This is a genomic window from Streptomyces sp. NPDC001536 (assembly GCF_042894505.1).
Taxonomy (GTDB): domain Bacteria; phylum Actinomycetota; class Actinomycetes; order Streptomycetales; family Streptomycetaceae; genus Streptomyces.
In genome coordinates, this window is record NZ_JBIAVQ010000008.1 from 204624 (window position 1) to 314131 (window position 109508).

Consider the following 109508-nt stretch of genomic DNA (forward strand, 5'->3'; position numbering starts at 1 on the left):
GCCAGTCGTACCACTTGAGGTAACCGCCGGCGTCGACGCGCAGTTGGGTGCCGGTGATGTAGCGGGCCTCGTCGGAGGCGAGGAACAGGACGGCGTTGCTGATGTCGACCGGTTCGACGTACGGGATCGGCATGGCCTGCTGTACGGCGAACACGGGCTCGGCGTCCTCGCGCGTGGGGTGTTCGAGGTCGGGGCGGAACGATTTGTACATCGGCTCGCTCTGGAGCATCCGGGTGTCCACGTTGGTGGGGTGCACGACGTTGGCGCGCTGCTTCAACGGGGCTAGGTTGCGGGCGAGTTCGTGGACGTACTCCGACAGGGCGCGCTTGGCGTAGGCGTAGCCGGAGCCGCCGGGGTTGGAGCCGGGGGTGTCGACGATGCCGTGTTCCATGAGGGCGGCGGTGGAGCCGGTGGCGATGACGGAGGCACCCTCCCGCAGATGCGGGAGGGAGACCTGGATGGCGTTGATGCTGCCGATCAGGTCGACGTCGATCGCGTCGCACCATGCCTGGAGCTTGGGTTCGCCGCGCAGCGGGGCGATTCCTGCCTGTGCCACCACGATGTCCAGGCCGCCGAGTTCACCGAGCCCGGTCTCCAGTGCCTCCCGCAGCCCGGCCACGTCCCGTACGTCGGCCTGGAGGGCGATGATGCGGCGGCCCTGCTCCTCGACCAGGCGGACCGTCTCCTTGAGGTCCTCCGGGGTGGCCATCGGATAGCCGACGGTCTCGTAGTCACGGCACAGGTCCACCGCGATGATGTCGGCGCCCTCCTCGGCCAGCCGTACCGCGTGGCTGCGGCCCTGGCCGCGGGCGGCTCCGGTGATGAACGCGACCTTGCCCTCGACTCGTCCCATGGGTGGTGTCCTTACGTTGCAGGTCGGTTGGCTCAGGGACGCCCGTGGGGCGCCGCGCAGGTCGATGGGGTCAGGGGGTGCCGGCGGGCGTGGCCGCGTCGAGCACCTGGGTCAGTGCGCCGAGATCGGCGCCGAGTCCGGCGGCGACCGCGCGGACGACGTCGAGGTCCTTGCCGAGGAACTCGGCCGTGGACCGGGCGAACTCGGCGACCGAGCCACGGCGTACGACTGCGGCGAGCGCGCGGCTCGACGCGCTGCCGTGGGTGAGTGCCTCCAGCAGGAGCCGTTCGTCCAGGCCGAGTTGTGCGCCGAGCCGGGCCGCGTGCGAGAGCAGTCCGAGCTGGGCGGCGAAGACGGTGTTGTTGACGAGCTTCACGCGCTGTCCGGTGCCCGGCGGGCCGACGTGCAGCACCGGGTCCCCGTAGCTGCGCAGGACGGGGCGGACGCGGGCAACGGTGTCGTCGGCGCCGCCCACGAAGAGGGTGAGGTGACCGGCGGCTACGTCGGGCGGGCCGCCGCTGACGGGGGCGTCGACCACGTCGGTGCCGCGCTGTGCGATCTCCTCGACGGTGTACGGGTCGCCGGTGGTGTGCACGACGAGAACGGCACCGTTCGGCAGGGTCTCCAACAGGCCGCTGTCGAGGCAGACTTCACGCACCTGTGCGTCGGTGTGGACGCAGACCAGGACGACATCGGCGCCTTCGCCGACCTCGGGGACCCGGTCGACCACTCGGGCCGGCTCCTGGGCGAGCGCGGCACGGGAATCGACCGACCGGCCCAGGACACACACCGCGTGTCCCGCTTCGGCGAGCCTGCGGATCATGGGCCGCCCCATGCGACCGGCTCCTATGAGCCCGACGCGCGTCACGTTCCAACCCGGATCACAAGAATCTCCCTTCCGGATGCGAGAACCCTACTTTCAAATGCGTGGTGGCCGGAAGTCCCGTGTGGCGACTTTGTGTCATCGCGTGACAGGCATGACTGATCCAGACCGAGGTCGTGACGCGGAAGTTTGACAGCTGTAATGTTCTCTCAATCCGAGAACGCCATTTCCAGCGGGAAGGGGACGGGATGCCACCCCCGGACAGGCGGCTGCTCATCGACGGACGGCTCGTCGAGGGCGACCGGACGTTCGCCACGCTCAACCCCACCACCGGCGACGTGCTCGGCCACGCCCCCGACGCCACGACCGAGCAGGCCGAGGCAGCCGTCGCGGCCGCCCGCCGCGCGTTCGACACCACGAACTGGTCCACCGACACCGAGTTCCGCATCCACTGCCTCGACCAGCTCCACACCGCGCTCACCGAACACCTCGAAGAGCTGCGGGAGTTGACCATCGCCGAGGTCGGCGCACCCCGGATGCTCACGCACAGCCAGCAGCTCGACGAGCCGGTGGGCCTGGTCCGTTACTACGCGGACCTCCTCAAGGCCCACCCCCTGACCGAGGATCTTGGCGTGGTCGAGTACCAGGGGCAGCGGCACCGCCGCTGGGTGGAGAAGGAGGCCGGCGGGGTCCTCGCCGCGATCGTCCCGTACAACTACCCCACCCAACTCGCCCTGGCGAAGCTGGCCCCGGCGCTCGCCGCGGGCTGCACGGTCGTCCTCAAGGGCGCCCCGGACACCCCGCTGGTCACCCTCGCCCTGGGCGAGCTGATCGCGGAGCACACGGACATCCCGGCGGGCGTGGTCAACGTACTGACATCGTCCGACGCGGCGATCGGCGAACTGCTCACCACCCACGCGGACGTCGACATGGTCAGCTTCACCGGCTCCACCGCGACCGGCCGCCGCATCATGGCCGCCGCGAGCGGCACGGTGAAACGGGTCTTCCTCGAACTCGGCGGCAAGTCGGCCCTGGTCGTCCTCGACGACGCCGACTTCGCGGCCGCGTCGATGTACGCGGCGTACATGATCTGCCTGCACGCGGGCCAGAGTTGTGCGATCACCTCGCGGATGCTGGTGCCGCGAGAGCGCCACGACGCGATCGCCGGGCAGGTCGCGGCGGCGCTGGAACGGGTGCGGTACGGCGACCCCGCGCACCCCAGGACCTACATGGGCCCGCTCATCAGCGAGCGGCAGCGCGACAAGGTCGACGGCATGGTCCGCCGGGCCGTCGAGGCGGGCGCGACGCTGGTGACCGGCGGCAAGCGGGTGGACCCGGGCTTCTTCTACACGCCCACGCTCCTCACCGGCGTGGACCCGACGAGCGAGCTGGCACAGGAGGAGGTCTTCGGACCCGTGCTCGCCCTCGTCCCGTACGACGACGAGGACCACGCGGTCCGGATCGCCAACGACTCGGTGTACGGCCTGTCCGGCGCGGTCCACAGCGCCGACCAGGAGCGGGCGATCACCCTGGCCCGGCGGATCCGCACGGGCACGTTCAGCATCAACGGCGGCAACTACTTCTTCGCCGACACGCCCTTCGGCGGCTACAAGCAGTCGGGCATCGGGCGGGAGAAGGGCGTGGCCGGGCTGGAGGAGTTCATGGAGCGCAAGACCTTCGGGGCGGTGGTCGTATGAGCACGGGCCCGCTCGCCGGCATACGGGTTCTCGAAGTCGCGATGTACGGCTTCGTGCCGTCCGCCGGTGCCGTCCTCGCCGACTGGGGCGCGGACGTCGTCAAGGTGGAGCACGCCGTCAACGGCGATCCGCAGCGCGGTCTGCGGCAGACCGGCACGTTCAAGGTCGAGGGCGATCCGAACCCCAATGTCGAGCACGCCAACCGGGGCAAGCGCAGCATCGGCCTCGACATGGCACGGCCCGAGGGCAGGGAGGTGCTGTACGACCTGGCCCGCCGCTCGGACGTGTTCCTGACGAGCTTCCTGCCCTCGGCCCGGCGGAAGTTCGGGATCGACGTGGACGACATCCGTGAGGTGAACCCGCGCATCGTCTACGCCCGGGGCAGTGCGCTCGGTCCACGCGGCCGAGAGGCGGAGAAGGGCGGCTACGACATGACCGCCTTCTGGGCCCGGGCCGGCACGGCCGCCAGCCTCACCCCGCCCGGCGTCGAGGGGATGATCCCGCCGCCCGGGCCCGCCTACGGCGACACCATCTCCGGCACCAACCTCGCCGGCGGCATCGCGGCGGCCCTTCTCCAGCGCGAGCGGACCGGTGAGGCACCGGTCGTGGACGTCTCCCTGCTGGGCAGCGGTGTCTGGGCGATGGGCCACGGGATCGCCCTCTCCCTCCACCTGGAGCGGCCGATGATCGCGCCGCCCGCGGGCGGGCACGGCTCCCCGACCAATCCGCTGTCCGGGCTGTACCGCACGGCCGACGACCGCTATCTCGCCTTCGTGATGATGCAGCCCGGCAAGTTCTGGGCCGATGTGTGCCGCCATGTCGACCGGCCCGAACTGGCCGAGGATCCGCGCTTCGCCACCGCCGCGGACCTCGCCGCGCACACCGAGGAGGCGGTCAAGATCCTGCGCGAGGTGATCGCGGGCCGCACCCTCGCCGAGTGGACCGAGCGTTTCGCGACGCTGGCCGGGCCCTGGGCTCCGGTGCAGGACTCCCTTCAGGTGGGCGGCGACGCGCAGGTGCGGGCCAACGAGTACGTCGTGCGGGCCGGGGAGCTGGAACTGGCGGCGAGCCCGGTGCAGTTCGACGTCGAGGCCCCGCAACCGAGCGGTCCGGCACCGGAGTTCGCGGCGCAGACCGAGGAGATCCTCCTGGAGCTCGGCCTGGACTGGGACCGCATCCTCGCGCTCAAGGCCGCGGGAGCGGTGACCTGAGCCTCGTCACAGAAAGGGAACGCGCATGACAGTCACCGTCACCGACATCACCCCGACCACCGGCGTCGAGATCACGGGCCTGTCCGGGAGCAGGCTGGTCGACAAGGGAGTCGCCGAGGAGTGCCGGGCGGCCCTGGACCAGCGGGGGGTCGTGATCTACCGCGAGGCGCACCTCGGCGACGACGACCTGGTGGCCTTCAGCCGGCTGCTCGGACAGGTCGTACCGCTTCCGCTGGGCGGCCACCCGACCCACTCCGAGATCCAGCGCATCACCCGCGACCCGTCGAAAAGTCCGCTGGCCGCCTATCGCGAGGGCACCTTTCACTGGCACATCGACGGAACGACGGACGAAGTGCCCAACAAGGCAACGCTGCTGACGGCACACCAGATCTCCGACGACGGAGGCGGCGACACGGAGTTCGCCAACACCTTCGCCGCGTACGAGGCGATGTCGGACACCGAGAAGGCGGAGCTCGACGGCCTGCGGGTGGTGCACAGCTTCGCGGCCTCGCAACTGCTCGTCACGCCCGATCCGACGCCGAGGGAACGGGCCGCCTGGGACCGCAACCCTTCGCGCGAGCAGCCTCTCGTCTGGACCCGGGCCGGTGGCCGCAAGTCCCTTCTCATCGGGGCGACGGCGGGCGAGGTAGTCGGCCGCCCGGCCGCCGAGGGCCGCGCACTCCTGGACGACCTCCTGGACCGCGCGACACAGCCGGAGTTCACCCTTCGCCACCGCTGGTGCCGGGGCGACCTCGTCATCTGGGACAACACCGGGATGCTGCACCGCGCCCTGCCCTACGGCGAGGCCTCCTCCCGGCTCATGCACCGCACGTCCCTGGCGGGCGAGGAGCTCGTCGCGTGACCGGGGAGCGGCGTACCGCCCTGGTGACGGGCGGCGGTTCGGGCATCGGGCGGGCCATCGCCCACCGGCTGGCGGAGGACGGTTTCGCGACGGCCGTCGTCGACCTCAACACGGAGGCGGCCGAGCGGGTGGCCGAGGAGTCGCGGCAGAAGGGGCACCAAGCGGTCGCCTTCGGCGGGGTCGACGTATCGGACCGCGCACAGGTGGACGACGCGGTGCGGCGGGTGCGGGAGACCCTGGGCGGGCCGGCGCTCGTGCTGGTCAACAACGCCGGGGTGTCAGCGACCCAGGGCTTTCTGAAGATCACCGACGAGTCCTGGAACCGGATCATGGCCGTGAACCTCAACGGCCCGTTCTACTTCTGCCAGGCCGTCGTGCCCGGCATGAAGGACGCGGGCTGGGGCCGTATCGTCAACATCTCCTCCTCCAGCGCCCAGTCGGGCCAGCAGTACATGGCCCACTACGTCGCCTCGAAGGCCGGCCTCATCGGTCTCACCAAGTCGCTGGCCCTGGAGCTGGGCCCGGCGGGCATCACGGTGAACACGATCCCTCCGGGGTTCGTGGACACCCCCATGCTGCGGGACTCGGAGGAGCGCGGCCTGTTGGGCGGCTCGGTGGACCATCACGCCGAGCTGACTCCGGTACGGCGGGCCGGACGCCCGGAGGACATCGCCGCCGCGTGCTCCTTCCTGGTGTCCGAGGAGGCCGGGTATGTCACCGGGCAGGTGATCGGGGTGAACGGGGGGCGCAACACCTGAGGCGGGAACTGTGCGGCGAGGTGTGTGCGTCATACATGCATGACAGTCTTGCTGCGCCCCGCGGACCTCGACGACCTGGACGCCGTCACCGATCTGCACACGCGGGCGCGTACCGCGTACTACGAGGCGGGCGGTTGGTCGGAGCCGGAGCTCGCCTCGCCTGAAGCCTTCGCCGGCCGGCGGGAGATGTGGCTGCGTGCCGTCCGGAACGACACCAAGACGGTTCTGTGCGCCGTACGAGGAGACGAGTTGGTCGGTGTCCTGGCGATGGGGCCACCGCACGACGCCGATGTGGACGCGGCGGCAGCCGGTCAGCTGTACCAGGTCCACGTCCGCCCGGGCTGCTGGGGACAGGGCGTCGGCGGCCGGCTGCACACGGCGTTCGTTCGGTGGCTGCGGAATGCGTCCCTGACGTCCGGGGTACTGGAGGCCTGGGAGCGCAACAGCCGCGCCCAGGGCTTCTATGCCCGGCACGGCTGGCGGCCCGACGGACACCGGCGGCCTGGCCCGGGCGACGGGGACTACGTCCGGATGCGCCTCGCTGTGGGGCCTGCCGCTCCTCGATCAGACGCGTCGGCGCATGGTTCGCCCACGCCAACCCCGGCCAGGTGAACCGCCCCGGGCGAGCACGTCCCGTGCGCTGAAGTGCCGGCCCTGACAGCTGAACGGCTCCCCGCTCCAGGGCGACGAACGCGTCGACGGCCGGCGTCGAGGGGGTCGCCTCAGGGTCGTCACTTTCCGCGCGTCAGCACCCGCTCCGCCGCCGCCCAGTGCGCGTCGGCCACCCACAGACGAGCGAAGGCGCGCACCGCGTCGTCGGCCGAAGTGCCGTCGGAGACAACACGTTTGACCTCACCGGCGGGGACCGTCGCGAGGGACCTGGCCAGGGCTCGCCAGCCTTCCTCGAAGGCGGCCCGGGGAAGCACCTGGTCGACGAGTCCGAGGCGCTGTGCCTCCGCGGCGTCGAGCACGGCTCCGCTCCCCGCGAGCATCAGCGCCCTCCCCCGCCCCACCAGCGCGGCCAGCCGCTCCGCACCGCCCCACGCGGGCATGATCTCCAGGGTCACCTGGTTGAAGCCGATCCTGATGTCGTCCGCGGCCACCCGGATGTCGGCGGCCACGGCGACCTCGGCCCCGCCGCCCAGGGCATGTCCGTTCAGCGCGGCGACGACGGGCCCGGGGAAGGCGGCGATCCGGTCGCAGATGCCCCGCATCCGCCGGGCCATCGCCGCCGCCGCGTCCTCGGTGCGGATCGCGGCGAGTTCCTTGAGGTCTCCCCCGGAGACGAACGCCCGCTCCCCGGCTCCCCTGACCACCAGCGCCCGCGCACCCACCGTCGCGTCGAGCGCCTTCTCCAACTCGCCCATGGTGTCGAGGGAGATGGCGTTGCGGGCGTGCGGGCGGTCGATCGTGAGGACGGCCAGACCGTCGTCCAGTTCGAGGTCGATCACGCGATTCCCCCGAGGGATATTGGCATTCTCCAAATCCGAGAATAGCGTATGCGCCGCCGATCGGAGCCGCACCGCAGTACGGGAGGTAGCAGGCACATGCGAAGGATCCCCGCAGAGTTGGCCAAGCGCTACGAGGCAGAGGGCTGGTGGACCCAGGACACGATCGGGGACCTGCTCGCACGAGGACTCGCGGCGGCGCCCGACGCCGAGTTCCGGGTGCACTCGGCCGTCCGCCCCTGGTCCGGGACGTTCCATGACGTCGAGCAGGTCGCACGCCGTCTGGCGGGCGGACTGCGGGAGCGGGGCGTGGGCCCCGGCGACACCGTCGCCTTCCAGTTGCCCAACTGGATGGAGGCCGCAGCGGTGTTCTGGGCCTCGGCGTTCCTCGGCGCGGCCGTCGTGCCGATCGTCCACTTCTACGGACGCAAGGAGGTCGGCTACATCCTCGACGCGGTCCGTCCGAAGGCCTTCGTGGCCGCCGAGCGGTTCGGCCGGCTGGAGTTCCGGGCCGACCTGTGCGCGGACGTGCCCGTGGTCGGTGTGGTGGGCCGTACCACGCAACAGGAGCCGCGCATCGAGGACTTCGAGGACCTGCTGAGCGGCACCCCGCTCCCCGCCACCCTGCCCGCCGATCCGACGGGCCCCGCCCTCATCGCCTTCACCTCAGGCACCACCCGCGACCCGAAGGGCGTCGTCCACAGCCACCAGACGCTCGGCCACGAGACCCGCCAGCTCACCGCGAGCTACCCGCCCGACCGCGGCCACCAGCTCACCGCGGCCCCGGTCGGCCACTTCATCGGCATGGTGAACGCCTTCCTCATCCCGGTCCTGGAGGGCTCCCCGGTCAACCTCACCGACGTGTGGGACCCGGGGCAGGCACTGGAGTTGATGACCCGTCACGACCTCCACATCGGCGGCGGCGCCCCCTACTACGTGACGAGCCTGCTCGACCACCCCGACTTCACCGAGGCCCATCTGCGGCACATGAGGTATGCGGGGCTGGGCGGTTCGTCGGTTCCGGTGGCGGTCACGACCCGTCTGGCCGGCCTCGGGGTGCAGGTCTTCCGGGCCTACGGAAGCACCGAGCACCCCTCGATCACCTCGTCGCGGTACGACGCCCCCGAGGCCAAGCGGCTCTTCACGGACGGGGACGCACGGCCGGGCGTCGAGGTGCGGCTGGCCGAGGACGGCGAAATCCTCAGCCGCGGCCCGGACCTGTGCCTCGGCTACACCGACCCGGCCCTCACCGAGCGGTTCTTCGACGACGAGGGCTGGTACCACACCGGCGACATCGGTGTCCTCGACGAGGACGGCTATCTCACCATCACCGACCGCAAGTCCGACATCATCATCCGCGGCGGCGAGAACATCAGCGCCCTGGAGGTCGAGGAAGTCCTCCTCGCCCTGTCCGGCGTCGCGGAGGCCGCGGTGGTCGCCGCCCCCGACGCCCGGCTCGGCGAGCACGCCGCCGCGTTCCTGCGCATGCTGCCCGACCACCCTCTCCCCGGTCTCGACGAGATGCGCGCCCACCTCGACAACTCCGGTCTGGCCAGACAGAAGTGGCCCGAGGAGCTGCACGGCGTGACCGACTTCCCGAGGACCGCGAGCGGCAAGGTCCAGAAGTTCCGGCTCCGGCAGGACATTGCCGTACGCACGTGATGAGAATATGATTCTCGCAATTCGCCAAGGAGGGTCTCATGACGTCGCGTGCGCTGCCGTATCCGCTCTTCGACGCGGACAACCACCTGTACGAGACCGAGGAGGCGCTGACCAGGCACCTCCCCAAGGAGTACGAGGGCGCGATCCAGTACGTACAGGTCAACGGCCGTACGAAGATCGCGATCCTGGGCCAGATCAGTGAGTACATCCCGAACCCGACCTTCGAGGTCGTCGCCCGGCCGGGCGCGATGGAGGAGTACTTCCGGGTCGGCAACCCCGAGGGCAAGTCCCGTCGGGAGATCTTCGGCGACCCGATGCGATCGATCCCGGCGTTCCGTGAACCGGGGCCGCGCCTTGAGCTGCTGGACGAACTCGGCGTACAGCGGACGCTGATGTTCCCGACGCTCGCCAGCCTCATCGAGGAGCGGATGCGGCACCACCCGGAGCTGATCCACGCGGTGATCCACTCGCTCAACGAATGGCTGTACGAGACCTGGTCGTTCAACTACAAGGACCGGATCTTCACCACCCCCGTGATCACGCTGCCGATCGTCGAGAAGGCGATCGCGGAGCTCGACTGGGCGGTGGAGCGCGGCGCGAAGGCCGTACTCATCCGCCCGGCGCCGGTGCCGGGATACGGCGGCTCGCGGTCCTTCGCACTGGAGGAGTTCGACCCGTTCTGGAAGCGGGTCGTGGAGACCGGGGTGCTGGTCGCGATGCACTCCTCCGACAGCGGCTACGCGAAGTACACGAGCGACTGGGAGGGCGGCCTCAATGAAATGCTGCCGTTCAAGCCCAACGCCTTCCGCACGGTCTCCGAGTGGCGGCCGATCCAGGACGCGGTGGCCGCGTGGGTGTGCCACGGCGCGCTGTTCCGCTTCCCCGAGCTGAAGATCGCCCTGATCGAGAACGGCTCCTCGTGGGTGGCACCGCTGCTCGACCAACTCGCCGACGTCTACAAGAAGATGCCGAACGAGTTCCTCGGCGACCCGGTGCAGGCGGTGAAGAACAGCATCCACGTCAGCCCGTTCTACGAGGAGGACCTGGGCGGCCTGGTCGACCTCATCGGCGTGGACCGCATCCTGTTCGGCTCCGACTACCCGCACCCGGAAGGCCTGTCCCAGCCGACCTCCTACGTCAACGCCATCCAGGGACTGGCCGTGCCGGACCAGGCGAAGATCATGGGCGGCAATCTGGCGCGGCTGATACCGGCATGACCTGGGAGTCCTGGGAGTCCATCCCCCGGATGGTGCTGAGCGCCGCCGACCGCTTCGGGGCGGCCGAGGCGGTCGTCGACGGCTCGCTGCGGCTCACCTTCGCCGAACTCGCCGAGCGGGTACGGAAGGCGGCGGGCGCGTTCAGGGCGCTGGGGGTCGGGAAGGGCGACCGGGTGGCGATCTGGGCGCCCAACTCCGCCGAGTGGCTCGTCGCGGGCTTCGGTCTGCTCGCCGCCGGCGGGGTGCTGGTGCCGGTCAACACCCGGTTCAAGGCGGACGAGGCGCACGACATCGTCGTACGGGGTGGCGCGAAGGCCCTTCTCGTCCAACAGGGCTTCCTGGGCATGGAGTTCACCGGGCCGCCCGGCGTTCCGGTGATCGACCTCAAGTCGGACTTCCTCGCGAGCGGATCGCCGTACGAGTGCCAGGTGAGCGGGTCGGACCTCTCCGACATCATCTTCACCTCGGGGACGACGGGCCGCCCCAAGGGTGTCCTGATGAGCCACGCGCAGAACCTGCGCCTGTTCGCGGAGTGGTGCGATCTGGCGGACCTGCGCGAGGGCGACCGCTATCTGATCGTCAATCCGTTCTTCCACATGTTCGGCTGGAAGGCGGGCTGTATCGCCTCCCTGATCCGGGGCGCGACCATCCTCCCGGTGCCGGTCTTCGACGTGGACCACGTGCTCGACCTGGTCGAACGCGAACGGGTGACGATGCTGCCGGGCCCGCCCACCCTGTACCACTCCCTGCTGGAGGCGGAGGCGAAGGGCGGCCGGGACCTGTCCTCGCTGCGGGCCGCGGTGACCGGGTCGGCGGACATCCCGGTGGAGCTCGTCCGCCGGATCAGAAGCGAACTGCCCTTCCGGACGATCATGACCGGCTACGGCCTGACCGAGGCCGGCACGGTCACGGCCTCCCGGGCCGGCGACTCCTTCGAGGAGATCGCCACGACCGTCGGCCTCCCCTGCGACGGGCTGGAGGTCCGTATCGCCGACGACGGCGAGGTGCTGGTGCGCGGCTACAGCGTCATGCTCGGCTACCTCGACGACCCCGCCGCGACGGCCGAGGCGATCGGCCCGGACGGCTGGCTGCGCACCGGTGACCTGGGCGAGCTCGACGAACAGGGACGGTTGAGGATCGTCGGCCGGAAGAAGGACATGTTCGTGGTGGGCGGCTTCAACGCCTACCCCGCCGAGATCGAGGGCTTCCTGCTCCAGCACCCGGCGGTCGCCCAGGCCGCGGTGGTGGGCGTCCCCGACACGCGGCTGGGCCAGGTGGGCAAGGCCTTCGTCGTACGGCACGGCCCGGTGTCGGCGGACGAGCTGATCGCCTGGAGCCGGGAACGCATGGCCGGTTACAAGGTGCCCCGATCCGTGGAGTTCCGGGAGGAGTTGCCGATCGGTGCCACGGGCAAGGTGTTGAAGGACCAATTGCGATGAGGCCCGTCGCGTCACCCGCGGGAGAACGGAGATTCATTGTGACGACGAACAGCACCGCCGACCTGACGGCGGACCCGTCACCGGACCGGATAGAGCGCCTCGACGAGGAGATCATCACCCTTCTCGCCCGACGCCGCGCCATGGCGCAGGAACTGCCTCCCCCCGCGCGCGCCCGCGCCGTCGATCCCGAGTTCGCGGAGACCGTACGGGAGATGACGGACCGCTACCGGCAGGAGCTCGGCGGCGCCGGTGAACTCGTCGCCCGCGCCGTGATGGTGCTGTGCCATCCGAGCCGTCAGTCCTGATCACGCGGGGTGAGGAGGGAGGACCGGGGGTCCTTCCTCCCTGCCCGCGCAGGACCGCGCGCGCATGACTTGGATCACTTTGACAGGGTCCTCGATTTGGCCGTACAAATAGGCCATATGAGCGTCCCGAAGCTTCCTCTGTCCGGGATCACGGTCGTCAGCCTGGAGCAGGCGGTGGCCGCCCCCTATGCCACCCGGCAGCTGGCCGACCTCGGCGCCCGGGTGATCAAGGTGGAGCGGCCGGGCGGCGGTGACTTCGCGCGACGCTACGACACGACCGTCCACGGTCACTCCAGCTATTTCGTCTGGCTGAACCGCTCCAAGGACTCCCTGACCCTGGACCTCAAGGACCCGCGCGGTCTGGAGATCCTGCACCGGCTCCTCGACGACGCCGACGTCTTCGTGCAGAACCTCGCCCCGGGAGCCGTGGACCGCCTCGGCCTCGACACCGACACGCTCACCGGGCGTTGGCCGCGCCTGATCCCGTGCACGATCTCCGGATACGGCACCGACGGACCCTGGTCCGATCGCAAGGCGTACGACCTGCTGGTGCAGTGCCAGACCGGCCTGGTGTCCCTGACCGGAACCCCGGACGAGACCGCGCGGGTCGGGATCTCCGTCGCCGACATCGCCGCCGGGATGTACGCCTACAGCGGCGTCCTGACCGCCCTGTACACCCGCGCCACCACGGGCACGGCCCACCCGGTCGAGGTGTCCCTCTTCGAGGCACTGGCCGAGTGGATGGGCCAGCCGGCCAACTACACGCGGTACGGCGGCACCCAGCCCCCGCGCCTGGGCACCCAGCACGCCACCATCGCCCCCTACGGCACCTTCACGACCGCCGACGGCAAGGACGTGCTGTTCTCCATCCAGAACGAGCGCGAATGGGCCGTACTGTGCGCGCAGTTCCTCGGTGATCCCGCGCTGACCACCGACCCGCGCTTCGCCACCGGTCCCGACCGTGTCGCCCACCGCGAGGAGCTCAACGCCGTGGTCGCCGAACGCTGTGCGCGCTCCGGGGCCGAGGAGATCCTCAAGGACCTGGAGGACATGGGCATCGCCTGCGCCGGGGTCAACGACATCGCCGCGTTCCTCGACCATCCCGTGCTGGCCGCCCGTGGCCGCTGGCGCGAGGTGGGTGTCCCGGGCGCCACCGTGCAGGCGCTGCTGCCGCCGGCCGACCTGGCGGGGCTGCCCGCCCGCATGGACCCCGTACCGGCCGTGGGCGAGCACACCGACATGATCCTGACCGGGCTCGGCCACAGCCGCGCCGACATCGAGGCGCTGCGCGCCGACGGTGTCGTCTGAACACGTCGTCTGAACACGAGGTGACGCCGATGCTTGAGCAGCCACAGCGGGAGAGCACCTATCTGAAGCTCGCCCGCGAACTGCGCACCGCGATCCTGCGGCACGACTACCCCGAGGGGGTGCGGCTGCCGACGGAGGCCCAGCTCGCCGAGCACTACGGGATCAGCCGGCAGACCGTGCGCCGGGCCTTCCAGGACCTGGTGGCGGAAGGGCTGGTCCACCGGGTGCCGGGGCGCGGCACCTTCGCCACGCCCCGCGACGAGCAGTATCTGCGCCAGTTCGGGTCGGTGGACGACCTGATGGGCCTGTCCATCGACACCCGGATGCGGGTCGTGACGCCCCTGCACCGACGGGTGGACGTCGACGCGGCAGGGCGGCTGGGCCTGCACACCGACCGGGTGCACAAGCTGGCCTTCGTCCGGCTGCACGAGAACACCGCGTTCTGCCACACCGCGGTCTTCCTGCCGCCCGACGTCGGCCACTTGCTGGAATCGGTCCCCGAACTCACCGAGCCCGGCACCCCCAGCGCCTCCACCGTCATCGGCTTCCTCGACGGCCGGCTCCCCGAGCCGATCGCCGAGGCCGAGCAGAGCATCACGGTCGCGCGGGCCACCCCCGAACTCGCCGAACACCTCGGCTGCGAACCGGGACATGCGCTGCTGCGCATCGACCGGGTCTACCAGTCGGTCGCCGGACAGCTCGTCGAGCTGGCGATCAGTCACTTCCTGCCCGAGCACTACTCGTACCGCGTACGGCTGCGGCGCAGCGGCCGGTGACGCCGGATGGATTGTCGAAAGAGGAGCAATTGCCGTGAGTCTCAAGATAGTTGTGACCGTGAAGTACGTGCCCGACGCCACGGGCGACCGGCACTTCGCCGATGACCTGACCGTCGACCGTGACGACGTGGACGGCCTGCTCTCCGAGCTGGACGAGTACGCGGTCGAGCAGGCCCTCCAGATCGCCGACGAGGCCGACGACGCCGAGATCACCGTGCTGACCGTGGGTCCCGAGGACGCCAAGGACGCGCTGCGCAAGGCGCTGTCCATGGGCGCGGAAAAGGCGATCCACGTCGAGGACGACGACCTGCACGGCACGGACGCCATCGGTACCTCGCTGGTGCTGGCGAAGGCGATCGAGAAGGCCGGCTACGACCTGGTGATCTCGGGTATGGCGTCCACGGACGGCACTGCCGGTATCGTGCCGGCGCTGGTAGCCGAGCGTCTGGGCGTCCCGCAGGTCACCCTGCTGTCCGAGGTGTCGGTCGAGGACGGTGTCGTGAAGGGCCGTCGTGACGGCGACGCCGCGTCCGAGCAGCTGGAGGCTTCCCTCCCGGCGGTCGTGTCGGTCACCGACCAGTCGGGCGAGGCGCGTTACCCGTCCTTCAAGGGCATCATGGCCGCCAAGAAGAAGCCGGTTCAGTCCTGGGACCTGTCCGACCTCGACATCGACGCCGAGGAAGTGGGCCTGGACGGTGCCTGGACGGCCGTCGACTCAGCGACCGCACGCCCGGCGCGTACCGCCGGAACAGTCGTCAAGGACGAGGGCGAGGGCGGCAAGCAGCTCGCCGAGTTCCTCGCGAGCCAGAAGTTCATCTGAGAGAGGGTGCGTTGATCCATGGCTGAAGTTCTCGTCTACGTCGATCATGTGGACGGTGCCGTCCGCAAGCCCACGCTGGAGCTGCTGACGCTCGCGCGCCGGATAGGTGAGCCGGTGGCGGTGTCGCTGGGTGCCGGTGCCGCGGACACGGCGGCCGTGCTGGCCGAGCACGGCGCCGTCAAGGTCCTCACCCACGAGGCCGCCGAGTACGCCGACTACCTGGTCGTCCCGAAGGTCGACGCCCTTCAGGCCGCCTACGACGCCGTCTCCCCGGCCGCCGTGCTGGTGCCGTCCTCCGCGGAGGGCAAGGAGATCGCCGCCCGCCTCGCGCTGCGCATCGGGTCCGGCATCATCACCGACGCCGTCGACCTCGAAGCCGGCGACGAGGGCCCGGTGGCCACCCAGTCGGTGTTCGCCGCCTCCTTCTCCACCAAGACCCGTGTCGTCAAGGGCACCCCGGTCATCACCGTCAAGCCCAACTCCGCCGCCGTGGAGGCCGCCCCGGCCGCCGGCACCGTCGAGGCCCTGACCGTGTCCTTCGGCGCCCTGGCCACCGGCACCAAGGTCACCGCCCGCACCCCGCGCGAGTCCACCGGCCGCCCCGAGCTGACCGAGGCCGCAATCGTGGTCTCCGGCGGCCGCGGCGTCAACGGCGCGGAGAACTTCGCGCTCATCGAGGCCCTCGCCGACTCCCTCGGCGCGGCCGTGGGCGCCTCGCGCGCCGCGGTGGACGCCGGCTGGTACCCGCACACCAACCAGGTCGGCCAGACCGGCAAGAGTGTGTCGCCGCAGCTGTACATCGCCTCCGGCATCTCCGGCGCGATCCAGCACCGCGCGGGCATGCAGACGTCCAAGACGATCGTCGCGATCAACAAGGACGCCGAGGCCCCGATCTTCGACCTCGTCGACTACGGCGTCGTCGGCGACCTCTTCGACGTCGTCCCCGCCCTCACCGAGGAGATCAACACCCGCAAGGGCTGAGGCACTCGTACCAACGGCTGTTGCACCAAAGGCTGTTGCACCAAAGACTGTGGGCTGTCCGGGTCAGTACGACCTGGGCAGCCCCAGTACGTGCTGGGAGACGTAGTTGAGGACCATCTCCTGGCTGACCGGGGCAAGTCGCAGCAGCCGGGACTCGCGGAAGTACCGTTCGACGTGGTACTCGTGGGCGTATCCCATGCCTCCCAGGGTCTGCACGGCACGGTCGGCGGCCTGGAAGCCCGCGTCGGCGCACAGGAACTTGGCCATGTTGGCCTCGCGTCCGCACTTCAGGCCCCGGTCGTAGCGCCAGGCCGCGTTGCGGGCCATCAGGCGCGCCGCGTCGAGTCGGGTGAGGGCCTCGGCGAGTGGGAAGGCGATGCCCTGGTTCTGGCCGATGGGGCGGCCGAAGACGACGCGGTCGCGGGCGTAGCGGGTCGCCGCGTCCAGCGCCGCCCGGCCGAGGCCCAGCGCCTCGTGGGCGAGCAGGATGCGCTCCGGGTTGAGCCCGTCGAGCAGATAGCGGAAGCCCTCGCCCTCCTCGCCGATCCGCGCGCCCACCGGCACTCGCAGTCCGTCGATGAAGATCTCGTTGGAGGCCACGGCGTTGCGGCCCATCTTGGGGATCGGCCGGATGTCCATGGCCGTGCGGTCGACGTCGACGAGGAAGACGGAGATGCCCTTGGTCGGCTTGTCGACTTCCTCTCGAGGGGTGGTGCGGGCGAGGAGGACCATCTTCTGGGAGTCGCCGGCCTTGGTGATCCAGATCTTGCGGCCGTCGATCACATAGTGGTCGCCGTCGCGGCGGGCGAACGTGGAGATGCTGGTGGTGTCGGTGCCGGCGTCGGGTTCGGTGACACCGAAGCAGACGTGCAGGTCGCCGGCGGCGGCGTGCGGCAGGACCTCGCGACGGAGTTCCTCGCTGCCGTGCTTGGCCAGGACGTTGAGGCCGAAGATGGTCAGGTGCATGGTGCTGCACCCGTTCATGCCGGCGCCTGAGGCCGCCACCTCTTCGAGCAGCAGCGATGCCTCCAGGACGCCGAGTCCGCCCCCGCCGTACGCCTCGGGGACGGCGATGCCCAGCCAGCCGGCCTTGGCGAAGGCGTCGTAGAAGCTCCAGGGGAACTCCGCGCGCTCGTCCCGTTCGGCCCAGTACTCGGGTCCGAAGGAGGCGGCCAGTTCGCGGACGCCCGCCTGGATGTCCTCCTGCTGCTCGGTGAGCTCGAAATCCACGGACGCTCCCTGGAGAATGGGGTTTCCCTGTACGTAGAATATCGTTCGCGTCCGTCGAGAAAGGAAGACCTCGTCTTGAACATCGCGATGTTGCTCGACATGGCGGCGGCCGGCGATCCCGACCGGGTGGTGGTCGGCCCGCGCGAGTCCGGGATGACTTGTGCGCGGCTGCGGCGGGCCGCCGCCGGTGTCGCGACCGTCGTCCACCGCACCGGGGCCCTGGAGTTGGTGTTCGCGGGCGTCAACGGCCCTGCCTTCACCGTGGCGTTGTTCGGCGCCGCGCTCGCGGGTGTGCCGCTGGTGCCGGTCAACTACCGGCTGTCGGCGGAGGCGTTGGCCGGTCTGCTCAAGCACACCGGGAAGCCTCTGGTGATCGCCGACGCAGAGCTCGCCGAGGCATTCCCGGGTCTCGATGTCCGCACCCCCGAAGCCCTCGTGGCGGAGGGACTCGCAGCGGAGCCGGCCGAGGGTCTGGAGGCGGACGCGGACGACCCGGCCGTGCTGCTGTTCACGAGCGGCACGACTGCCGCACCGAAGGCGGCGGTGCTGCGTCATCGGCATCTGAGCAGCTACATCCTCCAGACCGTGGAATTCGGCTCCGCGTCCCTGGACGACGCCGTGCTGGCCAGTGTCCCGCCGTACCACGTGGCGGGCGTCGGTTCCGTGCTCAGCAACCTCTACGCGGGGCGGCGCATGGTGCATCTGGGCGTCTTCGAACCCGGGGCCTGGCTGCGGCTGGTGCGCTCGGAAGGGGTCACGTCCGCCATGGTCGTACCGACCATGCTGGCCCGTGTCGTCGAGCATCTGGACGGGCGGCCGGCCCAGGTGCCGACACTGCGGTCCCTGGCGTACGGCGGGGCCCGGATGCCACACACCGTGCTGGAGGCCGCTCTGCGCGCCTTCCCGGACACCGGGTTCACCAATGCCTACGGTCTGACCGAGACCAGTTCGACCATCGCGCTGCTAGGTCCCGAGGACCACCGGGCCGCCCTGTCCTCCGCCGACCCGGCGGTGCGGGCCCGGCTGCGGTCGGCCGGGCGCATGGTGCCGGGGGTGGAGGCGGAGATCCGGGACGCGTCGGGTGCCGCCCAACCCGCCGGTGTGGCAGGTGAGTTGTGGGTGCGCGGGCCGCAGGTGTCCGGGGAGTACCAGGGCGATGCCACGCTCCCGGCGCCGGACGGCTGGTTCCACACCCGCGATCTCGCCCACTTCGACGACGACGGCTATCTGTTCATCGAGGGCCGCGCCGACGACACCATCATCCGGGGCGGGGAGAACGTCGCGCCGGCCGAGATCGAGGACGTGCTGCTGCGGCACGCCGCCGTGCGCGAGGCCGCCGTCGTGGGCGTGCCCGACGAGGAGTGGGGCGAGCGGATCGCCGCGTTCGTGGTCATCCACGCGGGGGCGACGGTCGACGCGGATGCGCTGCGTGCCTGGGTGCGCGGTCATCTCCGAGGTTCCAAGACACCGGACGTGGTCGTCTTCCGTGACGAACTGCCGTACACCCCCACCGGAAAGCTCCTGCGGCGCCGGCTGCTCACGACGATACGGAAAGGCTGATCGCCCATGGCCTCCTTCACGGAACTCCATGACCTGACCGGCAAGGTGGCCGTGGTCACCGGCGGATCGCGCGGCATCGGCCGGGCCATCGTGCAGACCCTCGCGGAGGCCGGCGCCGATGTCGTCGTAGCCTCCCGCAAGATCGAGGCGTGCCGGGCGGTGGCCGAGGAGGTGCAGGCGTCCACCGGGCGGCGGGCGGTGGGCATCGCCTGCCATGTGGGCCGGTGGGAGGAGTGCGAGCGGCTGGTCGCCGAGACGATCGAGGAGTTCGGCGGGCTCGACGTGCTGGTCAACAACGCGGGCATGTCACCGCTGTACGCCAGCCTCGACGCGGTCAGCGAGGAGCTCTACGACAAGACCCTCGCCGTGAATCTGAAGGGACCGTTCCGGCTCGCGGTACTGGCCGCCACGTACATGGCCGACCACAGGGGTGGGTCCGTCATCAACATCGGCACGGCGGGGTCGCTGCTGGCGAGCGTCCACGAACTGCCGTACGCCTGCGCCAAGGCGGGGCTCAACGCGCTCACCGTCGGGCTGGCGGAGGCGTACGCGCCGAAGGTCCGGGTCAACGCGATTCTGCCGGGGCCGGTGCGGACCGGTGCGCACAAGGAGTGGGAGGCGGAGGGGTTCGATGCGTCGTTCGTGCCGCTGGGGAGGTTGGGGCGGCCGGATGACGTGGCCCCGCTGGCGTTGCATTTCGCCAGCGGGGCGTCGAGTTTTACGACCGGAGCGATTGTGCGGGTGGATGGGGGGATCACTCGCAAGGTGTGAGTGGGGGCTTCTGCGCGACGGCGGCTGCGGGTTCGTTGTGGCTGGTCGCGCCCGCGCGGCGGAGCCGCACATTGATACAGCCCCGCGCCCCTAAGGGCGATATACGTGACCGCCCTTCATTACGAACCGGACGTCTTCGGTCACCCCGATGTCCGTCAAAGGGTTGCCCTGGACTGCAATCACGTCGGCCAGTAGGCCTGGCTCCAAGCGGCCACGGTCATCTGCGTCTATGAGGTCTGCGGCTGTCGTCGTGGCCGCGCGGATGGCTGCCAGCGGGGTCATCCCGCGGTCCACCAACGCCAGCAGTTCCTTCGCCCCCCTGCCGTGCGGTACCGCCGGGGCGTCCGTGCCGCAGGCGATGCGGACGCCGCGTTCGATGGCGCGGCTGATCGTCGCCTTGGCTCGGGGGAAGACGTCGGCGGCCTTGGCCTGGAGTTCGGGGGCTGCTTTCGAGACGTCCATGCCGTCGGCTATGTAGGTGGTGGCCACGAGGAAGGTGCCGCGCTCGACCATGAGGTCCAGGACCTCGTCGCTCGCCAGGAAGCCGTGCTCGATGCAGTCGATGCCCGCGTCCAGCGCGGCCCGGATCGCCTTGTCGCCCATGCAGTGGGCCGCCACCTTCAGGCCCGCCCGATGGGCCTCGTCGGTGATCGCGCGCAGTTCCTCGTCGGAGTACTGCTGGGCGCCGGCCGGGCCGGTGTGGGACATGACGCCGTTGGACGCGCAGACCTTGATGACCCGGGCGCCGTGCTTGATCTGGTAGCGGACCGCCTTGCGCACCTCGTCGACGCCGTTGGCGATGCCCTCCTCGACGGTGAGGGGCATGATGTGCGGGGCGAACGCCTGGAACATCGTCGGGTCGAGGTGGCCGCCGGTCGGGGTGATGGCGTGGCCCGCCGGGACGACCCGTGGTCCCTCGATCCAGCCGAGGTCGATCGCCTTCTTGAGCGCCACGTCCAGCAACAGGCCGCCGGTCTGCACGAACAGGCCGAGGTTTCGTACGGTCGTGAAGCCCGAGCGGAGCGTGCGGCGGGCGTTGGCCACGGCTCGGAGGGTGCGTACGGCCGGGTCGTCCTGGACCGGGTTCAGGGGGCTGCGGTGGTCGGGGCCGCCCAGCAGGAGGTTGACCTCCATGTCCATCAGGCCCGGCAGGAGGGTCAGGTCGCCGAGGTCGATCTCCACGGCGCCCTCGGGGACCGTCGTCGGGGCGATCGCGGTGATGCGGTCACCCTCGATCAACAGGTCGCCCGGCTCGACGAGTTCACCCTTGTCGACGTCGAGCATGCGGGCGGCGCGGAGGTGGACGGGTGGCTGCGGGGTGCGGGGGCGGGGCATCAGACGGCCGGTTCGACGACCGCGTCGATGCTCGCGGGGCCGGTGTCGGGGACCCTGGGCTGACGCCAGGCCTCCACCGAGAAGGCGACGGTCACCAGCGCGCAGAACAGCCACAGCAGATGCTTGTCCGGCTCGGAGATGTCCTCCATCGACACGTTCTGGAGATACTCCGTGCCATCCTTCAGCAGCGGGAACGCCGTGGCGTAGAAGGCGTCGAGCTCATCCATCGTCGAGGCGATCCGCTTGGCGTAGCGGGCCTTCTCGGTCGGCACCGCCCAGTCGGCGAACGGCTCCAGCGCGGCGAACTCGGGCGGGAAGACAGCAGTGGGCATGGTCGGCTCCTCAGGACGCGGTGCGCTGCTCGTGGTCGCTGACGTACTGGCGGGCGGTCTGGTGCAGATGCCGGAGCAGGACTTCCTGGTCGTTGAGCGGGAACTCCCCCACCGCGCGCGACTCGAGCATCGTCTGTGTCGCCTCCAGGGTGTTGCCGTCCTGGAGGCCGTACTCCTTGAACGAGACGACGGCCAGCTCCTGCTGGAGACGCTGGAAGGCGTTCTCCGGGGGCACGAAGTAGCAGGTCGCCTCGAAGATGTGACTGTTGTAGGCGGTCGGCCAGTAGTGGTACGTGAGCACCCAGTTGGGCCGCCAGACCAGCAGCATGAAGTTGGGGAAGAAGACGAAGGAGTCCATGCCCCAGCGCTTGTCGCGGGTCGGGTTGATGGCCGGCGGCAGGTCCGCCGTCTCCACACCGATGTCCGGCGCCTCCCAGGGGCCGAACAGACCGCTGCGCAGGGCGCCTTCGATGGGCTTGACCATCGCGCGGTCGTGCGGCGGGGCGATGCCGCCCCAGGAGGAGACCATGCTGTGCGGGCCGTCGATGTCGTAGTGCAGCGCCTCGTAGCCGTACTTCTGGATCTTGCGGGCCTCGTCGGAGGTGTACTGGCCCGCGTGCAGGATCGGCGCGTGGTAGAACTCGGCGAACGCGTCGATGAAGAGCTTCCAGTTGGCGCCGATCTCGGCCCGGTACGTGTGGGCCTGTGTCATCTTGTGGAACGGATAGCCCTCGATGCCGTGGGCGAACTCGCCCAGGTACTCCCGTAGCGGGGTGGCGTTGTCGGGGTCGAGGTTCACGAAGACGAACCCCTCCCACACCTCCGCCTGCACCTGCTTCAGTCCGTACCGCGACTTGTCGAGGTCGAAGAACTCCTGCTCCTGCTGGACGAAGGCGAGCTTGCCCTCCAGGTCGTAGCGCCAGGCGTGGTACTTGCAGGTGAACTGGCGGCAGACCCCGCTGGTCTCCTCGCGCGGGAAGTCGTTCCACACGAGCTTGTTGCCGCGGTGCCGGCACACGTTGTGGAAGGCGCGCACCTCGTCGTCCGTGCCGCGGGCGACGATGACCGAGGTGCGGGCCGCGTCCAGCTCCTTGGTGAAGAAGCTGCCCCGCTTGGGAAGTTGCTCGACGCGGCCGACGTTCAGCCAGGTCTTCCGGAAGATCGCGTCCCGCTCGCGTTCGTAGTGCTCCGGCGAGATCGAGTCCTCGTAACTGACCGGCTCCGTACCGATCTTGAGGTGCTCGGTCCAGCTGCCCGCTTCGGGCTTCTTGAAGTGCGCCATGGGGTCTGGTCCTCCAGTCGCTTGTACGGAGGAACGAAAATCTCAGTCTCTCCGTATGAGAATGCTATTCTCGCCCGCGTCGGAGCGTCAAGAACCCTCCACGTACGGATAGATCCGGGTGAAGTCGACACCCGGCTCGACCTGCGCGAACCGCTCCCACAGCGCCCCGACGGCGTCCCCGACCGGGCCCGCGCCCTCCCCCGCCTCGCGCAGATAGAGCTGCACGTCCTTGCTCATCAGGGAGTTGGTGAAGCCGGCGGCGTAGCGGCCGGTGAGGACATGGCGGGGGAACTTGTCCTCGGTGGCGGCGCTGCGGCCGCTCGATCCGTTCAGCACGTCGAGCATGGTGGCCATGTCGAGGCCCGCCGCCAGTCCGAAGGCGACGGCCTCGCTGGTGGCGGCGAGGGTCGTCGCGGACAGGAAGTTGTTGGCGAGCTTGAGCGCCTGGGCCATGCCCGGGCGCGCTCCGACCCGGTGGCGGCGGTCGCTCAGGCCCGCCAGCACCCCCTCGACCTGGGCGCAGTCGTCGTCGGAGCCCGCGTACATCACGGTCAGGGTGCGGGCCCGCGCTCCGGCGACGCCGCCCGACACCGGGGCGTCGACATAGCCGACCTTCTCTTGCGCGAGCAGTGCGGCCACGGCACGGGCCGCGCTCACTCCGACGGTCGAGGTGTCCACGACGTGCCGGACGCGTCGGTCGGCGGCGGCGAGGAGTGCGCGGGCGACCTGTTCGGAGGCGGTGCCGTCAGGGAGGCTGAGCACCAACACGTCAGCGGTTCGGGCGACTTCGGCCACGTCAGGGGCGTAGACGGACCCTTCGGGCGCGCGCTGGGCGCCGAGGGCGTCGTGGGCCACCACGTCATGGCCGGTGGCGACGAGGTTCGCGGCCAGGACACCGCCCATGTTGCCGAGGCCCACGAAACCGACGGTCACCTCTCCCTCCGTACGGCGGCGACGACCCGGCGGGCTGAACTCCCCGCCGGTACACCCGCGTAGGCGGCGATCTGGAACAGCGGCTCGTCCACCTCGACGTCGGTCACGCCGGCCCGGGATGCGCTCTCCGCGTGGATGCGGAACTCCTCCATGCGGCCGAGTGCGGCGGTCATCGCCAGGACAAGGAGGCTGCGGTCGCGCGAGCTCAGGCCACCACGGGTCCAGACTCCCCACGCCGTCGCGGTGAGGTGGTCCTGGAACTCGACGGCCACGGGGTCGGGGGCGGCGGTGGCGCCGTTGACGTAGGCGTCGCCGAGCACGGTCCGGCGCATGCCCCGGGCGGCGCTCAGCGCCTCGGACTCTTCCATGGGTCTCCCTGGTCAGCGGATGAGAATGCCAGGCGTGAGAATGACACTCTCGCAAATGCACACCCACGATTCCAGCAAATGGAGAATTGTGCTACCGTCCCTCGACGTCAGGGCCCTGACCGACAGAGAGCCGAGCAGACGTGGACGACTTCGAGGCGATCGACTTCTTCCGGGACGAGGCGCTCGTCGCGGACCCCTATCCCTACTTCGAGGCGCTGCGCGGGCGGTGTCCGGTGCGGCGCGAGAGCCATCACGACGTGGTGATGGTGACCGGGTACGAAGAGGCGTTGCAGATCTACAACGACACCGACGCCTTCTCCGCCTGTGTCTCCGTCAGCGGCCCCTTCCCGGGCTTCCCGGTGCCGCTGGAGGGCGACGACATCAGCGGGCTCATCGAGCGGCACCGCGACGAACTCCCGATGAGCGACCAGCTGCCCACCCTCGATCCGCCCACGCACACGGACCACCGTGCCCTGCTGATGCGGCTGATCACGCCGAAGCGCCTCAAGGAGAACGAGGCGTCCATGTGGCACCTCGCCGACGGCCTCCTGGACACGTATCTCGCCCCGGGTGAAGGGGAGTTCATCGGCGGTTTCGCCGGGCCCTTCACCCTGCTGGTCATCGCCGACCTGCTCGGCGTGCCCGAGGAGGACCGCCAGGAGTTCATGGCGAAGCTCCAGAGGCGGCCGCAGGACGAGGCCGGGATCGGCAGCACGGGCGACGACACACTGCACCACTCCCCGCTGGAGTATCTGTACGGCCGCTTCACGACGTACGTCGAGGAGCGCCGCCGCGAACCGCGCGCGGACGTGCTGACGGGGCTGGCCACCGCGACCTTCCCGGACGGTTCGACACCCGAGGTCGCCGACGTGGTCCGGGTCGCCGCCAACCTCTTCGCGGCGGGCCAGGAGACCACCGTCCGCCTGCTCAGTGCCGCGCTGCGACTGATCGCCGAACAGCCCGAGCTGCAAAGGCTGTTGCGCGCCGAACGCGACCGCATCCCGAACTTCATCGAGGAGACCCTGCGCATCGAGAGCCCGGTCAAGGGCGACTTCCGGCTGTCGAAGGTGCCGACGACGGTCGGTGGGGTCGCCATCCCGGCGGGCACCACGGTGATGGTGCTGAACGGCGCCGCGAACCGCGACCCGCGCCAGTTCGAGAACCCGGCCGCCTTCGACGTGGCCCGGGCGAACGTGCGACGGCACATGGCCTTCGGCCGCGGCGTCCACGCCTGTCCCGGCGCCCCGCTGGCCCGCGCCGAGGCCCGGGTGACCATCGAACGGCTCCTGGACCGTACCTCCGACATCCGAGTCTCGGAGCGTGCGCACGGCCCGGCCGACGCCCGCCGTTACCAGTACGTCCCGACCTTCATCCTGCGCGGGCTCACCCACCTCGGCCTGGAGTGGAGCGAGGCCTGATGAAGGTCACCGTGGACGACGACCGCTGCCGGGGGCACGGTGTGTGCTGCTCGCTGTGCCCCGAGGTGTTCGACATCGGCGACGACGGCTACGCCGTGGTCGAGACCCCGGACGTCCCCGCCGAGTTCGAGGACGTCGTGCGCTCCGCCGCCGGGATGTGTCCCGAACGCGCCATCACCGTCAGCTGACTTCGAGCTTCGAGGAGAGCCATGCCGAAGGCGTACGTCATCGTGACCGAGGCCATCAAGGACCCGGCCGGCATGGCCGCGTACGGCCGCGCCGCCGGGCCCTCGCTGGCTGAGAGCGGGGCCGCCGTGCTGGCCGCCGACCCCTCGCCCCAGGTCCTTGAGGGCGAGTGGCACGGTGACCAGACCGTCGTACTCGAATTCGCGTCGGTGGAAGCGGCCCGCGCCTGGTACGAGTCGCCCGCGTACGAGAGGGCGAAGCCCCTGCGGCAGGCGGCGGCCGAGTCCCACGCCGTGATCGTGACCGGCTTCGTCATGCCCGGCGCGTAGCCAGGGCCGCGCACACCCCGCCGTCCACGAGCACGTCCACGCCGGTCAGGAAGGACGCCTCGGCGGAGAGCAGGAAGGCGACGACGGAGGCGAGTTCCTCGGGCCGTCCCTCGCGGCCGAGCGCCGACCCGTCCACGAGCGCCTTCATCGAGGGGTGGTGCTCCGCCTCCCGCAACCCCTGCGGGGTGGCGACGATGCCGGGCGACACCGAGCAGACACGTGCGCCGAGGGGGCCGACGCGCATCGCCTCCCGCCGGACGAAGAGGTGCACTCCGCGCTTGGCCCAGGAATAGGCGACGCCCGGGTCCTCGACGGCGGGGCCGAGGGCGGCGTGCAGACGGTCCGGGAGATCCGGGGCGAGCGGGTCCACGAGGACCGCGTCCGCCGCCGGGTCCGGCTCGGGGATGCCGATGTGGGCCGCCATCGAGGCGAAGCACACGGTCGCCGTCCCTGTGGTGGCGAGCGGCCGCAGCGCCTCGGCCAGCAGGGCCGTGCCGACGAGGTCCACGGTGAGGACGCGGCGCCAGTCGGCCATGGTCGGCGAGATGCCGGCGGCGTGGGCGACGGCGCGGAGCGTGCCGAGTGCGCGGGCGCGGTCCGCGAGACGCGCGAGCCCCTCGCGGTCGGTGATGTCGAGGGCGTACGGCTCGACGGCGGCGCCCTGTCCCGAGAGCGCGTCGGCCGCCTCGGTGACCGTCCTCTCGTCCAGGTCGACGAGCAGCAGCCGGTCCACCGTGCCGGTGAGCCGGCGCGCACACTCCAGGCCCATGCCACGGCCCGCCCCGGTCACGATCCCCACCGTCGTCACGACGCCACCCCTTGGCTCGCCCAGAACCGCTCCAGTACCGGCTGGAGTTCACGGCTCACGAGTTCGACGAGCGGTCCGTCGCCGCTGCGGTGGAAAGCCCAGTACGCCGTGCCGTCGGGCCGTTCGCCCACGGCCTCGGCCTCGTAGCCGTAGCGGGCGAGCTCCGCGGAGTCGGCGGCCATGTCGTCGGACCAGTAGCCCAGGTGGTGGACGCCCGAGCCCGGCTCCCACAGCGTGCCCGGGATGCTCCGCACGAGCTCCAGACGGGGTGTGGTCGTCGAGTACACGTTCCTGAGGTCGAGCACGGTGTCCCCGGCAGGCAGGGACACCTTCACTTCGGCGCCCGTCTCGGCGCACCACTCGTAGCCGAACACGGCCGACAACTCGGCCGCGGCGGCGGCGAGGTCGTCGACGACGAGCCCGATGTGGAACTGATCGGCGGCCTTCATGGGCCCACCTCCTGATCGACGGTACGGAGCAGAAACCGCGTGATGTGGTCGACGTCGGCCGCCGTGGGCCGCTCCCGTCGCCACAGGTGGTCCGCGAGCCGGCCCACGGTCGCGTGGGCGGCCAGGGACGCGTCCAAGTCCGGGGCGACGCTGCCGAGTTCGGCGTACGGCTCGCGCAGCAGCGTCGCCAGGAGGCCGGCCGCGGTCGGGGGTCCCGCGAGGAAGCCCTCGGCCACCGTGCCCGCGTTCCACATCACGGCGAGCGTCGTCGCCGCGGTGTCCTCGTCGATGGCCTGGGAGAGGACTCCCTCGACCCAGCGGCGGACCCTGCCCTGAGGCGTGGACTCCTTGGCCATCTGGTGGGCGATGTAGCCGCACAGCCGCTCGGCGCCGTCCTCCATGAGCGCGGCGACCAGGGCGTCCTTCGAGCGGAAGTGCCGGTAGAACGCCTCGTTGGACAGTCCGGCCGCCGCCACGATGTCGGCGACCCGCGGCCGGGAGGCCGTGCCGCGGTTGCGCATCACCTCCAGTGCCGCGTCGAGGAGCGAGCGCACCTCGGTCGCGTAGTGGGCTCCCCGACTCGCCAGCGCACGCTGCGCGATGCGGTCGGCAACGCTGTTCCGTGACAGGGGAATTGTGTTCTCGTTCATGAGAACGCTATTCTGACAGCCGCCGGAAGGAGACACAATGTCGTGGGACTTCGAAACCGAACCCGAATTTCAGGCACAGCTCGACTGGGCGGACCGCTTCGTGCGGGAGGAGGTCGAGCCCCTTGACCTCGTGTGGGACGGCCTCCAGTTCACCCCGCCCGCCGAAAACCTCCGCCGGGTCCTGGACCCGCTCAAGAAGGAGGTACGGGCCCACGGACTGTGGGCGACCCACCTCGGCCCCGAGCTGGGCGGCGAGGGACACGGACAGGTCAAGCTCTGCCTGCTCAACGAGGTCCTGGGCCGCGCCTCCTGGGCCCCGATCGTCTTCGGCTGCCAGGCCCCGGACACCGGGAACGCCGAGATCCTCGCCCACTACGGCACCCAGGCGCAGAAGGAGCGGTATCTGCGGCCGCTGCTGGAGGGCGAGATCTTCTCCTGCTATTCGATGACCGAGCCGCAGGCGGGTGCCGACCCGAAGGAGTTCACGACACGGGCGGTGCGGGACGGCGACGACTGGGTCATCGACGGGTGGAAGTACTTCTCGTCCAACGCCAAGACGGCCGCGTTCCTCATCGTGATGGCGGTGACGGACCCCGAGGGCGACCCGTACAAGAGCATGTCGATGTTCCTCGTCCCGGCCGACACCCCGGGGATCGTCATCGAGCGGAACGTCGCTCTCGCCGGTGAGCCGCAGGAGCGGGGCTCGCACGCGCTCGTGCACTACGAGGGCGTACGCGTGCCTGCGGACGCTCTGCTCGGGGGCGAGGGGCAGGCCTTCGTGATCGCCCAGACCCGGCTCGGCGGCGGCCGCATCCACCACGCTATGCGGACCATCGGGCTGGCGGGCAAGGCCTTCGACATGATGTGCGAGCGGGCCCTGAGCCGGCACACCCAGGGCAGTGTGCTGGCGGACAAGCAGTTCGTGCAGGGGCACATAGCCGACTCCTGGGCCCAGCTCCAGCAGTTCCGCCTTGCCGTGCTGCACACCGCGTGGAAGATCGACAAGCACAACGACTACCGCAAGGTCCGCAAGGACATCGCGATGGTCAAGGTGCTGCTGCCGGGCGTCCTGCACGACATCGCGCACCGCGCCGTCCAGGTCCACGGCGCCCTCGGCGTGAGCGGCGACATGCCCCTGTTCCGGATGCTGCTGGGCGCGAGCGTCCTCGGTATCGCCGACGGACCCACCGAGGTGCACAAGGTGACGGTGGCCCGGCAGGTGCTGCGCGACCACAAGCCGAGCGACGACCTGTGGCCCAGCGCCTACCTGCCCAAGCGCGTCGAGGCGGCACGCGCGAAATACGCCGACTTCCTGGAGGCCTGATGATCGACGTCGAGCGCCTGGCGGGCTGGCTGGACGAGTCCGGGCTGCCCGGGAAGGGCGAGCCGATCGAGCACCGTTACGTCTCCGGCGGCGCCCAGAACGAGATCTACGAGATCCGCCGCGGCGAGCTCCACTGCGCCCTGCGCATCCCGCCGGCCACCGCACCGGCCGCCCGTGACGAGGGCATCTTCCGGGAGTGGCGGATCATCGAGGCGCTGAACGGCACGGACGTCCCGCACACCGAGGCGGTAGCGGTCTGTACCGATCCGTCCGTCCTGGGCCGCACCTTCTACCTCATGGAGTTCGTCGACGGCTGGTCACCGATGAACGAACGACGGGGCTGGCCGGCCCCCTTCGACACCGACCTGGCGGCGCGGGCGGGGCTGGCGTACGCCATGACGGAGGGGGTGGCCCTGCTGTCCCGGGTGGACTGGAAGACGAAGGGCCTGGCCGACCTGGGCCGCCCCGACGGCTTCCACGAACGCCAAGTCGACCGCTGGACCCGCTACTTGGAGAAGGTGAAGGGACGCGAGCTGCCCGGTTTCGAGCCGGCGGCGGCCTGGCTGCGCGCCCACAAGCCGCTGGACTACATTCCGGGCCTGATGCACGGCGACTACCAGTTCGCCAACGTCATGTACCGCCACGGCGCCCCCGCCCGCCTCGCCGCCATCGTCGACTGGGAGATGGGCACGGTGGGCGACCCCAAGCTGGACCTCGCCTGGATGCTCCGGGGCTGGCCCGAGGACACGGGTGCCCCCGAGGCGGCCACGGCGTCGTACGTCGACCTGACCGGCATGCCCTCCCGAGAGGCCCTCATCGAGCGCTACTCCGAGGTGTCCGGACGCCAGGTCGACGACATGGACTACTACGACGTCCTGGCCCAGTGGAAGCTCGGTGTGGTGCTTGAGCAGGGGTTCCAACGGGCGGGGGACAACGAGAAGTTGCGGGCGTTCGGGCCGATGGTGCTGGACCTGATGAGGAGCGCGGCGGAGCTGGCGGAGACGACGCGGTACGGGGCGTGACGTATCGGCCTATAGGGTGCCGCCATGATCGTTGACGAAGACGGGGTGAGGATGCCGCGCCTGCGGCTGAAGGATGTGGTGCGACGCGGCGCCCTGTTCGGAGTGGGCGCCGCCGCCGTGCTGACGGTCGGGATGCTGTTCATCGCAGACCACCATGACCGCGAGGAGTTCCTATCGGTCGTGGGAGGAATCTCCCTGTTCTTCGCCCTGGGCCTGCTTGTCTTCGGGGCGCTTCTCTGGGCGATTTCCGGGGGTGATGTGCGGCGCTGGCGGGACGTGAAGACGATCACCGGGCAGAACGGCGCCCAGTTCATCATGGCGCCGACCTGTGTGCGCCTGGGGATGGCTGGGCTCGTCTTCGCCCCGGTCGCGATCGGCCTCTACAACCTGGTGGATCAGGCAGCATCCGACAGTTGGCTCTACGGCTGGTGATCCTCACAGCCCCAGCGACTTCGCGATGATCACCTTCATCACCTCGCTGGTGCCGGCGTAGATACGGGTGATCCGGGCATCGGCGTACAGGCGGGAGATCGGAAACTCCGCCATATAGCCGTAGCCGCCGAAGAGTTGGAGGCACCGGTCGACCGCTCGGGCCTGCATCTCCGTGCAGAACAGCTTGACCCTCGCCGCGTCCGCTCCGGAGAGCTCCCCCGCGACGAGTTCGAGGACCGCGCGGTCCAGCATCGTCTGCGCGGCCTCGATCTCGGCGGAGACGGCGGCGAGTTCGAACTTCGTGTTCTGGAAGGACGCGACCGGCTTGCCGAAAACCTGCCGCTCGCGGACGTAGCCGACCGTCGTGTCCAGCGCCGCCCGGGCCTGGGCGACCGAGCCGACCGCCACCGTCATCCGTTCCTGGGGGAGGTTGTGGCCGAGGTAGCCGAAGGCCGCGCCTTCCTCCCCCAGGCGGTTGGCCACCGGGACGCGTACGTCGTCGAAGGCCAGCTCGACGGTGTCCTGGACCTTGATGCCCATCTTGTCGAGGACCCGGCCGCGGGTGAAGCCGGCCATGCCATCCTCCACCACCAGCAGGGTCAGGCCCGCCCGGCGGTCACCGGGGTCGGTCGAGGTGCGGGCGACGACGATGACCAGGTCGGCGAGCAGACCGCCGGTGATGAAGGTCTTCGACCCGCTGAGGACGTACGTCTCGCCGTCGCGTACCGCCGTCGTGCGGATGCCGGCCAGATCCGAACCCGTTCCCGGTTCGGTCATGGCGATGGCCGTCAGCAGCTTCCCCGCCGCCAGACCGGGCAACCAGCGGGCGCGCTGTGCGTCATCGGCGTAGGCCAGGAAGTACGGCAGGATCACGTCGAGTTGGGTGCGGACGGTGCCGAGGGTCACCAGGGCACGGGCGGCCTCCTCCTGGAGCACGACGTTGTAGCGGTAGTCGTCGCGGCCCGCTCCTCCGTACTCCTCCGGGATCGCCATGCCCAACACGCCCAGGGAGCCGAGCTGTTCGAAGAACGAGCGCGGCAGGCGACCGTCCTGCTCCCATGCGGCGTACCGCGGTACCACCTCCTTGGCCACGAACTCCCGTACCAGCTCGCGGAAGTCCTCGTGGTCGCCGTCGAAGACATCGCGTCGCATCACACCCCCAGGAGTTCGAGAACCGTGGCGTTGGCCGTGCCGCCGCCCTCGCACATGGTCTGCAGGCCGTAGCGGAGGCCGTGGGCGCGCATGTGGTGGATCATGCGGGTCGCCAGCACGGCGCCGGACGCGCCGAGGGGGTGGCCCAGCGCGATGGCGCCCCCGAGGGGGTTCATGAGGGCCGGATCCGCACCCGTCTCGGCCAGCCAGGCGAGCGGGATCGGTGCGAACGCCTCGTTCACCTCGAAGACACCGACGTCGGCCAGGCAGACGCCCGCCTTGCGGAGCACCTTCTCCGTCGCGGGAATCGGACCGGTGAGCATCAGCACCGGGTCGGCACCCACGACCGCTCCCGCGCGATAGCGCACCAGTGGCGTCAGGCCCAGCTCCCGCGCCTTCTCCGGCGTCGTCACCAGCAACGCCGCCGCTCCGTCGGAGATCTGGGAGGAGTTGCCGGCGTGGATCACGCCGTCGTCGGCGAAGGCGGGCTTCAGCGCGGCCAGCCGATCGACGGTACTGCCGCGTCGTACGCCTTCGTCCGCACCGGTCGACTCCACGGGCGTGATCTGCGCGTCGAAGGCACCCGAGTCCTGTGCCGCAGCGGCCCGTTCGTGCGACAGCACGGCGTACTCGTCGAGCTGCGTCCGCGTGAAGCCCCACTTCTCCGCGATCCTCTCGGCGGAGATCCCCTGGTTGAAGGAGAAGTCGCGATAGCGGGCAAGGACCTTCGGCCCGTACGGCATCCCCGTCGCCCGCGCCGAGCCCAGCGGCACCCGGCTCATCACCTCGACCCCGCCGGCCACGACCACGTCCTGCTGGCCGGACATGACCGCCTGCGCGGCGAAGTCGAGCGCCTGCTGGCTCGAACCGCACGCCCGGTTGACCGTCGTGCCGGGGATCGACTCGGGCCAGCCGGCCGCGAGGACCGCGTAGCGGCCGATGTTGCTGGACTGGTCGCCCACTTGGGAGACACAGCCCCAGACGACGTCGTCCACGACCACCGGATCGATGCCGGTGCGCTCGACGAGCGCTTCCAGGACCACGGCGGAGAGGTCGGCCGCGTGTGTGCCGGACAGGCCGCCGTCGCGTTTGCCGACCGGCGTGCGGACGGCCTCGACGATCACTGCTTCGCGCATGAAGGGTCCTCCGAGGGTCGGTGCCAGCCGCCGGTGAAGTGCGGTTCGCGTCTCTCCGTGAACGCCGCGTAGGCCTCCGGTACGTCGGTCGTGGCGAAGTTGACCGACTGGGCACGGGCCTCCCCGGCGAGCGCCTCGCGCAGGGTGCGGTCGGTCCCCTCGTTGAGGAGGGCCTTGGTCTGGGCAAGGGCTACGGGCGGGCCGGCCGCCAGCCGGTCGGCGAGGTCGGTGACGTAACTGTCGATCCGCTCGCCCGGCACCACCCAGGTGACGAGGTTCAGGGACCGCGCCTCCTCGGCGTCGATCGTGTCGGCCAGCAGTGCGAGCCGTTTGGCCTGTTGGAGTCCGGCGAGCTTCGGCAGCAGCCAGGTGCCGCCGCAGTCCGGGGAGAGTCCCCGTCGGGTGAAGATCTGCGAGAAGCGGGCCTCCGGAGTGGCCACGACCAGGTCGCAGCCGAGGGCGAGGTTCCAGCCCGCGCCGACGGCGACGCCGTCGACTTTGGCGATCGTCGGGACCGGCAACTCGTGCAGGAGGAGGGCGACTTCGTTGAGGGCGCGGAGTTTGTCGAGGGGGTGTCTGGTGTCCCCGGCCTTGAGGTCGGCGCCGGAGCTGAAGGCTCCCCCGGCGCCGGTGAGGACGAGGGCCCGCACCCGGTCGTCGGTCGCTTGGGTGAGCGCGTCCCGCAGGGCGCTCCACAGCTCGGGGTCGATCGCGTTCTTGCGGTGCGGCCGGTTCAGGGTGAGGGTCCGTACGCCTCCGGTGTCGCTCGACAGCAGTACGGTCACCGGGTGATCTCCCCATCTTCCAGGCCTAGTTCGGCCAACACCGTCGCCGTGTGCTCACCGAGGCCCGGGACTGCCCTCATCGGTGGGTCGTACCCGGCGATCACCGGCGGCGGTAGGAGGGCGGGGATCGGGCCGCTCGGAGTGTCGACGGTGCGCCAGCGGTCGCGGGCGGCCAGGTGCGGGTGGGCGAGGACGTCGCGGGGTGTGTTGTAGCGGGAGTTGCCGATGCCGGCCTCGTCCGCGCGCCGCTGGACGTGGGCCAGGTCGTGCCGGGCGCACCAGGCGCCGATCGCTGTGTCGATCAGCTCGCGGTGTGCCACCCGGCCGGGGTTGGTGCGCAGCCGTTCGTCGTCCGCCAGGTCGGGACGGTGCAGCAGGTCGCGGGCGAGGCGCTGCCATTCGCGGTCGTTCGTGGTCCCGAGGACGACCGTCTGTCCGTCCGCGGTGCGGTAGGCGCCGTACGGGGCGACGGCGGGCGAGCCGAGACCGATCGGCTGCTGCTCCACGCCCGAGTGGCGGGTGTAGGTGAGCGGATATCCCATGAGCTCGGTCATGGTGTCGAAGAGGCTCACGGCGACCGCACCACCGCGACTGCCCCGGCGCTCCCCCGCGTAGAGCAGCGCCACGATGGACAGTGCCGTGTACAGCCCGGTGCTCGCGTCCGCGATGGGCGGGCCCGGCTTGGCCGGGGCGCCGGGGTGACCGGTGATGGCGCAGACTCCCGACTCGGCCTGGACGAGGAGGTCGTAGGCGCGTTTGTGGGAGAGCGGGCCGCCGTGGCCGTAGCCGTCGATCTCGACCGCGATCAGGTCGGGGTGGCGGGCGGCCAGGTCGTCTGGGGCGAGGCCGAGCTTGGCCGTGGTTCCGGGGGTGAGGTTGGAGACGAGGACGTCGGCGCGCTCCAGCAGCCGGTGCAGGATCGCCATCCCCGCCTCGGACTTGAGGTCCAGTGTCACGGACTCCTTGCCGCGGTTGACCCAGACGAAGTGCGCGGCCTGGCCGTTGACCACGTTGTCGATGTGCCGGGCGGAGTCGCCGCCGTCCGGGTTCTCCACTTTGATCACCCGGGCGCCGAGGTCGCACAGCACCCGGGTGCACAGCGGGGCGGAGACGGCCTGTTCCAGCGCCACCACCGTGACCCCGGACAGAGGTCCCTCCTGTTGCGGAGAACGCATCAGATCACCAGGCCGCCGTCGACCGGCAGGACCTGCCCGGTGACGAAGGAGGCCGCGTCCGAGGCCAGGAACACGAAGGCGCCGGCGACCTCCTCGGGCTCGGCCCAGCGGCCCAGCGGGATTCGGGCGAGCATGGTCGCGGCGAACTTCTCGTGGGTGCGGATGGTCTCGGTCATCGGGGTCGCGGCCAGCGGTGCCAGGGCGTTGACCTTGATCTGCTTGCGGGCCAGCTCCCGTGCCAGGGACTTGGTCATGCCGACGATCGCGGCCTTGGCGGCGGAGTAGTCGACCTGCCCGAGGGTGCCGGTCAGGCCGGCCGACGAGGTGACGTTGATGATGCGTCCGCTGCCGTCGACGGGCAGATACGGGAGCGCGGCCTGGGAGCATGTGAAGGTGCCGAGGACATGGATGTCGAGGAGGCGGCGGAAGCTCTCCTCGTCCAGATCCGCGAACATCGCCGGCGCGGTGATGCCTGCGTTGTTCACCAGGATGTGCAACCGCCCGTCCGTGAGCGCGGCCGCCCTGGCCACGGCGGCGTCGGCCGCGCCTCGGTCCCGTACATCCAGCGCCGCGCTGTCCGCCGTACCGCCCGCGGCCGTGATCTTCCCGGCGACGGCCGCGGCGGCGGAACCGTCCACGTCGGTGACGAGGACCGCGGCGCCCGCCTCCGCGAGGGCGTGGGCGACCGCCGCGCCGATGCCGCCCGCCGCTCCCGTCACCAGCGCCGAGCGGCCCGTGAGGTCGAAGAGTCCCGTCACTGGGCGGCCGCCGCGGCCGCCGCGCGGGCCTTCGACCGGAACGACGCCAACTTCTCTGCGGGCGCGACCAGTTGGTGGCTGCGCGAACGGACGCTGACGTCGTGTCCCTCGGCCGCCTTGCGCAGCGCGCCCACCGTGGCCTGCTCGCGCGGGATGTGCGCGAAGGGGTCGAAGGAGTACCAGCGCATCGCGTTCTCGTACGTGATCTTCGCGGCGTCGGAATCGGGGACGTCGCAGGACTCCAGGACGTCGTGGAGCTGTTCCGGCGCGTCCGGCCACAGGGAGTCGCTGTGCGGGTAGTCGCCCTCCCAGCAGATGTTGTCGATGCCGATCTCGTGCCGCAGCCGTACGCCGAGCTTGTCGGTGATGAAGCAGGTCAAGAAGTGCTCGCGGAAGACCTCGGAGGGGAGCTTGCCGCCGAAGTCCTGGAGGGTCCACGTCGAGTGCATCTCGTAGGTGCGGTCCAGGCGCTCCAGGAAGTACGGGATCCAGCCGGTGCCGCCCTCCGACAGGGCGATCTTGAGGTCGGGGAAGTCCTTGACCGGGCGGGACCAGACCAGGTCGGCGGCGGCCGAGACGATGTTCATCGGCTGGAGCGTGATCATCACGTCGGGCGGCGAGTCGGCGGCGGGGATCGCGAGGCGGCCCGACGATCCGATGTGCACGGACATCACGGTGTTCGTGTCGGACAGGGCCCGCCACAGCGGGTTCCAGTAGTCGTCGTGGAAGCTCGGGTAGCCGAGCACGGCCGGGTTCTCGGTGAAGGTCAGCGAGTGGCAGCCCTTCTCGGCGACCCGGCGGACCTCGGCGGCGCACAGTTCGGCGTCCCAGATGGCGGGCAGCGCCATGGGGATGAAGCGGCCGGGGTAGGCGCCGCACCACTCGTCGATGTGCCAGTCGTTGTACGCCCGGACCAGCGCGAGCGAGAAGTCCGTGTCCTCGGTGGCGAAGAGACGGGCCGAGAAGCCGGGGAAGGAGGGGAAGTTCATCTGGGCGAGGACACCGCCCGCGTTCATGTCCTTGACGCGTTCGTGGACGTCGTAGCAGCCGGGGCGGATCTCGTCGAGGCCCTGCGGTTCGACGCCGTACTCCTCCTTGGGTCGTCCCGCGACCGCGTTCAGCGCGGAGTTGGTGATCGTGACGCCCCTGAACTGCCAGACGTCGGTGCCGTCGTCGCGGTGCACGAGTTGCGGGGCGTCCTTGCGGTAGCGCTCCGGGAGGTGGTTCACGAACATGTCGGGCGGCTCGATGATGTGGTCGTCGACGCTGATCAGGATCATGTCGTCCTTGAGCATCTGCCGTGCCTTTCGGTTGTCAGTCGGAGGCCGGGAGGGGTTTGGCGGCCTTCAAGGTCATCGGGACGCCGTCGCAGGCCAGTTCACCGGTTCCGGCGTAGGTGCAGAGCAGCTCGAGGGTGCCGTCGGCGTCGACGTAGCGCTTGCCGAGGAGGGTGTCCGGCTCGGCGGCCGTGGCGGGCGCGGGCGGTGCCGTGGCCGCGGGGATCATCGGGGTGCCGCCGCAGGTGATCTCCGGGCGCCGGTCCGCGGGAGCGCGGACGACGACCACCTTCGTGGTGCTCCGCGCGCCCGCCAGCTGGTCACCGGGGCGCAGCATCGGTGCTGGTGAGGTCATGGTTCAGGTCCCTTTCGGACAGGCGGTCGGCGAGCACGGCGAGGTCGTGGGACTGGCGGGCCATCCAGAACCGCAGGAAGCCGGTGAGCGAGTGGCGCAGGAACAGCGCGGCGCCGACCACGGTCGCGGCGATGCCGCCGAGGCCCAGGGCGAGGCCGTCGCGCTGGGCGAGCGGGTTCTGGGTGTTGTGGGTGACGAAGTAGGCCGACAGCGCGAGCACCAGCCCTACGGCCATCAAGGCGCCGCCGAGGCGGAGCCAGAGGGCGGAGCGGGTGGCGGCCGGGTCGGGGATCCTGAGCTCGGTGAGTTCGCGGACGAAGCGATCCGCACGGGAGTCGGTACGTGGCTCGGTGGGTGTCATGCGGAACTCCCCAGGTAGAGGGCGGACAGTTCGTCGCGCAGGCCGTCGTCCGGGCTGCCCTGGCGTCGGACCCGGCCGCGTACCAGGACGGCGGCGTGGTCGGCGATGCCGAGGACGGCCGCCGCGAACTGCTCGACGACCAGGACGGCCACGCCCTGCCGAGCGATCTCGGCGACCTGTTCGTAGAGGCGGGAGACGACCAACGGGGCCAGTCCCATGGACAGTTCGTCGAGGAGGAGGACGGCGGGGTCGGTGGCAAGGCCGCGGGCGAGGGCGAGCATCTGCTGCTCGCCGCCGGAGAGGGTGCCGGCCGCCTGTCCGGCCCGCTGGGCGAGGACGGGGAAGCGGGCGAACGCGGTCTCCTCGATCTCCTCTCGGCTACGGCCGGTGAAGGTCATCATCAGGAGGTTGTCGCGGACCGACAGGTTGGGGAACACGCCCCGCCCTTCGGGGATCAGGCAGATGCCCGCCCGGGCGAGGTCGCGCGGGTTCGCTCCGGTCATGTCCCGTCCGCCGAGCAGGAGTTGGCCGGAGAGCGCGGGATGGATTCCGGCGGCGACCCGCAAGGTGGTCGTCTTCCCGGCGCCGTTGGGGCCGAGCAGCGCCACGACCTGGCCCGCGGCGACGGCCAGGTCCACGCCGTGCAGGACGGTGATGCCCTCGTGGGCGGCGCGTATGTCACGCAGTTCGAGCAGGTCGTTCACGCGTCCCCCAGGTAGGCGGCCAGCACGGTCTCGTCGTTCCGGATCACCTCAGGCGGTCCCACGGCGATGACCTTGCCGAGGTCGAGCACGTGCACCTCGTCGCACACGCTCATCACCAGTCCCATGTCGTGCTCGACGAGGACGACGGCCGTCCCGTCGGCGGCGAGCGAGCGCAGCAGGGCCGCGAACCGCTCGGTCTCCTCGCCGTCCTGGCCCGCGGCGGGTTCGTCGAGGAGCAGCAGGCCGGGGCGTACGGCGAGGGCGCGGCCGACCTCGACGAGGCGGGCCACGCCGGTGGGCAGGGTGTCGGTGCTCGTGCCGGCGATGCCGGTGAGGCCGAGGCGTTCGAGGATGCCGTCGGCGACCTCCCCCGCCCGGCGGCGTTCGGGGCCGAGTTCCGCGGCGACGAGGAGGTTGTCGCGGACGCTCAACCGGCCGAAGAGTTCCAGGCGTTGGAAGGTGCGGGCCAGCCCGTGCCGGGAGCGGCGGGCGGGGCCGAGGCGGGTGACGTCCCGGCCGTCGAGGACGACCTTGCCGGTGGCGGGCCTGCGCAGCCCGGACACGACGTCGAACAGGGTGCTCTTGCCGGCCCCGTTGGGTCCGATGAGGCCGGTGACCCGGCCGCGTTCGGCCTGGAGGCCCACGCCGTCCAGGGCGCGGTTGCCGCCGAAGGCGACGGTCACCTGGCTAACGTCCAGCAGTGGCACGGGCCAGCACCTCCCCGTCCTGAGGGCGCCAGGGACGTCGTACGCCCCACCATTCGACCGGGACGTCCGGCTCGGTCTTCGGGGCCTGGCGGGCGGCCGCGTACCCGCGCAGGGCGTACGCGAGGACCAGTGAACCGAGCAGGTACGTCCAGCCGTTGATGACGTCGGCGAGCCGCAGCACCCAGCCGAGTGTCAGCCCGCCGAGCAGTGCGGGCAGGGCGATCCGGTCGCGGCCGAGGGGCTCCCAGTCCTGGCGGAATCCGGTGATGATGCCCTGGGGGCTGTGGCCGAGGCCCATGCCGGCCAGGGCGGGCAGGACGCTGACGATGTTCTGGGTCCAGGAGGCCAGGCCGATCAGGAGGTTCGGGCCGACGAAGGCCGTGCCGGCGAACAGGCCGTTGCCGACCGCGCCGAGGCCGCCGATCACGGCGACCAGGAAGATGGGCAGTCCGGCGACGAGGCTGAACTGCTCGGCGGTGATGGACCGTTGCTGCATGCCGTAGAGCGCGCCGCCGAGTCCCGCGATGCCCGCCGAGAGGGAGAACACCAGCACCTTGGTGATGAGGAGGTTGCCGCCGAGCGTGGCGTACGCCGCCTCGCTGTCCCTGAGCGCGATCAGCCGGCGTCCGAAGCCGCCGCGGCGCAGCCGGGCGACGCCGAGGGAAGCGAGGCCGAGGCAGACCGCGGCCAGGATCATCAACTCGGCCTCGGAGTCGAGCCGTAGGCCGAGCAGGCTGGGGCCAGCCATCTCCACCGAGCCCTGGTCGAAGAGCGCGATCCGCACGCCGAGCACCTCGAAGGAGGGCAGAGTGAAGATCCAGCGGTCGAGGACGACCGCGAACGCGGCCGTGCCCAGGGCGAGATAGACGCCGGAGAAGCGGAGTGCGGGTACGGCGATCAGGGCACCGGCCGCCGCCGACACCGCGATCGCGGCGGCCAGCGCCCACAACTCGCCGTGGGCGCCGAGGTGTCCCCAGACGACGGCACCGATGCCGGCCATGCTCAGCTGGCACAGGGAGATCTGTCCGGCGTATCCGGCGAGGGGGACGTAGGAGAGGGCGACGATGCCGAGGGAGAAGATCGGGCCGTAGGTGACGAGGTCCGCCTCGCCCAGGGTGGTGGCGAGGACGACCGCGAAGGCGACGGTCGACAGCGCGAAGACCGCCGTGCCGCGCAGGGTCGGCGCCGGGACCTGGACCAGTCGGCGGTCCCTGCCGCGCAGGCGGGGATGGCGGAAGACGAGCAGCGCCAGGAAGAGCAGCAGGGCGGGGGCCGCGAGGCGCAGGCCCGGCAGGTAGTCGTTCTGCGGGAGGTAGCCGGTGAGGTAGCTCTCCAGGCAGCCGACGACGATGGCGCCGGCGAAGGTCAGGGGGAGGCTGCGGAGCCTTCCGAAGACGGCGGCGGTGTAGGCGCTGACGATGAGGAGGGAGAGCTGGGAGGCGTCGAGGGCGACGGTCGGGGCGATCAATATGCCGCCGATCGCGGCGAGTTGGGTGCCGAGGATCCAGGCGACACGGCTGGCCCGGATCGGGTCGGCGCCGGTCAGCTGCACCAGGGCGCGGTCGTCGACCGTGGCGCGCATCTCGGCGCCGGTGCGGGTGCGGGTGAGGAGGAACCACAGGCCCGCCGCGACGGCCACGGCGACGGTCATGGTGAGGGCCTGGTGCCAGGTGACGGTGGCGGGGCCGAGGTGGAAGGGGTTCCGGTCGGCGAAGAAGACCCCCAGCGGGCGCGGGACGTTGGGGTCCCAGATCCAGCGGGCGGCGGCGATGGCGCCGCTGAGCAGCGCCACCGTCATCACCAGCCGTTCGGCCTCGCCGAGGCGCTGCACGGGCCGCATCAGGACGCGTTCCACGGCCAGGCCGAAGCCCGGGGCGAGCACCAGAAGCACCAGTGCCAGCGCGACCGGGACCGGCCAGCCCCAGCCGACGGTGAACTGCCAGTAGCAGAACGCCGCCAGCATGCCCGCCGCCCCGTGCGCGAAGTTGAACACGCCGGTGGTGACGTAGGTGAGGACCAGGCCGCTGCCGATCACCGCGTAGACGGCCGCGGTGCTCAGACCGACGATCCCGAAGGTGAGGAACTGTTCCATCAGCTCACGTCACTTCACGTCGCTCATGCTCTTGCCGACGTCGGCCAGGGTGAGGGGCTTGCCGTAGTCGCCCTTGAACTTGTAGGCGGGGGCGTCACAGCGGTAGGCGCCGTCGGTGGGCTCGAAGTCGGCCGGCTGCCAGCCCTTGGAGGTGGCCTTCTCGACGTTGAAGCACTTCGGCGGGGCGTCGGACCGGCTGAGGTCGACGGGGGCGAGCAGGCCGCCGCCGGTCCATGCGGACTCCTTGCGGGCCGCCTCGTAGACGCAGGTGCGGGTGAGGGCGTCACCGCAGCTCTTGGCCGACTTGGCGAACAGCAGCCAAGCCGCGAAGCCGCGTACGGCGGGCAGGGTGACCTGGGCGTCGGGCGCGTACTTCTTGAACAGGTCGACGACCTGCTGGGTGGCGGGGTTGTCGGCGGCCTTCTCCAGCGGGTACACCCCGCCCAGGTCGGCCAGGTTGTTCTGGACGTCCAGGGACGTGGAGGCGAGTTGGAGGAAGGCCGGGCCGTAGGAGTTGTTGTTGGCGTCGATCCAGTCGAGTTTGTACTTCATGCTCGTCAGGACCTGCTCCAGCTTCGCCAGCTGAACGAAGTCCCCGTTGAAGATCAGACCCTTGACGCCCTTGCTCTTGATGGCCTGCGCGTAGGGCGTCCAGTCGGAGACGCCCTGGACGGGGTAGAGGTCCTTGTAAATGATCTTCGCGCCGGCGGCCAGGAGGCCTTCGTGCGCCTCGGCGTTGATGACCTTGGTCACCGGGGAGTCGCCGCCGATCGTGCCGACGGCCTTGGCCGAGGACGGGTAGCCCTCCTTGAGGAGCCAGGTGTAGTACCCCGCGTACCGGTTGTAGGAGGCACCGCCGGTGGCGTTGAGCTGGAGGTCGGATCCGTTGTTCTGGATCTGGCTGACCTGGCCCGGGAAGTCGGGCAGCGTGCATTCCAGCCGGTCCTTGACGCCGAGGGCGTCCAGGGCGGCGCCGCCGCCGACCAGGGCGAAGTCCTCCTTGCAGGCCTCCAGCATGCGCTGGCGGACCTCCATCAGCTTGGAGTCGCGGGTGGTGGCGACGAGCTCGCGGCCGTTGATGCCGCCGGCCGCGTTGCACCAGGAGGTGAACACCTTCGCGGCGTCGATGAACTCGGACTTCTTGGTGAAGCCGATGTCGGAGAAGACGCCGACCTTGATCTCGTCGGCGGTGACGCCCTGCGCGGGCGCGCTCTTCGCCGTGCCGGATCCGCAGACGCCCTTCAGATCGCCGAAGTCGCCGGTGGCCGCCTGCTGCGCGGCCTTGGTGGGAGTGTCGTCGCCGCCGTCGGACTCACTGGCGTCGTCGTGGCCTCCGCATCCGGCGACGGCGAGCAGAGCGGCCGCCAGCACGGCGGCGGGGATTGCCTGGACTTTCACGAGGTTTCCTCCTCGATGCCGTCCCCGGCTACTTGGCCGGGACGCCGAACGTCTTGAGCTCGAGGAACTCCTCCAGCCCCGCCACACCCATCTCCCGTCCGATGCCGGACTGCTTGAAGCCGCCGAACGGGGCGTCGGGGCCGAAGAACATGCCCCCGTTGATGCTGAAACTGCCGCTGCGGATCCGCCGTGCCACCGCGATCGCCCGGTCGTCGCCGGCGCCGAGCACCGCTCCGGACAGGCCGTACACCGAGTCGTTGGCGATCCGGACGGCGTGGTCCTCGTCGTCGTAGGGGATGACGACCAGGACGGGTCCGAAGATCTCCTCCTGGGCGATCTCGGAGCCGGGGTCGACGTCGGCGAGCAGCGTCGGCTCATAGAAGAAGCCCTCGCGCTCGGCGGGCCGCCCGCCGGTGGCCAGGCGGGCCCCGGCGGCGACGGCGCGCTCGACCAGGCCGTGCACCTTGGTCCGCTGGCGTTCGCTGATCAGGGGTCCCATGTGGGTGGCCGGGTCCGACGGATCGCCGTAGGTCACCCGGGCGAGCATGGCGGCGACGAGCTGGACCGCCTCGTCGTGGCGGGCGCGCGGGACCAGGAGCCGTGAGGTGATCCCGCAGCCCTGGCCCGCGTGGGTGCAGACGGTGAAGGCGGCGAACATCGCGGCCTGGGTGAGGTCGGCGTCGTCGAGCACGAGCATGGCGGACTTGCCGCCGAGTTCCAGGAACACCTTCTTCAGCGTGGCGGACGCGGCGGCCATGACGGCCCGGCCGACCGGGGTCGACCCGGTGAAGGTGACCATGTCGACGCCGGGGTGGGTGGTGAGCAGCTCACCGGCCTCGGCGCCCGACGAGGTGAGGACGTTGACGACGCCGGCGGGGATGTCGGTCTCCTCGGCGATGATCCGGCCGAGGGCGAGGGTGGTCCACGGGGTGTCGGGGGCGCCCTTGAGGACGACCGTGCAGCCGGCGGCGAGGGCGGGGGCGAGCTTGGCGAGGGCGAGCTGGTTGGGGAAGTTGTACGGCAGGATCGCGGCGACCACTCCGGCCGCCTCCTTCTCCACCCAGCGGCGGTGCGGCCGGCCGCGCCTCTCCAGTAAGGCGAGCTCTTCGCGGAACTCGTAGCGTTCGAGGAGGTCGGCGTACCACTTGACCAGCTCGATCGGCTCGTCGAGCTGGGTGCCGTGGGTCAGTGAGCGGGGTGCGCCCACTTCCGCGATGGTCAGCTCGCGCAGCTCTTCGCGGTGCTTGAGCAGCGCCGCGTACAGCTGGCGCAGACAGCGCAGTCGCAGCTCGCGGTCACGCATCCAGTCGGTGGTGTCGAAGGCCCGGCGGGCCGCGGCGACGGCCGCCTCGACGTGTGCGGCCGCCGCGTCGGACGCCGTGCCCAGCACCTTTCCGGTGGACGGATCGACGGTGTCGAAGCTGCGTCCCGCGCGGACGAGTTCACCGTCGATCAACAGCCGGTCCTCATGGAAAAGACTCACGGCTCCCCATCTCTTCCGGGTGACGCGGGGTCCTGCTTGCCACGGCCCCGCCTGCGGTGGAAAGTAGCTTCTCGCTAGAGGAGAAGCAACCATCCGTGCACGAGAATTAGGCATTCATCGAAGAGCGGGAGGAATCATGCCCGGTCAACGCAGGGGCACGAAGATCGCCATGACGGACGAGGAGCGGGACGCCTTCCTGCGCACCCAGCCGGTGTGCCGGGTCGCGACGGCGGGGCCGGGCGGCCGCCCGCACACGAGCGCGCTCTGGTTCGTCTGGGACGGGACGGCATTGTGGCTCAACTCCCTGACAAAAAGCCGACGATGGGCTGACATCGGCAACAATCCCGACATCAGCGTGCTCGTCGACGACGGAGGCTTCGACTTCCTGCGACTGCGGGGCGTGGAGCTGCTGGGAAGCGCCCAGGTCGTGGGCGAGACACCCCGCAAGGGGGAGCCGGTGGACGAACTCGCCGAGCCTGAGCGGTTGTTCGCGGACAAGTACGCGGGCGGGCGGCCCTTCCAGTACGACGGACGGCACGCGTGGCTCAGGATCCGGCCCGAGAGCGTCGCCAGTTGGGACTTCGCCAAGCTGCGCACCTGACGGTTGACGCCTCACGACCCGCGTGGAAACCTTCAGCACGTATGGAGAGAATGCCATTCTCGCACAGCCTCAAGGGAGTTACGGATGCGCCTTCCCCCGCTGCCGGACGACGAGTGGGACGACCGCACACGCGAGGCGCTGTCCGCGCTGCTCCCCAGGAGGCTGCGCAACGAGTACGGCGCCGGCCCGGCGATGTCCAGGATGGCCCGCCATCCCGATCTGGCGGAGGCGTTCCTCTCCTTCAGCGTGTACATCCTGTTCCGTTCGACCCTGCCGGCCCGGGTACGCGAGCTGGCGACACTGCGGGTGGCTGCCCGCCGGGAGTGCGCCTACGAGTGGGCCCACCACGTGCAACTGGCGCGGGAGGCCGGTCTGACGGAGGCCGAGATCGAGGCGGCGGGCCGCGGCAAGGCGGACGGACCGCTGGACAGCCTGATCCTCGGCGCGGTCGACGAGCTGGAGGACCGCTCCACTCTCTCCGACCGCACCTGGGAGGCGCTCGGCGAGCACCTCGACGAGCGCCAGCGGATGGACCTGGTCTTCACGGTCGGGGCGTACGCGGTGATGGCGATGGCCTTCAACTCGTTCGGCGTGCTGCCCGACGCCCAAGGGAGCGGACATGACCACTGACGACCTCGTGGAGATCCAGCAGCTCCTCGCCCGCTACGCGGTGACCATCACCCGGGGCGACATCGAAGGACTGCTCACGGTCTTCACCCCCGACGGCACCTACAGCGCCTTCGGCGACACCTACCCCCTCGCGGAGTTCCCCGCACTGGTGGCGGCCGCCCCCAAGGGGCTGTTCCTCACCGGGACTCCGGTCATCGAGGAGACGGACGGCGACACGGCCAAGGGGACACAGCCGCTCTGCTTCGTCGACCACGCCTCCCACGACCTGCGGATCGGCTACTACGACGACACGTATGCGCGGACGGCGGACGGCTGGCGGCTGCGGACGCGCGCCATGACGTTCATCCGCCGAAGCGGCGCCCATGACTCGGGCCGCCCGCACGCCTTCGACCGCCCGGCCGGATGAGCGCCTACGCGACCGTGGCGGAGTTCCGCTCCGCCCTTCAGGACTGGCTCGCGGAACACGACCTCTCCCCCGGCCCCGACCACCACTCCCTGGACGCGCAGGTCGCCCAGCTCGGCCGGGTCCGCCGGGCCCTGTTCGACGCGGGTTGGATGCGCTACGGCTGGCCCGCCGAGGTGAGGGGGCTCGGCGGGCCGGCCGTGCTCCGGGCGGTGCTCGGCGAGGAGGTCGCCACCCGCGGTCTCGCCGAGCCCGGCATCTATTCCATGGTCGAGGTCCTCGTCCCGACGCTGCTGTCGTACGCGCCTCCCGAACTGGCCGCGGAAATGGTCCCGTTGCTGCTGAGCGGCCGCGAACAGTGGTGCCAGGGCTTCTCCGAGCCCGGCTCCGGCAGCGACCTGGCGTCCCTGACCACCCGGGCGGTCCCCCGGGACGACGGCACCTGGGTGGTGTACGGCCAGAAGGTCTGGACGAGCCTCGCCCAGTACGCGGCCCGCTGTGTCCTCCTCACCCGCACCGCACCCGGCCACTCGGGCATCACCGCCTTCTTCGTCGACATGGACACCCCGGGCATCACGGTCCGGCCGCTGCGCACGATGCACGGCGTCGACGAGTTCGCCGAGGTCTTCCTCGATGACGTCATCGTCCCCTCCGACCGGATGCTCGGCCGCCCCGGGGACGGCTGGAGCCTGGCGATGGACCTGCTCCCGCATGAACGCTCGACGTGCTTCTGGCACCGCGTGGCCCACCTCTACACCCGCCTGGACCGCCTGCTCGAAGAGGCCCCGGACCCTGACGAGGCCGCGCTCGGCGCCGCGTATCTGGCCCTCCACACGATCCGCTGCCGCTCCCACGCGACCCAGCGGAGGCTCGCCGAGGGGGCCCGGCTCGGTCCGGAGACCTCGGTGGACAAGGTGCTCCTGGCCACGGCCGAGCAGCGACTGTTCGACACCGCACGGGACTTGCTGCCCGGGGTACTGGAGCTGACCGGTTCGCCATGGAGCACCGAGTACCTCTACTCACGGGCGGCCACGATCTACGGCGGTACGGCCGAGATCCAACGGAACATCGTCGCCCGCCGGTTGCTCGGCCTCGGAAAGGAGTGACCGTGGACGCCGCGGAGCTGGAGCTGCTCACCGAAACCCTGCGCAAGACGATGACGACGACACCCTCGGGGCCCGCGCTGGACGCCGCGCTGGCGGAACTGGGCTGGCATGAACTCCTGGCGGAGTACCCGGAGTCGGCGATCGGTACGGTGTTCGGGCTGCTCGGCGAGACGGGTGCGCACGCCTCGCTGCTCAACGACGTGATGGGCGGCGGTACTCCGGCGTTGCCGTACGCCGGTGGAGCGTGGGTGGCGTGGTCGCCCACCGGTCCGGGGACGGCTCTCGACCCCGAGCTGCCCTTGCGGACCGTCCCGTCGGGGCGGTCCCTCCCCCTCGCCGCCGGACACCGCGCCCTCGGCTGGTGGCTGGTCGGCACGGGGCGGGCCATGTTGACCCTCGCCAGGGCTCATGCCCTGGACCGTGTCCAGTTCGGCCGCCCCCTCGCCTCCTTCCAGGCAGTACGCCATCGCCTCGCCGAAACCCTGGTCGCCCTGGAGGGAGCGGAGGCCACACTGCTCGCCGCCACCGACCCGTTCGGCTCCCTGCTGGCGAAGGCGGCGGCTGGCGAGGCGGCGCTGACAGCGGCCCGGCACTGCCAGCAGGTGCTCGGGGGAATCGGCTTCACGGCCGAGCACCCCCTGCACCGGCACGTCCGCCGGGCGCTCGTCCTGGACGGACTGCTGGGCAGCGCACGGGAGTTGACCCGGGAGGCAGGGGCACGACTGCGGGCGGAGGGGTCGGCGCCGAGGCTCGTGCACCTCTGAAGGTGCGATGATCGGGGGCATGAGCGAACGACCACTCTCCCAGCTGTGGGAGGAGCACATGCGCGCACCGTTCCCTGCCGGCTTCCGCGGCGTGGGCATCGACGGCATGGACCTGGTCATGCTCGACTCGAATGCCGCCGGGATCGTCCAACAGGAGCTCGGCGGCGGGCTCGATCACCAAGGTGTCGAGATCCTCTGGTGGTGCATCGCGCGCCTCGACAAGGTCCTGCCCCTGATCGACGACGACTACTGCGCCTCCTACTACACGCACCTGCGGACGATGGCCGGAGTCGTGGCAGAGCGATACACCCCCGGCGCGACCTAGCGCAGCTTCTCCTTCATCTCGTCCAGCTTCGCCAGAATCGGGTAGCCGCTGACGCTCAGCGCATTGCCGTGTCCGGTCTGATGCACGTCGAAGACGGACTGGACGGCGGCGTAGAACCCCTGAACGTCCAACGTCTGGTTCACGGCCCGCTTGGCCTGCCGGAGCCCGAACGCCGGCATCTTCGCGATCTGCTCGGCGAGTTCGCGGGTCGCCGCGTCCAACTCGTCCCGGGACACCACCCGGTTGACCATGCCGACCTTCTCCGCCTCCTCCGCGGTCAGCGGGCGCCCGGTGAACAGGATCTCCTTCGCCTTACGCGCCCCCAACTCCCAGGTATGACCGTGGTATTCGACGCCACCGATACCCATCGTCACCACCGGGTCGGAGAACAGCGCATCCTCGGCCGCGACGATCAGATCGCACGGCCAGCACAGCATCAGCCCACCCGCGATACAGCGGCCCTGCACGGCGGCGATCGACGGCTTGGGCAAGTTGCGCCAGCGCAGGGTGTACTCCAGGTAGCGGCGGGCCTCGGCCCGGTAGATCCACTCCAGGGTTATCTCGTCCGGGGCCGGCCAGCGGTCCTTGAGGTCGTGCCCGGCGGAGAAGTGCTTTCCCTCGGCACGGAGGAGCACGACCTTCACGTCCTCGTCCTCCGCGGCCCGCGTCCACGCCGCGTCGAGTTCGTCGAGGAGGGCCATGTTCTGGGCGTTGGCGACCTCGGGGCGGTTCAGGGTGAGGGTCGCGATGCGGTCCTTCACCTCGTACAGGATGTGCACGGCGACTCCTCAGCGTCGGGGCAGGCCGAGCACGCGCTCGGCGATGATGGTGCGCTGGATCTCGGACGTACCGCCGGCGATGGTGGCGCCGAAGCTGCGGGCGTAGCGGTGGAACCAGCTTGCGAAGTTGTCGTCGTAGGTCATGTGGTACGCCGGTGCCGTGGTCGCCGGGTGGATCAGCCCGTCGGGGCCGGCTGCCTCCAGGACCTTCTCCAGGGCGCGTTGCGAGGCCTCCGAGCCGAAGACCTTCAGTACGGACAGGGCCGGTACGTCCTGTTCGCCGCGGGCGGCGCGGGACAGGGCGGCCGAGCCCAGCAGGCGCAGGGCCTGGAGGTCTATGACGAGGGTGGCGTACCAGTCCTTCTCCAGCGCGCCCGAGGGGCGGAAGTCGCGCATGACGTCGCCGAGCCGTTCGGCCTCGCTCACCCACATCAGGGTGCGCTCGTGGCCGAGCGAGCCGTTGGCCACCCGCCAGCCCTCGTTCAACGGCCCTACGAGGTTCTCCATCGGTACCCGGACGTCCTCGAAGAAGACCTCGTTGAAGTCCTTGTCCTCCGGGTTGGTGTACGAGGCGAAGGGGCGGCGGGTCAGGCCGGGGCTGTCGGTGGGGATCAGCAGGACGCTGATGCCCTTGTGCTTGGGGGCGTCCGGGTCGGTGCGGACGAAGGTGAGCAGGACGTCGGCGTCATGGGCGCCGGAGGTCCACACCTTCTGGCCGTTGACCAGGAAGTGGTCGCCCTTCGGTTCGGCGCGGGTGCGCAGCGAGGCGAGGTCGGAGCCGGCGCCGGGTTCGCTCATGCCGAGGGCGGCGGTGAGCTCGGCGCGCAGGATGGGCACGGCCCAGCGCCGTTTCTGCTCCTCGGTGCCGAAGGTGAGCAGGGAGGCGGCGATGATGCCGACGCCCTGCGGGTTGAAGCTGTGGAAGATGCGGCGCCGGGACAGCTCCTCCATGTGCACGTACTGCTGGATGACCGTGGCGTTGCGGCCCCCGTGCTCCGGCGGGTTGCCCGGCAGCAGCCAGCCCTCGTCGAACTGGAGGCACTGCCAGCGCCGGGCCCAGTCGGGGAGGTGCCCCGTGGAACGGGACCGCTCGCCGGCCTCCGCCTCGGTGGGGAGGTGGGCCTCCAGGAACGCCGCGAACTCGGCGCGGAAGGCCTCGACGTCGGTGTCAAAGGTCAGTCGCATGGCACTCCTCGGCTATCAGCGCCCGGTGCTTGGCGGCGCCGCCCAGCAGCAGCTCGCCCGCCTTGGCCCGCTTGATCGCGAACTGGAGGTCGTTCTCCCAGGTGTGGCCCATCGCCCCGAACAGCTGCACGGCGTTGCGGAACACCAGGGCCTGGCACTCGCCCGCCGCGGCCTTGGCCATGGCAGAGGCCAGCCGCCGCCGGGGGTCGTCCTCGGCGATGGTCAGTGCCGCGAAGTAGCCGAGGGCGCGGGCCCGTTCGACGGCCACGTGCATGTCGGCCGCCTTGTGCTGGACGGCCTGGAAGGAGCCGATGGGGGCGCCGAACTGGTGCCGGGTGCGGGCGTGGTCGAGAACCAGGTCGAGGGCGCGCCGGCAGGCGCCGACCATGGTCAGGGCCATGCCGGTCACGGCGTGGTGGCGGGCGCGTTCGGGGTCGGCGGCGCTTCGGCTGCGGGCGGGCACGCGTACGTGGTCGAACAGGACGTCGGCGATGTGCAGGACGGGGTCGAAGACGGTGGACCGTACGGTGGTCACGGCGGTGGCGGGGACGACGAAGACGCCTGCCGCGGTCACCACGGCCAGCTGTTCGGCCCGGTCGCCGTCCAGGACGTGCCGTCCGACGCCCGCCAGCACCCAGTCGCCCCTCTCCGCGCGGGCGGTGACGCCGCCGTACACGGCGGTGCCCGGCCGTCCCGGTTCGGCGAGGTCCGGCGCGAGCGGGGCGAACTGGGTCATCGTCGCGAGGTAGGGGGTCGGGTCGGTGGCGCGGCCCAGTTCCTCCAGGACGATCGCCAGCTCGACGGCGTCCGCGGGGTCGGTCAGTTCGGTCCATCCGAGCTCGGCGTAGACCCGCCACAGCGGTTCCGGGTCGGCGCCCTCGTCGGCGATACGGCGGATCAGGGCCGGTGGGCACTCCTTCAGTACGGCCTTGTGCACGGTGTCCTGCCACAGCCGCTGCTCGGCGTCGAACTCCATCAGCATGGGGGCCTCCCCTGCCCGTGTCCCGGCACATCGCGATGTCGCGGCGAGAATAACATTCTCGCTCAGGGAAATTAAGAGTCTCGCCATACAGAGAGGAGGTGTCCAAGCTGGCCGCAGGGGTGTTGTCGCTACACTGCAGTAAAGTTCTCCCCATGGCACAGAAGGCGGACCAGCCCTTGAGCACCCCCACCGAAGAACCGGCCTGGAAGCAGCGCGCGGTCGAGCGTTCCACCCAGGCGGCGAAGCGCCGGGCCGAGCAGCGGGTGGAGCGGTTCCTCGACGCGGCCCAGTCGATCATGGCGGAGAAGGGCACCACCGACTTCACCGTGCAGGAGGTCGTCGACCGCTCCAAGCAGTCGCTGCGCAGCTTCTACCAGCACTTCGACGGCAAGCACGAGCTGCTGCTCGCCCTGTTCGAGGACGCCATGAGCAAGTCGGCGGAGCAACTGCGCACCGCCGCGGCGGAGCAGTCGAACCCGCTGGACCGCCTCAAGGTCGCCGTGCAGACCCTGTTCGAGAACTCCTGCCCGGACCCTGCCGCCAAGCGCCCGCTGTTCACGGACTTCGCCCTGCGCCTGCTGGTCTCGCACCCCAACGAGATGCGGGTCGCGAACGCTCCGCTCCTCGCCCTGCTCACCGAGCTGATGACGGACCTCGAGGAGGCCGGTCTGCTGCGCGAGGGCTTCAAACCGCGCCGGGTGGCGGCGCTCACCATGCAGACCGTCATGTTCAACGCGCAGTCCAGCGGCCAGGCGGGTGCCCACCCGATCACCGCCGACGAGATCTGGGACTTCTGCGCGAAGGGCTTCACGCTCAGCTGACGCTCGAGAAGCACATTCTCACAGAGGAAAATATCGCTTACTCTCGCAGGCATGCCCATTGCCACGAGTGAACTCTGGGACGACCTGCTCTCCTGCCTCGACCTTCGCCCGGCCCCGGACGGTACGGACTACGGGGCCCAGAACCAGCGACTCGGCTACCACCGGCTGTTCGGCGGGCAGTTGCTGGCCCAGTCCGTCCGGGCGGCACGGCTCAGCTGCCCGGACAAGGACGTCAAGTCGCTCCACGTCCTGTTCCCGAGGGCGGGACGGCCCGAGGATCCCGTCCGCTACGAGGTGGTACGCCATCACGAGGGCGGCACCTTCGCCACCCTGACGGTCGTGGCCCGGCAGAAGCACGACGTGGTCGCCACCGCCTCCGTCTCCCTGCACTCCGCCGAGGACGGGCCGAGCCACCAGATCTCGGAACCGGTACCGGCCGTCCTCGGACCCGAGCACCGGATCGACCTGCGCCTCCTCCCCTGGGAGACGCGCGCCGCGGCCGACCTGGACTCCGCCGAGATCGGCCCGCCGGAGTTCGCCCTCTGGATGCGCATGCCGACGGCCGATCCGGACCTGACACCGGCCCTCACGGCGTACGCCACCGATCTCACCCTCATCGGGACGGCCCTGCGCCCGCTCGACGACATCGGTCAACGCGACGCGCAGAAGGCGTTCACGTCGGCCGTCACCTCGCACACGGTGTGGTTCCACCGCCCCTTCCGCGCCGACGACTGGCTGCTGCTGCGCCAGCACAGTCCGGTCCTCGCCCACGGCCGCTGCTTCGGCCGGGGCGATGTGCTCACGCGGGACGGCTCGCTGGTCGCCTCCTACGCCCAGGAGGCCCTGTTGCGTCTGGCCCGGGAGGCGCTGTGAGTCCCTACCGGGTCGTCCAGTGGGCCACCGGAACCATCGGCGCCCGCTCGCTGCGGGCCGTCGTCGAGCACCCTGACCTGTCGCTGGCCGGGCTGTACGTCCACTCGGCCGGTAAAGCGGGCCTGGACGCGGGCGAGTTGTGCGGGCTCACGGCGACCGGGGTGACCGCCACGCGGGACGTCGGGCACATCGTGGGACTCGGGGCGGACTGCGTGCTGTACATGCCGCTCGTGTGCGACCTGGACGACGTGTGCCGGCTGCTGGAGTCGGGGGCGAACATCGTCACCACGCGCGGGGAGTTCCATCATCCGGGGAGCATGGATCCCGTCGTGCGCAAGCGGGTGGAGGCCGCCTGTGAGCGGGGCGGTACCTCGATCCACAGCACGGGCAGCAGCCCCGGGTTCATCACCGAGGCGGTGCCGCTCGTGCTGACGTCGATCGCGCGGCGGGTCGAAGGGGTGACGATCGACGAGTACGCCGATCTGTCGCAACGCCCTTCACCAGAGCTGCTGTTCGGGGTGATGGGGTTCGGTGTCGAGCCCGCCGAGTTCGCCGAGGAGCGGCTCTCCCGGGCGCGCACGAGCTTCGGTCCGTCGCTGCGGCTGGTCGCCGACGCGCTGTCGCTGCCGCTGGACTCCCTTGAGGAGAGCGGGGAGTTGGCGACCGCACGGGGACGGGTCCGTATTGCCGCAGGTGAGTTGGCGGCGGGGACGGTGGCCGCGCAGCGTCTGACCGTGTCCGGGATCCACGCGGGCCGTCCGCTGCTGCGGTTCCGCGCCACCTGGTACTGCACGACCGACCTCGAACCGGCCTGGGATCTGCACGCCACCGGCTGGCACGTCACGGTCGAGGGCGACGCGCCGCTCGACGTCGGCATCCGGCTGCCCGTACCGCTGGACCGGATGGCGGAGGTGTCGCCGTCGTACACGGCCAACCGGGCGGTGAACGCGGTGCCGTTCGTGTGCGCGGCGGAGCCCGGGATCCGTACGACGCTGGACCTGCCGCAGATCACAGCAACGCTCAGCTGACCTCAACGACCATCGCGGAACCCATCCCGCCGCCCGCGCACATCGACGCCACGCCGATCCCGCCGCCGCGCCGCCGCAGTTCATGGACGAGGGTGACCAGCATGCGGGCGCCGGTGGCGGCGACGGGGTGGCCCAGCGAGCAGCCGCTGCCGTTGACGTTGACCGTCTCCGGGTCGAGGTCGAGGAGGCGGACGGCGGCGACGGTCACCGAGGCGAAGGCCTCGTTGATCTCGAAGAGGTCGACGTCGGAGGTGGTGAGGCCCGCGCGGGCCAGCGCCTTGGGGATCGCCTTCACCGGGGAGAGGCCGGTCTCGGCGGGGTCGACGCCGACGGACGCCCAGGACCGTACGGTCGCCAGGGCGGGCAGCCCCTCACCGGCCGCGACCGCCTCGCTCGCGACCACCAGGGCGGCGGCCCCGTCATTGCCGCCGCAGGCGTTGCCGGCGGTGATGCTGAAGCCCTCGATCTCCGGATGCAGCGGCTTCAGCCCGGCGAGCTTCTCCAACGAGGTGTCCCTGCGCGGGTGTTCGTCGACCGAGAAGAGCCCGTGCGGGGTCTCGATGGGCACGATCTCGGCGTCGAACCGGCCCTCGTCGATGGCGCGTACGGCATTCCGGTGCGAGCGCAGCGCCCACGCGTCCATCTCCGCACGGGAGACGCCGGCCCGCTGGGCCACGTTCCATCCGATGCAGATCGACATGTCGGCGTTGGGCGCGTCCGGCCGGTCGGGGTGGGTGGGCGGCATCCACGGATCGGCCCACTCCCCGTCGACCCGAAAGCGCGACTTCGGCGCCGTGGAAGCCGAGTTGACCCCTCCGGCGACAACCAGCCCGTCCATCCCCGCCCGCACACTCCCGGCCGCGCCCGCCACGGCCTCCAGACCCGCCGCGCAGTGCCGGTTGCAGGCCGCGCCGGGGACCGAGGTGAACCCCGCGGTCAGCGCGGCATGGCGGGCGACGACCCCGCCGCCGTAGAGGCCCTCGCCGAGGATCACGTCGTCGACGCGGTCCGGGTCGAGCCCCTTCGCCGCGGCTCCGACGATGTGATGGGCCAGGTCGAACGCGGTGGTGTCGCGCAGGGTGCCCTTGACCGCGGTGCCGACGGGGGTGCGCAGGGCGGACACGATGACTGCCTCGGGCATGGACGGCCTCCAACTCGGTCACACCAACGGATGAGAATGCTACTCTCGCAAAACTAGAACATGACTCGCAAGGGAGCTGTCATGCAGATAGCGGGGTCGTCCGCGGTCGTGGTCGGCGGAGCGGGAGGTCTGGGCGAGGCGACGGTGCGCCGGCTCCACGCGGCGGGTGCGGCGGTCGTCGTCGCGGACCTCGCGGACGACAAGGGCAAGGCCCTGGAGGAGGAGTTGGGCGTCCGCTATGTGCGCACCGACGCCACCAGCGAGGACGATGTGCGCGCGGCCGTCGGGGCGGCGGAGGCGCTCGGACCGCTGCGGATCTCGGTGGACACCCACGGCGGACCCGCGAGCGGCGGCCGGCTGATCGGGCGGGACGGCGAGCCCCTGGACCTGGCCGGGTTCCGGCAGACCATCGACATCTATCTGACCGGCGTCTTCAACGTGCTGCGCCTGACCGCCGCCGCCATGGCCCGGCACGAGCCCGTGAACGAGGACGGCGCCCGCGGAGTCGTCGTCAACACCGCGTCGATCGCCGCGTACGAGGGTCAGATCGGCCAGCTCCCCTACGCCGCCGCCAAGGGCGGGGTCGCCGCCATGACCCTGGTCGCCGCCCGCGACCTGTCCCCCCTCGGCATTCGCGTCGTCACGATCGCCCCCGGCACCTTCCTGACCCCCGCCTACGGCAAGGCCGGTGACCAACTGGAGGCGTACTGGGGGCCGCGGGTGCCCCACCCCCGGCGCATGGGGCGCTCCCCCGAGTTCGCGTCCCTGGTCCAGCACATCTGCGAGAACGACTACCTCAACGGCGAAGTCGTCCGGCTCGACGGGGCGTTGAGATTCCCTCCGAAGTAATGCGCCGCCCTCAGGGACAGAAGCGGCCGGCCGCGTCGACTCCGAGGCCCTGGAGAATGCTGTTTAGTTCGTCGGGATCGTATTGGTTGTCGAGCGTGGCGCAGAGGGCCTTTTGGAGTTGTTGACCGTCCAGCGGGATCTTCAAGGTCTCATAGCCGGCCATGTACTCCATGGTCTGTCCGCGGAAGTGGACTGTTCCCGGGTATACGACCGGCACGATCCTGGTCGAGGAGTCGTCGCTCACCCTCAGAGGGCGCAGGACATCCGAGTCGGCCGAACTCACGTAGAACACGCCGGAGTTCAGGAAGGCGCCTGTCATGTCGGCGCCCGGCGCGGAAACGGACCAGTCGGGTTCGTCACGGCCGAACCTCCACAGGGACGTCCATCCGAGGGACGACACCAGCATCTCGTTGCCGTGCTCCAGGAACGCCATGGGACCGAACGGGTCCTCCATCGAACTGACGCCGGTGTCCACACCCGCGTCGATGGCTCCCAGCCGGCTCACCGGCCCCCCGTTCAACCGCCACAGCTCTATGCGTCCGTCCTCGAAGAGCACCGCCACCTGGCCTGGGTGATCGGGACGCGCCACCAGCCGCAGACAGGTCTCGCGGGCGCTCACGTTCTCTTCCAGAACGGCACACGGACCGCCCGGAATGGTTTCCGGCGGTGCGGGGCGACCGGTGAGAGAGAAGCGACTCAGTCCGCTCTCGGTGAGCAGCACGGCCTCGGAGTCGCTGAGAGGCGCGGCCGAGAGGACCGTCTGTCCTTGATCTCCACGCGGCATCCTCAGTATCCGGGCGGAAGGATCCACGAGGCTGAAGTAGTGAAACCCCTCCTCGCCCCAGAGACCGTAGTACGAGGCGTCGGTGGTCATCGGCCCGCCACCCCTCCACCCCTCCGAGGACGACGAGTCCGTCACCGGGGTGCCCCGGCCCCCGGTCCGCCTGGAGGCCACCGTGAAGACCACGCTGTCTTCTGTCACCTTCGCGTAGACGGCGTGCTCCTCGGTCAGCGCCAAGGGGCTGTCCTCGTAGTCAAGTGGCGTAGTCCCGGGAACCACTGTCACGGTTTCGGTCGCGGATCTCACCAGATCGTCCCCGAGCTGCCAGTACACCCATGGGGCTTTCCCGCGACGCGTCACCGCATAGGCCATGGGGCCGCTCGTGAAACTTCCCGAATCCGTCGAGTAATGAACCTGGTGCGCCTTTCCTGTCCGTGGGTCGAAGACAATCGCCCCCGTCCCGAACTGGTCGCCCAGCAGAAAGCGCCCGGAGAGATCGAAGACCCAGTCGTAGGAAGAGAATTCCTCGATCTCGGACGCGGTCGCCTGGGGTGCTGACAATCGTCCGGCCTTGTCCAGAACGTACGCGGCGATCACCGTGGAGTTCTCGTTCTCCTCGGCCAGCCCTCTCCCGCCCGGTGCGAAGCGCGCCGCCGCGACGTCCGGCAACGACCAGCGAGGCGGATCGGAGGAGTGTGCCTCGACTCCCGCCGATGCCCGGTTCCGTCCGGGGCCGCTCCATACGAGTCCCAGGTCGCCGTCGTCCGTCAGCAGCGCCGCGTCCGTCACGCAGCGGCTGCCCGGGGGACGACCCACCACACCGTCGACCCGCCGGGCGGCACGCCCGGTCGTCCAGACCGAACGCCAGCCTTTGGCCGTGCCGCACGCCTCGTTCTCGTCGCCCACGAGGTGCAGCAGACGGCCGCTGTCCGGTGACAGGTCGAGGCGTACGGTCGTCAGGCCGTCGGCCCTGTCCGGGGGTGCCCAAGTCCCGGCCGCCACGCGGGTCCATCCGTGTTCCGCCGACTCGAAGAGCGCGAACTCCCCGTCCGGTCCCGCCACGGCCACACGCGTGCCCGAGTCGCTCACGTCCACCGAGTCGGCGTTCTGCGGCACCCCGGCAAGCCGTTGGACCTGTATGGCACCCGAGTCGAGCGCGGTGACGACCGACGCGGTCATCCGCTCGCCCTGCGGCTTCACCAGGGCCATCACATGGCCGTCAGCCGAGGCCGCGGAATGGGCGTCGCCGCTGTCGACGATCCCGTCCTCGACCACGGTCGTACCGGCCAGCGCGAGATATTCGCTGAACAGCGCCGCCCGAGCCTGCGCCGTAGGCGACCGCCGCCACGCCTCCAGCGCCAGCGCGATCGACTGCGAGGGCGACGATCCCAGCCGGGTGTCCGCCTCGGCCGCCAGCACCTGGGACGCGATCCGGTCGTTGGCCGCTCGCTGCTGGGCCGCCTTCTGGAACGAGTAGACCGCGAGCGACCCTGCCGCCAGCCCCAGCAGCGCGATGCATGCCGTGGTCACCCGGAGCACTCGCACCCCACGCCGACGTCGCCGGTCGCTCTGCTCGATGTAGCCCAGCACCTCCTTCCCGATGTCCGGAGCCCGCCGGGTCCGCCACTCCAGCGCCCGCTCCAGTACGGCGCCGCGCATCAGCGCCCCGGGGTCGCGGTCGTTCTGCTGCCATACGGCGGTGGCGGCGCGTACCTGTTCCTGCCAAGCGCGGAAGTCCCGGGTCTCCTCCAGCCAGGCGTGGGCGCGTGGCCACTGCCGGATCAGGGACTCATGGGCGAGGTCGACGATCTCCTCGCCTTCGGCGGTGTGGTTGAGAATCACCAGGCGGGTGAGGCTCAAGGCGTGGGCCGCGTGCTGGAGTTGGGGATCGAGGCCGTCGAGGCGGGCGGGGATGCGGACGAAGTCCGCCTTCTCGTCGGGCCGGGCCAGCTGGGCGAGCAGCCGCCGCAGGGTGTCCTCGCCGAGGTCGGCCATGGCGGGTGCGACCGACCGTTCGGCGTACGCCGTGAGCGCGCCGCCCACCTTGCCGAGGGATTCGTACGCGGCATGGGTGAGGAGGGTGTGCCGGCGCTGCTCCCACAGCCGGGTCAGGGCGAACTGCACGAGGGGCAGACACCCCGGCTCGGCCTGCGCGTCGTCCACGATCCGCTCGGGCAGCCCCGGTTCGAAGGCCAGTCCCGGGACGCGGCCGGCCGAGCCGGTGATGGCCCTGAGCAGGGCGGGGCGGTCGAGCGGGGCGATGATCTGGGTGCCCTCGCTCAGCAGTCCGGCCATACCGGGTTCGACGAGGCCGTCGAGCGAGCCGTGCCGGAGCGTGGCGACGACCCGCAGGATGCGTCCCGAGGTGGGGCGGACGGCCCGGGTCATCGCCACGGCCAGGGCCAGCAGTCGGCGCGCCTCGTCGGGTTCGGTGGCGGCCACTTCCTCGAACTGGTCGAGGAACAGCACGTGTCCGCGTTCGCCGCTGCGCTCGAGGAGTTCGTCGGTCAGCAGGGCGGCGGTCTCGGTCAGGCCCTCTTCCACCGTGGCGGGTTCGACCTCCAGGGCCTTGGCCAGGGCGCGGACCGGACGGGCGCCTCGGATGGGCCGGAACGCGGTCACCGAGTAACCACGGGAGCGCAGTTCGGGCAGGACGCCGGCGCGGACGAGGGAGGACTTGCCGCTGCCCGAGGCGCCGACCACCGTGACCACCGGGTGACGCAGCACGGCGTCGGTCACCCGGCGGACATCGGCCTCCCTGCCGTAGAAGAACTCGGCGTCCTCCTCCCGGAACGGCTCCAGGCCGCGGTAGGGACAGCGCCGCAGGCCGGGCTGAAGTTCGACCAGTGCCGCGGACGGCACGAGGTAGGCGGTGTCCTCGCGTTCGCCGCGCGCGGTGGCCACCACCATGCCGATCACGCCGCCGAGTTCCTCGTCCCAGACGGGACTTCCGCTGAAGCCGGGCGAGATGCGGCGCAGCCGGTCGAACTCCTCCGACAGGGCGATCCACCCCGCGCCGACGCGGTCGCGCACCCGGCCCTGCGCCCACTGGCCGTGCTCGCTGCCGGCCGGGAAGCCGAGTGCCCGGAAGCGGTGGCCCCACATCTCGGTGCCGCTGACCAGCGGGACCGGACGGATGACCGGCGGGAGTTCTTCCGGCAGGCGCAGCAGGGCGATGTCACCGCCGCCGTCCTCGACGACGGGTTCCCAGGTGGCGATCCGTGCCCGGTAGGTGCGCCGCGCCTCGGGTGTGTCCCGCAGCAGCGGGAAGTCGAGGACGACCACGCCGTCCGTAACCTCGTCGGTCCGCTCCGGGCCGAGAGCGTGGACCACCACATGGGCGCAGGTGCACACGGTGTCGGGCGCGATGAGGAAGCCGGCTCCGACCACGCTGCCGTCCGGCGCCAGCACTCTGGCGACCGCCGGTGCCAGACGGTCGGCGGCGCTGGTCATGACGGCTCGGCCGGGCCCTCGTCACCCGGGTTGCCCCAGGTCGCCGTCACGGTGAAGCTGGCCTCGGTGGCCGCCCGGGCCACGACCACCCCCGCCTCCGCCACGACCTTGATCCCGAACTGGACGGTCACGGTCTCCGGGGCGACCGCCAGCCCCGTGAGGGTGTCGACGACCGACTGGAGCGCCGGACGCACCCGCGACAGTGCCTGTTCCAGCGACTGGGCGCCCTGACGTGCCCCGTCGGTCCATCTCCCCACCCGGTCGACGCCCGGTGCCGCGTCTCCCTGCACCTCGACCAGCAGCACGCTGCCGTCGGGCAGCGGTAACTCCCCCACATAGGACATGGGCCCCCCTTGACTGTCCGTCACCCCGGTCCGGATTGAATTACAGCGAGTAACGGCCGTGAGCGCAAGGGCGGGGACGCCGCAGTCGTTCTACGACACCTCGTCAAGTGCCTCCTCAGTCCGTTCCGCTCGTGAGGCGCGCGAGGGTGGCCCGGAAGTCCTCCGTCCGGAAGGACTGTTCCTCGGCGTTCGTCGCGAAGTCGAGGGTCGCGACGACCGCTCGTTCCAGGTGCAGGTTGAGAAGCCGTTTGGTGCTCTCGACGGCCTGCCTGGGCAGTCCCGCGATCCGTTTCGCACAGGCCATGGCCTCGGCCAGAGGGTCGGCCACCACATGGTTCGCGAGGCCCATGGCCACGGCCCTCTCGGCAGGGATACGGGCGCCGGTCAGGGCGTACTCCTTGGCGAGGAGCAGGCTGGTGTGCAGGGGCCAGGTGAGGGGGCCGCCGTCGGCGGCGACGAGGCCGACCTGGACGTGCGGGTCGGACAGATAGGCGGACTCGGCGATGTAGACGGTGTCGCTGAGGGCGACGAGGCTGCATCCCAGGCCCACGGCGGGCCCGTTGACGGCCGCGACGACGGGGACCCGGCAGCGGACCATGCCGAGGACGATGTCCCGGCCGTGCGCGATGGTGCGGGCGCGCAGGTCCGCGTCCTGCCGGATCTCGTCGAGGTAGGCGAAGTCACCGCCCGCCGAGAACGCCTTGCCCGCGCCGGTGAGCACGGCCGCGCGGACGTCACGGTCCTCGCCCAGGCGGGGCCACAGCCGGGCCAGACCGGTGTGGAGCGGGTCGTTGACGGCGTTGAGGGCGTCGGGCCTGTTCAGGGTGATGACCCGGAGCGGGCCGTCCGCCCGGACCTGGATCTCCTCCGGCATGCCGTACAGGTTCTCCGTCACGTCAGGCTCCCAGTCCGAGGATGCGCGAGGCGATGATGTTCTTCTGGATCTGCGAGGTGCCGCCCATGACGCTCTGCGCCCGGCTGTAGAGGTAGGCGCTCAGCAGCTCCGGGTCCCCGGTGCCGCCGACCGCGAGGGCCGCGTGGCCGACCGTCTGTTCCGTCCAGGTCATGAGCAGCTTGTCCAGCGAGCCCTCCGGACCGTGCGAGACCCCGTCCAGCTGCTCGGACAGCCGGCGCCGTACATGCAGGCGCAGCATCTCCGTCTCCACGACGGCCCAGGCCAGCTCCGGTGGCGCGGTGCCCCGGGTGCGGGCGGCGAGTTCCCGCACGAGCTTGCCGTACCGGGCCGAGAAGCCCAGCGTCGCGGGCTCCCGTTCGTGCCCCACGACCGTCATGGCGAGCGCCCAGCCCTCGCCGGGCGCGCCGACCATCTGGTCCGCGGGCACGGTCGCGCCGTCGAAGAGGACCTGGCCGAACTCCTTGGTCACCCCGCTCATCATCCTCAACGGGCGCTGCTCGATGCCGGGTTGGTCCATGGCGATCACGAACGCCGAGAGGCCCTTGTGCCGGGGGACGTCCGGGTCGGTGCGCGTGAGGAGCAGGCACCAGTCGGCGACGTCGGAGTAGCTGGTCCAGATCTTGTGGCCGTGCACGACGTAGTGGTCACCGTCGCGGGTGGCGGTGGTGGTCAGGGAGGCCAGGTCGGATCCGGCGCCGGGTTCGCTGAAGCCCTGGCACCAGCGTTCGGTGCCGTCGATCATGCCGGGCAGGAAGCGGCGGCGCAGCTCCTCGCCGCCGTGCCGGCCCAGGCCCTGTACGAGATAGCCGAGGCTGGGGCGGGCCGGGGTGCCGGCGCGGGCCAGTTCCTCGTCCAGGATGACGTCGTAGACGGGCGGCAGTTCCTGACCGCCGTACACCTTGGGCCAGGACAGTCCGAAGAAGCCGGCCCCGTGGAGCGCCCGGTGCCATTCCCCCTGGCGCGCCCAGTAGGCGTCGCCCGAGGTCGGGAACTCCCCGGCCCGTTCGGTCAGCCAGGCGCGCAGCCGTTCCCGGAAGGCGGCCTCCTGAGGGGAGTCACGAAAGTCCACGGTCGATCTCCTCCAGGCGTACGGGGAACAGCTCGGTGGACGCCAGGGCGCGGCGCAGATGGAGGTGGGCGAGGCACTCCCAGGTGTTGCCGATGCCGCCGTGCACCTGGATGGCCGTCTCGCAGACGGTGCGGGCGGCGCGGGCGCAGTAGAGCTTGGCGATCCGGGCCGCCCTGATCGCCTCTTCGGGGGTGACCTCGTCGACCGCCCACGCCGCGTGCCGCAGCACGCTCACCGAGCCCTCGATCAACGCCAGTCCCTCGGCGAGCAGATGGGCCACGGCCTGGTGGGCGCCGATCGGTTTGCCGTACTGCTCACGCAGCTTGGCGTGGTCGACGGCGAGCGTGTGCGCGCCGCGGGCCGTGCCGACCAGGTCGGCGGTGGTGGCCACGAGGGCCAACGCCCGTCGGCGGGCGGCGGTTTCGGCCGTCAGGGTGCCGATCGGTTCCGGTGGGCCGGTGAGGGAGGCGTTGTGGCGGGTCAGGTCGGCGCCCGGGACCGCGGGGCCGAGGTCGGCGGCCAGCACGCGCTCGCCTTCGACGAGGACGCCACTGCGCAGGCCCCGCGCATCCCGGGCCACGCCGTCCACGACGACGGTGGCCGACGAGATCCCCGGGGCCAGGTCGTCGGCGAGTACGGGGCCCAGGAGCGGTACGTCGACCAGGCCTCGCCCGAACTCCTCGACGACCAGGGCGACTTCGACTCCCGACGCCCCGTCCGAGCGCAGGGTCCGCCAGCCGGTCGCCTCCACGGCCTTCTCCAGCCGGGCGAGCCGGTCGCCGTCGTCCAGGTCGAGGACGGAGCCGGGACCGAGGTCGGCGGCCAACCGGGCTGCGGCGGCGCGCAGTTGACGTTGTTCAGGTGTCAGACGTACATCCATGTCGCTCCTTGAGGACCCGGCGCAGGACCTTGCCGGACGGCAGGCGGGGGATCTCGGGCACGAACTCCACATGACTCGGCCGTTTGTAGGAGGCGAGCCGCGCGCCGACGAGTTCGATGAGCTCGGCCGCCGTCACCGGGCGGGTCGTCCGTACGGCCGCGACGATCGCCTCCCCGTCGGCCGGGTCGGGGACGCCGAACACCGCGCAGTCGGCGACGGCGGGATGGCCGTGCAGCACGGCCTCGACCTCTGCGGGCGCGACCTGGAACGCCCGCACTTTGATCATCTCCTTGGAGCGGTCGGTCAGGTGCAGCCAGCCGTCGGCGTCGAGACTGCCGACGTCCCCGGTCCGGTACCAGCCGTCGTGCAGGGCTTCCGCCGTCGCATCGGCGGGGAGATAGCCGGCCATCAGGGAGTCGGAGCGGACCTCGATCTCGCCGGTCTCCCCCGGCCCGACCGGTGTCCCGGTCTCCAGGGAGACCACCCGCGCGCTCACCCCCGGCACGGGCCGTCCCGGGGTGTCCAGGCGCGCCCCGTCGAGCGGGTTGCAGGCGATGACGGGCAGTTCGCTGGCCCCGTAGGCGGGCACCCAGCCGACCCCGGTGCGCCGGGTGACGGTCTCGGCGACGCTCGGGGTGACCGGGGTGGCGCCCCACATGATGTAGCGGAGCGAGGACAGGTCGTAGGACTCCAGTTTCGGGTGCGAGGCGATGGCGAGCGCGATCGGGGCGACCGCCATCTCGACCGTGATGCGGTCGAGTTCGATGTGCTGGAGCAGCCGGTCGAGGTCGAAGCGGCGGTGCAGCCGCAGCCGGGCGCCGGCCTCCAGTGCGGTGACGATGTTGAGCAGGCCGAGGATGTGCGAGGGGGGTGTGGAGATCTGGATGCGGTCCCGTGACGTCAGCCCAAGGGCGTCCCGCCAGTGGCGTACGGCCGCGGCGAGGGACGCGTGGGTGTGCCGTACGGCCTTGGGCATCCCGGTCGTGCCGGAGCTGAACACCAGGACGGCGTCGGCCTGTTCGGGAGGCTGGGCGAAGGGGCCCGACCCGGGCGGGATCGGTTCGTCCAGGTGCCGCATCGGCATCAGTTCCGCCAGCACGGGATGGTCACCGACGGCATGCGTCGCCCCGGTGATCTCCAGGGCGTGTTCGACCTCGCCCCGCTTCCAGGCCGGACTGAGGAGCACGACCGCCGCGCCGAGCCGCCACACGGCCCGCACCGCGACCACGAACTCGGGCCGGTTGGAGGACATGAGCGCGACCCGCTCCCCCCACCGCACGCCGCGCCGCTCCAACTCGCCGGCCAGCCCGTCCGCGAGGCCCTCCAGTTCGGCCAGGGTGTACTCCCGATCCTCGAAGACCAGCGCGGTCCGTTCGCTCATCTCTCATCCCGCCCGTCTCATCCCCGCCATGGAGAGGGTCCCATCTGCTCGATGAGAATAGTATTCTCGTATCGATAGAACCTTGATACCAGAGCCCGAGGAGGGTCGTCCATGGCGAGCCCCGCCCTGTTCCGGCGCGCGACCGTCGTCAAGATCGTCCAGGAGACCCCCGACGCCCGGACCTTCGTCCTCGACCCGCACGACGGCCCGTTCGCCTACCAGGCAGGGCAGTTCTGTGTCTTCCGGGTCCGGGTCGACGGCAAGGACCTGCTGCGCTCCTACTCGATGTCGAGCGCCCCGGAGACGGACGCCGAGCTGATGACAACGGTCAAGCGCGTCCCCGGCGGCAAGGTCTCCAACTGGCTGCACGACCATGTCGGCGAGGGCGACGAGGTCGAACTCACCCAGCCGCGGGGCCTGTTCTGTCTGCGCCCCGCCGAGACACCGCTGCTCGGCTTCAGCGGCGGCAGCGGGATCACCCCGATCCTCTCCCTCGCCAAGAGCGCGCTCGCCGCGACCTGCCGCCCGGTGCGGCTGCTGTGCGCCGACCGGGACCGGGCGTCGGCGATCTTCGACGTGGCGCTGACGGAGCTGGCCGCGGAGTTCCCGGGCCGGCTGAGCGTCGTACGGCATCTCGACGCCGAGCGGGGACTTCTCGACGCGGACGCGATACGGGAGTTCGTCGCTGCGGACGGTAACGCGGACGCGTACGTGTGCGGGCCCGAGCCCTTCATGGAGCTGGTGGAGACCGTGCTGCCGGGGCCGGGCCGGGTCTTCAGCGAGCGGTTCGGCGCGGCGCCCAAGCCGCCGCCCGTGGCACAGCCGGTGGACAGCGGGACCGTCACCGTCGTCCTCGGCCACAAGCGCGCCACCGTCCCCAAGCACCCGAACGAGACGCTCCTCCAGAGCGCCCGCCGGGCCGGCCTCACCCCGCCCTTCTCCTGCGAGGCGGGCAACTGCGCCACCTGCATGGCCAGGATCACCGAGGGCAGCGCCACCATGCGCGTGAACGACGCCCTGACCGAGGACGAGGTGGCCGAGGGCTATGTCCTCACCTGCCAGGGCGTGCCCGACGAGGGATCAGTCACCGTCCACTACGAGTGAGCCCAGCTCGGGCGGCGGGCCGTAGACGGGCTCGTATCCGGCGATCCTGATGGGACTGCGGACCAGCCTGAAGTCACCGGCCCGCACGATCACCTCGGGTGTCGCCTCCAGGGCCTCGGGGAGCGTGCGGACGGCCGCCGCCGGAATGCCGAGCGGCCGCAGCCGTGTCTCCCAGCCCTTGGCGGTGTCGGTGCTCAGCGCCCGTGTGACGGCGTCGAGGACCTCGTCCCGTCGCTCCGCCCGCTCGGCCATCGTCGGGAAACCCTGGACTCCGGCCTCCGCGGCGAAGGTCTTCCAGAAGCCGTCGTGCGTGATGAACAGCGCCAAGTGCCCTGCCGCCGTGGGGAAGAGCTGGGCCGGCACGTAGTAGGAGTGCGCGCCGAAGGGCAGTCGGCGCGGCTCGACCCCGTCGTTGAGGTAGGCGGACGCCCGGTAGTTGAGCTGGGACAGCATCACGTCCCGCAGCGCCACGTCGACCTGCCCGCCGCGCCCGGACACGATCTGCGCGAGCAGGCCCAACGCGGCGGTCAGGGCGGCGGAGTTGTCGACCGAGGAGTACCCGGGCAGGGTCGGCGGACCGTCGGGGTCGCCGGTGAGGGCGGCGACGCCGGTGGCGGCCTGGATGACGTAGTCGAAGGCCGGGTCGTCACCGGCGTCCAGGCCGTATCCGGTCACGGCCACGCAGACGATCCGCTCGTTGTGCCGACGCAGACTGTCGTACGTCAGCCCCAGCCGCCGGATGACCGACGGCTTGAGGTTGACCAGCAGGGCGTGTGCGTCGGCCGCCAACTCGCCCAGGCGTTCCTGCCCTTGGTCCGTGGTGAGGTCGAGGCGGATGCTGCGCTTGCCGCGGTTGATGCTGGCGAAGTAGGCGTCGCCGACCTGCCGCGAGAGGTCCCCGCCGGGCGGCTCGACCTTGGTGACCTCGGCGCCGAGGTCCGCGAGAAGCATGGTGGCGAACGGGCCGGCGAGGATGTGACCGACCTCGAGGATGCGCAGGCCTGCGAGGGGGCCGGGGGTCGATTGAGGGGCGCGCTGAGGCGGCGTACGGTCCGCGCCCGTCACCTCAGCTCCGCCGCGAGGTTCGCGATCATCTCCCGGGTCCGGCGTTTGGACGCCACCAGTTCGTCGCGGCCCTCGCCGATGGGCAGCAGGCGTACCGAGAGGTCGGTGACGCCGGCGTCCGCGAAGCGCTTGAACCGCTGGAGGATGGCCGTTTCGTCGCCGGCCGCGCACAGGTCGCCGACGTCCCTGGCATCGCCGTAGTCCAGCAGCCGCTGGTAGTTGGGGGAGATCTCGGCCTCGCCGAGGATCCGGTTGGCGCGCTCGCGGGCCGCGTCGACCTCGGAGGGGGCGCACAGACAGACCGGGATGCCGGCGACGACGCGGGGTGCCGGGCGTCCGGCGCTCTCGGCGGCCTTCGTGATGCGCGGGACGACATGGTCGGCGACGGCGCGTTCGTCGGCCATCCACAGCACGGTTCCGTCGGCGCGCTCCCCGGCGAGGGCCAGCATGACCGGGCCGAGAGCGGCGAGGAGGACCGGCAGGGGGGCCACGGGGGCGAGGTCGAGGGGGTTGTGGACGGTGTAGGTGCGGTTCTCGACGTCGATCGGGCCGGGGCCGCGCCAGGCCGCGTCGAGGACGTCGAGGTAGTCGCGGGTGAGGCCGGCCGGGCGGGCGTAGGGCAGGCCGAGCATGTCCTGGACGATCCAGTGGTGCGAGGGGCCGACACCGAGCGCGAGCCGTCCGCCGGTGGCCGCCTGCGTGGACAGCGCCTGGCGGGCGAGGGCGACCGGGTGCTGGGCCTGGAGGGGGACGACGGCGGTGCCCAGCTCGATGCGGGCGGTCCGGGTGCCCATCAGGGCCACGGCGGTCAAGGCGTCGAAGTCCGTGGGGACTTGGGGGACCCAGGCGGTGTCCATCCCGGCCGCCTCGGCCCACTCCACATCCGCGAGCATCCGCTCGGCCTTGCGCGCCGGGTCCCCCCGCTCGGGCCCGATCATGACTCCGATCCGCACGTTCCCTCCAGATGACAGGTGCCGGGTGTCAGGGCGAGGTGAGGGCGCGTACGTCCGCCACCACGACGTCAAGGGGTGTTCCGGTGGGGAACACGGCGGCGGCGCCCGCGGCCTTCAGGCGCGGCACGTCGGCCGGCGGGATGGTGCCGCCGACGACGACCGTGATGTCCCCGGCGTCCGCGGCCCGCAGGCCCTCCACGGTCCTGGCGGTCAGCGCCAGATGCGCTCCGGACAGCATGCTGAGGCCGACCATCGCGACGTCCTCCTGGACGGCGGTCGCCACGATGTCCTCGACCCTCTGCCGGATGCCGGTGAAGACGACCTCGAACCCGGCGTCGCGCAGCGCCCGCGCGACGATCTTGGCGCCTCGGTCGTGGCCGTCGAGGCCGGGCTTGGCGATGAGGATCCGGGTGCCCATCAGAACACCACCGGCTGCTGGAACTCGCCCCACACGTCCTTGAGGGCGGTGACCATCTCGCCCACCGTGCAGTAGGCGTTGGCACAGTCGACGAGCGGCCCCATGAGGTTGTCGGTGCCCTCGGCGGCGCGCGCGAGGGCGGCCAGGCGACCGCGGACGGCGGCCGGGTCGCGCTCGGCCTTGACCCGGGCGAGCCGTTCCAGCTGTGTCTCGCGGCCCTTGGCGTCGAGTTCGTAGGTGGCGATGTCGGGGGCGGGCTCGTCCTCGTCGACGTACCGGTTGACGCCGATGACGGGCCGCTCGCCCGCTTCCACGGCCCGATGGACGCGGTAGGCCTCGTCCGCGATCAGCCCCTGGAGATAGCCGTCCTCGATCGCCCGGACCATGCCGCTGTGCCGTTCCAGATCCGCCATGATCTCGACGATCCGCTCCTCGGTCGCGTCGGTGAGCGCCTCGACGAAGTACGAGCCGCCGAGCGGGTCCGCGACCCGGGCGACGCCGGTCTCGTGGGCGAGGATCTGCTGGGTGCGCAGGGCGAGGGTGGCCGACTCCTCGCTGGGCAGCGCGAACGGCTCGTCCCAGGCGGCCGTGAACATCGACTGGACGCCGCCGAGCACGGAGGCCAGCGCCTCGTAGGCGACCCGGACGGTGTTGTTGCGGGCCTGCGGCGCGTAGAGCGAGGCGCCGCCCGCGACACAGCCGAAGCGGAACATCGCGGCCTTGTCGGAGCCCGCCCCGTAGCGCTCGCGAACGATGGTCGCCCAACGCCTGCGTCCCGCCCGGTACTTGGCGATCTCCTCGAAGAAATCGCCGTGCGTGTAGAAGAAGAAGGAGACCTGCGGGGCGAACTGATCGATCGTCATGCGTCCGCGTTCCAGCACGGTGTCGCAGTACGTCACCCCGTCGGCGAGCGTGAACGCCATCTCCTGCACGGCGTTGGCCCCGGCGTCCCGGAAGTGCGCGCCGGCGACGGAGATCGCGTTGAACCTGGGCACCTCGGCCGCGCAGAACTCGATGGTGTCGGCGATCAACCTGAGCGACGGCTCCGGCGGCCAGATCCAGGTCCCGCGGGAGGCGTACTCCTTGAGGATGTCGTTCTGGATGGTCCCGGTCAGCCTCGCCCGCGGCACGCCCCGGCGCTCGGCGGCGGCGACGTAGAAGGCGAGCAGGATCGCCGCCGTCCCGTTGATGGTGAAGCTGGTGCTGATCCGGTCCAGCGGGATGCCCTCGAAGAGCACCTCGGCGTCGGCGAGGGTGTCGACGGCGACACCGACCCGCCCGACCTCCTCGCTCACCTCGGGGTCGTCGGAGTCGTAGCCGCACTGCGTGGGCAGGTCCAGGGCCACCGAGAGTCCGGTGCCGCCCTGTTCCAGCAGATACCGGTAGCGGCGGTTGGACTCCTCCGCGGTGCCGAACCCCGAGTACTGCCTGAGCGTCCACAGCCGCCCCCGGTAGCCGGAGGCGTAATTGCCGCGCGTGAACGGGAAGTCCCCGGGTTCCGGCGGCTCGACGACCCGGTCCGCCGGTCCGTAGACCGGCTTGAGCGGGATGCCGGACGAGGTCTGGGCGAAGTCATTCATCGTGTGGATACGCTACTTGCAGAAAATGAGAATGCCAATACCGCCAAGGAGAATCAGGTCCCGACTACGCTCACTCCATGGAACGGGTGGACCTCGACGACTGGCACACCGCCGATCCGGCACGCGTCGCGCAGGCCGCCGCCCGGGTGGCCGACACCCTCCCCCTCACCATCGGCATCGCGACACGGCAGCCGCCGGAGCGGTTGAGGCCGCTGGTCCAAGCACTGACGCTGACCTTCGCCGGCCCACAAGTGGACGCCACCGAACGCGAGTTGGTGCCCGTGACGGACCCGTGGAAGGCGTACGCCGCACTGGCCGAGGTCGGTGACCGCCGCCCGCAGACCACCGTGACGCTGGGCCGGCTCCTGCGGCAGACCCCCTCGCTCGGCACCCTCGACGGGCTGGCCGCGGAGGCGGCGGCCTACTCGATGCTCCTGGGCGGGCACGAGTTCGCCGCCTGGCTCGCCGAGCGGGGCCCGCGGGCGGCGGCCGCCGACGAGGAGTGCGTCCGGCTCTCGCGGGACGGCGGCAGGCTGTCCATCCTCCTGGACCGGCCCGAGCGGCGGAACGCGTTCGCCTTCCGGATGCGCGAGGAGCTCTACGACGCCCTGGAGGTCGCCGCTCTCGACGACACGGTCGAGGAGGTGGAACTCACCGGCGCCGGACCGGTGTTCTGCAGCGGCGGCGACCTGGCCGAGTTCGGCACCGCCCGCGATCTCGTGGCCGCTTATCTGGTACGGCTCGACCGGGCGCCATGGCGACTCGTCGACCGTTTGCGGGACCGGGTCACGGTACGCGTGCGGGGCGCGGCCGTGGGCGCCGGTATCGAGATGGCCGCGTTCGCCGGTCGCGTCGTGGCCTCGCCGGGCGCCTTCTTCCAGCTGCCGGAGGTGGCAATGGGGCTGGTGCCCGGCGCGGGCGGCACGGTGAGTGTGCCGAGGCGGATCGGGCGGTGGCGGGCGGCGTGGCTGATGCTGAGCGGGGCCCGGCTGGATGCCGAAACCGCCTTGCGGTGGGGGCTGGTGGACGAGATCGACGCCCATGAACGGTGACGTGCTGCTGCGGGACGTGTCGGTGCCGTCGTGGCAGGACCGGCCGGTCGACTGCCGGGTCCGCGGGGGTGTCGTGGCGGAGATCGGCCCTCGACTGCGGGCGGGGGACGACGAGTTGGTCGTACGAGGTGAGGGGGGCGCTCTGCTTCCGGGGCTGGCCGATCACCATCTGCATCTGACGGCCCTGGCGGCGCGGGAGTCGTCGCTCGACGTGTCCGGCGTTTCGCGCGACGGCCTGACCGAGTCGATCGCGCGGGCCGTACCGGGCGAGGACGGGTGGGTACGGGCCGTCGGCTACGACGACGTGCTCCACGGCGAGCTCGACCGAGATGTCCTCGACGCCTGGAACCGGGTGCTGCCGGTGCGGGTGCAGCATCGCTCCGGTGCCCTGTGGGTGGTCAACTCCGCGGGGCTGGAGCGGCTCGGGGACAACGGTAGTGAGCGCGGGCTTCTGTGGCGCGCCGATGCCTGGCTGCGCGAGAGGCTCGGCGCCCGTCCACCCTCCCTGCGCGCGGTGGGCGCACGGCTGGCCGCCCTCGGGGTCACGCATCTCTCGGACGCCACCCCGGACGACGGGGCCGCGGGGGCCGTGGCGGACGCGGTACGGCGGGGTGAACTCCCCCAGCACGTCCTGCTGATGGCCGCCGACTGCGGCCCGGCGGATCATCCCCGGCTGAGCGTCGGCCCGGTGAAACTGGTGGTCGCCGACCACGCGCTCCCCGATCTCGGCGACCTCACCGAGCGCATACGGCGGGCCCACACCGCCGGCCGCCCGGTCGCCGTGCACTGTGTGACCCGCGTGGCCCTCGCCCTGACCCTGGCCGCGCTGGACGAGGCCGGGGGCCTGCGGGGCGACCGCGTGGAGCACTGTGCCGTCGCCGACGCGGCCCTGGCCGAGGAGTTGGCGGTGCGCGGGATCACGGTGGTCACCCAACCGACGCTGGTGGCCCGGCGCGGTGACGACTACTGGGACCGCGTCGAGCCCGAGGACCGGCCGGACCTGTGGCCGTACGCCGGTCTGCTGCGCGCGGGCGTACGGGTGGCGGCGAGCAGCGACGCCCCGTACGGGGATCCCGATCCCTGGGCCTGTCTGCGTGCGGCGGCGCGGCGGCTCACTCCCTCCGGGCGGGTGCTGGGACCCGGCGAGCGCGTGCCGGCCGCCACGGTCCTGCGCGGCCTGCTGTCCCCGCTGTCCGATCCGGGCGGCCCGCCGCGTCGCGTCGCACCGGGGCACCCCGCCGACCTCGTACTTCTCGACCGGCCGCTGAGCGAGGCGCTGCGCGCGCCCGACGCGGGGCAGGTGCGTGCCACGTTCATCGCGGGGCGGATCGTGCACGGATGAGGGCGTTGTCGGCGCCCGACTCGGCGGCGGGGCCCGCCGGGTCGGGTGGTCGTGGCGGGAGGACGTGTTGTGTCCGGCCGAGCAGCGGGCAGGTGACCGTCCATCCGCCGCCGCCGTCCCGTCGTACCGGGTGCGGGCCGTGCTCGGCCTCGGGAGCGGCCCCGGCGAAGGCGGCGGCCACCTCGCGCATCGAGACGTCGATCAACTCCCCGCCGCCCTGGGCCAGGGCCGTGAAGGCGCCCAGTGCGCCGACCAGTCCCGTGAGCGGGTCGGCGATCGCGTCACCGCAGAACACCGGGCCCTGGTCCGACCACGCCACCAGTCCCCCGGCGACCGCGGCGTCGTCGCCGAAGGCGACCCGTTCGGGGTGCCTGCGGCCGTACCCCGTGATGCTGACCCACACCTTGCCCGCACGATGGTCGAGACGCTCGGCGGCCAGCCCCAACTGGGCGAGCGCACGGGGCCGGGACGCCTCGATCACCACGTCCGCCTCGCTCACCAACTCCGCGAGCGCCGTGCGTCCTTCGGCCGTGGTGAAGTCGACGGCGACACTCTCGTGGCCGGCGTGCAGCCAGTCGTAGAACCGCCGGTTCCCGGCCCGGGCGCCGTCGGGGCGCCGGGTGCTCTCGACCTTGACCACGCGGGCGCCCGCCCGTCCCAGCAGATGGGCGCACAGGGGGCCGGCCCAGAGGGAGGAGAGGTCGACGACCAGGGCTCCTTCGAGCTTCAGGCCCTTGGCGGGTGCGGCTATTCGTGAGGTGCGGTACGGAGTGTCGACCGGTGCGGCCGGCTCGGTCGGGAGTGGGGCGGCGGGGACCCCGAACATGCGGATGCGCGTGGCGAGTTCGCGGACCCTCGTGGTGCGGGCGGCGGTGGCGAGGTCGTCCCACGGGGCGTGGATGTCGGGGCGGCCGAGGATCGCGGGGAGGAGGTCGAGGTCGTCGGGGCGGGCCAGGGTGACGGCGCACCATCCGTCGGCGGTCTGCAGCAGACGGGTGGCGCCGCCTGCGGAAGTACGACCGCGCCGGGTCAGGCCCATGGCACCGGCCCGGGCGCCGAGGAGGAGGGCGGGATCGATGTCGACGGGGAGCGCGCTGCGGATCTCGTGCAGGAGAGGCATCTGCCCGCCGGGCGCCAGGAGGGGTGGGCCGTCCGGCTCGCCGGTGAGCGCCATGGCGCCGGAGGCGGCCCAGTCGAGGTGCGGGCAGCTCCCTCTCGCGCCGAGCATCGAACGCTCTCTCACGGCAGGACGATAAGGGCACCTCACGCTGACGGGAAAGGTCACCGGGGCCTCCGGCGAGGACGGATCCGGTCGCTCTCAGGGACGTGAGCCGCGCTGATCGAGCCTTTTCAGGGCGGTCTCGCCCCACTTGAGGTTCGACCGTTCGAAGGCCATGCCGCCGAGCAGGGTGAGGTAGGGACCGATGCGGTCGGCCTCGGCGAAGTACTCGTCCTCCGTGCGGCCGGCCAGCATGCGGTCCCGCATCCGTTCGTAGCGGGCCAGCTTGGCGGTGGACCGCTCCACGCGCTCGACGATCGCGGCCCGTACGGCGTCGGCGTCACCGATGTCGACGCACTGGACCTTGACCATCAACTCGTCGCGGATGGCGGTCGGCTTCGCGGGCACGTCGGCGATGTACGCGCGCAGGATCTCCAGACCGGCCTCGGTGAGGGAGAACAGGCGCTTGTTGGGGCGGCGTTCCTGCTGGACCACCCGGGCGGTGACGAGACCCTCGGCCTCCATGCGCTCCAGTTCGCGGTAGAGCTGCTGCGGGGTGGCCATCCAGAAGTTGGCGACGGAGGCCTCGAAGCCCTTGGCGAGGTCGTATCCGGAGGCCTCGCCCTCCAGGAGGGCGGCCATCACCGCGTTGCGCAGAGCCATGCGCTCAACCTATTTGATTAGTCAATGGGGTGCATAGCGGCAGGTCGCGGCATCGGGAGCAGCTCGGGCCGCTTGGCCCTGCGTCCGTCACCGGACGATCTGCCGCGGACCCGCCGTACGAGCCAGGGACCGAGGAAGGAGCCGACCCAGCGCAACTCGGCGCCGACCGCCCGCAGGCCGGAGGCCACCCGCGGGTCCGCGGGCAGCGGCAGGCTCCAACTTTCGTCGCTGCCAGGCAGGTCGAGGGCATAGGCCACGGCGGCGGCGATCCGGGCGTGCCCGAGCGGGCCGGCATGGAGGCGGTCGGGGCTCCACAGACGCGGGTCGGCCACGACCGGGTGGTGGGAGGTCTCGGCGACCACGACTCCGTGCCGGGCGGCGGCCTGTCGGATGCGGTCGTTCAGGGCGGTGATGCGGGGGCTGATCGGGCGGGCCAGCGGGCTGATCCGGGCGACGTCCGGGAAGGTCATCGTCGCCACGCGGGCGCCCTGCGCGGTGAGCGCGGCGAACATCGCCTCCAGGTGACCGGCCACCTCGTCGGCGTCGAAGCGGGGCCGCAGGAGGTCGTTGACCCCGGCGACGACCGTGGCGAGTCCGGGCTCCAACGCGAGGGCGGGCGCGAGCTGTTCGTCCCGCACCTGCCCGGCGAGACGGCCGCGCACGGCGAGGTTGGCGTAGAGCAGGTCCGGGGTGTCCTGTGCGAGGTGCTCGGCGAGCCGGTCGGCCCATCCGCGCAGTCCTCGTACGTCGTCGCCGTCGCCGCACCCTTCGGTCTGGCTGTCGCCGAGGGCGACGTACCGCAGAGGTCTGTTCTCCGTCATGGCGCGACCGCCTCACTTAGCCAAATAGACACCTACTAACATTGTTGACTATAGCGGGGAGGCCTTCCCGTCCCAAGAGCCGAGAACGACTCCAAAACCGGTTGCCTCTCCGCGAGGACGGTGGATGCAATGTCCGGCATGATCACCTCGGCGCACCCACCACAGCCGGACGGATCGCCCGTCCAGATCGGCGTTCTCGTTCCGCTCACCCGCCCCGGCTGGGTCGAGGCGGGCCGGCATGTGCTCGCGGGCCTCGAACTGGCCACTCGCGAAGTCAACGACACCGGCGGGATCGGAGGTAGTCCCCTCGAACTGGTGGTCAGGGACACCGCCGCCGACCCGGAGAAGGCCGCGACGGCCGTGGACGAACTGGCCCGCCTGGGGGTGGCCGCCCTGGCCGGGGAGTATCACAGCGTCGTCGCGCGAGCCGCCGCCGGCCGTGCCGACGCCCTCGGAGTGCCGTTCCTCTGCTCGTCGGCGGTCCTCGACGCGCTCACCGAACAGCCGACGGACTGGGTCGCGCGCCTCTCTCCTCCGCAGTCCCGCGGCTGGCGGATCTATGCGGACTTCCTCCTCGGCGCGGGCCACAGCCGTATCGCCGTGGCGACGCAGCCGAGTGTCTACTGGGCGTCCGGGACCCGCATCCTGCGGGACCACTTCGCCGCGCACGGCGGCACCGTCGTCGAACTCGACATGCGCGGGCTCACCCCTGCGGCCGTGTGCGAGGCGCTCGTCGACCGGCGGGCGACGGCCCTCCTGCTCCTGGTCGGCCACCCGGAGCCGGCCGTGCCGATCGTCGAGTCCGTCCGCGGCGACGAGCGCCTCGCCGAGGTCCTGATCGGTGCCCCGGCCGGGCAGCCGGAGCTGGCCGAATGGGCCGCGCTCCTGGGCGAGGACGGCGCCGGGGTGCCGTTCCTGCGCTACCTCCCCGAGCGCCTCACGCCGCTCGGTGCGCAGGTCGAGACGGCCCTTCGCGAACGGCTCGGCGAGGCGCCCTCCTTCGTCGCCTTCGAGGGCTACGACACGGTCACGGTCCTCGCCGATCTGCTGCGCACGCACGGCACGGACCGGGCGCGCATCGCCGCGTCCTGGCCGCGCGTCGCGGTCGAGGGCACCCGTGGGCGGATCGACTTCTCCCGCACACCGGGCATCGGCGTGTGGCAGTGGGCCTCGCCGCCGGTGCAGGTCGTCGATCGCGATCCGGCGGAGCCTGGCCGCTTCCGGGTCCTGCATACGGGCTGAGGGGGTGTGGCCGCACGGGGTGGGGGAGCGGGACTGCACGGGCTGGTATCGCAGGGGCCGCACAGGCTGCGGGAGCGAGACCGCACAGGCTGAGGCAGCAAGGCCACGCGGGCTGAGGGAGCGTGGCCACGCGGGCTGAGATGGCAAGGCCACGCGGTTGAGGAAGCGAGACCGCACCGACTGAGGGAGCAAGGTCGCACGGGCTGAAGGAGCGAGGCCGCACGGCGTGAGCTCGCAAGGCCACGCGGCTTGCAGCGCGAGGCGGCGCCCCGGCGAGGAGCGCCGCCTTCGTCCCGCCTACGCGACGGGCTCCTGCTCCACGACCGCCGACCGTCCCGCGAGCAGCAGGCCGCCCGCCACCAGGCCCGAGGCCAGCCCGAGGATGCCGACGGCGGTGGCCAGGCTCCCGACCACGGACTCCAGTGCGATCAGGATCAGCGGGCAGGTGAACTCGCCGAAGAAGAAGGCCGCCGTCCACAGCCCGGTGCCGCGCCCGCGGTCGGCGTACTCCAGCCCGGACATCGCGACGGTGAGCAGGGACGGCAACAGCACGCCCGTACCGAGGCAGTTGAGCACCGCACCCGCGATCAGGAGCACGGGGCCGCTCGCCAGCGCCATGACCACGAACCCGGTGCCGCACAGCGCGAACACGACAGGCAGCCGGCTCGCGGGGGTGCCCGGCAGCCTGGTGAACGCGATGGATCCGGCCACCGTGGCGGCGCTGGCGAGGGCGGTGGCCAGGCCGATGACACCGGTGGAGGTGATGCCCAGGTCGTCGAGCAGATAGGCCGTCTCGACGGGCACGGTGTAGAAGACCATGGCGCCGAACACGGTCAGCGCGCAGATGCCGGCCAGCCGTCGGACCGGGAACGGGCGTGGCTCGGTGGTGACTTCTTCGGAGGCGTCCTGGCGGAGCCTGGGCAGGGCGGTCGCCATGAGGGGGGCCAGCAGCAGGCCGACCGCGTAGATCCAGAACGGCGCTCGCCAGCCCGCCGAGCCGGCCGCGCCGCCGATCACGAAGAACGCGGTCGCGGAGGCGGAGGCGCACATGGTCTGGAGGGCGAGATAGCGGTCCCGGACCCGGCCCGTGTAGTAGTCGCCGATCAGTGTGGTGCAGCAGGTCATGATCGCGGCCTCGGTGATGCCGACCAGCACCCGGGAGGCGACGATCGCGCCGAGGGAGTCGAGCCAGAGCGGGGCGGTGCCGAAGAGCGCGTACAGCACGGTCGCCACGACCAGCAGGCGTTTGCGGCCCAGCCGGTCGACGATGACGCCCGCGAAGGGAGCCAGCAGGGCGAGCGCCAGCGCCGGGACGGTCAGGACGACGGGGACGAGCGTCTTGGCGCCGGGCACCGAGTCGAAGTGGTCCTGCATCTTCGGCAGCACCGGGGCGATCAGGACCGCACCGAGGACGGGCAGACAGCTGCCGGCCATCAGGAGAGGGGCACGCAGGGGGACGGATCCGGGCATGGCGGGGCTCCACGTAAGGGGGCAGGGCGTGCGACGGCAGCGCACCGGAGGGGACTGCGCCCGAGCGGCGGGCGTCAGGAACTGCCCCGACTATGAACCGGCGTGCCCGCCGCGCCTAGCCCTCAGCCGATCGATCTCCCTGATCGGGATCATCCACCGGCTGGATGCCCCGCCCCTCCGCCGCCTGGACAGCGCGGCCCTCCACCACCCGGCCTTCGTGGCCCTCCACCACCCGGCCGTCGCCTCCCGTCACCGTGGCCCCGACCCGCGCCGCCGTCTCGCGCAGCCACATGTGCGCGGCATCGTGGGTGTGCACCGGATGCCACCACAGGGCTTCCTGGAGGGGCACCGACTCGTACGGCGCCTCCATGATCCGCACCGGGGCCACACCGCGCAGCCGCTCGGCGAGGAGCGCCTGGACCAGGGCGATGCGCCGGGTCCCGGCGACCAGGAAGGGCAGCACCGTGAAGCTGTCGACGGACACCTCCACCTTGGGTTCGATACCGAGCATGCCGAGCTGGCGGACCGCCGGGGCGTCGTAGGTGCGCTGGTACGTCACCCAGGGCAGCCGCGCCACATCGTCCCGGGTGAGCCGCTCGCCCACCTCCGGATTGTCCTCGGCGACCAGGAAGACCCACTGGTCGCGGTAGAGCTCGGTGGCGGGGAAGCCGCTGATGATGCCGTGCGGCATGAACAGTCCCTCGGTGGTGCTCAGCAGGGTGCCGGCCTGCTCGACGATGCCGGGCGGGGTCTGGACGAAGCGCAGCCGGACACCGGGGGCCTCCTGGTGGACCGTGCGGGCGAGTTCGGCGCCGAAGACGGCCACCGCGTAGTCGGAGGACACGATCGTGAACTCCCGCTCCTCGACCGCCGGATCGAAGTCGGCCTGGCTGGTGAAGAGCCGTTCCAGCAGGTCGCAGGCGGTGGAGGTGCGGTCGAGGAGGACCTGGCCGAGAGCGGTCAGTTCGTAGTGGCCGCCGACGCGGGAGAGCAGGTCGTCGTCGAAGTGACGGCGCAGCCGGGCCAGGGACGCGCTCATCGCTGGCTGGCTCAGACCGACCCGGCGCCCGGCGCGGGTGACGTTGCGTTCCTCCAGGAGGGCTCGCAGGGCGACCACGAGGTTGAGGTCGAGGCTGGCCAGGTTCATCGCGCGCCCTTCGGTCGTCATCAACCGGGTGGATGATCCGCATCCACGGAATCGATTTCCCAGATTACGAGAGGAGGGCCCAGATTAGTCACATCGCCATCAGGAGGACACGCCCGTGAAATCTGCCGCCTTCTCCGGACCGTTCGCGCTCGGTACCTTCTCCGCCCCGGACCAGGCCCCTTTCCCCGGCCTCCTGGTCCCCGAGGGGCAGGTGCTGGACCTTCGGACGGCTCTCGACGAGCCCGCCCTGACGACCCGCGCGGTCTTCGAGCGCTGGACCGAGCTGCTCCCCCGCCTGCACGAGCTGGCGGCGGACGCGACGGCCGGCCGCCGGCCCCTGGACGGCCTGCGCGTCCACGCTCCCGTCGAGCCCCGCCAGATCTTCCAGTCCGGCGCCAACTACCGGCAGCATGTGATCGACCTGGAGGTCGCCCACCGCTCCCCCGACGACCCGCGCACGGTCGAGGAGGCACGGGCCGAGATCGCCGCGATCATGGACCGCCGGGCCGCCGAGGACCTGCCGTACGTCTTCATCGGACTGCCGAGCGCGATCACCGGCCCGTACGACGACGTCGTCCTCCCGTCCTGGGCCGAACAGCCGGACTGGGAGCTGGAGTTGGCGGCCGTGATCTCCCGGCCCGCCTACCGGGTGTCCGTCGAGGAGGCCCTGGACCACGTCGCCGGGTACACCATCGCCAACGACCTCACCGACCGCGCCACCGTCTTCCGCCGGGACATGAAGGCCATCGGCACGGACTGGCTGCGCAGCAAGAACGCGCCCGGCTTCACCCCGCTCGGCCCGTGGATCGTGCCGGCCGGCTCGCTCGCCGACCCCGGTGACCTGCGGGTCACCCTGAAGCTGAACGGCGAGACGATGCAGGACGAGTCCACCAAGGACATGCTCTTCGGTGTCGCGCGGATCGTGTCGTACGCCTCCCAGACCTCGCGACTCCTCCCCGGGGACCTGGTGTTGACGGGTTCACCGGCCGGAAACGGCATGCACTGGGGCCGGTTGCTGCGGGACGGCGATGTGATGGACGGGTCGATCACCGGTCTGGGCGCCCAGCGCACGCGCTGTACGGCGGAGGTGCCCCGGTGACGCTCGACCGGACCGATCCCGAGGGCGCGATCGCCGAGGCCGCCAAGGCGTACTCCAACTGGGGGCGTTGGGGCGAGGACGACGTGCTCGGCACGCTCAACTTCCTCGACGAGGCCAAGCGCCGCGAGGGTGCCGCCCTCGTGCGGCGCGGTGTGAGCTTCTCGCTCTCGCAGAGCTTCGACATGAACGGCCCGCAGAAGGGCTGGCGGCGGCGTACCAACCCGGTGCACACCATGCTCGACACCGGCACCGACGCGGCCCTCGGCAACCAGGGGTTCCCGCACGGCATCGGCGGCGCCGACGACGTCATCGCGATGCCGTTGCAGTGCTCGACGCAGTGGGACGGGCTCGGGCACATCTTCGACCACGGCAAGGCCTGGAACGGCCGGGACGCGGCCCGCACGGTGACCTCCGACGGCGACCTCGTCACCGGCATCGAGCACATGGCGCCGTACGTGGCCGGACGCGGCGTTCTGCTGGACGTGGGCCAAGTGGTGGGCACCGACGGCGAGTTGCCCGACGGGTTCGCCATCACCGAGGAGCACCTCCGGCAGACCGCCGAGGCGCACGGCGTGCGTGTCGGCCGCGGTGACATCGTCGCCGTGCGCACCGGACGGCTGGCCCGTGCCCGCCGCGAGGGCTGGGGCGACTACGCGGGCGGCGACTCCCCGGGGCTGTCGTTCACCACGGCCGGCTGGCTGCACCGGACCGAGATCGCCGCGATCGCCACCGACACCTGGGGCTTCGAGGTACGGCCGAACGAGTTCGCGCACGCCTTCCAGCCGTTGCACCAGGTCGCCATCCCGCACCTCGGCCTGCTGATCGGCGAGATGTGGGACCTCGACACGCTCGCCGCGGACTGTGCGGCGGACGGTGTGTACGAGTTCTGGCTCACCGCCGCGCCCCTGCCCATCACCGGGGCCGTCGGCTCCCCGGTCAATCCGATCGCCGTCAAGTAACCGGCGGAACAAGGGAGTTCCCCATGAGTACACCCCGCAGAGTCCTCGTCACAGGCGGCGGCGCCTCCGGCAACGCGGTGACGATCCTGCTGCGCCGCGCCGGTATCGCGGTGGACCTGATCGAGGCCAGGCCCGACTGGAACGCCACCACCGGATCCGGCATCACCCTCCAGGGCAACGCCCTGCGGGTCCTGCGCGAACTCGGCGTCTGGGACGAGGTCTCGGCCTCCGGGTACGCCTTCGGCTCGCTCGGCGTGACCGTCCCCGACGGCACGGTGATCCACGAGAACGAGGACATCCGCACCGGCGGCGAGGACCTCCCGGCCACGCTCGGCATGCAGCGGCCCCGGCTCCAGCAGATCCTCATCGACGCGGTCCGCGCCTCGGGCGCCACGGTCCGGCTGGGCACTGTCGCCAAATCCCTGGAGCAGGACGCCGACAGTGTCTCCGTGCGCTTCAGCGACGGCACGACCGGCCGCTACGACCTGGTGATCGCCGCCGACGGCCTGAACTCCACGACCCGCGCCGCGATCGGCATCGCCGACAAGCCTGAGCCGACCGGCATGGCGATCTGGCGCACCCCCGCCCCGCGCCCCAAGAGCGTCACCCGCACCAACCTCGCCTACGGCGGCCCCGCCTACATCGCCGGATACTGCCCGACCAGCGAGGACACCCTCTACGCGTACGTCGTCGAGGCCAACCGCGACCGCGCCTCGATCCCGCCGGAGACCTACGCGGAGGAGATGCGCCGGCTCGCGCGGGCGTACGGCGGGGTCTGGCCCGAGATCGTCGAGCACATCACGGACCCGGCGAAGGTCAACTACACCTGGTTCGACCAGCTGTTGGTGGAGGGCTCCTGGCATCGCGGCCGGGTCGTCCTCGTCGGCGACGCCGCCCACTGCTGCCCGCCCACCATCGCCCAGGGCGCGGCCCAGTCCCTGGAGGACGCCTCCGTCCTCGCGGAGCTGCTCACGAGCGGGCGCGACTGGGACGACGACCTGTTCCAGGCGTACTACGAACGCCGTATCCCCCGGGTGCGGACCGTCGTCGAGGCGTCCGTGCAGATCGGGCGGTGGCAGCTGGACGGTGTCCGTGACGCCGATGTGCCTGGGCTGATCGGCCGCACGATGACCTTCCTCAAGGAACTGCCGTGACCGCACCCACCGTCGACGTCCACGCCCACGTCCTGATCCCCGAGGTCGAGGAGGCCGTCGCCGGTCTCCCCGGCCTGGCCGAGGCGAGGGCACTGGACGCCCGCCGCAATGGCGCCGCGTCCCTGGCGGTCAGCGGGCCGATGGTCCGCTCCATCATTCCGAAGGCCACCGACGTCTCCGTACGGCTGGCCGCGATGGACTCCCAGGGCGTGGACGTGCAGCTGGTCAGCCCCTCCCCCTCGCACTACCACTACTGGGCGGACGAGGAGACGGCCGAGAAGGTGTACCGCCTCGCCAACGAGGCGACGGCCGCGCACTGCGCGCAGGCACCGGACCGGCTGCGCGGGCTGGGGATCGTCCCGCTGCAACATCCCGAGCAGGCCGTACGCGCCCTCGCGCACGCCCTGGACCAGGGACTGGCGGGAGTGGAGATCTCGTCCCATGCCCCCGGCAGGGAGCTGTCCGACCCGGCCTACGCCCCCCTGTGGGCGCTGGCCGAGACAACGGGGGCGATCCTCTTCCTGCACCCCTTCGGCTGCACCCTCGACGAGCGGCTGGACCGGTGGTACCTGTCCAACGTCGTCGGTCAGCCCACGGAGAACGCCGTCGCGCTCTCGCACCTCATCTTCTCCGGGGTGCTGGACCGCCATCCCGGCCTGAAGCTGATCGCCGCGCACGGCGGCGGCTATCTGCCCACCCACATCGGCCGTTCCGACCACGCCTGGTCGGCCCGCTCCGACGCGGGCGCCGGTTGCGCGCACCTGCCGAGCAGCTATCTGAAGCGGATCTGGTTCGACTCCCTCGTCCACGACCCGCACGTGCTGCGGGAGTTGGTCCGGGTCGTCGGCGCCGACCGGGTGGTGCTCGGCTCCGACTTCCCCTTCGACATGGGCAGCGAGGACCCCGTGGGCGCCCTGCGCGCGGCCCGGCTCCCCGACCCCGACTTCCACGCCGTACGGGGCGGCAACGCCGCCGCCCTCCTCCGGAAGGACTGACCCTCATGCGTCTGCTCACCCATCTGCGGCACGTCGACCTCGCCGTGCCCGACTACGACAAGCAGCTCGACTTCTACGCCGGTGTCTGGGGCCTGACCAAGGTCGCCGAGGACTCCGGGATCTCCTTCCTGGCCGCCGAGGGCTCGCCGGAGCAGTACGTGGTGCGGCTGCGCAAGGCCGAGGAGAAGCGGCTGGACCTCGTCTCGTACGGGGCCGCCTCGGTGGCCGACGTGGACACGCTCGCGGAGGAACTGCTCGCGGGCGGCGTCCAGTTGGTCTCCCGGCCGGGCAAGGTCGACACCCCCGGCGGTGGTTACGGCTTCCGCTTCTTCGACGTCGACGGCCGCACCATCGAGGTCTCGGCGGACGTGGCGGTCCGCCGGCACCGCAAGATCGAGGAGAAGGAGGCGATCCCGGTCAAGCTGTCCCACGTCGTCCTCAACTCCCCCGATCTGAACGTCACTCGGGAGTGGTACGAGCGTCACCTGGGCTTCCGGCTCTCCGACACCCTCATGCACCCGCGCATGGGCGAGGCCATGCACTTCATGCGGATCAGCAACCAGCACCACTCCATGGCCATCGCCCAGGGCCCGCACACCGCCCTGCACCACATCTCCTTCGAGATGCGCGGCATCGACGAGTACATGCGGGGTTCGGGACGAGTCATCCGAGCCGGACACAAGAAGGTCTGGGGCCCGGGCCGGCACATGGCGGGCGACAACACCTTCACGTACTTCCTCGACCCGCACGGCAACACGGTCGAGTACACGACGGAGTTGGAGGTGCTGGACGAGGACACCTGGCACCCGCACGTGTACGACTTCTCCCAGCCCGAGGTCTCCGACCAGTGGGGCACCGCCAACGCGATGAACGAACTCGTCGCCAAGGAGTCGTTCAACGACGTCGACCGCGGCGTGTTCGTCGCCCCGCCGGTGTGAGGTCCACGTGCGCATAGCCACCTATCTCCACGAAGGGCGCCGTCGGGTCGGTGTCGTCGAGGACACCGTCGTACGCCCTCTGCCCGACGGCACCTCACCGGTCGAGGCCGCGTTCGGCGTGCGCCCGGTGGGGCCCGCGGTGCCGCTGGCCGACGTACGTCTGCTGGCGCCTCTCCAGCCCCCGACCATCCGGGACTTCGTCACCTTCGAGGAGCACGTCGAGGGGGTACGGCGGTCCATCGACGGTTCCGGCGGGGTGCCGGAGGCCTGGTACGACGCCCCGACCTTCTACTTCACCAACCCCTACGCGGTCGTCGGACCGTACGACGACGTGCCGGTGCCGCCGGGTTCTCGGGTCCTGGACTTCGAGTTGGAGGTCGCCGCGGTCATCGGCCGCGAGGGCCGGGACCTCACGCCCGAGCAGGCCCGGGACCACATCGTCGGCTACACGATCCTCAACGACTGGTCCGCGCGTGACCTCCAGTCCCGTGAGATGCGGGTCAACCTCGGCCCGTGCAAGGGCAAGGACACGGCCGCCACGCTCGGGCCGTACCTGGTCACCGCCGACGAGTTGGAGGGGTACCGGGACGCGGACGGGTTCCTGCGGCTGTCCCTGACGGCGTCCGTGAACGGTGAGGTCGTCGGCAAGGACCTGCTCTCCAACATGAGTTGGACCTTCGAGGAGATGGTCGCCTACGCCTCGCGCGGCACCGTGGTCCGACCCGGTGACGTCCTCGGTTCGGGCACCTGCGGCAACGGCGGCTGTCTGGCGGAACTCTGGGGTGTGCGGGGCCGCCAGGACCCGCCGCCGCTGAAGCCCGGCGACACCGTGACGCTCACCGTCGAGGGCATCGGCACCGTCTCCAACACCGTGGTCGCCGGGGTCGGCCCGGTGCCGCTGCCGACCGGCCGTCGCCGTACCCGGGAGCGGCCGTGAAGCGGCTGCCGGGCAAGGTGGTGGTGGTCACCGGCGCCGCCCGCGGCCAGGGCGCCGCCGAGGCCGAGGCCCTCACGCGGGAGGGCGCCCGGGTCATCGCCACCGACGTCACCGACGCCCCGGGCTGCCGCCGCCTCGACGTCACCAGCGACAAGGAGTGGGCCGAACTCGCCGCGGAACTACGGGAGTCGTACGGCCGGGTCCACGGCCTGGTCAACAACGCCGGCATCACCTGGCGCGCCCGCGTCGACGATGTACGCCCCGAGGACTTCGACCGCGTCCACGCCGTCAACGTCACGGGCCCGCTCCTCGGCATCCAGCACCTCGCTCCGCTGATGCCGCCCGGCTCGTCGATCGTCAACGTCGGTTCGACGGCCGCGCTCACCGGCCATTACCCGGTCGCGTACACGGCCAGCAAGTGGGCGCTGCGCGGCCTGTCGAAGGCGGCGGCGACCGAGCTCGGCCCGCGCGGCATCCGCGTCAACACCGTCCACCCCGGCTTCATCGAGACCGAGATGACCGCCTCCGCGGCTCCCGCCTTCCGCGAGGCCAACATCCGCGAGACGCCGCTCGGCCGCACCGGCACGGTCGCCGAGATCACCCCGCTGGTGGTGTTCCTGCTCTCCGACGAGGCCTCTTTCGTCACCGGTGCCGAAATCCCCGTGGACGGCGGCCTCACCGCGCACGGCGGGGTCAAGTCGATCTCCGACGCCCTGCGGGAGGGAGCCGTATGAGGCGGCTCGAAGATCGCGGGTACCGCCCCCGACCAGGGGCGGGCGTCGGCCCCGCGGTTCGCGACCGGGGGTGCGATCGTCCCTCACGACGACGCCCCTGGACGTCACCGACGAGGCCTCGTACATCACCGGCGCCGCCCTCTTCGTCGACGGCGGCTGGTCGTCCGTGCTCCCCGGCTGAAAGGGCCCTGAAGTGAACAAGGTCAGCGCGAACGCCGTCGAGGCGGTCGCCGACATCCCCGACGGCGCGTCGCTGGCGGTCGGCGGGTTCGGCCTCAGCGGTGTGCCGGAGGTTCTGATCCGGGCCCTGTACAAGCAGGGCGCGAGCGGGCTCGAGGTCATCTCGAACAACTGCGGTGTCGACGGGCGCGGTCTCGGTGTGCTGCTGGCCGCCGGGCGGATCGGCCGTGTCACCGGCTCGTACGTCGGAGAGAACAAGGAGTTCGCCCGCCAGTACCTGTCCGGGGAGCTGGAGGTCGAGCTGGTCCCGCAGGGCACACTCGCCGAGCGGCTGCGCGCCGGGGGTGCGGGTGTCCCGGCGTTCTACACCCCCGCGGGTGTGGGCACACAGGTCGCCCGGGGCGGACTGCCGTGGCGGTACGCGGCGGACGGTTCGGTCGCCGTCGCCTCGCCGGCCAAGGAGACCCGGGACTTCCACGGCCGCCGCCACGTCCTGGAGCACGGCATCACCACCGACTACGCCCTCGTACGGGCCTGGCGCGGCGACCGCCACGGCAACCTCGTCTTCCGGAAGGCCGCGGCGAACTTCAACCCGCTCGCGGCGATGGCGGGGCGGGTGACCGTCGCCGAGGTCGAAGAGCTGGTGGAACCAGGTGAGTTGAGTCCGGACGAGGTGCATCTGCCGGGCATCTTCGTACAGCGAGTTGTCGAGCTGGACCCGGCCGAGGCCGCCGACAGGCAGATCGAGAGGAGGACCGTACGCGCATGAGGACGCCCACGGGCTGGACCCGCGACCAGATGGCCGCCCGCGCCGCCGCCGAACTCACCGACGGCTCCTACGTCAACCTCGGCATCGGCCTGCCCACCCTGATCCCCGGCCACCTGCCGCCGGACGTGCATGTCGTGCTGCACTCCGAGAACGGCATCCTCGGCACCGGTCCCTATCCGTACGAGGACGAGGTCGATGCCGACCTCATCAACGCGGGCAAGGAGACGGTGACCGTCCTGCCGGGGGCGTCCTTCTTCGACTCGGCCCTGTCCTTCGGGATGATCCGCGGCGGGCACATCGACACCGCCGTGCTCGGCGCCATGCAGGTGTCCGAACACGGTGACCTGGCCAACTGGATGATCCCCGGCAAGACGGTCAAGGGCATGGGCGGTGCGATGGACCTGGTGCACGGGGCCCGCCGGGTCATCGTGCTCATGGACCACACCGCCAAGGACGGTTCCCCGAAGATCGTCAAGGAGTGCGATCTGCCGCTCACCGGCGAGGCCTGTGTCCAGCGCATCATCACCGGCCTGGGCGTCCTGGATGTCACCCCCGACGGGCTCGCGCTCGTCGGGACGGCGCCGGGGGTGACGTACGAGGACATCGTGGCGCGCACGGCCGCACCGGTGCGGCCCGCTGCCGGGAGGTGACGTCCGAGCCGGCCGACGCCTCGGCATGCGGTGACCGCTCCCTCCCGTGCGGAAGGGGCGCGCCGCCGTCACGGCTTGCGGGCCACACCTCCGAAGTCGTCGACCTCCGGGCCCTCGGTGCCGGCCGGCCCCGGGCGCCAGCGGGACACCGAGACCACTCCCGGGTCGACCAGTTCCAGGCCGTCGAAGAAGCGGGCCAGTTCCTCGGGGCTCCGGTTGACCCGCGGGTTGTCGCCCGCCTCGTTCCACTGCTCGATCATGGTGCGCATGCCCTCGGGGTCGAGCACCTCGGTGTCGTCGCAGAGCACGACATGGCTCCCGGACGGCAGGGCCGCGACCAGGCGCCCGACGATGTCGTACGCCTGATCGTCGACGATGTGGGCGGTGATCCCCAGCAGCACGAGCGCGATGGGCTCGGTGAAGTCCAGCGTCTCGGCGGCGGTCCGCAGGATGCCCTCGGGGTCGCGGATGTCGGCGTCGATGTAGGCGGTCACGCCCTCGGGCGCGCTGGTGAGCAGGGCCTCGGCGTGGGCGAGCACGACGGGGTCGTTGTCGACGTAGACGATCCGGGTCTCCGGGGCGATCCGCTGCGCGACCTCATGGGTGTTGTCGGCGGTGGGCAGGCCCGTGCCGACGTCCAGGAACTGTCGTATGCCCACCTCACGGACGAGGTGTTCCACCGTACGGACGAGGAAGGCCCGCTGGGCCCTGGCTATGTCGAGGATCTGCGGATTCGCCTCGACGATCTGGTCACCCACGAGGCGGTCGATCTCGTAGCAGTCCTTGCCGCCCAGCCAGTAGTTCCAGATCCGGGCGGAGTGAGGCACGTCGCTGTTGATGAGCTTGGCGTCAAGTGGCATGCGAACTCCCGGAGTTGATCTGCTCTGGCCTCACCTCACCGCCTGTCGGTACGACACGTCAAGCGCTGCCGGGAAACGGCCGGGGTCGGGGCATGGACAGCACCTTGGCTGCACGCCCGCAAGCAATAACCTGAGCCGCACATCAGCGGGCAATCAACCGCCCGAGGTGCCGTTGCCCCGCCCAGGCCTACCCCTCACTCCTAGGAGCGCGTGGGCAGTCTCGTGGACGGACCACGCCGGTCATCGCCTCCCCGCCCCTCATCCAAGTGGGTGCGACCGCTGCCGGGGAGATGGCGGGGCGAAACTGATCCCGTTCTCGTCCAGGGCGTTGAAGACGGTCACTCGGGCGTCCGGGAAGACGAAACTCACGTCCACGTTCCCTTCGGCGGCGTCCTTGCCCGTCCAGGTGAGCAGTTCGACGCGGCGCAGGGGCAGGCCGCGCACGGCCGCCGGAGCGGGCAGCGGTTCGGCCCGCCACTCCAGGGCGAAGTCGGTCCAGCGCACCGGACGGCCAGGGTCGACGGTGTTCCAGGTGAGCGATATCTCGTCCAGCTTCCAGTGGTTGACCTCGACCTGCTCACCGTCGAAGTCGAAGAGCACCGGGCAGTCGCCGAACCACTCGTCCTCTCGCAGGTCCCAGACCATCCAGACCCTCGTCAGGGGCCGTCCGGCCAGGGCCGCCAGGCGATCGCCGTGCTCCCGCACGACCGCGCCGCGTCCGCGCAGCCACCGGGGTTCGTATCCTTCGACACCGAAATCGAACACAGGATCATCGTGTCAGAGCCTGCGGGCGGGCCGGGTCGGAGCGCCGGGTTCGCGGGGGCGCCGTCCGGGGTACTCGTGGGCCACTTCGCACGCCCTCAGGAGGCCGCCGTGCGCGATGGTGCCGGTGTCCGGCTCACAATCCGGGACGCCTTGTCCTCACGCGCATAGAGACCGAGATGCGGCGCGACCGTCGCCCGAACAGGCCGCGAGGGGAAGAGGGCGGACACGTGGGTGCGGATCCGCGGCCCGTGGCCGGTGACCCTCCTCCAGGCGTGCCGTCTGCTGTGCCGCTGGTCCAGGCCGCGTAGCGAGCGATGACGCTCGCCCCGGGCGGTCCGCCGGTGTGCGGGACCGCCCGGGGCGTTCGGCGTACTCGGCTCGCCGGTGGCTCACACGAGAGGTGAACCGGGCTCGTCGGGCCGGATGCGGCCGCGCCAGGCGCCGCTCTCGGCGCCGCGGTCCTCGATGTAGTCCTTGAAGCGCCGCATGTCTCCCTTGATCCGGCGGTCGAGCATCCCCAGCATGTCCGCGCCCTTCTCGGCGACACCGCTGGGCTCGACGTCCATCGTGAGCTCCACGCGCGTGTGCGTCGCGTCCAGCTCCTGGAACCTGACCGAGCCGCGCTGGCGGACGTCACCCTCGACGACCCTCCAGGTGATCCGGTCGTCGGGCAGCTGGTCGACGATCTCGGTGTCGAACTCGCGCCGGACCCCACCGATCTCGGTCGTCCAGTGGTTGTGCTTGTCGTCGATCTGCCGCACCTCCTCGACACCCTCCATGAACTGCGGGAACTGCTCGAACTGCGTCCACTGGTTGTAGGCGGTGCGGACGGGGACCTCGACGTCCACCGATTCCTTGACCGTGCTCATCAGCTCTCCTCCTCAACTCTCGTCGTCCGCGTCGGGTACCCGGGTGGAGCGGAGCGAAGACCTCCGCGGCATGCCGATCACGGGTCCTTCGGCGGTCCCCTCGGAAGAAGCCGAGGTCGAGCAGGTGTACGGGCCGTGGCGAGTGTCCGCGAACGGGTACTCGGGGACCTAGCGGCGTCGTACGCCCACGGCCGTCGTGAGTTCACGGAAAGGAGCCCGTGCCATGACGAATCCTGATCCGGATCCACGACGCGGTCCGGGGCCGGCCGCAGGGAGTGGGATACCACCGGGTGAGACCCCGCCCGCCGAGTCGGGTATCTCCGGCATCTCCCATCCGGAACCGCCCGAGCTGCGCAAGGGATGGGGAGCGATGCCCCTCGTCCTGATCATGCTGGTGGTGCTGCTGGTGGCGATCGGACTGATCGCCATGGTGGTGGAGATGAACCTCTGAGTTCCACGGGCCGACGCCGCTCGCCGAGCAGCCATAGCCGGCGCACCCGGTCCAGGTCCCGGTCAGCCCTCCTCGGCCGACGCCACCGCGCCGGTTCGCGCCAGGCCCGCCGTCCACTTCTCCTCGATCCGGCCGACCTTCCACACCAGCCAGGCCACCGCCCACGTCACGAAGAACAGGCCTACGACGACGTAGCCGATGATGTTGAGGTCGAGCCCGGAGACCCAGTCCCAGAACGGGCCGTGCAGGCCGGCCTGTTCGGCGATGAGGCCGAGCAGTTCGACCGTGCCGATGAGGAGCGCGACGGCGACGGACAGTCCGGTGATGGTGAGGTTGTAGTAGACCTTGCGGACCGGCTTGGAGAACGCCCAGCCGTACGCGAAGTTCATGAACGAGCCGTCGATCGTGTCCAGCAGGGACATCCCGGCCGCGAACAGGACCGGCAGACACAGGATCGCGTACCAGGGCAGCCCGGAGGCGGCGCCCGAGCCCGCCAGCACGAGCAGCGCGATCTCGGTCGCCGTGTCGAAGCCGAGGCCGAAGAGCAGGCCCAGCGGGTACATCTGCCACGGCTCGGTGATCGACTTCATCAGCCGGCCCAGCAGCCGGTTCATGAAGCCCCGGTTGTTCAGCTGCTCCTCCAGCGCCGCCTCGTCGAAGTGGCCGGTGCGCATCTGCCGGAAGACCTTCCAGATCCCGGCCATGATCACCATGTTGATGATCGCGATGAGGTACAGAAAGGTCCCGGAGACGGTGGTGCCGATCCAGCCGGTGACGCCGTGCAGCGCGGAGTCGTCGTCCGCGACCGGCCCGGCCAGCGCCTTCACCCCGAGCGAGAGCAGGAAGGCGAGCGCGAAGACGATGCTGGAGTGGCCGAGCGAGAACCAGAACCCCACCGACAGCGGCCGCTTCCCCTCGCTCATCAGCTTGCGGGTGGTGTTGTCGATCGCGGCGATGTGGTCGGCGTCGAAGGCGTGCCGCATACCGAGGGTGTACGCGGTGACACCGATACCGATCCCGAAGCTCTTCGCCCCCAGGCTGTAGTGCTCCGGCGCGACGATCACCACCAGCGTGAACCAGCCGATGACGTGCAACGCCAGGATGAACGCGGCCATCCCGCCGAGACTCGCCCACTCCTTCCGGGTCATCGAGGTGCGGATGCGGTGCGCGGTGGTCATGGGGGTGCGGGCCTCACGTGTCGGCGAGCGGCCGTCTTCAGCCGCGCTCCCAGGTTTCTGCGAACCCTTTGCAGGTACAACCAGACAGCGGCAAAGCCCGCGTCAGGTTTCGACCAGCATCGACGTCAAGTATTGGCAATGGTTTTCACATGGAACGGATTCGGCCATACTTCTGACATTCGTTTTCATCTAGCGTGGCGTGCGTCCCCTTGTTCCACCCCTCCGTGGAGGATCCATGCCCACGTCCCCGTCCCGGCACCTGGCTGCCCTGATCACCGGCGCGTCGCTGGTCGTCCTGGCAGGCTGCGGCAGCTCGTCGGGCTCCGACAGCGGCGGGAGCGCCTCCCAGAGCCCGGCTGCCGCCTCCGTGATACCGGTCGTGACCTCGACGAATGTCTACGGCGACATCGTCGGGCAGATAGGCGGTACGAAGGTCGACGTCACCTCGATCATCAGCGACCCGGACCAGGACCCGCACTCCTACGAGGCCAACACACAGAACCAGCTGGCCCTGTCGAAGGCGAAGGTCGTCGTCGAGAACGGCGGCGGCTACGACGACTTCGTGGACCGGATGCTGAAGAGCGGCGGCTCCTCGCCCGAGGTCCTCAACGCCGTCAAGATCTCCGGAAAGACCGCGCCGAAGGGCGGCGAGCTCAACGAGCACGTCTGGTACGACTTCCCCACCGTCTCCAAGATCTCCGACAGCATCGCCGCCGCCCTCGGCAAGGCCGACCCCGGCGACGCGGCCACCTTCACCAAGAACGCCGAGACCTTCAAGGCCAAGCTCCGGCCGCTGGAGGCGAAGGAGGCGCAGATCAAGAAGGAGCACGGCGGTGAGGCGGTCGCCATCACCGAGCCGGTGCCGCTGTACATGATCGAGGCGAGCGGGCTCAAGAACGCGACGCCCGCGGAGTTCAGCGAGGCCATCGAGGAAGGCAGCGACGTCTCCCCCAAGGTCCTCCAGGCCGCGCTGGCACTCTTCTCCGGCAAGAAGGTCGAGGCGCTGGTCTACAACGCGCAGACCTCCGGACCACAGACCGAGAAGGCCGAGGCCGCGGCCAAGGCGGCCGGCGTCCCCGTCGTCCCGGTGACCGAGACCCTGCCCAGCGGCAAGGACTACCTCGCCTGGATGACCTCCAACGTCGACGCGCTCGCGGGCGCGCTGGACAAGTGACCCGCCCCGGTCGGATCCCGGCACAGGGCGCAACCGGCGCGGTCGTCAGCCTGCGCGGGGCCGCCCTGTCGTACGGCGAGCGTGTCGTCTGGCGCGACCTCGAACTCGACGTACAACCGGGCGAGTTCGTGGCCGTGCTCGGGCCGAACGGCGCCGGCAAGACCAGCTTCGTCCGGGCCCTGCTGGGCCGGCAGCCACTGTCCGCCGGGACGCTGACCGTGCTGGGCCGTTCGCCTCGCGAGGCGGCACGGCAGATCGGATACGTGCCCCAGCAGGCGGAGTTGTCGGCGCAGGCCATGCTGCGCGCCCGCGACCTCGTGCGCTTCGGCATCGACGGCCACCGCTTCGGACCCCGGCTGCGCACCGGAGGTGTCCGCCAACGGGTGGACGAGATCCTCGAGTCGGTCGGGGCGTCGGCGTACGCGGACGTCCCGCTCGGCATGTTGTCCGGCGGAGAGCGCCAACGTGTGCGTATCGGGCAGGCGTTGGCGACCGATCCGCGGCTCCTGCTGTGCGACGAACCGCTGCTCTCGCTCGACCTGCACCACCAGCGGGCCGTCACCGAACTGGTCGACGCCCGCCGCCGTTCGCACGGCACGGCCGTGGTCTTCGTGACCCACGAGATCAACCCGGTGCTCGGCCTGGTGGACCGGGTGCTGTACCTGGCCCGGGCCGGTCACCGGATCGGTGCGCCGGAGGAGGTCCTGACCTCCGCGTCCCTGTCGGAGCTGTACGGCACGCGGGTCGACGTCGTCCGTGTCCAGGGGCGGGTCGTGGTCGTCGGCGCCCCCGACGAGACGGCCGCGCCGCCGCATCACGCCCCCGAGATCGAGGAGGTGCGCTCATGACGCTCGCCGACGGGGTCTGGCAGCAGATCTTCAGCTTCGACAACTACGGCGAACTCCTCGCGCTGGTCCGCAACTCGCTCGTCGCGGGAGCCGCGCTCGGACTGGTGGGCGGGCTCGCCGGGGTCTTCGTCATGATGCGTGATCTGCCGTTCGCGGTGCACGGCATCAGCGAGTTGTCCTTCGCGGGGGCCTCGGCCGCGCTGCTGCTGGACGCGAACATCGTGGTGGGCTCGATCGTCGGTTCCCTGCTCGCGGCCGGCACGATCGGGGTCCTGGGGGCACGGGCGCGGGACCGCAACTCGGTGATCGGCATCATCATGCCGTTCGGGCTCGGTCTCGGCGTGCTCTTCCTCGCTCTCTACAAGGGGCGGGCGGCCAACAAGTTCGGGCTGCTGACCGGGCAGATCGTCGCGGTCGACACCCCGCAGATGGCCTGGCTGCTGGGGACTTCGGCGCTGGTCGTGGTCGCGCTGGCGGTCATGTGGCGGCCGCTGTCCTTCGCCAGCGCCGACCCGGACGTCGCCGAGGCACGGGGTGTGCCGGTGCGGGCGCTGTCGTTCGCGTTCATGCTCGTACTGGGGCTCGCGGTGGCCCTGTCGGTGCAGGTCGTGGGCGCGCTGCTGGTCCTGAGCCTCGTCGTCACGCCGGCCGCGGCCGCCGCCCGGGTCACGGCGTCGCCGGTGCTGCTCCCCGCGCTCAGCGTGCTCTTCGCGGTCCTCTCGATCGAGGGCGGCATCCTGCTGGCGCTCGGCAGCTCCATCCCGATCAGCCCCTACGTCACCACCGTGTCGTTCACGATCTACGTCGTCTGCCGCGTGGCGGGCAGGCGGCGCGTACGCCGGTGGGGAGCGCGCCAGCCGGTCCTGGCGTCCTAGGCGTCGGAGCACGCTCGTGTCAGGGGCGGTCCTTCAGGACCACCCCTTCGGGTCAGGGCGCCAGAGGGACCTCCACGTCGACCCGCCCGTTCCCGGGAGCTTCGGGCGACGGCCCCGGCGAGATCGCCACGGCACCGAGCACCCCCGCCTGCCTGAGCGCAGGCCCAGGCCCGAGGCCGGTTGCTCAGGAGCGTGGCGTGACCAGCCCCGCGTCGTACGCCACGATCACCGCCTGGATGCGGTCGCGCGCGCCGACCTTGGCGAGCACCCGGCTGACGTGCTTCTTCACCGTGGACTCGGTGAGCTTCAGCCGCTCGGCGATCTCCGCATTGGTCCAGCCCCGGCCGATGGCGACCAGTACCTCGTGCTCGCGTCCGCTGAGCGAGGCGACGCGCGGGTCCGGGGCCGCGGTGGGCGGCGGGGCGACCTGATGGACGTAGGTGTCCAGCAGACGTCTGGTCAGGCTGGGGGCGACGACCGCGTCGCCCGTCGCGACGGCCTCGATGCCGGCGATGAGTTCCTCGGGGCGGGCGTCCTTGAGCAGGAAGCCGCTGGCTCCGGCGCGCAGCCCCGCGTAGGCGTACTCGTCGAGGTCGAAGGTGGTGACGATGAGGACGCGGGTGCGGCCACCGGCGGCGACGATACGGCGGGTGGCCTCGATGCCGTCCATGCCGGGCATGCGGACGTCCATCAGGACGACGTCGGGGCGCAGTTCGGCGGCCATGCGCACCGCCTCGGCGCCGTGTTCGGCCTCGCCGACCGGCGTCATGCCGGGCGTGCCGGTCAGCAGCATGCGGAAGCCGAGGCGCTGCAGGGGCTGGTCGTCGGCGATGAGGACGGTGGTCATGAGGCGCGCTCCCCGGGTTCGGGCTTGGCCGGGGCGTCGAGCAGGACGTCCACGACCCAGCCGCCGGTGCCGTCGCGCGGACCGATGGTGACGGTCCCGCCGTACATCGCGGCCCGCTGCCGGATGCCGACGACACCGTGTCCGGGCTCGGTCGCCGGGTGCGGTCCTTCTCCGTGCCGTGGCCCGCTGTCGGTCACCCGGACGTGGACTGCGCCGTTCTCCACGGCGACGGTCACCTCCGCCGCGGCTCCCGCGCCTGCGTGCTTGAGGGTGTTGGTGAGGGCTTCCTGGACGATGCGGTACACGGTCAGCTGCACGCCGTCGCCGAGCGCGGCCGGATCGCCGCCCGTCCGGTACGTCACCTTCAGCCCCGCCGCGCGGACGCGCGTGAGCAGTGCGTCCAGGTCTCCGATGCCGGGCAGCGGGCTGAGCGAGGCGTCCTCCGGCTGTTCCCGCAGGACGCCGAGGGTGCGGCGGAGCTCGCCCATGGCCTGCCGTCCGGTGTCGCCGATGAGGCGCAGGGCCTCGACGGGTTCCTGACCGCCGTGTACGGCGAGGGTGGCGGCGCCGTCGGCGAGGCCGACCATGACGGAGAGGTTGTGGCCGACGATGTCGTGCATCTCGCGGGCCACGCGGGAGCGTTCGGTGGCGGCCATGAGGCGCTCGCGCTGCTCCCGCTCGATCTCCAGCCGTTCGGCGCGGTCCTCCAGGGCCGCCATGTAGAGCCGGCGTGTACGGAAGGTCAGGCCCAGGGCCACCGCGGCGGTCGTGGTGCCCAGCAGGAAGAACAGGCCGACCAGCGGCCGGTCCACCGGGACCAGGACACAGACGGCCAGGGTCGTCTCCAGGACGATCAGTCCGGCCGCCCAGGCGAGCGTGCGCAGCGAGCCGCGCAACGCCAGGCTGTAGAGGGCGACCAGCAGACTGACGCCGGCCTGCTGCCAGATCCCCAGCGACCACTGGACCAGGGAGATCAGCGAGACCGCGAAGAAGGCGACGGCGGGCGCCCTGCGCCGCCACCACAGCGGCAGCACGAGGGCGATGGCGCCGACGGCCATCACCCAGGTCGGCACGTCGGACCCCTGCCGGGCGCCACCGAACGGGCCCTCGTCGCCGCCGGTGAACACGTCGGGCAGGCTGACGGCGGCCACGGCCAGGACCACGACCGTGTCGAACAGCCAGGGGTGCCGTCGGTCCAGGCCCTGCTGGCGCCGCTGTCCGCGCAGCAGCCGGCCCAGGACCGGGTGCGCCCACGCGGCGTCGAGCCCGGAGGACGGTGACACCGCCGTCTCCGGGCTCTGTTCCGCCTGCCGGGCTCTCATGCGTCCCATTGTCGGGTCTGCGTCGATCAGGCGTCGGTCCGCGCCAGCCGGTACGCCGCGCCGGCGAGCGTGAGCACGACCCACCCGACGAAGACCGCCAGGCCCGCCCCCGGGCTGAGGGAGTCCGCGGACTCGTGCAGGGCGTAGATCGCGCTGCCGGCGTTGCCCGGGAGGTAGGGCGTGATGGTGTCCTCCCAGGAGTCGGGCAGCAGTGTCGCCAGGCCGCTCAGGATGAGCAGTACGCCGACCAGGATGGCGATGCCTCCGGCGGTGGACCGCACCAGGGCGCCCAGGGCCACACCCCATACGGCCACCAGGCCGAGGTAGAGGCCGGCGCCCACGAGGCTGCGCAGCACACCGTCGTCGCCGAGGGACAGCGCGATCTTCTCGCCGTCCAGGCCCAGGCCGCCGAGCGCGAAGGCGGCCAGCGCGGCCACGGTGGTGACGACGAAGGCGACGGCCCCGAAGACGGCGCTCTTCGACCACAGCACCGGCAGTCGCCGGGGCACCGCGGCCAGGGTGGAGCGGATCATGCCGGTGCTGTACTCGCCGGCGGAGACCAGCACGCCGAGCACCCCGATCGCCAGCGAGGCGAAGGTCAGTCCGGTCAGGGCCAGGCTGACGGCGTCACTGGCACCGCCGCCCGGTCCGGGCGGACCGTCGCCCGCGACCGCGTCGGGGCTGTAGGTGGCGGAGGCGATCGCGCCGATGGCGATCAGCAGGAGCAGGGCGACGCCCAGGGTGATCCAACTGGAGCGCAGCGACCAGAACTTGGCCCACTCGGCGCGCAGGACTCGACGGCCGGTGACCTTGTAGGGAGGGCGTACGACGGAGAGGGTCGGGGCGGTCATCAGCCGGCCTTCCGGGCTGCCTCGGCCGGGGCGCTCTGGTACTCGACCTCGTCACGGGTGAGTTCCATGAACGCCTCCTCCAAGGAGACGGACTGGGGGGTGAGTTCGTACAGCGGCACTCCGTGCTGTGCGGCGATCAGGCCGATCTCGCGGGAGCCGCGTCCGGAGACCAGCAGTTCCTCCGTGGAGCTGGAGGAGATGACGACGTCCGGTCCGGCCAGCAGCGCCCGCAGCTTCACCGGCTCGGTGGTGGCGACCTTCACTCCCCCGCCCCCGGCCTCGCGGGTGAAGTCGTCGACCGTGGTGTCAGCGAGCAGCCGGCCCCGGCCGATGATCACCAGGTGGTCGGCGATCAGGGCGGTCTCGCTCATCAGGTGCGAGGAGAGCATCACGGCCCGGCCCTCGTCGGCCAGGCGGCGCAGCAGGTTGCGTACCCACAACACGCCTTCCGGGTCGAGGCCGTTGACGGGTTCGTCGAGCATGACGACGGCCGGGTCGCCGAGCAGGGCGGCGGCGATTCCGAGCCGCTGGCCCATGCCGAGGGAGAAGGCGCCGACGCGTTTTCCGGCCACGCTGGACAGCCCGGCCAGCTCGATGACCTCGTCGACCCGGCGGCGCGGGATGCCGTGGGTGTGGGCCAGCGCCATGAGGTGGCCGATGGCGGAGCGGCCCGGGTGGACCGACTTGGCCTCCAGCAGGGCGCCGATCTCCTGGAGCGGTGCGGAGTGCTCCGCGTAGCGGCGGCCGTTGACGGTGGCCGTGCCGCCGGTCGGCGCGTCCAGGCCGATGACCATGCGCATGGTCGTGGACTTTCCGGCGCCGTTGGGGCCGAGGAACCCGGTGACCTCGCCGGGCTTGACGGTGAAACTCAGTGAGTCGACGGCTGTCCTGTCCCCGTACCGCTTGGTCAGGTCGCGTACTTCGATCATCGGGCGTCGTCTTTCGCGTCGCACCGCCACGGCGGACCCGTGACGTCTCTCCCTCCTCACGCTAGGGGCGCCCTCGCACCCGTCCCTGGGCCCGCGGATGTCACTTCGCGGCGCCGTTGGTACCGCGGTACCAACGGCGGGTCAGCCTCCAGGATGACCTCGCCGGGACGCGCGGAATGCCTGGGCTGCACGGAACCGGCCGACCTGCGCGGAATCCTTTCTTCGGCGCGCGTGGCGTAAGTATGGTGATCTCGTGAAGGCACTCCTGTTGTCCGGTGGCTCAGGTATCCGTTCGCGCCCCATCACCCGTACGTCGGCCGAGCAGCCCGTGCCGGTCGCGGTCCGGATCTCGTCGTGACGAGCCCTTCCCTCTGCGCCCACCCTGGTGGGGCGACGCTTCCAGCTCTGTGCGAAAAGAGAGGTCCAGCCCGATGAGCTCCAGGATCCAGCCGACCGCCCAGGTCGACGAGACGGCCACGATCGGCGACGGGACGACGGTCTGGGACCTGGCCCAGATACGGGAGGACGCCCGGCTGGGCAGCGGATGCATCGTGGGCCGCGGAGCGTATGTCGGCCCGGGCGTGCGGATCGGCGACAACGTCAAGCTCCAGAACTACGCGCTGGTCTACGAGCCCGCGGTGCTCGCCGACGGCGTGTTCGTCGGCCCCGCGGCGGTCTTCACCAACGACTACTTCCCGCGCTCGGTGGACCCGGAGGGCCGGCTGAAGCGCGGCGGCGACTGGGAGGCCGTGGCGGTGGTGGTGGCCGAGGGGGCGTCGATCGGGGCCCGTTCGGTGTGTGTGGCGCCGGTGCACATCGGCCGCTGGGCGCTCGTGGCGGCGGGCGCCGTGGTGACCCGGGACGTGCCCGACTTCGCGCTCGTGGCCGGCGTTCCGGCGCGCCGCATCGGCTGGGTGGGCCGGGCGGGCGTACGACTGACCGAGCAGGAAGGCGAGTTGGGCGTGTGGGAGTGCCCCGAGACGGGCGAGCTGTACGACGAGAAGGACGGTGAGCTCGTGCCACGCGCATGACTCCCGTTTCCGTTGTTTCCCTAAAACCGCAAATCATCGAACATCTACAGGCATAACGTGTGTGCGATCTGTGCAGACCGAGCACAATAGGCACACGAACCAGTAGTGCCCAGGGGGGGTTACGGGGTGGGGACACCTATGCCTGCTGCCAGGAGCGACGACCACTCCGGCGCCTGACGTCCGCCTTCTTCCGCCGTATGGCCATCCGTGCCAGCGGCGATCCCAGTCTGCGCAAAACCGGACCCACAGGGGGGTTGGTGTGCCCAAAAGATGACCAACACACGTCTGGCGGCGCTCGGTCATGAGGAGCCGCCGCTGCTCTCACTCGCCCAACGACTGCTGTCGGTGGCCGAGTTGGGGCTCCCGCAGATGCTGCTCCCGGGTGGTGAAGCCTTCTCCTTCACCATGTCCGGGCGCAAAGCCTCCGACGGTTCCTGGACGTTGGACCGACGCGGGACCAGCACCCGGTACGCGGCCATCACCGCGCTGGGCGTCGAGTTCCTCCCCGAGGACCGTCAGCGCGCGGTGCTCGCGGGGCGTACCGCCCAGGAGTTCACGGGTCTGCTGATCGAGTCGCTGCCCGCGGTGACCAACCTCGGTGACGCGGCGCTCATCGCCTGGGCCGCCGCCGAGACCGGGCACCCCAAGCTGTCCGACGCCCTCGCGCGCGTCGAGGCCCTGGACGAGGACGGCCGGCCCCAGTACACCGTCGAGGCGGCATGGGTGCTGTCCGCGCTCGCGGCGGCGCGTGGCACGGTCGACGTGGAGAGACGTTTCACCGCCGCCCGTGACCGTCTGCTGCGGGCCCGCGTCGGCGACAGCCCGCTGTTCCCGCACGCCACCGGACCCGGCCTGGTGCCCTGGTACCGGGCCCATGTGGCCTGCTTCGCCGACCAGACGTATCCGCTCCAGGCCCTGGCCCGTGCCCACGCCAGCGACGACCAGGGCGGCGACCCGGAGGCGCTGGCCGCGTCCGAGGCGTGCGCGCGGCGCATCTGCGAGCTCCAGGGCGACGGCGGGCAGTGGTGGTGGCACTACGACGCGCGCACCGGCGGTGTCGTGGAGGGCTACCCGGTCTACAGCGTCCACCAGCACGCGATGGCCCCGACCGCACTGTTCGACCTCACCGACGCCGGCGGCGGCGACTTCGGTCCGGCGATCCGCAAGGGCCTGCGCTGGATGGCGGAGGTGCCCGAACTGGGCGCGGGACACGAGCCGTTGATCCTCGACGAGCTCGGCGCGACCTGGCGCAAGGTCTACCGGGGCGACCCGAAGAAGGCCGTACGCGCCGCCCGGGGCCTGGGCACCCGCCTCGCGCCGGGCCTGCGGCTGAAGTCCCTGGACCGGGTGTACCGCCCCCTGTCCGTGGACCGCGAATGCCGGCCGTACGAGTTCGGCTGGATGCTCTACGCCTGGCAGGGGGGCCGGATATGAGCGAGCGCCGGACCCTGTTCGGGGTCGAGCTGGACCCGCTGACCATGGACGAGACCGTGGAGCGCTGCCTGGACGCGGTCCGGGAGGGCCGTCAGCTGGAGATCGGGGTGGTCAACGCCGCGAAGCTGGTGAACATGCGGCGCGACCCGAGGCTCGCCGAGGCCGTGTCCGGGTGCGATCTCGTCGTCGCCGACGGACAGGCCGTGGTCTGGGCCGGCCGGGTGCTGCGCGCCCCGCTGCCGGAGCGGGTGGCCGGGATCGACCTGTTCCTGCGGCTGCTGGGCGAGGCGGAGTCGGCGGGCATGTCGGTGTACTTCCTGGGCGCCAAGCGGGAGGTGCTGGAGGAGATGCTGCGCCGGGTCGCCGACCGCTTCCCCGGTCTGAAGGTCGCCGGCAGCCGCAACGGCTACTTCGACGACTCCGAGCAGGCGGCCATCGCGGACGACATCGCGCACAGCGGCGCCCAGATGCTCTTCCTTGGCATGACCTCGCCGAAGAAGGAGATCTTCACCGCCACCTACGGCGCGCGCACCGGCGCCCGGGTCGTGCACGGGGTCGGTGGCTCCTTCGACATCCTGGCCGGGATCACCAAGCGGGCCCCCGCCGCCTGGCAGCGGATGGGCCTCGAATGGCTCTACCGCACGCTCCAGGAGCCGCGCCGCCTGGGCCGGCGCTATCTCACCACCAATGCTGCCTTCGTCCTGATGACGGCGCGCGAGTTCATCCGGCCCACCCCGCAGGCCGCTTCCGCGAACAGGAGTCACTGATGCGTGTCGTCGTGGTTGGACAGGGATACGTCGGCCTGCCGCTGGCCATCCGCGCCGCCGAGGTCGGACACGAGGTGATCGGCTACGACGTCGACGCCCGGCGGATCAAGAGCCTGGCCGCCGGTGAGTCCTTCGTCGAGGACGTCTCCTCCGAGCGGGTCCGCGCGGCGCTGGACAACGGCACCTACAGACCCAGCGAATCGGCCCGTGACTGCGGGGGGTTCGACGTCGCCGTGGTGACCGTGCCGACCCCGCTGCACGAGGGCACTCCCGACCTGCGGTACATCAAGGAGTCGGCGGTCGCCCTCGCCCGTTATCTGCGCCCCGGGGCCACCGTCGTCCTGGAGTCGACCACCTATCCCGGCACCACCCAGGAGCTGTTCGGCCCGCTCCTGGAGGACGGTTCGGGCCTGACCGCGGGCGCCGACTTCCACCTCGGCTACAGCCCCGAGCGCATCGACCCCGGCAACGCCGTCTGGGGCTTCCAGGAGACCCCGAAGGTCGTCTCCGGCGTCGACGCCGCCTCCCTCAAGGCCGTTCAGGACTTCTACGCCGAACTCGTCGACACCACCGTGCCGGTGAGCTCGCCCAAGGAGGCCGAACTCGCCAAGCTCCTGGAGAACACCTTCCGGCATGTGAACATCGCGCTCGTCAACGAGATCGCGATGTTCGCCCACCACCTGGACATCGACGTCTGGCAGGCCATCGAGGCCGCCTCCAGCAAGCCGTTCGGCTTCATGAAGTTCACGCCGGGACCGGGCGTCGGCGGACACTGCCTGCCGATCGACCCCTCCTACCTGTCCTGGCGGGTGCAGCGCGAACTCGGCCAGAGCTTCCGGTTCGTGGAGCTGGCCAACGACATCAACAACCACATGCCCGAGTACGTGGCGCGCCGCATCAGCGACCACTTCAACGCCCGGCGCCGTTCGGTGAACGGCTCGCGGATCCTGCTGCTCGGCCTGGCGTACAAGAAGAACACCGGTGACGCCCGGGAGTCGCCCGCCCTGCGCATCTCCCAGCTGCTGCTCGACATGGGGGCCCAGGTCAGGGCGGCGGACCCGCATGTCGTCGAGAGTCTGCCGGTGGACACCCGTCTGGTGCGGGTCGAGCCCACCCCGGAGGAACTGTCGGCCGCCGATGTGGTGGTCCTGCTCACCGACCATGACGGCTTCGACTACGAACTCGTCGCCGAACACGCTCCCTTCGTCCTGGACTGCCGCCGCCGGCTGCCGTCGGGACCCACGATCGAGGTGCTCTGAACCATGCCGCGCATCGTCTGCGTCGCCGGGGCCCGCCCCAACTACATGAAGATCAAACCGGTGATGGACGCCCTGGAACGCCGGGGCGCCGAGGTGGTCCTCGTCCACACCGGCCAGCACTACGACCCGGCCATGAACGACGTGTTCTTCGCCGACCTCGGCATCCGGCCGCCCGACCGCTTCCTCGGGGTCGGCTCCGGCAGCCACGCCGAGCAGACCGGCCGGGTGATGACCGCCTTCGAGCCGCTCCTGGACGAGGTGCGCCCGGACATCGTCGTGGTGGTCGGCGACATCAACTCCACGCTGGCCTGCGCCCTGGTCACCGCCAAGGCCGGGCCGCTGCTCGCCCATGTCGAGGCCGGTCTGCGCAGCCGTGACTGGGGCATGCCGGAGGAGGTCAACCGCGTCGCCACCGACCGCGTCAGCGACTACCTCCTGGCCCCCTCGCCGGACGCGGTCGACAACCTGCGCGCGGAGGGGTACCGGGAGGACCAGATCCACCTCGTCGGCAACGTCATGATCGACACGCTGCTGACCAACCTGGAGCGGGCCAGGGCCTCCGACATCCTCGATCGATACGGGCTGGCCAAGGGCGAGTTCGGCCTGGTGACCCTGCACCGCCCCGCCAACGTCGACGACCCCGAGGTCCTCGCCGGGCTCCTCAAAGCCCTCGGCGAGATCGCCGGCCGCTGCCCGCTCCTGCTGCCCGTGCACCCGAGGGCGGCCCAGCGGCTGGCCGAGATCGGTGTCCCCGGGGGCGTCAGGCTCGTACCGCCCGCCGGATACCTGGACTTCATCGCCCTCCAGGACTCCGCGCGTGTCGTGCTCACCGACTCGGGCGGGGTGCAGGAGGAGACCACCGCGCTGGGCGTGCCGTGTGTGACCCTGCGCGACAACACCGAGCGGCCCATCACCGTCGAGCAGGGCACCAACGCGCTGGCCGGGCGGGATCCGGCACGCATCGTGGCCACGGTGAACCGGGTCCTGGACGAGCCTCCCGCGCCGCGCCGGCCGGACCTGTGGGACGGCCGCGCGAGCGACCGCATCGCCGACGTACTGCTCACGGGAGGCACCGCCGGCACCCGCCCCAGACCCACTGATCAGCCGAGACCCGGTGACCCATCACTCCCCATATGATCCGCCTGAAACATAAGCTCGTCGAACATCTGGTCGCTAGGGGGGACCGTCATGGATCTCGCTGAGATCTTCCGGGTCATGCGCAGGCGTTGGTACATCCTGCTGCCCGGGCTGCTGCTGACCGTGGGGCTGACGGTCGCCGTGACGCTGGTGGTTCCCGTCACGTACCAGTCGCAGAGCACGGTGATCCTGCTCAACTCGGAGAAGGCCACCGTGGCCTACGACGGCAACCCGTTCCTGAGCACCCAGACCTCGCTCACCGGCATGGCCGACAGCCTGGCCCGCAATCTCAACTCCGACGACTCCGTACGGGAGCTCAAGTCCCGTGGCGCGCAAGGCACGTTCGAGGCCAAGCTCGCCGACAACGCCCAGGGGCCGCTGATGTGGCTGACCGTCACGGGCACGGACAAGCGTGCCGTGCTGGCCTCGGACAAGATCCTGACCGAGTACGCCGACGAGCGGCTGAAGCAGTTCCAGGAGGACCAGTCGGTCGCCCCGAAGGCCATGATCCGGCTGACCACGATCGTGTCCCCGCAGCCACCGGTCGCGCAGACCAAGACCCGGCTCGAGTACATGATCATGGCCGGGGGCCTGGGCCTGGTACTGAGCCTGGTCGCCGTCTTCTACGTGGAGGCGCGGCGCCGGTCGCACCCGCGGGACGTCGTGGAGCCGGCCGATGTCCCGGAGACGCCGGCCGCATCGCGCACGCCCTCCCCCGCTCCGGCGGCCGAGGAGTCGGCCACGGAACAGACCATCGCGCTGCGCACCCCGCCCGCCTGGGCACGGTCGGCCGGGAACCGACCTGCCGCGGAGACGAAAGCGGGGCGGTCCGCCGTCGTCATGGCACCCGCCGCCGAGCCGCTCGACGAGGAGTCGACCAGTGGACAGCGTTCGCACACCGGACAGCGGGACCGCTGAGCCGAGCGACACCCCCGCTCCGCCCGCTGCCCCCTCCCTCGGCAAGAAGGTCCGGTCGGCGGCCCGTTGGAGCCTGATCAACACCGTTGTCCTGCGTCTGGGCAACTTCGCGACCGGCATCGTGCTGGCACGCTTCGCCCTGGGCCCCGCGGAGTGGGGCGTGTACGGCATCGCCCAGACCGTGCTGCTGGTCCTGCTCTCCGCGAACGAGCTGGGAGTGAGCCTGGCCATCGTGCGCTGGGAGGGGGACCCCCGGCGGTTCGCGCCGACCGTGCTGACCCTCAGCACCCTCTCCAGCGGCCTGCTGTACGTGGCACTGTTCGCGGCGGCACCGACGGTGGCGGACCTGCTCGGCTCGCCGGACGCCACCGGCGTCCTGCGGGTGATGTGCCTGTGCGTGCTGATCGGCGGGATGGCGGCGGTGCCCGCCCAGTTCCTCACCCGTGACTTCGCCCAGGGCAAGCGGATGATCATCGACGGGCTCAACTTCGTGATCAGCACCTCGCTCACCCTGCTCCTGGCCTTCCAGGGCTGGGGCGCGATGAGCTTCGCCTGGGGAGCCGTGGCGGGCAACTTCGTGACGCTGATCGGCTGCTGCCTGGCCGCACCGGGCACCCTGAAGTACGGCTGGGACGCCGGGCAGGCCCGGGAACTCCTGAGGTTCGGGCTTCCGCTGGCAGGGGCGAGCCTTCTGGCCCTCGCGGTGGTCAACGTCGACACCATGGTGGTGGGCGCGACGCTGGGCAATGTGGCGCTGGGCTTCTACGTGCTCGCCTTCAACATCTCCGGCTGGCCGGTGCGGATCATCTCCGAGGCCGTGCGCCGGGTCTCCTTCGCCGGTTTCTCACGCCTCGCCGAGTCGCCCCAGGCGCTCGCCCACGGCTTCAGCCGTGCCCTGGGCGTGGTGGTCACCGCCACCGTCCCGCTCTGCGTCCTGCTGGCCGGCCTCGCGCGACCGGCCATCGAGCTGATCTACGGCGGCCACTGGGCGCCCGCCGCCGCGGCGCTGCCCTGGCTGATGGCCCTCGGTCTGATCCGTATCGGCAGCGAGCTCGCCTACGACTGTCTGATCGCGATCGGACAACGCCGCTCGCTCTTCATGGTGCAGGGACTGTGGCTGGTGACCCTGGTCCCGGTGCTCCTCGTCGGCGCCCGTCTGAACGGCATCGTCGGCGCCGCCCAGGCCCATGTCCTGGTCGGCGGCGGCATCGTGGTGCCCGTGTTCCTGTTCGCCCTGAGCCGTGGTGGCGTCGGTGTCGGCCTGATCGCCAGGGCGTGCGCGTGGCCCTTCCTCGGCGGGGCCGTGATGACCGCGATCATCCTCGGCCTGGAGCACTCGTTCGGCGACGGTCCGTTCGCGCTGCTCGCCCTCAGCACGCTCGCCCTGGCCGGCTACACGCTGTGCGTCCTGCCCAGCCGCGACTTCCTGCGCGGCGGCGGCGACCGGCCCCCGCGCGGCCGCCACCGGTCCACCGCACCGGTCGGCCCACCCGACAGGACTTGAGGTGAACCCGATGTCACGGCGCATCAGCCGTACCTCGCTCACGGGACTGCTGTTCGCGGCCTTGGTGGCCGTCTTGTGCGCGGCCTGCTCGGGCTCGGAGCGGGCCTCGTCGTCGAAGTGCCCCGGGGACGGGCCGAGTTGCCGTGCGAGCGGGTCCCCGGCGGTGTCGCCGAGCACCGCGGCGTCGACCGCGGTCGGCGAGGCGACGGACCGCCCCGCCGCCTCGCCCTCCCCCTCGGCCTCGGCCTCGCCGACGAAGAAGCCCACCGCGAGCGCGAGCGCGTCCGGTGCCCCCGCGTCCAGGGTCAACTGCGCCTCGCCGGGCGCCTGCGGATTCCCCGACGCGGACAGCACCGGTCCGCGGATCCCTCTCAAGCCCAAGAAGACCGGGTACTGGGCGATCCGTACGGACGGGCTCGTCATCCGGGGCCAGGACATCACCGGCTCGCTCGACATCTACGCGAACAACGTCACCGTCATCGACAGCAAGATCACCTCGGACAGCTGGTGGGGCATCAACCTGCGCCCCGGGTTCAGCGGTCTGAAGGTCCTGCACTCGGAGATCACGGCCGTCCCCGGCAAGGGGCCCGACAACGGCGGTGTGGACTACGCCGTGTCGAACATGGGAGGCAGCTCCATCGAGGTCGGCTGGTGCGACGTCTCGGTGTTCGGCGACGCCCTCTCCATGGGACAGGGCAATCTGCACGACAACTACGTGCACGACATCGAGCCGTTCATCAACCTCGGCGGCGAGTGGCAGCACACCAACGCGGTGATCAGCGGCGGCGGCAACACCGGCCATCTGATCATCCGCCACAACACCCTGCTCAACGAGACCAGCCTCAAACAGGGCGCCTCCGGAAGCATCGGCCTGTTCGCGGACACCGGGGTGGTCCGCAACGTCACCGTGGACGACAACTGGATCGCCGGCGGCGCGTACGCCCTGTACGGCGGTTCCACGGGCGCCACCGGGATCAAGGTCACCGACAACATCTTCTCGACCGAATACCACCCCGCCTCCGGCGGATACGGCGTGGTCGCGCACTGGAACCACGGCGGCGCCGGAAACGTGTGGCGCGACAACCGGCTGTCCGACGGCCGCCTGGTCCAGCCGGAGCCCGCCTCGTGAGCGGCGTCGCGCGCCGTCTCGCGCGGGCGCCCTGGACGCTGCTGAAGGCGGTGTTCGGCTGGCTGGTGCTCTTCGAGGCGAGGAACAAGGTCCTGCTGGCCCCCTCCGCGATGCGGCTGCGCCGGACCGAGGACGCCGAGACCCGACGGCTGGCCGCCGCCCTGGCGACACCGCCCACGGCGCTGGTCGCCACGGTCATCGCCACCCACCGACGCCCCGAGGCGCTGCGTGCCGCGGTGCGCTCGGCCCTGGACCAGACCGTGCGCGACCAGGTCGTGATCGTGGTCGACGACGGCGCGGGACTGCCCGAACTCCCCGACGACCCGAGGCTGTTCGCCGTCTCCCTGGCCCACAACACCGGAGTCGCGGGCGTCGTGCGCAACGTGGGCATCCGCCTCACCCGCTCCCGGTACGTGGCGTTCCTGGACGACGACAACCTGTGGGAACCCGACCATCTGGAAAGGGCGTTGGCGGCCCTGGACTCCCCCGGCGGGCCCGACGGCGTCTACACGGCACTGCGCCGCGTCCTGCCCGACGGCACCGAGAGCGACGTCCTGTCGGTGCCCTACGACCGGCGCCGCGCCGCCCGCGAGGCCTTCCTGGACACCAACGCCTTCGTCGCCCGCCGCAATCGCTCCCTGCACTTCAGCCGGCTGCGCCGCACACCCGAGGTGCTGCCCCGTGAGGACTGGGAGTTGATCCGCCGGTACGGCCGCCGGCATCGGGTGCTGCATGTGCCGTATCCGACCGTCCGGTACCTGATGAACCCCGCCAGCTTCTACACGCAGTGGCGTCAGCCCCGCTGACGCTCCCACCATCCGCTCCGACCACAGGTGGTTGATCCGATGCCCCGATCCCGGGCCCTCAGAAACAAGTTCGTCGACGCGCCCGGCTCCCTGGGCGAACGCATGCGCGTCGCCCGCTGGGAGCGGTTCCGACGCTGCTTCCCCGGAATCGAGAACATGAGCGTCGTGGACCTGGGCGGCACGGCCGAGATGTGGCTGCGCGCACCCGTGCGCGCCAAGCACGTCCACCTGATCAACCTGGAGGAGCATCCCTCCGACGTGCCCGACTGGATCACCACCGAGGTCGCCGACGTCACCGACCCGGAGGTCGCCGCCGAACTGAGCGCCAAGGGCGGCTACGACCTGGTGTTCTCCAACTCGACCATCGAGCACGTCGGCGGCCACAGCCAGCGGCAGAAGTTCGTCGCCGCCGTAGAGCAACTGGCCCCGCGGCACTGGATCCAGACCCCCTACCGCTACTTCCCCGTCGAGCCGCACTTCGTGGCACCCGGCTTCCAGTTCCTGCCGCTGGCCGCCAGAGCCCGTCTGGTGCGGCGCTGGCCGCTGGTGCACAGCCGCCCCGACAGCCCGGAGTCGGCGATGAACGCGGTGATCAACATCGAGCTGCTGACCCGCACCGAGATGCGCTACCTGTTCCCCGACTCGGTGCTCCTCAGCGAGCGGGTGCTCGGTGCCCCGAAGTCCCTCATCGCCGTACGAAGGGAGCGCTGATGCTGAACAACCTCATCAACAGACATGACGCCGACCGGCTGTTGCGCAAGGTGCGGAAGCTGGACCTGGACCCGGTGCTGGCCAAACTCCGGGTGCGCGGCGGCGCGCGCGTGGTCCAGCACTGGTCACAGGTCGACCCGTCGCTGACCGAGTGGTGGGCGATCCCTGCGGTCATCAGGCGGTGGAACCTGCTGATGACCGGCGACGCGGACACGTCCTTTCCCCAGTACGTGGCCGCCAAGCACTTCGCGCCGCGCACCGATCTGCGCGGCCTCTCGCTCGGGTGCGGCACCGGCGGCAACGAGCTGCTCTGGGCGAAGACCGGCGCGTTCTCCCTCCTGGAGGGCGTGGACGTGGCCCAGCAGCGGATCGACTTCGCGACTCGGACCGCGGCCGAGGAGGGCCTCTCCGATGTGCTGCGCTTCCGGGTCACGGACGTCAACCGGATGGCGGCCGACGGGGAGCGCTTCGACGTACTGCTGGGTCTCCAGTCGCTGCACCACTTCGACAACCTCGACGAGACGCTGCCGCGGCTGTCCCGGCTGATCGAGCCCGACGGGACGTTCGTGGTCGACGAGTTCGTCGGGCCGACCCGGTTCCAGTGGACCGACGCCCAACTGGATGCGGCGAACGCGCTGTTGGCCCTGCTGCCCGAGGAGCGGCGGCGACTGGCGGACGGGCGGATCAAGCGGCGGGTGGTGCGGCCGAGCAGGTTGTCGATGGTGCTGGACGATCCCTCCGAGGCGGTGGACGCGGCGGCGTTGCTGCCGGGGTTGCGGCGTGAGTTCGAGGTTGTCGAGGAGCGGCCGTACGGGGGGACGGTGTTGCACATCGCGTTCTCGGGGATCGCGCACAACTTCCGTGATCAGGAGCCGGAGACGTTGGCGTTGCTGGAGCGGTGTTTCGCTGCGGAGGATGCTGTGCTGCCGGAGGTGGGGCACGACTTCGTTGCCATGGTGTGCCGGCCGCGGAGTGTCGACTAAGGGGGTGCCGCGATCTGCCCGCTGTCGGCTGCGGGACCGTCGTGGCTGGTCGCGCAGTTCCCCGCGCCCCTTTGGGGCGCCTCAGG

Annotated in this window: 112 protein-coding genes (2 of these 112 cut by a window edge); 59 read left to right on the top strand and 53 right to left on the bottom strand. The window is 71.0% G+C overall.

The window, feature by feature from the left end; all coding sequences use genetic code 11:
* Both ACFY0U_RS22920 and ACFY0U_RS22925 read right to left on the bottom strand, forming a co-directional pair.
* A protein-coding gene (locus ACFY0U_RS22920) for a mycofactocin-coupled SDR family oxidoreductase (RefSeq protein ID WP_388638602.1) crosses the window boundary here: on the bottom strand, window positions 1–853 show its 5' portion. 8 nt of this gene lie to the left of the window's left edge; only the first 853 of its 861 coding nucleotides appear in the window; it begins with the start codon at window positions 851–853; its stop codon lies beyond the left edge, outside the window.
* Window positions 854–923: 70 nt separating this feature from the next.
* Window positions 924–1721, bottom strand: a complete 798-nt coding sequence (locus ACFY0U_RS22925) for an NAD(P)-dependent oxidoreductase (RefSeq protein ID WP_388638604.1) — start codon at window positions 1719–1721, stop codon at window positions 924–926.
* A 203-nt stretch (window positions 1722–1924) separates the two neighbouring features.
* On the opposite strand from ACFY0U_RS22925, the gene ACFY0U_RS22930 reads away from it, so the two are divergent.
* The 5 genes from ACFY0U_RS22930 to ACFY0U_RS22950 are packed head-to-tail and all read left to right on the top strand — an operon-like array spanning window position 1925 to window position 6816.
* A complete protein-coding gene (locus ACFY0U_RS22930) occupies window positions 1925–3373 on the top strand; it encodes an aldehyde dehydrogenase family protein (RefSeq protein WP_388638606.1) in 1449 nt (482 codons plus the stop codon).
* A complete protein-coding gene (locus ACFY0U_RS22935; RefSeq protein WP_388638607.1) occupies window positions 3370–4584 on the top strand; it encodes a CaiB/BaiF CoA transferase family protein in 1215 nt (404 codons plus the stop codon). Before ACFY0U_RS22930 ends, ACFY0U_RS22935 begins: the two co-directional genes overlap by 4 nt.
* A 25-nt stretch (window positions 4585–4609) precedes the next feature.
* The gene (locus tag ACFY0U_RS22940; protein WP_388638609.1) at window positions 4610–5446 is read left to right on the top strand and encodes a TauD/TfdA dioxygenase family protein; all 837 of its coding nucleotides are present in this window, start codon (window positions 4610–4612) and stop codon (window positions 5444–5446) included.
* The gene (locus tag ACFY0U_RS22945) at window positions 5443–6204 is read left to right on the top strand and encodes an SDR family NAD(P)-dependent oxidoreductase (RefSeq protein WP_388638611.1); all 762 of its coding nucleotides are present in this window, start codon (window positions 5443–5445) and stop codon (window positions 6202–6204) included. The genes ACFY0U_RS22940 and ACFY0U_RS22945 overlap by 4 nt, the downstream gene beginning before the upstream one ends.
* 39 nt (window positions 6205–6243) lie before the next feature.
* Window positions 6244–6816 (top strand): GNAT family N-acetyltransferase, encoded by a 573-nt coding sequence (locus ACFY0U_RS22950; RefSeq protein ID WP_388638613.1) that lies wholly within the window; start codon window positions 6244–6246, stop codon window positions 6814–6816.
* A gap of 119 nt (window positions 6817–6935) precedes the next feature.
* Here the strand turns inward: ACFY0U_RS22950 and ACFY0U_RS22955 are convergent, their stop codons facing one another.
* Complete coding sequence (locus ACFY0U_RS22955) at window positions 6936–7655, bottom strand: enoyl-CoA hydratase/isomerase family protein (RefSeq protein WP_388638614.1); 720 nt, start codon at window positions 7653–7655, stop codon at window positions 6936–6938.
* A gap of 96 nt (window positions 7656–7751) precedes the next feature.
* Here ACFY0U_RS22955 and ACFY0U_RS22960 point away from each other — a divergent pair, with 96 nt between their 5' ends.
* From ACFY0U_RS22960 to ACFY0U_RS22995, 8 genes are all read left to right on the top strand, one after another.
* The gene (locus ACFY0U_RS22960) at window positions 7752–9314 is read left to right on the top strand and encodes an AMP-binding protein (RefSeq protein ID WP_388638616.1); all 1563 of its coding nucleotides are present in this window, start codon (window positions 7752–7754) and stop codon (window positions 9312–9314) included.
* Between the two features lie 38 nt (window positions 9315–9352).
* The gene (locus ACFY0U_RS22965) at window positions 9353–10531 is read left to right on the top strand and encodes an amidohydrolase family protein (protein WP_388638618.1); all 1179 of its coding nucleotides are present in this window, start codon (window positions 9353–9355) and stop codon (window positions 10529–10531) included.
* The gene (locus tag ACFY0U_RS22970) at window positions 10528–11970 is read left to right on the top strand and encodes a FadD3 family acyl-CoA ligase (protein ID WP_388638620.1); all 1443 of its coding nucleotides are present in this window, start codon (window positions 10528–10530) and stop codon (window positions 11968–11970) included. Before ACFY0U_RS22965 ends, ACFY0U_RS22970 begins: the two co-directional genes overlap by 4 nt.
* A gap of 38 nt (window positions 11971–12008) precedes the next feature.
* Entirely contained in the window at window positions 12009–12275 is a 267-nt protein-coding gene (locus ACFY0U_RS22975; RefSeq protein WP_234441500.1) for a hypothetical protein, read from the top strand.
* Window positions 12276–12392: 117 nt separating this feature from the next.
* Entirely contained in the window at window positions 12393–13583 is a 1191-nt protein-coding gene (locus tag ACFY0U_RS22980; protein ID WP_388638622.1) for a CaiB/BaiF CoA transferase family protein, read from the top strand.
* Window positions 13584–13612: 29 nt separating this feature from the next.
* Entirely contained in the window at window positions 13613–14359 is a 747-nt protein-coding gene (locus ACFY0U_RS22985) for a GntR family transcriptional regulator (protein WP_388638624.1), read from the top strand.
* A 34-nt stretch (window positions 14360–14393) separates the two neighbouring features.
* Complete coding sequence (locus ACFY0U_RS22990) at window positions 14394–15179, top strand: electron transfer flavoprotein subunit beta/FixA family protein (RefSeq protein ID WP_388638626.1); 786 nt, start codon at window positions 14394–14396, stop codon at window positions 15177–15179.
* Between the two features lie 18 nt (window positions 15180–15197).
* Complete coding sequence (locus tag ACFY0U_RS22995) at window positions 15198–16160, top strand: electron transfer flavoprotein subunit alpha/FixB family protein (RefSeq protein WP_388638627.1); 963 nt, start codon at window positions 15198–15200, stop codon at window positions 16158–16160.
* Between the two features lie 63 nt (window positions 16161–16223).
* Here ACFY0U_RS22995 and ACFY0U_RS23000 read toward each other — a convergent pair whose 3' ends face one another.
* Window positions 16224–17390, bottom strand: a complete 1167-nt coding sequence (locus tag ACFY0U_RS23000; RefSeq protein WP_388638629.1) for an acyl-CoA dehydrogenase family protein — start codon at window positions 17388–17390, stop codon at window positions 16224–16226.
* Between the two features lie 75 nt (window positions 17391–17465).
* Between ACFY0U_RS23000 and ACFY0U_RS23005 the strand changes: the two genes are divergently transcribed.
* Window positions 17466–18950 (top strand): class I adenylate-forming enzyme family protein, encoded by a 1485-nt coding sequence (locus tag ACFY0U_RS23005; protein ID WP_388638631.1) that lies wholly within the window; start codon window positions 17466–17468, stop codon window positions 18948–18950.
* Window positions 18951–18956: 6 nt separating this feature from the next.
* Entirely contained in the window at window positions 18957–19721 is a 765-nt protein-coding gene (locus tag ACFY0U_RS23010) for an SDR family NAD(P)-dependent oxidoreductase (protein ID WP_388638633.1), read from the top strand.
* Between the two features lie 90 nt (window positions 19722–19811).
* Here the strand turns inward: ACFY0U_RS23010 and ACFY0U_RS23015 are convergent, their stop codons facing one another.
* From ACFY0U_RS23015 to ACFY0U_RS23035, 5 genes are all read right to left on the bottom strand, one after another.
* Window positions 19812–21056 carry an amidohydrolase family protein gene (locus tag ACFY0U_RS23015; RefSeq protein ID WP_388638635.1) on the bottom strand — a complete coding sequence of 415 codons (1245 nt, stop codon included), beginning with the start codon at window positions 21054–21056 and terminating at the stop codon, window positions 19812–19814.
* Window positions 21056–21388 (bottom strand): hypothetical protein, encoded by a 333-nt coding sequence (locus ACFY0U_RS23020; protein WP_388638636.1) that lies wholly within the window; start codon window positions 21386–21388, stop codon window positions 21056–21058. Before ACFY0U_RS23020 ends, ACFY0U_RS23015 begins: the two co-directional genes overlap by 1 nt.
* A gap of 10 nt (window positions 21389–21398) precedes the next feature.
* Entirely contained in the window at window positions 21399–22670 is a 1272-nt protein-coding gene (locus ACFY0U_RS23025) for an aromatic ring-hydroxylating dioxygenase subunit alpha (protein ID WP_388638638.1), read from the bottom strand.
* Window positions 22671–22757: 87 nt separating this feature from the next.
* Complete coding sequence (locus ACFY0U_RS23030; protein ID WP_388638640.1) at window positions 22758–23603, bottom strand: NAD(P)-dependent oxidoreductase; 846 nt, start codon at window positions 23601–23603, stop codon at window positions 22758–22760.
* The gene (locus ACFY0U_RS23035; protein ID WP_388638642.1) at window positions 23600–23971 is read right to left on the bottom strand and encodes a carboxymuconolactone decarboxylase family protein; all 372 of its coding nucleotides are present in this window, start codon (window positions 23969–23971) and stop codon (window positions 23600–23602) included. Before ACFY0U_RS23035 ends, ACFY0U_RS23030 begins: the two co-directional genes overlap by 4 nt.
* Before the next feature lie 140 nt (window positions 23972–24111).
* Here ACFY0U_RS23035 and ACFY0U_RS23040 point away from each other — a divergent pair, with 140 nt between their 5' ends.
* The 3 genes from ACFY0U_RS23040 to ACFY0U_RS23050 are packed head-to-tail and all read left to right on the top strand — an operon-like array spanning window position 24112 to window position 25904.
* Window positions 24112–25389 carry a cytochrome P450 gene (locus ACFY0U_RS23040; RefSeq protein WP_388638644.1) on the top strand — a complete coding sequence of 426 codons (1278 nt, stop codon included), beginning with the start codon at window positions 24112–24114 and terminating at the stop codon, window positions 25387–25389.
* Complete coding sequence (locus tag ACFY0U_RS23045) at window positions 25389–25577, top strand: ferredoxin (RefSeq protein ID WP_353691012.1); 189 nt, start codon at window positions 25389–25391, stop codon at window positions 25575–25577. Before ACFY0U_RS23040 ends, ACFY0U_RS23045 begins: the two co-directional genes overlap by 1 nt.
* A gap of 21 nt (window positions 25578–25598) precedes the next feature.
* Window positions 25599–25904, top strand: coding sequence for a DUF1330 domain-containing protein (locus ACFY0U_RS23050; RefSeq protein WP_388638646.1), 306 nt, complete (start codon window positions 25599–25601; stop codon window positions 25902–25904).
* On the opposite strand, the gene ACFY0U_RS23055 is transcribed toward ACFY0U_RS23050, so the two are convergent.
* From ACFY0U_RS23055 to ACFY0U_RS23065, 3 genes are read right to left on the bottom strand one after another with little or no spacing between them, the layout of a single operon-like run.
* Window positions 25888–26712, bottom strand: a complete 825-nt coding sequence (locus ACFY0U_RS23055) for an SDR family oxidoreductase (RefSeq protein WP_388638648.1) — start codon at window positions 26710–26712, stop codon at window positions 25888–25890. The genes ACFY0U_RS23050 and ACFY0U_RS23055 overlap by 17 nt on opposite strands.
* Window positions 26709–27161 (bottom strand): VOC family protein, encoded by a 453-nt coding sequence (locus ACFY0U_RS23060; protein WP_388638650.1) that lies wholly within the window; start codon window positions 27159–27161, stop codon window positions 26709–26711. The genes ACFY0U_RS23055 and ACFY0U_RS23060 overlap by 4 nt, the downstream gene beginning before the upstream one ends.
* Window positions 27158–27811 carry a TetR/AcrR family transcriptional regulator gene (locus tag ACFY0U_RS23065; RefSeq protein WP_388638652.1) on the bottom strand — a complete coding sequence of 218 codons (654 nt, stop codon included), beginning with the start codon at window positions 27809–27811 and terminating at the stop codon, window positions 27158–27160. The genes ACFY0U_RS23060 and ACFY0U_RS23065 overlap by 4 nt, the downstream gene beginning before the upstream one ends.
* 37 nt (window positions 27812–27848) lie before the next feature.
* On the opposite strand from ACFY0U_RS23065, the gene ACFY0U_RS23070 reads away from it, so the two are divergent.
* The 3 genes from ACFY0U_RS23070 to ACFY0U_RS23080 are packed head-to-tail and all read left to right on the top strand — an operon-like array spanning window position 27849 to window position 30589.
* Window positions 27849–29135 (top strand): acyl-CoA dehydrogenase family protein, encoded by a 1287-nt coding sequence (locus ACFY0U_RS23070; RefSeq protein WP_388638653.1) that lies wholly within the window; start codon window positions 27849–27851, stop codon window positions 29133–29135.
* Window positions 29135–30157 (top strand): phosphotransferase family protein, encoded by a 1023-nt coding sequence (locus tag ACFY0U_RS23075; RefSeq protein WP_388638655.1) that lies wholly within the window; start codon window positions 29135–29137, stop codon window positions 30155–30157. Before ACFY0U_RS23070 ends, ACFY0U_RS23075 begins: the two co-directional genes overlap by 1 nt.
* Before the next feature lie 24 nt (window positions 30158–30181).
* On the top strand, window positions 30182–30589 hold the full coding sequence (locus tag ACFY0U_RS23080; protein ID WP_388638657.1) for a DUF6336 family protein: 408 nt from the start codon (window positions 30182–30184) through the stop codon (window positions 30587–30589).
* Between the two features lie 3 nt (window positions 30590–30592).
* On the opposite strand, the gene ACFY0U_RS23085 is transcribed toward ACFY0U_RS23080, so the two are convergent.
* The 13 genes from ACFY0U_RS23085 to ACFY0U_RS23145 are packed head-to-tail and all read right to left on the bottom strand — an operon-like array spanning window position 30593 to window position 43972.
* Complete coding sequence (locus ACFY0U_RS23085) at window positions 30593–31741, bottom strand: acyl-CoA dehydrogenase family protein (protein ID WP_388638659.1); 1149 nt, start codon at window positions 31739–31741, stop codon at window positions 30593–30595.
* Window positions 31741–32877 (bottom strand): thiolase family protein, encoded by a 1137-nt coding sequence (locus ACFY0U_RS23090; RefSeq protein WP_388638660.1) that lies wholly within the window; start codon window positions 32875–32877, stop codon window positions 31741–31743. Before ACFY0U_RS23090 ends, ACFY0U_RS23085 begins: the two co-directional genes overlap by 1 nt.
* Window positions 32862–33662 (bottom strand): enoyl-CoA hydratase/isomerase family protein, encoded by an 801-nt coding sequence (locus tag ACFY0U_RS23095; RefSeq protein ID WP_388638662.1) that lies wholly within the window; start codon window positions 33660–33662, stop codon window positions 32862–32864. Before ACFY0U_RS23095 ends, ACFY0U_RS23090 begins: the two co-directional genes overlap by 16 nt.
* Entirely contained in the window at window positions 33659–34837 is a 1179-nt protein-coding gene (locus ACFY0U_RS23100) for a CaiB/BaiF CoA transferase family protein (RefSeq protein ID WP_388638664.1), read from the bottom strand. Before ACFY0U_RS23100 ends, ACFY0U_RS23095 begins: the two co-directional genes overlap by 4 nt.
* The gene (locus tag ACFY0U_RS23105) at window positions 34837–35595 is read right to left on the bottom strand and encodes an SDR family NAD(P)-dependent oxidoreductase (RefSeq protein ID WP_388638666.1); all 759 of its coding nucleotides are present in this window, start codon (window positions 35593–35595) and stop codon (window positions 34837–34839) included. The genes ACFY0U_RS23100 and ACFY0U_RS23105 overlap by 1 nt, the downstream gene beginning before the upstream one ends.
* The gene (locus ACFY0U_RS23110) at window positions 35592–36890 is read right to left on the bottom strand and encodes an amidohydrolase family protein (RefSeq protein ID WP_388638667.1); all 1299 of its coding nucleotides are present in this window, start codon (window positions 36888–36890) and stop codon (window positions 35592–35594) included. The genes ACFY0U_RS23105 and ACFY0U_RS23110 overlap by 4 nt, the downstream gene beginning before the upstream one ends.
* A 19-nt stretch (window positions 36891–36909) precedes the next feature.
* Entirely contained in the window at window positions 36910–37227 is a 318-nt protein-coding gene (locus ACFY0U_RS23115) for a hypothetical protein (RefSeq protein WP_388638669.1), read from the bottom strand.
* Window positions 37193–37588, bottom strand: coding sequence for a hypothetical protein (locus ACFY0U_RS23120; protein WP_388638670.1), 396 nt, complete (start codon window positions 37586–37588; stop codon window positions 37193–37195). The genes ACFY0U_RS23115 and ACFY0U_RS23120 overlap by 35 nt, the downstream gene beginning before the upstream one ends.
* On the bottom strand, window positions 37585–38292 hold the full coding sequence (locus ACFY0U_RS23125) for an ABC transporter ATP-binding protein (RefSeq protein WP_388638672.1): 708 nt from the start codon (window positions 38290–38292) through the stop codon (window positions 37585–37587). The genes ACFY0U_RS23120 and ACFY0U_RS23125 overlap by 4 nt, the downstream gene beginning before the upstream one ends.
* Complete coding sequence (locus ACFY0U_RS23130; protein WP_388638674.1) at window positions 38289–38999, bottom strand: ABC transporter ATP-binding protein; 711 nt, start codon at window positions 38997–38999, stop codon at window positions 38289–38291. Before ACFY0U_RS23130 ends, ACFY0U_RS23125 begins: the two co-directional genes overlap by 4 nt.
* Window positions 38980–41091, bottom strand: coding sequence for an ABC transporter permease (locus tag ACFY0U_RS23135; RefSeq protein WP_388638676.1), 2112 nt, complete (start codon window positions 41089–41091; stop codon window positions 38980–38982). Before ACFY0U_RS23135 ends, ACFY0U_RS23130 begins: the two co-directional genes overlap by 20 nt.
* A gap of 9 nt (window positions 41092–41100) precedes the next feature.
* Window positions 41101–42489 carry an ABC transporter substrate-binding protein gene (locus tag ACFY0U_RS23140; RefSeq protein ID WP_388638678.1) on the bottom strand — a complete coding sequence of 463 codons (1389 nt, stop codon included), beginning with the start codon at window positions 42487–42489 and terminating at the stop codon, window positions 41101–41103.
* Window positions 42490–42517: 28 nt separating this feature from the next.
* Window positions 42518–43972: an aldehyde dehydrogenase family protein gene (locus tag ACFY0U_RS23145; protein ID WP_388638680.1), complete on the bottom strand. Its 1455-nt coding sequence runs from the start codon at window positions 43970–43972 to the stop codon at window positions 42518–42520.
* 136 nt (window positions 43973–44108) lie between these two features.
* Between ACFY0U_RS23145 and ACFY0U_RS23150 the strand changes: the two genes are divergently transcribed.
* From ACFY0U_RS23150 to ACFY0U_RS23175, 6 genes are all read left to right on the top strand, one after another.
* Window positions 44109–44573 (top strand): pyridoxamine 5'-phosphate oxidase family protein, encoded by a 465-nt coding sequence (locus tag ACFY0U_RS23150; RefSeq protein WP_388638682.1) that lies wholly within the window; start codon window positions 44109–44111, stop codon window positions 44571–44573.
* Between the two features lie 84 nt (window positions 44574–44657).
* Window positions 44658–45203, top strand: coding sequence for a carboxymuconolactone decarboxylase family protein (locus ACFY0U_RS23155; RefSeq protein WP_388638684.1), 546 nt, complete (start codon window positions 44658–44660; stop codon window positions 45201–45203).
* Complete coding sequence (locus tag ACFY0U_RS23160) at window positions 45193–45609, top strand: nuclear transport factor 2 family protein (protein WP_388638685.1); 417 nt, start codon at window positions 45193–45195, stop codon at window positions 45607–45609. Before ACFY0U_RS23155 ends, ACFY0U_RS23160 begins: the two co-directional genes overlap by 11 nt.
* On the top strand, window positions 45606–46712 hold the full coding sequence (locus ACFY0U_RS23165) for an acyl-CoA dehydrogenase family protein (protein WP_388638687.1): 1107 nt from the start codon (window positions 45606–45608) through the stop codon (window positions 46710–46712). Before ACFY0U_RS23160 ends, ACFY0U_RS23165 begins: the two co-directional genes overlap by 4 nt.
* A 2-nt stretch (window positions 46713–46714) precedes the next feature.
* The gene (locus tag ACFY0U_RS23170; protein ID WP_388638689.1) at window positions 46715–47476 is read left to right on the top strand and encodes an acyl-CoA dehydrogenase family protein; all 762 of its coding nucleotides are present in this window, start codon (window positions 46715–46717) and stop codon (window positions 47474–47476) included.
* A 19-nt stretch (window positions 47477–47495) separates the two neighbouring features.
* Window positions 47496–47801, top strand: coding sequence for a hypothetical protein (locus tag ACFY0U_RS23175; RefSeq protein ID WP_388638691.1), 306 nt, complete (start codon window positions 47496–47498; stop codon window positions 47799–47801).
* On the opposite strand, the gene ACFY0U_RS23180 is transcribed toward ACFY0U_RS23175, so the two are convergent.
* From ACFY0U_RS23180 to ACFY0U_RS23190, 3 genes are read right to left on the bottom strand one after another with little or no spacing between them, the layout of a single operon-like run.
* Window positions 47798–48580 carry an enoyl-CoA hydratase gene (locus tag ACFY0U_RS23180; RefSeq protein WP_388638693.1) on the bottom strand — a complete coding sequence of 261 codons (783 nt, stop codon included), beginning with the start codon at window positions 48578–48580 and terminating at the stop codon, window positions 47798–47800. The genes ACFY0U_RS23175 and ACFY0U_RS23180 overlap by 4 nt on opposite strands.
* A 9-nt stretch (window positions 48581–48589) precedes the next feature.
* Window positions 48590–49765: an acyl-CoA dehydrogenase family protein gene (locus tag ACFY0U_RS23185; RefSeq protein ID WP_388638694.1), complete on the bottom strand. Its 1176-nt coding sequence runs from the start codon at window positions 49763–49765 to the stop codon at window positions 48590–48592.
* Window positions 49749–50747, bottom strand: a complete 999-nt coding sequence (locus ACFY0U_RS23190) for an acyl-CoA dehydrogenase family protein (protein WP_388638696.1) — start codon at window positions 50745–50747, stop codon at window positions 49749–49751. Before ACFY0U_RS23190 ends, ACFY0U_RS23185 begins: the two co-directional genes overlap by 17 nt.
* Window positions 50748–50899: 152 nt before the next feature.
* On the opposite strand from ACFY0U_RS23190, the gene ACFY0U_RS23195 reads away from it, so the two are divergent.
* From ACFY0U_RS23195 to ACFY0U_RS23205, 3 genes are read left to right on the top strand one after another with little or no spacing between them, the layout of a single operon-like run.
* Window positions 50900–51568 (top strand): TetR/AcrR family transcriptional regulator, encoded by a 669-nt coding sequence (locus tag ACFY0U_RS23195; RefSeq protein WP_388638698.1) that lies wholly within the window; start codon window positions 50900–50902, stop codon window positions 51566–51568.
* 51 nt (window positions 51569–51619) lie between these two features.
* Complete coding sequence (locus ACFY0U_RS23200) at window positions 51620–52441, top strand: acyl-CoA thioesterase (protein ID WP_388638700.1); 822 nt, start codon at window positions 51620–51622, stop codon at window positions 52439–52441.
* Complete coding sequence (locus ACFY0U_RS23205) at window positions 52438–53469, top strand: dihydrodipicolinate reductase (protein WP_388638702.1); 1032 nt, start codon at window positions 52438–52440, stop codon at window positions 53467–53469. The genes ACFY0U_RS23200 and ACFY0U_RS23205 overlap by 4 nt, the downstream gene beginning before the upstream one ends.
* Here ACFY0U_RS23205 and ACFY0U_RS23210 read toward each other — a convergent pair.
* Window positions 53462–54610 carry a thiolase family protein gene (locus ACFY0U_RS23210; RefSeq protein WP_388638704.1) on the bottom strand — a complete coding sequence of 383 codons (1149 nt, stop codon included), beginning with the start codon at window positions 54608–54610 and terminating at the stop codon, window positions 53462–53464. The two genes, ACFY0U_RS23205 and ACFY0U_RS23210, sit on opposite strands and share 8 nt — an antisense overlap.
* Window positions 54611–54691: 81 nt before the next feature.
* Between ACFY0U_RS23210 and ACFY0U_RS23215 the strand changes: the two genes are divergently transcribed.
* Complete coding sequence (locus ACFY0U_RS23215; protein WP_388638706.1) at window positions 54692–55459, top strand: SDR family NAD(P)-dependent oxidoreductase; 768 nt, start codon at window positions 54692–54694, stop codon at window positions 55457–55459.
* Window positions 55460–55469: 10 nt separating this feature from the next.
* On the opposite strand, the gene ACFY0U_RS23220 is transcribed toward ACFY0U_RS23215, so the two are convergent.
* From ACFY0U_RS23220 to ACFY0U_RS23245, 6 genes are all read right to left on the bottom strand, one after another.
* A complete protein-coding gene (locus tag ACFY0U_RS23220; protein WP_388638708.1) occupies window positions 55470–59693 on the bottom strand; it encodes a trypsin-like peptidase domain-containing protein in 4224 nt (1407 codons plus the stop codon).
* Window positions 59690–60037 carry a CU044_2847 family protein gene (locus ACFY0U_RS23225; protein ID WP_388638710.1) on the bottom strand — a complete coding sequence of 116 codons (348 nt, stop codon included), beginning with the start codon at window positions 60035–60037 and terminating at the stop codon, window positions 59690–59692. The genes ACFY0U_RS23220 and ACFY0U_RS23225 overlap by 4 nt, the downstream gene beginning before the upstream one ends.
* A 115-nt stretch (window positions 60038–60152) precedes the next feature.
* On the bottom strand, window positions 60153–60932 hold the full coding sequence (locus tag ACFY0U_RS23230) for an enoyl-CoA hydratase/isomerase family protein (RefSeq protein WP_388638712.1): 780 nt from the start codon (window positions 60930–60932) through the stop codon (window positions 60153–60155).
* Between the two features lies 1 nt (window position 60933).
* Entirely contained in the window at window positions 60934–62022 is a 1089-nt protein-coding gene (locus ACFY0U_RS23235) for an acyl-CoA dehydrogenase family protein (protein ID WP_388638714.1), read from the bottom strand.
* Complete coding sequence (locus tag ACFY0U_RS23240) at window positions 62009–62902, bottom strand: acyl-CoA dehydrogenase family protein (protein ID WP_388638716.1); 894 nt, start codon at window positions 62900–62902, stop codon at window positions 62009–62011. The genes ACFY0U_RS23235 and ACFY0U_RS23240 overlap by 14 nt, the downstream gene beginning before the upstream one ends.
* A complete protein-coding gene (locus ACFY0U_RS23245) occupies window positions 62880–64283 on the bottom strand; it encodes a class I adenylate-forming enzyme family protein (protein WP_388638718.1) in 1404 nt (467 codons plus the stop codon). The genes ACFY0U_RS23240 and ACFY0U_RS23245 overlap by 23 nt, the downstream gene beginning before the upstream one ends.
* A 111-nt stretch (window positions 64284–64394) precedes the next feature.
* Between ACFY0U_RS23245 and ACFY0U_RS23250 the strand changes: the two genes are divergently transcribed.
* Entirely contained in the window at window positions 64395–65387 is a 993-nt protein-coding gene (locus ACFY0U_RS23250; RefSeq protein WP_388638720.1) for a 2Fe-2S iron-sulfur cluster-binding protein, read from the top strand.
* Here ACFY0U_RS23250 and ACFY0U_RS23255 read toward each other — a convergent pair.
* The 4 genes from ACFY0U_RS23255 to ACFY0U_RS23270 are packed head-to-tail and all read right to left on the bottom strand — an operon-like array spanning window position 65364 to window position 69403.
* Entirely contained in the window at window positions 65364–66452 is a 1089-nt protein-coding gene (locus tag ACFY0U_RS23255) for a CaiB/BaiF CoA transferase family protein (protein WP_388638722.1), read from the bottom strand. The genes ACFY0U_RS23250 and ACFY0U_RS23255 overlap by 24 nt on opposite strands.
* Window positions 66449–67405 carry a TIGR03564 family F420-dependent LLM class oxidoreductase gene (locus ACFY0U_RS23260; protein WP_388638724.1) on the bottom strand — a complete coding sequence of 319 codons (957 nt, stop codon included), beginning with the start codon at window positions 67403–67405 and terminating at the stop codon, window positions 66449–66451. Before ACFY0U_RS23260 ends, ACFY0U_RS23255 begins: the two co-directional genes overlap by 4 nt.
* Before the next feature lie 28 nt (window positions 67406–67433).
* The gene (locus ACFY0U_RS23265; RefSeq protein ID WP_388638726.1) at window positions 67434–67823 is read right to left on the bottom strand and encodes a cobalamin B12-binding domain-containing protein; all 390 of its coding nucleotides are present in this window, start codon (window positions 67821–67823) and stop codon (window positions 67434–67436) included.
* A complete protein-coding gene (locus ACFY0U_RS23270; protein WP_388638728.1) occupies window positions 67823–69403 on the bottom strand; it encodes a methylmalonyl-CoA mutase family protein in 1581 nt (526 codons plus the stop codon). Before ACFY0U_RS23270 ends, ACFY0U_RS23265 begins: the two co-directional genes overlap by 1 nt.
* Window positions 69404–69480: 77 nt before the next feature.
* On the opposite strand from ACFY0U_RS23270, the gene ACFY0U_RS23275 reads away from it, so the two are divergent.
* Both ACFY0U_RS23275 and ACFY0U_RS23280 read left to right on the top strand, forming a co-directional pair.
* The gene (locus ACFY0U_RS23275) at window positions 69481–70455 is read left to right on the top strand and encodes an enoyl-CoA hydratase/isomerase family protein (protein ID WP_388638729.1); all 975 of its coding nucleotides are present in this window, start codon (window positions 69481–69483) and stop codon (window positions 70453–70455) included.
* Complete coding sequence (locus tag ACFY0U_RS23280; protein WP_388638731.1) at window positions 70445–71797, top strand: amidohydrolase family protein; 1353 nt, start codon at window positions 70445–70447, stop codon at window positions 71795–71797. The genes ACFY0U_RS23275 and ACFY0U_RS23280 overlap by 11 nt, the downstream gene beginning before the upstream one ends.
* Here ACFY0U_RS23280 and ACFY0U_RS23285 read toward each other — a convergent pair.
* From ACFY0U_RS23285 to ACFY0U_RS23295, 3 genes are all read right to left on the bottom strand, one after another.
* Window positions 71769–73040 carry a CoA transferase gene (locus ACFY0U_RS23285; protein WP_388638733.1) on the bottom strand — a complete coding sequence of 424 codons (1272 nt, stop codon included), beginning with the start codon at window positions 73038–73040 and terminating at the stop codon, window positions 71769–71771. The genes ACFY0U_RS23280 and ACFY0U_RS23285 overlap by 29 nt on opposite strands.
* Window positions 73041–73115: 75 nt before the next feature.
* Entirely contained in the window at window positions 73116–73679 is a 564-nt protein-coding gene (locus ACFY0U_RS23290) for a PadR family transcriptional regulator (RefSeq protein WP_388638735.1), read from the bottom strand.
* A 17-nt stretch (window positions 73680–73696) separates the two neighbouring features.
* Window positions 73697–74500: an SGNH/GDSL hydrolase family protein gene (locus ACFY0U_RS23295; protein ID WP_388638736.1), complete on the bottom strand. Its 804-nt coding sequence runs from the start codon at window positions 74498–74500 to the stop codon at window positions 73697–73699.
* A 138-nt stretch (window positions 74501–74638) separates the two neighbouring features.
* Between ACFY0U_RS23295 and ACFY0U_RS23300 the strand changes: the two genes are divergently transcribed.
* Window positions 74639–75742 (top strand): ABC transporter substrate-binding protein, encoded by a 1104-nt coding sequence (locus ACFY0U_RS23300; protein ID WP_388638983.1) that lies wholly within the window; start codon window positions 74639–74641, stop codon window positions 75740–75742.
* 297 nt (window positions 75743–76039) lie between these two features.
* Here the strand turns inward: ACFY0U_RS23300 and ACFY0U_RS23305 are convergent, their stop codons facing one another.
* Both ACFY0U_RS23305 and ACFY0U_RS23310 read right to left on the bottom strand, forming a co-directional pair.
* On the bottom strand, window positions 76040–77212 hold the full coding sequence (locus ACFY0U_RS23305; protein WP_388638738.1) for an MFS transporter: 1173 nt from the start codon (window positions 77210–77212) through the stop codon (window positions 76040–76042).
* 115 nt (window positions 77213–77327) lie between these two features.
* Entirely contained in the window at window positions 77328–78359 is a 1032-nt protein-coding gene (locus ACFY0U_RS23310) for a LysR family transcriptional regulator (RefSeq protein ID WP_388638985.1), read from the bottom strand.
* A 115-nt stretch (window positions 78360–78474) separates the two neighbouring features.
* Between ACFY0U_RS23310 and ACFY0U_RS23315 the strand changes: the two genes are divergently transcribed.
* The 9 genes from ACFY0U_RS23315 to ACFY0U_RS23355 all read left to right on the top strand — a co-directional run bounded on the left by ACFY0U_RS23315 (window position 78475) and on the right by ACFY0U_RS23355 (window position 86774).
* Complete coding sequence (locus ACFY0U_RS23315) at window positions 78475–79458, top strand: fumarylacetoacetate hydrolase family protein (RefSeq protein ID WP_388638740.1); 984 nt, start codon at window positions 78475–78477, stop codon at window positions 79456–79458.
* Window positions 79455–80417, top strand: coding sequence for a cyclase family protein (locus ACFY0U_RS23320; RefSeq protein WP_388638741.1), 963 nt, complete (start codon window positions 79455–79457; stop codon window positions 80415–80417). Before ACFY0U_RS23315 ends, ACFY0U_RS23320 begins: the two co-directional genes overlap by 4 nt.
* A gap of 23 nt (window positions 80418–80440) precedes the next feature.
* Window positions 80441–81571 carry an FAD-dependent oxidoreductase gene (locus ACFY0U_RS23325; protein ID WP_388638743.1) on the top strand — a complete coding sequence of 377 codons (1131 nt, stop codon included), beginning with the start codon at window positions 80441–80443 and terminating at the stop codon, window positions 81569–81571.
* Window positions 81568–82566 (top strand): amidohydrolase family protein, encoded by a 999-nt coding sequence (locus ACFY0U_RS23330; protein ID WP_388638745.1) that lies wholly within the window; start codon window positions 81568–81570, stop codon window positions 82564–82566. Before ACFY0U_RS23325 ends, ACFY0U_RS23330 begins: the two co-directional genes overlap by 4 nt.
* 5 nt (window positions 82567–82571) lie before the next feature.
* Entirely contained in the window at window positions 82572–83504 is a 933-nt protein-coding gene (locus tag ACFY0U_RS23335; protein ID WP_388638747.1) for a VOC family protein, read from the top strand.
* 7 nt (window positions 83505–83511) lie between these two features.
* The gene (locus tag ACFY0U_RS23340; RefSeq protein WP_388638749.1) at window positions 83512–84441 is read left to right on the top strand and encodes a fumarylacetoacetate hydrolase family protein; all 930 of its coding nucleotides are present in this window, start codon (window positions 83512–83514) and stop codon (window positions 84439–84441) included.
* On the top strand, window positions 84438–85175 hold the full coding sequence (locus ACFY0U_RS23345; protein ID WP_388638751.1) for an SDR family NAD(P)-dependent oxidoreductase: 738 nt from the start codon (window positions 84438–84440) through the stop codon (window positions 85173–85175). The genes ACFY0U_RS23340 and ACFY0U_RS23345 overlap by 4 nt, the downstream gene beginning before the upstream one ends.
* Before the next feature lie 193 nt (window positions 85176–85368).
* A complete protein-coding gene (locus tag ACFY0U_RS23350) occupies window positions 85369–86124 on the top strand; it encodes a CoA transferase subunit A (RefSeq protein ID WP_388638753.1) in 756 nt (251 codons plus the stop codon).
* Window positions 86121–86774, top strand: a complete 654-nt coding sequence (locus ACFY0U_RS23355; RefSeq protein WP_388638754.1) for a CoA transferase subunit B — start codon at window positions 86121–86123, stop codon at window positions 86772–86774. Before ACFY0U_RS23350 ends, ACFY0U_RS23355 begins: the two co-directional genes overlap by 4 nt.
* A 68-nt stretch (window positions 86775–86842) precedes the next feature.
* On the opposite strand, the gene ACFY0U_RS23360 is transcribed toward ACFY0U_RS23355, so the two are convergent.
* The 3 genes from ACFY0U_RS23360 to ACFY0U_RS23370 form a co-directional block, all read right to left on the bottom strand.
* The gene (locus ACFY0U_RS23360; protein ID WP_388638756.1) at window positions 86843–87634 is read right to left on the bottom strand and encodes an SAM-dependent methyltransferase; all 792 of its coding nucleotides are present in this window, start codon (window positions 87632–87634) and stop codon (window positions 86843–86845) included.
* A gap of 258 nt (window positions 87635–87892) precedes the next feature.
* Window positions 87893–88399: a hypothetical protein gene (locus tag ACFY0U_RS23365; RefSeq protein WP_388638757.1), complete on the bottom strand. Its 507-nt coding sequence runs from the start codon at window positions 88397–88399 to the stop codon at window positions 87893–87895.
* 389 nt (window positions 88400–88788) lie between these two features.
* Complete coding sequence (locus ACFY0U_RS23370) at window positions 88789–89268, bottom strand: SRPBCC family protein (RefSeq protein WP_388638758.1); 480 nt, start codon at window positions 89266–89268, stop codon at window positions 88789–88791.
* A gap of 223 nt (window positions 89269–89491) precedes the next feature.
* Between ACFY0U_RS23370 and ACFY0U_RS23375 the strand changes: the two genes are divergently transcribed.
* Complete coding sequence (locus tag ACFY0U_RS23375) at window positions 89492–89719, top strand: DUF6480 family protein (protein ID WP_388638759.1); 228 nt, start codon at window positions 89492–89494, stop codon at window positions 89717–89719.
* A gap of 62 nt (window positions 89720–89781) precedes the next feature.
* Here ACFY0U_RS23375 and ACFY0U_RS23380 read toward each other — a convergent pair whose 3' ends face one another.
* The gene (locus tag ACFY0U_RS23380) at window positions 89782–90897 is read right to left on the bottom strand and encodes a HoxN/HupN/NixA family nickel/cobalt transporter (RefSeq protein WP_388638760.1); all 1116 of its coding nucleotides are present in this window, start codon (window positions 90895–90897) and stop codon (window positions 89782–89784) included.
* 235 nt (window positions 90898–91132) lie between these two features.
* Here ACFY0U_RS23380 and ACFY0U_RS23385 point away from each other — a divergent pair, with 235 nt between their 5' ends.
* From ACFY0U_RS23385 to ACFY0U_RS23395, 3 genes are read left to right on the top strand one after another with little or no spacing between them, the layout of a single operon-like run.
* Window positions 91133–92071: a metal ABC transporter solute-binding protein, Zn/Mn family gene (locus ACFY0U_RS23385; protein ID WP_388638761.1), complete on the top strand. Its 939-nt coding sequence runs from the start codon at window positions 91133–91135 to the stop codon at window positions 92069–92071.
* Entirely contained in the window at window positions 92068–92919 is an 852-nt protein-coding gene (locus ACFY0U_RS23390) for a metal ABC transporter ATP-binding protein (protein ID WP_388638762.1), read from the top strand. Before ACFY0U_RS23385 ends, ACFY0U_RS23390 begins: the two co-directional genes overlap by 4 nt.
* A complete protein-coding gene (locus ACFY0U_RS23395; protein ID WP_388638764.1) occupies window positions 92916–93794 on the top strand; it encodes a metal ABC transporter permease in 879 nt (292 codons plus the stop codon). Before ACFY0U_RS23390 ends, ACFY0U_RS23395 begins: the two co-directional genes overlap by 4 nt.
* 184 nt (window positions 93795–93978) lie before the next feature.
* Here ACFY0U_RS23395 and ACFY0U_RS23400 read toward each other — a convergent pair whose 3' ends face one another.
* The 4 genes from ACFY0U_RS23400 to ACFY0U_RS23415 are packed head-to-tail and all read right to left on the bottom strand — an operon-like array spanning window position 93979 to window position 97743.
* Window positions 93979–94641: a response regulator gene (locus ACFY0U_RS23400; protein ID WP_388638766.1), complete on the bottom strand. Its 663-nt coding sequence runs from the start codon at window positions 94639–94641 to the stop codon at window positions 93979–93981.
* Entirely contained in the window at window positions 94638–95963 is a 1326-nt protein-coding gene (locus tag ACFY0U_RS23405) for a sensor histidine kinase (protein WP_388638768.1), read from the bottom strand. The genes ACFY0U_RS23400 and ACFY0U_RS23405 overlap by 4 nt, the downstream gene beginning before the upstream one ends.
* Before the next feature lie 26 nt (window positions 95964–95989).
* Window positions 95990–96814 (bottom strand): ABC transporter permease, encoded by an 825-nt coding sequence (locus ACFY0U_RS23410; protein WP_388638770.1) that lies wholly within the window; start codon window positions 96812–96814, stop codon window positions 95990–95992.
* The gene (locus ACFY0U_RS23415; RefSeq protein ID WP_388638771.1) at window positions 96814–97743 is read right to left on the bottom strand and encodes an ABC transporter ATP-binding protein; all 930 of its coding nucleotides are present in this window, start codon (window positions 97741–97743) and stop codon (window positions 96814–96816) included. Before ACFY0U_RS23415 ends, ACFY0U_RS23410 begins: the two co-directional genes overlap by 1 nt.
* Window positions 97744–98174: 431 nt before the next feature.
* On the opposite strand from ACFY0U_RS23415, the gene ACFY0U_RS23420 reads away from it, so the two are divergent.
* The 11 genes from ACFY0U_RS23420 (at window position 98175) to ACFY0U_RS23470 (ending at window position 109422) form a co-directional block, all read left to right on the top strand.
* Entirely contained in the window at window positions 98175–98774 is a 600-nt protein-coding gene (locus tag ACFY0U_RS23420) for an acyltransferase (RefSeq protein WP_388638773.1), read from the top strand.
* A 270-nt stretch (window positions 98775–99044) separates the two neighbouring features.
* A complete protein-coding gene (locus ACFY0U_RS23425) occupies window positions 99045–100208 on the top strand; it encodes a hypothetical protein (RefSeq protein ID WP_388638775.1) in 1164 nt (387 codons plus the stop codon).
* Window positions 100205–100975 (top strand): WecB/TagA/CpsF family glycosyltransferase, encoded by a 771-nt coding sequence (locus ACFY0U_RS23430; RefSeq protein WP_388638777.1) that lies wholly within the window; start codon window positions 100205–100207, stop codon window positions 100973–100975. The genes ACFY0U_RS23425 and ACFY0U_RS23430 overlap by 4 nt, the downstream gene beginning before the upstream one ends.
* A complete protein-coding gene (locus ACFY0U_RS23435) occupies window positions 100975–102234 on the top strand; it encodes a nucleotide sugar dehydrogenase (RefSeq protein WP_388638779.1) in 1260 nt (419 codons plus the stop codon). The genes ACFY0U_RS23430 and ACFY0U_RS23435 overlap by 1 nt, the downstream gene beginning before the upstream one ends.
* 3 nt (window positions 102235–102237) lie before the next feature.
* Window positions 102238–103371, top strand: a complete 1134-nt coding sequence (gene wecB, locus ACFY0U_RS23440; protein ID WP_388638780.1) for a non-hydrolyzing UDP-N-acetylglucosamine 2-epimerase — start codon at window positions 102238–102240, stop codon at window positions 103369–103371.
* A 51-nt stretch (window positions 103372–103422) separates the two neighbouring features.
* Window positions 103423–104289: a Wzz/FepE/Etk N-terminal domain-containing protein gene (locus ACFY0U_RS23445; protein ID WP_388638782.1), complete on the top strand. Its 867-nt coding sequence runs from the start codon at window positions 103423–103425 to the stop codon at window positions 104287–104289.
* Window positions 104252–105793 (top strand): oligosaccharide flippase family protein, encoded by a 1542-nt coding sequence (locus ACFY0U_RS23450; protein WP_388638784.1) that lies wholly within the window; start codon window positions 104252–104254, stop codon window positions 105791–105793. Before ACFY0U_RS23445 ends, ACFY0U_RS23450 begins: the two co-directional genes overlap by 38 nt.
* 10 nt (window positions 105794–105803) lie before the next feature.
* On the top strand, window positions 105804–106922 hold the full coding sequence (locus tag ACFY0U_RS23455) for a hypothetical protein (protein ID WP_388638786.1): 1119 nt from the start codon (window positions 105804–105806) through the stop codon (window positions 106920–106922).
* On the top strand, window positions 106919–107728 hold the full coding sequence (locus ACFY0U_RS23460; protein WP_388638787.1) for a glycosyltransferase family 2 protein: 810 nt from the start codon (window positions 106919–106921) through the stop codon (window positions 107726–107728). The genes ACFY0U_RS23455 and ACFY0U_RS23460 overlap by 4 nt, the downstream gene beginning before the upstream one ends.
* Window positions 107729–107767: 39 nt before the next feature.
* Window positions 107768–108439, top strand: a complete 672-nt coding sequence (locus ACFY0U_RS23465) for a class I SAM-dependent methyltransferase (protein ID WP_388638789.1) — start codon at window positions 107768–107770, stop codon at window positions 108437–108439.
* Window positions 108439–109422 carry a class I SAM-dependent methyltransferase gene (locus ACFY0U_RS23470; protein ID WP_388638791.1) on the top strand — a complete coding sequence of 328 codons (984 nt, stop codon included), beginning with the start codon at window positions 108439–108441 and terminating at the stop codon, window positions 109420–109422. Before ACFY0U_RS23465 ends, ACFY0U_RS23470 begins: the two co-directional genes overlap by 1 nt.
* 81 nt (window positions 109423–109503) lie before the next feature.
* Here the strand turns inward: ACFY0U_RS23470 and ACFY0U_RS23475 are convergent, their stop codons facing one another.
* Window positions 109504–109508, bottom strand: the 3' end of a protein-coding gene (locus ACFY0U_RS23475) for a glycosyltransferase family 2 protein (protein WP_388638792.1). 895 nt of this gene lie beyond the right edge of the window; the window shows 5 of its 900 coding nt (coding positions 896–900); its start codon lies beyond the right edge, outside the window; the stop codon is at window positions 109504–109506.

What these genes read in the sequence shown, in the direction of transcription:
- ACFY0U_RS23210 (WP_388638704.1), bottom strand. Translation starts at nt 54,610, where the DNA reads ATGCCCGAGGCAGTCATCGTGTCCGCCCTGCGCACCCCCGTCGGCACC.
- ACFY0U_RS23265 (WP_388638726.1), bottom strand. Translation starts at nt 67,823, where the DNA reads ATGGGCACCCGGATCCTCATCGCCAAGCCCGGCCTCGACGGCCACGAC.
- ACFY0U_RS23175 (WP_388638691.1), top strand. Translation starts at nt 47,496, where the DNA reads ATGAGCGAACGACCACTCTCCCAGCTGTGGGAGGAGCACATGCGCGCA.
- ACFY0U_RS23290 (WP_388638735.1), bottom strand. Translation starts at nt 73,679, where the DNA reads ATGGCTCTGCGCAACGCGGTGATGGCCGCCCTCCTGGAGGGCGAGGCC.
- ACFY0U_RS23280 (WP_388638731.1), top strand. Translation starts at nt 70,445, where the DNA reads ATGAACGGTGACGTGCTGCTGCGGGACGTGTCGGTGCCGTCGTGGCAG.
- ACFY0U_RS23200 (WP_388638700.1), top strand. Translation starts at nt 51,620, where the DNA reads ATGCCCATTGCCACGAGTGAACTCTGGGACGACCTGCTCTCCTGCCTC.
- ACFY0U_RS23060 (WP_388638650.1), bottom strand. Translation starts at nt 27,161, where the DNA reads ATGAAGGCCGCCGATCAGTTCCACATCGGGCTCGTCGTCGACGACCTC.
- ACFY0U_RS22970 (WP_388638620.1), top strand. Translation starts at nt 10,528, where the DNA reads ATGACCTGGGAGTCCTGGGAGTCCATCCCCCGGATGGTGCTGAGCGCC.
- ACFY0U_RS22995 (WP_388638627.1), top strand. Translation starts at nt 15,198, where the DNA reads ATGGCTGAAGTTCTCGTCTACGTCGATCATGTGGACGGTGCCGTCCGC.
- ACFY0U_RS23080 (WP_388638657.1), top strand. Translation starts at nt 30,182, where the DNA reads ATGATCGTTGACGAAGACGGGGTGAGGATGCCGCGCCTGCGGCTGAAG.
- ACFY0U_RS22985 (WP_388638624.1), top strand. Translation starts at nt 13,613, where the DNA reads ATGCTTGAGCAGCCACAGCGGGAGAGCACCTATCTGAAGCTCGCCCGC.
- ACFY0U_RS23250 (WP_388638720.1), top strand. Translation starts at nt 64,395, where the DNA reads ATGGCGAGCCCCGCCCTGTTCCGGCGCGCGACCGTCGTCAAGATCGTC.
- ACFY0U_RS23270 (WP_388638728.1), bottom strand. Translation starts at nt 69,403, where the DNA reads ATGAATGACTTCGCCCAGACCTCGTCCGGCATCCCGCTCAAGCCGGTC.
- ACFY0U_RS23120 (WP_388638670.1), bottom strand. Translation starts at nt 37,588, where the DNA reads ATGACACCCACCGAGCCACGTACCGACTCCCGTGCGGATCGCTTCGTC.
- ACFY0U_RS22950 (WP_388638613.1), top strand. Translation starts at nt 6,244, where the DNA reads ATGACAGTCTTGCTGCGCCCCGCGGACCTCGACGACCTGGACGCCGTC.
- ACFY0U_RS23245 (WP_388638718.1), bottom strand. Translation starts at nt 64,283, where the DNA reads ATGAGCGAACGGACCGCGCTGGTCTTCGAGGATCGGGAGTACACCCTG.
- ACFY0U_RS23070 (WP_388638653.1), top strand. Translation starts at nt 27,849, where the DNA reads ATGTCGTGGGACTTCGAAACCGAACCCGAATTTCAGGCACAGCTCGAC.
- ACFY0U_RS23400 (WP_388638766.1), bottom strand. Translation starts at nt 94,641, where the DNA reads ATGACCACCGTCCTCATCGCCGACGACCAGCCCCTGCAGCGCCTCGGC.
- ACFY0U_RS23430 (WP_388638777.1), top strand. Translation starts at nt 100,205, where the DNA reads ATGAGCGAGCGCCGGACCCTGTTCGGGGTCGAGCTGGACCCGCTGACC.
- ACFY0U_RS23075 (WP_388638655.1), top strand. Translation starts at nt 29,135, where the DNA reads ATGATCGACGTCGAGCGCCTGGCGGGCTGGCTGGACGAGTCCGGGCTG.
- ACFY0U_RS23370 (WP_388638758.1), bottom strand. Translation starts at nt 89,268, where the DNA reads ATGAGCACGGTCAAGGAATCGGTGGACGTCGAGGTCCCCGTCCGCACC.
- ACFY0U_RS23415 (WP_388638771.1), bottom strand. Translation starts at nt 97,743, where the DNA reads ATGATCGAAGTACGCGACCTGACCAAGCGGTACGGGGACAGGACAGCC.
- ACFY0U_RS23035 (WP_388638642.1), bottom strand. Translation starts at nt 23,971, where the DNA reads ATGGAAGAGTCCGAGGCGCTGAGCGCCGCCCGGGGCATGCGCCGGACC.
- ACFY0U_RS23110 (WP_388638667.1), bottom strand. Translation starts at nt 36,890, where the DNA reads ATGCTCAAGGACGACATGATCCTGATCAGCGTCGACGACCACATCATC.
- ACFY0U_RS23085 (WP_388638659.1), bottom strand. Translation starts at nt 31,741, where the DNA reads ATGCGACGCGATGTCTTCGACGGCGACCACGAGGACTTCCGCGAGCTG.
- ACFY0U_RS23325 (WP_388638743.1), top strand. Translation starts at nt 80,441, where the DNA reads ATGAGTACACCCCGCAGAGTCCTCGTCACAGGCGGCGGCGCCTCCGGC.
- ACFY0U_RS23335 (WP_388638747.1), top strand. Translation starts at nt 82,572, where the DNA reads ATGCGTCTGCTCACCCATCTGCGGCACGTCGACCTCGCCGTGCCCGAC.
- ACFY0U_RS23395 (WP_388638764.1), top strand. Translation starts at nt 92,916, where the DNA reads ATGACGCTCGCCGACGGGGTCTGGCAGCAGATCTTCAGCTTCGACAAC.
- ACFY0U_RS23375 (WP_388638759.1), top strand. Translation starts at nt 89,492, where the DNA reads ATGACGAATCCTGATCCGGATCCACGACGCGGTCCGGGGCCGGCCGCA.
- ACFY0U_RS23090 (WP_388638660.1), bottom strand. Translation starts at nt 32,877, where the DNA reads ATGCGCGAAGCAGTGATCGTCGAGGCCGTCCGCACGCCGGTCGGCAAA.
- ACFY0U_RS23310 (WP_388638985.1), bottom strand. Translation starts at nt 78,359, where the DNA reads ATGAACCTGGCCAGCCTCGACCTCAACCTCGTGGTCGCCCTGCGAGCC.
- ACFY0U_RS22940 (WP_388638609.1), top strand. Translation starts at nt 4,610, where the DNA reads ATGACAGTCACCGTCACCGACATCACCCCGACCACCGGCGTCGAGATC.
- ACFY0U_RS23425 (WP_388638775.1), top strand. Translation starts at nt 99,045, where the DNA reads ATGACCAACACACGTCTGGCGGCGCTCGGTCATGAGGAGCCGCCGCTG.
- ACFY0U_RS23065 (WP_388638652.1), bottom strand. Translation starts at nt 27,811, where the DNA reads ATGAACGAGAACACAATTCCCCTGTCACGGAACAGCGTTGCCGACCGC.
- ACFY0U_RS23045 (WP_353691012.1), top strand. Translation starts at nt 25,389, where the DNA reads ATGAAGGTCACCGTGGACGACGACCGCTGCCGGGGGCACGGTGTGTGC.
- ACFY0U_RS22965 (WP_388638618.1), top strand. Translation starts at nt 9,353, where the DNA reads ATGACGTCGCGTGCGCTGCCGTATCCGCTCTTCGACGCGGACAACCAC.
- ACFY0U_RS23295 (WP_388638736.1), bottom strand. Translation starts at nt 74,500, where the DNA reads ATGACGGAGAACAGACCTCTGCGGTACGTCGCCCTCGGCGACAGCCAG.
- ACFY0U_RS23195 (WP_388638698.1), top strand. Translation starts at nt 50,900, where the DNA reads ATGGCACAGAAGGCGGACCAGCCCTTGAGCACCCCCACCGAAGAACCG.
- ACFY0U_RS23015 (WP_388638635.1), bottom strand. Translation starts at nt 21,056, where the DNA reads ATGCCCCGCCCCCGCACCCCGCAGCCACCCGTCCACCTCCGCGCCGCC.
- ACFY0U_RS23165 (WP_388638687.1), top strand. Translation starts at nt 45,606, where the DNA reads ATGAGCGCCTACGCGACCGTGGCGGAGTTCCGCTCCGCCCTTCAGGAC.
- ACFY0U_RS23100 (WP_388638664.1), bottom strand. Translation starts at nt 34,837, where the DNA reads ATGCGTTCTCCGCAACAGGAGGGACCTCTGTCCGGGGTCACGGTGGTG.
- ACFY0U_RS23410 (WP_388638770.1), bottom strand. Translation starts at nt 96,814, where the DNA reads ATGACCGCCCCGACCCTCTCCGTCGTACGCCCTCCCTACAAGGTCACC.
- ACFY0U_RS23380 (WP_388638760.1), bottom strand. Translation starts at nt 90,897, where the DNA reads ATGACCACCGCGCACCGCATCCGCACCTCGATGACCCGGAAGGAGTGG.
- ACFY0U_RS23150 (WP_388638682.1), top strand. Translation starts at nt 44,109, where the DNA reads ATGCCCGGTCAACGCAGGGGCACGAAGATCGCCATGACGGACGAGGAG.
- ACFY0U_RS23405 (WP_388638768.1), bottom strand. Translation starts at nt 95,963, where the DNA reads ATGAGAGCCCGGCAGGCGGAACAGAGCCCGGAGACGGCGGTGTCACCG.
- ACFY0U_RS23190 (WP_388638696.1), bottom strand. Translation starts at nt 50,747, where the DNA reads ATGCTGATGGAGTTCGACGCCGAGCAGCGGCTGTGGCAGGACACCGTG.
- ACFY0U_RS23305 (WP_388638738.1), bottom strand. Translation starts at nt 77,212, where the DNA reads ATGCCCGGATCCGTCCCCCTGCGTGCCCCTCTCCTGATGGCCGGCAGC.
- ACFY0U_RS23160 (WP_388638685.1), top strand. Translation starts at nt 45,193, where the DNA reads ATGACCACTGACGACCTCGTGGAGATCCAGCAGCTCCTCGCCCGCTAC.
- ACFY0U_RS23115 (WP_388638669.1), bottom strand. Translation starts at nt 37,227, where the DNA reads ATGACCTCACCAGCACCGATGCTGCGCCCCGGTGACCAGCTGGCGGGC.
- ACFY0U_RS22930 (WP_388638606.1), top strand. Translation starts at nt 1,925, where the DNA reads ATGCCACCCCCGGACAGGCGGCTGCTCATCGACGGACGGCTCGTCGAG.
- ACFY0U_RS23385 (WP_388638761.1), top strand. Translation starts at nt 91,133, where the DNA reads ATGCCCACGTCCCCGTCCCGGCACCTGGCTGCCCTGATCACCGGCGCG.
- ACFY0U_RS23215 (WP_388638706.1), top strand. Translation starts at nt 54,692, where the DNA reads ATGCAGATAGCGGGGTCGTCCGCGGTCGTGGTCGGCGGAGCGGGAGGT.
- ACFY0U_RS23465 (WP_388638789.1), top strand. Translation starts at nt 107,768, where the DNA reads ATGCCCCGATCCCGGGCCCTCAGAAACAAGTTCGTCGACGCGCCCGGC.
- ACFY0U_RS23010 (WP_388638633.1), top strand. Translation starts at nt 18,957, where the DNA reads ATGGCCTCCTTCACGGAACTCCATGACCTGACCGGCAAGGTGGCCGTG.
- ACFY0U_RS23455 (WP_388638786.1), top strand. Translation starts at nt 105,804, where the DNA reads ATGTCACGGCGCATCAGCCGTACCTCGCTCACGGGACTGCTGTTCGCG.
- ACFY0U_RS22935 (WP_388638607.1), top strand. Translation starts at nt 3,370, where the DNA reads ATGAGCACGGGCCCGCTCGCCGGCATACGGGTTCTCGAAGTCGCGATG.
- ACFY0U_RS23445 (WP_388638782.1), top strand. Translation starts at nt 103,423, where the DNA reads ATGGATCTCGCTGAGATCTTCCGGGTCATGCGCAGGCGTTGGTACATC.
- ACFY0U_RS23225 (WP_388638710.1), bottom strand. Translation starts at nt 60,037, where the DNA reads ATGTCCTATGTGGGGGAGTTACCGCTGCCCGACGGCAGCGTGCTGCTG.
- ACFY0U_RS23240 (WP_388638716.1), bottom strand. Translation starts at nt 62,902, where the DNA reads ATGGATGTACGTCTGACACCTGAACAACGTCAACTGCGCGCCGCCGCA.
- ACFY0U_RS23185 (WP_388638694.1), bottom strand. Translation starts at nt 49,765, where the DNA reads ATGCGACTGACCTTTGACACCGACGTCGAGGCCTTCCGCGCCGAGTTC.
- ACFY0U_RS23420 (WP_388638773.1), top strand. Translation starts at nt 98,175, where the DNA reads ATGAGCTCCAGGATCCAGCCGACCGCCCAGGTCGACGAGACGGCCACG.
- ACFY0U_RS23135 (WP_388638676.1), bottom strand. Translation starts at nt 41,091, where the DNA reads ATGGAACAGTTCCTCACCTTCGGGATCGTCGGTCTGAGCACCGCGGCC.
- ACFY0U_RS23355 (WP_388638754.1), top strand. Translation starts at nt 86,121, where the DNA reads ATGAGGACGCCCACGGGCTGGACCCGCGACCAGATGGCCGCCCGCGCC.
- ACFY0U_RS23025 (WP_388638638.1), bottom strand. Translation starts at nt 22,670, where the DNA reads ATGGCGCACTTCAAGAAGCCCGAAGCGGGCAGCTGGACCGAGCACCTC.
- ACFY0U_RS23360 (WP_388638756.1), bottom strand. Translation starts at nt 87,634, where the DNA reads ATGCCACTTGACGCCAAGCTCATCAACAGCGACGTGCCTCACTCCGCC.
- ACFY0U_RS23050 (WP_388638646.1), top strand. Translation starts at nt 25,599, where the DNA reads ATGCCGAAGGCGTACGTCATCGTGACCGAGGCCATCAAGGACCCGGCC.
- ACFY0U_RS23470 (WP_388638791.1), top strand. Translation starts at nt 108,439, where the DNA reads ATGCTGAACAACCTCATCAACAGACATGACGCCGACCGGCTGTTGCGC.
- ACFY0U_RS23300 (WP_388638983.1), top strand. Translation starts at nt 74,639, where the DNA reads ATGATCACCTCGGCGCACCCACCACAGCCGGACGGATCGCCCGTCCAG.
- ACFY0U_RS22980 (WP_388638622.1), top strand. Translation starts at nt 12,393, where the DNA reads ATGAGCGTCCCGAAGCTTCCTCTGTCCGGGATCACGGTCGTCAGCCTG.
- ACFY0U_RS23020 (WP_388638636.1), bottom strand. Translation starts at nt 21,388, where the DNA reads ATGCCCACTGCTGTCTTCCCGCCCGAGTTCGCCGCGCTGGAGCCGTTC.
- ACFY0U_RS23275 (WP_388638729.1), top strand. Translation starts at nt 69,481, where the DNA reads ATGGAACGGGTGGACCTCGACGACTGGCACACCGCCGATCCGGCACGC.
- ACFY0U_RS23155 (WP_388638684.1), top strand. Translation starts at nt 44,658, where the DNA reads ATGCGCCTTCCCCCGCTGCCGGACGACGAGTGGGACGACCGCACACGC.
- ACFY0U_RS23220 (WP_388638708.1), bottom strand. Translation starts at nt 59,693, where the DNA reads ATGACCAGCGCCGCCGACCGTCTGGCACCGGCGGTCGCCAGAGTGCTG.
- ACFY0U_RS23435 (WP_388638779.1), top strand. Translation starts at nt 100,975, where the DNA reads ATGCGTGTCGTCGTGGTTGGACAGGGATACGTCGGCCTGCCGCTGGCC.
- ACFY0U_RS22960 (WP_388638616.1), top strand. Translation starts at nt 7,752, where the DNA reads ATGCGAAGGATCCCCGCAGAGTTGGCCAAGCGCTACGAGGCAGAGGGC.
- wecB (WP_388638780.1), top strand. Translation starts at nt 102,238, where the DNA reads ATGCCGCGCATCGTCTGCGTCGCCGGGGCCCGCCCCAACTACATGAAG.